The organism is Pseudoclavibacter sp. RFBG4, assembly GCF_002931515.1.
GTDB lineage: Bacteria > Actinomycetota > Actinomycetes > Actinomycetales > Microbacteriaceae > Pseudoclavibacter.
Window position 1 is genome coordinate 1 of record NZ_PSYC01000019.1, and the last position, 115,090, is coordinate 115,090.

Consider the following 115,090-nt stretch of genomic DNA (forward strand, 5'->3'; position numbering starts at 1 on the left):
GGGGGGGCCGGAAAATACCAGCCCGCGGGACGGGAAAGTGGGCGGGGGGGGAAAAGGTGGGGGGGGGGGGGGGGGGGGGGGGGCGGGGTGAGGTAGTGGAGTACTTCCGGCCTGGTGACCGAACTGCGCGGTGTTGTTGCTTAGTCAGGAGCCCCTGGAGCGTTCTGGGCGCAAGTTCTTGCCGTGACTGTTTGTCTGCTGTCTCGCCTGTCCGCCCATGACGGGGAGACCGTGGCCTTTCGAGGGACACCGTGAACAGATTTACCCGGAGAAGTGTTTCAGACCAATTCTTGCGACCATACTGATGGGAGTCGTGCGGCGTCACATCGCTGTGCACAGAGCTCGTGGGTGACCTCGTCGTTCGAATCAGCTCTTCTACGTATGGGAGACACATGTCTGCGATCTTCAAAACCGTTTCCTGGCAGGTCAGCCAGCTGGTCGCGGGCGTACATCAGGGGAGCATCAGTCTTCCGGACTTGCAGCGCCCGTTCGTCTGGCCTGCTACGAAGGTCAGAGATCTCTTCGACTCGATGTACCGCGGATATCCCGTCGGCGCCCTGATGTTCTGGGATGTCGCGGCGGAAGACTCGACGCGAGCGATAGCGGGCGAAGCCCGCATTGCGGCCGCACACCAGATTGTTGATGGACAGCAGCGGCTGACGAGCCTCTACGCGGCCATGAAAGGCCTCGCTGTCCAGAACGACAACTACGAGCGCAAGTCCATCCGGATCTCATTCCACCCGTTCACGGAGAGATTCGAGGTGGCCACGGCCGCGACCGCCAGGTCTTCTGAGTGGATCGAGAACATCGCGACGGTGTTCGATGCCCCGATTGACGCGACCGACGACTACATCGAAGGGTTGGAAGCCGCCGGGCGAGAGCTCAGCCGCGAACAGACGCGCGAAATACGGCGGGTCTTCAGCAAGCTTGGCGACCTGCAGAAGTATCAATTTGACGTGGTGCACATCGAGAAAGACGTCGATAAAAAGCTTGTCGCGGACGTGTTCGTTCGCATCAACTCGGAGGGCGTGAATCTCAAGGCCTACGACTACATCCTGACCTGGTTGAGCGTCTTTTGGCCGGAGGGTCGGGAGCAGATTGACGAATTCGCGCGACACTCACGGATGACGCCGGAGCGTGCCAGCGAGCTGGCGGGCTCCAAGATCTCATGGACACCGAAGAACGCATACCTGGCCGTCGAGACTGGCCATGTCACTCGCGTCATGGTGGCCATTGGGCAGAATCGCGCCAAGCTCATCGACGCCTACGCGAACCTGCAGGCCAAGGACCGGCAGACTGGGCGAGTCGACGGCGACAAGCAGGAGCGAGAGCTCGCAAAACTACGAGACGCGTTGCCGGTCGTCACCAACAGCCTTCACTGGACCGAGTTCATACGTTCCATCCAGTTGGCCGGTTTCAGGTCCCACGCGGGCATCACCTCAAACATGAACATCGTTGCCAGTTACATCATCTTCTTGCTCGGCCGCACACAGTACGGAGTGGAGCTACGAAAGCTGCGTACGCTGGTTGCGCGATGGTTCTTCATGTCTCAGCTGACAGGCCGGTACACGGGCTCGAGCGAGTCTCAGATTCAAAAGGACCTCGATATGTTCGCCGACCTGGCGGACCGCGACGCCGAAGGGTTCCTGCGGCTCGTGGACGCGACCATCAGCGTGAGCGTCACAAACGACTTCTGGGAGTTCAACGCACCCCAGCTCCTGGTGTCCTCAAGTCACAAGCTGTCGCCGGTCTACCAGTGCTACCTCGCTGCCCTGAACACACTCGACGCGGACATGTTCATGATCCCTATGAAGGTGCGCGAGTGGATGGATCCGTCCACACCCACGGTCAAGGGAATGGAAGGACACCACCTCGTGCCCCGGGACTACCAGGAGAAGGTCCTGGGCACCATCGACAACAAGCGCATCAACCAAGCCGCCAACTTCGCTCCCACTGACTGGGACACCAACCAGCGCATCTCGAACCGTGCACCGGCCGTGTACTGGCCAGAACTGCTGGCCGAACGCGGTGGCAACGCCGACTGGGTGGCCAAGCAGCATTACTGGCACGCCCTTCCCAGAGACTGGCATTTGCTGCCCTACGACGAGTTCCTTGAGCAGCGACGCACGCTCATCGCACAAGTCATCCGAGATGGCTTCGCTCGCTTGGGGCCAGACCTAGGAAGCACGGCCCCTGACGCATCTCTGCCGCTACCGCAGGAGGTGGGAATTCCCACGTTGTCGCTCGCGGCATTGCTTGAGCAGGGACTCTTGTTGCCAGGCGATCAGCTTGCGCCACTCGAGTTGGAGACAGACGTTGACGCGGTCGTCACAGAAGATGGCACCGTGATGATCGATGGCATTCACGAGTTCGACGACCTCGATGAAGCAACACGATCGCTGGATGTGACCAACATCAGTGGGTCACAGTTCTGGGCCCTCGAGCGAGACGGCGCGCTTCAGCCCCTTAGCGAACTCGCGTCATCAATCGCTTGATCACAGCTCCACTGCTTTCCGACGCGAGCAGACCTGGCTGCCGGCTCCCGGACGCGCTCGACATACCGAGACCTCACCACCGAAACACCCGTCAGCGGGCAAACCCGTCTGCTGCTGAAACACCGAGACCTGGAGTATTGATGCCCAAGGACGCCCAGAATCAGAACCCCTCAGAACGCAAAATCGAGTCCCTGACGAAGCTCGCAACGAAGAACTTCAGTCGCTTTGCTATCGCGGCGCAGCACATGTCGGCAGAGGCTCAGATCAAGCTGATCCAACAACTCCCGGAGTTTCGCAAGCTGGCCACAGATGCCGTCACCTCGATCGAAAGGTCGTATCAGGCGACTCTGGAGTCGAACGATGAGAGCGCCCGCGCTGTTCACAACGGCTACGCGGCGCTGATCGGTGTCCTGATCAAGCGCCTCGACAAGGAGAATCTCACTCTCGAGGACGAGCGTTGGATCCTCAACAAGATCGCTGAAGCAGTCGCGGAGCAGAGGCGTATGCACAACGAGGACAGGAACGCCAAGGTCGCTATGTTCGGAAAAGTCGTGGCGGGAACGGCCGCTGTTGCTGTTGCCGTCGTGGTCGCCGTAGCAGGTGGCAAGGCGGCGCTCGACCAAAGCGATTCCGACCAGGCTTAGCTCGTGACGGGCCTCGCCTGCAGCGTCGGCTTAGCCTGCTGAATCGCCGCCGCAATGCCGCGGTGCCTGACCTGAGCTGGGTCTACCGTCACGTCAGCTCAGAAACGAACGGTTAGCTGATCCAGGTCGCTGTTCTCTACCGCGCCGTTTCTCAAGTGCGGACCGTGGCGCGCGTCTCCCGTTGTTCACCCCTGGCATCCGTCCAGGTGACAGTGCATTCAACGGCGTCAGGCGATCCCATCGCAAGGAGCAATGGGAACCGCGCCTCCTGGGCTGGCGGGATCGTACCGAGCTGGCCGTCCTCGCGAATCACTCGAAAGAAAGCGTCCTCAGGAAGATCGTCAAAGCTGAAGTCCACGTTTGAGGCTGGCCCGTTCGAGGTGTTCTGTAGCACGAGTGACCAGTTGCGTTGTGTTCGAACGCGTCCTTTGGAGTCGGTCTTTACGCTCTCCCGAACCTCGGCACGCGGCCAGACCCCCTCGGCGGGATCGTGGGCAGCTTCAGTCTGATCTCGGCCTTTCGACAGTTCGACGGCCTGTTGGAACTGTGCTGTCGCCCGACTCAGATAGTTGTTGAGGTGCCCTACGAGATCGGCCCTGTCGGCGTGCTCGACAACGAGTGCCTTCTTCCTGATCGAATCCAGATACTCACTGAGACGCAGACGTTCTGCCAGAGCTGGCCCACGGAGTGGTGCACGCGGAGCTGCGCTGACCAGCACCCCGACTGATTTACCTGCCTCTACGAGGACCTTGATCTCCTCGGCTGTACCCGACTCTGCCTCGCCAGTTGGTGTACCCAAGCGGTCTTGGAACAACGCGACCGCCATGTCCGCTTCATCAACTATCTGATCGTTGAGGATGGCTTGCGGACGCTCGCCGAACTCGGCAACCGCATGTTCGGTCCAAGAGATGGGGAGGACTGTCAGCCCCACCGTTCGTCCGAACGTCAGGTTCCACTGGCTGATCGTCTTGCGAACAACCGCCATGTCCTCAACCGGCACATCGCCCGGCGCAGAGATCAAAAGGTGAAGCGCAAGTGTTGGGTATGCCATAGGAGTTGCACCTTTCTCGACAAGCTACTTTGGGCTCAGCGGCGATGGATCTCACCCACGACGGACGAAGCCTCGAGTCGCGGGATCGTAGACATAGTCAGCTATCTCCCCCGACATGATCATCGCAACCGCCCGATTGATAGCGTCTCGAGGCACGACGAACCACTCCGACGGGTCGTAGTTGCGACCTTTGCGGTCGACCTGAGTCAGATCGAGACGAACCTCCGCGAACACGCGGTGCAGTAAGTTCTCCAAAGCCGATGCCTTGACGTTGTAGACCCGGTAGTCAGCGACGATTTTGACGGGGGCCATCAGGTAGGTCGGCGACTTCGACGCGCCCTGCAGCCGTCGCTCGACGCTCGTAGTGGAGAAGCCGATCTTGTGCAGGTTGTCAAGGTTGGCGATGACGGGGTCTGTGTTGAGCGACTGCAGTACGTAGATGTGGCCGCTATCGATGTCCGTGTCGAGGATGTCGTCGACGTCGTACCCGGCGCGCGCGAGCACCTGCCCCTGGGACTCGTACATGCGGGTCTGAAGGCTCTTGTCATACATCGCTGACTCGGTGCCATTCTCGAACACCAGACGTAGTCGTTGCTTGCGCTTCGGCTTGCCGCCAATGACGAGGTCCACTTCTTCACCGATCTCCGCCACGAAGCACATGACGCCGTTGAGCACGAAGAACGTACCCTCGCGAATTAGATCCATGCCCGTGAACGCCCGCATCGTGAACGTTCCATCAGCCAGCTCAGCGTGCTTGGCCTTGAACAGCGGTTCGAATACATCGAACTCCTTGGCCTTGACCCGTTGCGCGATCGACTCAGCCGACTCAGGGCGCTTGATCACGGGCAGGTCTGAGACGTCGAGGATCCCCGCTTCGTCACCCAGCAGCTCGTCGAGGTCCTCGCTCTCGATCAACTCGTCAAGCGACGCCGGCGCTTGCGGAGCCTCCAGCAGGCCGAACTCGTCCAGGTGTTGCACCGCCTGCGCCTTCGCCTCGTTGGCGAGGAAGCCGTCCAGACGGGCACCGAGCTTACGTTCGGCGATCTCCCGAGTCTGCGAACTCGGCAGACGCCCCTCAGCGCGCCGGAACTCGACGATCTCGAGAAAGGCCCGCTCGAGCCGGTCCGACGAGGTGAGTTTCTTCGGCTTCTCAGGCGCGATCAGCAGCTCGTCGTCGAGGATGTCGTCGAGGCTCAGCGGCACCGCCGGCTCAGTACTGTCGTGTTCCGTCACTCGACCACCGTATCCGTGACAGCCTTCTCTGCCTTGCGCTGCGCTGCGAGCTTCTGTAGGAAGAGCAGCGCCGCGGCGAGCCGCTTCTCTGCCGCGTTCTCGGACCGGATGTCTGGATTCTTGCCGTGGACTTGCTTCCAGGTCTTGATCTTCGGGAACAGCGCCAGTGCCTCTTCCTCGGAGATCTCGATCTTCGTCGAAGCGATCGTGTCCTGGATGAGGCGCAGCACCGAGGGGGTGACCGACTTCGACAGCACCTCGATCGCCCGCTGGAATGGGTTGATCGAGTCGATGAGGTTGATGTTCAGCTCGTCGATGTTCACGAATTTCTCGGCCATCTTGATGAAGCGCTTGTCGCCGACCTCGCGTACTTCGCCGCTCTTGATGACTGAGTCCACAACCACCTGCTGCCGCACTTCTTCCACCTGCTCAACTGAGAGCTCCGGGTACTTTTCGCGAATAATCCTCGGAATCAGCACCTTGTTGGTCGTCTCCGCGTCGACCGATCCGGCGGCTGCTCGGGCGAAGGTGTCGTCCTGCAGGATCGTCGCCTTCAGATCGTTCAAGTCGGTCGCGACGATCTGCTTCACGCGGTCGCTTGAAGGTTCTTTGAATCCCTTGATCTTGAGCTCACCCTTCTTCACAGGCTCGTCGTCATCGAACTTCTTCGTCTTGAACGTGAAGTTCGGCGCGAGCACCTGCTCCATGAGCAGCGAGGCGGTGATCGCCTTCAGCATGTTGTTCACGGACACCTTGACCTCGCCCTGCGAAGCATCTGGCTCAGCAACGAGGTTCGTGAACTGCGCGTGCGGCTTGCCAGGGCTGTCACGAGTCACGCGCCCGATGATCTGGATCACCTCGGTGAGCGACGCCCGGTAGCCGACCGTGAGGGCGTGCTCGGCAAAGGGCCAGTCGAAGCCTTCCTTCGCCATGCCGAGCGCGATGATGATGTCGACCGCGTCGCGCTCCTTCGACGCCCTGTGAGACAGGTAGTGCAGCGTGTCGCCGCGCTTCACCTGATCGGTGTCGTCAACTAGATCAGCAACACGCACGATCTCGTCGGTGCCTACGCGACGCACGCTGATGATGCCCGTGTCAGGGTCCGTCGACTCCACGTGGCCAATCGCGTCGATGATGCGGCCGACCTCTTCGATTTTGTCCTTCGTGGACTCGCTCGAGTTGACGCTTGGAATATGCACGATGGTCTTCTTGTCGAGATCGAGCACCTCGTGGATCGCGTCGGTGTACCGCCCTTGGTAGAAATGGTGCCCGATACCCAGCGACTTCAAGTGCTCATAGCCGTTGAGCTGGTCGTAGTAGTTGAACGTGACCGGCGTGAACTTCGCCTCATCCTCGGGCGACAGCACCGGCACCGAGTCGCCACGGAAGTACGAGCCGGTCATGGCGACAATGTGCACGTCCGAGCCGTCCATCACATCGCGCAGCAGCGCGCCCAGCCGCGAGGTCTCGGTATCGGCCGAGACGTGGTGGAACTCATCAATCGCCAACACCGCTCCGTTGAAGGCCTCAGGCGCGACTCTCTCGAACGCGAACCGGAGCGTCGCGTGAGTGCAGACGAGCACCGCATCGGGGCCCTCAAGGAACTTGATGAACGCACTCACTTTGCCCACGTCGGAACCCGGTAAACAGAGGTTGTACTCGTTCTTAATGTCCCAGTCCGCCCAGAATCCGTACCTGGTGAGGGACGTCGGCGCGAAGGAGGCACCGATCGACTTCTCAGGCACCGCGACGATGACCTTCTTGCGGCCCTGGTTGTAGAGCTTGTCCAGCGCCACGAACATCAGCGCGCGAGACTTCCCCGACGCGGGCGGAGCCTTGACCAGGAGGTGCTGCGCATTACGATGCGCGAAAACGCGCTGCTGCATCTCGCGCATGCCAAGGGCGTCGGTATTCACCGAGGCTTTCGTCTGTGCGTAGGTGACGTCGACGATGTTCAAGGGCTTGTTGATCGCAGTCACTTCACAGTCCTTCGGGGCTTGTTTGCCGGCGCCTTGATGGCCTCCTCGGCAGTCATGCGCTCGTAGAGCACGAACAGGTCCGACAGGCGCTGCTCATCGGTCTCGTACGGCTTCTTCGAGTAAATCGAGTCGACGAGGGCATCGATCTCCTCGTGCGCGTCGCGCAGGTCCTGCGGCATCTTGACCGGGTCGTAAAGCTCGGCCAATGTCTGCTCGCAGTGGTACTCGCGCACATCGAGCACCCGCAGCGCGGACAGCGCCAGCTCCTCTTTCGCCGTTTCCGACAGCGGCAGGACCGGGAAGTTGTTGTAAACAATCGTATTGGAGTAGCGGAGGCGTGTCTCCAGTTGACCGCCCACCGCGCGAGTCCAAGCCATGTGCATACGCGACGTCAAGAGCGCAAAAAGCCATGGTTCTGCGTCGTAAACCGCATATGCCAGATTCGATACCACGGATTCGGGACCCAAATATCCAACCGGAATGTACCTTCGCCGCTCAGACGAAACGCTTGGAACGATGATCGAGTTAGTGGGTTTGTAACTGATCTGCACGAACCGATGCGGTTGGACGGCGAACGCCGCTGTGCTAGCAGCTTTGCTGTGGGACCGTTCCTCAGCGACAAGTCGGAGTCGTTCGGCCACAGGAGGAATCTCACGTGCGGTTGCAGCTTCATGATCTGTAATCCACAAGCAGTAGCGTTCGCCGTCATTGATAACTTCAGAGGAGCCAACGTATCGCTTGATGAACGGCTCTGCTTCAGGAGCGCTTGCTAGCAACTCTGCTCGCTCAAGTGGTGACAGAATGAGTCCCCCACCATCGCGAGGCATCGACCCGAACGCCATCTCGGGAAGTGGGCCGAGGGGAGTCCTGCGGCGCTCAATTGAGACCATTGCGCCATCTGTAAGGTACCCGTTTATATTCTCCGCGGAAATCTGCAAGTCATCGGTATAGATGTGCTTCGGCTTCGACGATGCATTCCGCAAGCCGATTACGGCGACGGTCACACCCGCGTTGCGTTTCGCGTTGTTCTCCCATTTGAACGACGTGTAGGCAAACCCGATCTCGACGCCCTTTTCGAAGATCATTGGGAACATCAGCCCGACATGCTCACCCTGCGCCACCGAGTTCGTCGTGACGAACGCGAGTTCTGCGCGGGTGCCCTCGATGTAGTCGGCCCCCTTGACGAACCAGAGCGCGATGTAGTCGAGGTTCTTCGAGTACATTCGTCGTTCAAACACGTAATCGAAATCAGCTTTTTGCTCCTTGGTCTGCACCTTCGCGCCGACGTAAGGTGGGTTGCCGATCAGATAGATCTCGGAGTTGCCGTCGTTCGTGCAGACCGTGTTCCAGTCCATCCGCGTCGCGTTGCCGGGCCTGATCTGCCCCGTTTCCTTCAGAGGGATCAGGGGAATCTCGACGCGGAACTTCTCGCGGAAATCCCTGTTCATCTGATGCTTGGCGATCCAGAGCGAGAGGATCGCGACCTCGACTGCGAAGTCGTCGATCTCGATGCCGTAGAAGTTCTCGATGGTGATCTTCGAGTCTGCCCATAGGACCTGGTGCGAAGGGCTCAGCTCGGTGAGCCGCTCGAGGATCGCGTGCTCTAGCTTGCGGAGCTCCTTGTAGGCGATGACGAGGAAGTTGCCCGACCCACAGGCAGGATCGAACACCTTGATCGCCGCGATGCGATCCAGCAGCCGCACCAGTCGCCGTTCACTGTCCTGCGCCCCGTTGATCTCGGTCTTTAATTCGTCCAAAAACAAGGGTTCCATGGTCTTCAAGATGTTTGGGACCGAGGTGTAGTGCTGGCCCAGGTCGCTGCGCTTGCCCGGTGTCACGATTGCTTGGAACATTGAGCCGAAGATGTCGGGGTTGATGTCGCGCCAGATGAGCGTGCCCGAAGCGATGAGCTCGGCGCGTGCCTGCTTCGTGAAGCGAGGCACAACCTGGTCAGCGCCAACCGTGAATAAGCGGCCATTGACATACGGGAAATCAGCGAGGTGCTTCGGCTTATCGACAGGGTCAGCGGTGTCTAGCGCCTCGAAGAGGTCCGTTAGGAACTCCGCCAGGTCCGAGCCGTCGGCATGTGTCTGCGATCCAATTGCGTTCGTGAACTGGTTGTCCGTGAAGATGCCGGTGTCCTCGGCAAAGAAACAGAACAGCAGTCGAGTGAAGAAGATGTTCAGCGAGTGGCGGCCCCGCTCGTCGTCGAAGATCCCTGGGTTGGCCTGCAGCAGCTCATCGAAGAGCTTGCCCATGCGCTCAGCGGCCTTGACGTCAGCATGTGATTCCGCGACGTACTGCGCCTTCTCCATGCCCGCCCACGGTAGGAAGAAGGTGAAGTGCTGGTCGATCTCTCGGATCGGGAAGCCGATCGTCTCGTTCGTCTTGGTGTCGTGAGCGATGAGATCGACGTAGTCCGTCACGATGACGAAGCGCGTGCTGAAGCGGACCACGGCCGGCGCCGTCTTGAGGTCCTCGATGACCGCTAGCGCGTCGTCGGCGGTGTCCTTGAAGTAGACGACGTTCTTCTGCGCGACCTCGGTGGTTGGGTCGAGGGCGACGTTCAACGAGCCGTTACGGAGCCGGGTGACGTTCCCTTGAGGCTTCCCGTAGGCGAGCAATAGATCGAAGATGAACTCACGGTCGTAGTTCTCTCGCCCAGCCAGAGGTGCAACACGCTCCTCGACGGCCTTGAGACTGAGTTTCGCCATATGGATGTCCAACTTTCACGCATGCTGCTTCGGGGCCAGCAGGTCTTGGCGCGCTCTTCCCTTTGCACTAAAGGGGTCACGTCCTCTTCATCTTACGGGTGGAGGCCGACGTCGGAGACCGGCGGTGGCTGCCGTTGCGCCGTCTAAAGGGGCAAATCTGAAGGCGCGAGAAAATCACTAAAGGTGCCCCGTGCGCGGGCTGCGCGAGTTCTTTTGCAGTCACCCACAGTTGCGCACAGGTCACCGGTCTTCTGTGCGGGTCATTTGATCGCGGAGAAACGAGCTCCAGTGTGAGGTGATCACGTCCGCCAGTAGGGTTCCGATGACTCCGTCACGCGCAGCGCCAAGGGTCGGAACCCTACTGGCGGTCGGGCAAGACGAAACCCCGGCGATGTGGCTCGCGCCAGGGATCGTTCCGGGGTCTTCGTTGAAGAGCCTACGCGATGGGGTGTGGACGTCAACGGCGAGCTACTCGAGAGAGGCACTTTTGCCGCTCCCAACTGCGAAACGCCTAGTTGGGTGTCTTCGGCTCCGTCGGCGCACCGCTCATGATGCTCGTCGCGACCGCGACCGCGACCGCGATGCTGCTGCTCGCGAAGCGCGCGGCGGACGCGGGTGCTCTGCCGACGATCGACCTGCGCCCGCCAGGGCCGTCCCAAACGTAACCTTGGACTCGGTGCCGTGAGTTTTAACTTTAAACGCGCTAAAGTTAAGCAACTGCCCGCGCGCCAAATCATGGAGAGGAGAGCCCGTGGTCCACGTCGATCGCATCTGGGAACCACAGGACACCTTCGGCGTGAGCCGGAAAGACCGCGCAGGCGGCCGCTACCGCGCCTTCGTGCCAGACGAGCTCGACCCCGCCCTCACTCCGCTTTCGCCGGCTGCCGAACGCGCAGCGCAGGACGCGCTCCAGGCACTCACTCGTGCAGACGAGCGCGTAGGAACAAGTGGCAGATTCCTCAACCACCTACTCATTCGATCCGAGAGCATCTCCTCATCCTGGATCGAAGGGAACCGCGTCACGCCAAAGCGCCTGGCGATCGCCGAGCTCTTGCGCCAAGGCAAGCCCGTAGCGCTCGACGTGGTCGCCAATGTGCGCGCCACGGAAGACGCGATCGCCGCCCTCGCCGACCACACGCGACCCATCCAAGTCGCCGACATCGAGGCGCTCCAGCACACCATCGAACCCAGCCTCAGGCTCGGCATCCGCACCGAGCAGAACTGGGTCGGCGGCCCGGGCTACTCACCCCTCCGCGCAGACTTCGTCCCGCCGCCCGAAACGGACGTTCGTCGCCTCATCGGCAACCTGTCCGAATTCGTGACCGCCACCGACGGGAACCCCGTCGTGCGCGCCGCCATCGCGCACGCGCAGTTCGAGACGATCCACCCCTTCGTCGACGGCAACGGGCGCACCGGCCGTGCCCTCATCCACACCGTCCTCAAGCGCGCGGATGCCCTTCGCAACATCCTCATCCCCATCAGCACGGTCTTCGCGGCTGCCAAGAACGCGTACATCGACGGGCTGACCGAGTACCGATCGGGACGCGTCGACGAATGGGTCATCGCGTTCTCTCAGGCCGCGGAGCTGGCGGCCGCCAATGCGGTTCGTCTCGCGGACGACGTGCAGCGACTCGACGGAGAGACCCTCGAGCAGCTCATCGAATGGCGCACCGAGCAGCAGCTGTCGCCCGCACGTCCCAGGCGCGACGCGGTCTCGCTGCGCATCCTCGGCCGTCTGGCAACCGAGCCAGTTGTCACCACCGACTCTGTCGCCACCGCCCACGGCGTCTCCAACGTCGCCGCCCACAAGGCGTTGACCCAGCTCTGCGACGCCGGGGTGCTCTCCCGCAACACGGACCACAAGGGGCGGATCGTCTGCTGGAGCGCCGACCGACACCTGGCGCTCGTTGCACTCACCGAACGCAGCAATAGAGTCGGCGGCGCCGACACCCCAGGGCGTACGCCACCACGCGGGCCAGACGCCCCCGATCGCAGTGTCGTCGGGAACCTCCGAGGCGACTGACGCCTTCTTCTTGTCAGCAGCAGCCATCGCTTCTCGGCCGCAGCCATCGGCCACGGTGCCGGAAGAGAGAGAGCCCGAAGCCCAGCGCGCACTGCTCGGCTCCGCGCACCCGCGTGCGCGCAACCCCACTACAGTTCTCAGGTACCCGCGCGAGCCCCACACCCCTTCTTCGGCTCGCCCGAGAAGAGGACTACTCCCTTGACGCAAACGCTCACCCGCAAGCTCGGCGTGCCCGGAATCGTGTTCATGGTGATCGCGGCCGCCGCGCCCATCACCGTGGTCGCCGCGAACTTCCCCATCATCTTCGGTGTCTCCGGCTCCGTCGGCGCACCGCTCATGGTGCTCGCCGCGACCGCGATCCTGCTGCTCTTCTCCGTCGGCTACGCGTGGATGACCCCGCACGTGCCCGACGCTGGCGCCTTCTACTCGTACGTCGACCGCGGACTCGGACGACGCCTGGGACTGGGCACCGCATCCATCGCCCTCCTCTCGTACGTGCTGCTCACCGTGTCGATGACCTGCTACCTCGGCGTGCAGGCCGGCAACCTCTTCGAGCTGTGGACCGGGATGCAGGTGCCCTGGTGGCTCATCTCGGGCCTCATGATCGCGATCGTCGGGTTCCTCGGCTACCGCAACATCGACCTCTCCGCGAAGGTGCTCGGCGTCGTCCTCGTGCTCGAGGTCGTCGCCGTCGTCGTCATCGACGTGGGCGTGCTCGCATCCGGGCGGGAGCTCACGACGCTGCCGTTCAGCATCAGCGAAGCCGTCTCCGGCACCCCGGGCCTCGGCCTGCTGTTCGCGTTCCTCGGCTTCTTCGGGTTCGAGGCGACGGCCGTCTTCCGCAACGAGGCCCGCGATCCTGAGCGCACCGTTCCCCGCGCCACCTACATCGCCGTGATCGCCGTCGGCGCGCTGTACTTCGTCTCGTCCTGGCTCGTCATCGCGGGCCTCGGCGCCGACGACGCGGTCGCCCTCTCGAACGAGGATCCGGCCGGCGTCGTCGTCGGCCTCGCGGGCGAGGTGGTCGCGCCGATCATGGCCGACGTCGTGCAGGTCCTCGTCGTGACGAGCATGTTCGCGTGCATGCTCGCGTTCCACAACATCGTCACCCGCTACCTGTTCACGCTGGGGGAGCGCGACGTGCTGCCGCGCACCCTCGCCGCCGTGCACCCGAAGCACTCGGCCCCGTCGCGCGCATCCCTGTGGGTGACGATCATCACCGCCGTCGTGGTCGTCGTCTCGGCTCTTGCGCAGCTCGACCCCGTGCTGCAGATCTACACCTGGTACTCCGGCGCAGGCGCGGTGGGCGTCATCGTCATGATGACCCTCGCGAGCTTCGCCGTCGTCGCCTTCCGCGCGCGCCTCAAGCGGGATGCCGCCGAAGGCACAGCCTCGTCGTGGGTCACCGTCGCGTCCCTGGCCGGTGGTATCGGGCTCGTCCTCGTGCTGATCATCGCCATCTGGAACTTCCCGTTCCTCGTCGGCGGCATCGTCGCCGCGATCATCTGGGGCGCCGTGCTCGCCGGGTTCTTCGCGATCGGGATGCTGCTGCCGGCTCGAGTCGCGGCGAAGGAGCGGGTCGCCGCGAAGGAACGGGTCGAGGAGAACGCGTGAACGCGGTCTAACCCGTTGTGATTCCCCGGGGAGTACTGAGGGGGCCGATCTGGCCTATCATTCAGAAAATTCCCAGCAAGAGAACGCGAGCCCCCGATGTCGATGCAGCCACCGGCCCCTCACTACGGTCACCCGAACCAGCCGCAGCAGCAGTTTTTCGTACCGGCGCCAGTTCAGCCGCGCACCACGAGCGCGATCTCCTGGACGGCGCTTGGGTTCGGCATCGCGGGGATGCTGGCAGCGATCATTCCAGGGGTGTCCTTCTTCGCCTGGATCTTCACCTTGGTTGCGCTCGTCCTCGCGATCATCGGGCTTGCTCAGAAGCAGCGCGCTAAGGCAGTCGCCGGTGTTTCGCTGGGGCTCTCGACGGTCGCCTTCGTGACCGCCGTCATCGTCTCCATTGCGACGCTGGGGAGCGCAGGTGCCGAGAATGATGAGATCGTCGCGGAACCGGAGATCGTCGCAGAATCGGCAGCCCCCGCCGCATCCGTCGAAGAACCGGAAACTACTCCAGAGGCGCAGCCCGAGGTCTTGGCTCCGGTCGGTATCGGACAGACCGTGACCGGTCATTACGGCGTCACGTTCACCGTCGACGCTGTGACGTGCGGCATGACGTCGTACTCATATGCCAGCGGATACTTGGAAGAGACCGCGCTTGGCCAGTTCTGCGAGATTCGATTCACCACGTTCAACGGCAGCACGTCGCCGTTCGATTTCTACTCCGACAGCGTCTCCGGCACCATCGGTGACGCGTACTACGAGGCTGAGTCATCGCTCAGCACAGTCGGTGAGGACTCCTGGTTCAGCACCGTGAACCCCGGCCTGACGGTCAGCGGCGTCACCGTCATCGACATCCCCGTCGGCGCGCAGCTCGAAACCGTGCACCTGCAGACCAACTACTTCAACGGACAGGACATCGTCGTCCAGCTGGTCTGAGCGAGCTCGTCGGAGGTTCAGGGGGAACTCACCGCACGACGCTCACCCCGGCTCAACTCGACCGCTCCCGCCGTGCCGTGTTCGCATCCGCTGTCGGCGATGCCCTCGGCTCCCCGTACGAGAAGCCTGTGAGGGCGCAGCCTCGAGCAGAGGCATCGGGTCCGGGAGCGCTGCGGAACAAGGAGTAGAACTGGCCCTAGTCGATGGATTCCTCGAGGGCTTGGCGAGGGGCGACTCAGTCGGAACTCAGCGCACGAGTCAGAGCTGTGCTGCAAGGTCTGCCCTTTTGAACACAGATCGACCGCACCCTCTGCGGGCGCAGTCACGCTTGACGACACCGTGCTGGGGCTGAATCTCAGGAGCGCGATCATCTTCTAGACACATGTCTAGAAAAGCTCTAACCTCAGATCGTGAGCAGCGAAGCCACCGACATCGCGGTCGTCCGCGAAAACCTCAAGACCTCCGGCGATCCGCGCGCTGAGCGCACCCGCCAGGGGCTCTTCGACGCCGCCGCGCGACTCTGCGCCGACAACCGCGAGGTCTCCGTCTCGGCGATCACGCGTGAGCTCGGCGTCAGTCGCTCCGTCTTCTACACGCACTTCGCCGACGTCAGCGACCTCGCGCTTCGGATGCAGGAGCCGCTCTTCGAGGACATCGCGGCGACGGCGAACATCGCGCGCACCACCGACCCACACGCCGCGATGCTCGACTCCCAGCGCCGCCTCGTCGGGCACTTCGCGCAGCACCGCGCGCTCTACAGGGCCGCACTCCGCCTCCCTGGGGTCTCGGCAACCCATCGCATCCAAGAGGCGATGGAGCCCCCGATCGCCGCCCACATCAGTGAGGTGGGCGCCCCGCGCGGCGTCCGCGCGGACATCGCCTCGCGCTACATCGCCAGCGCCGCCGCCCACCTGCTCGCCGCCTGGATCCTCGACGAGATCGAGGCCGACGAGGAAACGATCGCCAACCATCTCTACGCGCTCATGCCGCCATGGATGCATGGGCCCACGAACCACCGTCAACGCTGACGGCCTCCAAAGAAAGGCACCCTCATGAAAGCATCCATCGTCCGCGGCTATGGACAACCCTTCGAGATCGCCGACATCGACATCGCGACCCCGATCGGGCGCGAGGTGCTCGTCGACGTCCGCGCCTCGGGGCTCTGCCACTCCGACGAGCTCGCGGCCACGCATCCACTCGGCTACGAGCCGCCCATGGTGCTCGGCCACGAAGTCGCCGGCGTCGTCATCGGGGTTGGCCCCGACGTCTCCGAGGTGAAGATCGGCGACCACGTTGTCGGCTGCCTCGTGCAGTACTGCGGCACCTGCAAGCGCTGCCTCGCCGGCAAAGTCACCCTCTGCTCCAACCCGAGCTACACGGAACGCAGCGCCGACCAGCCGCCCCGCCTCTCGGAGAACGGGCAGCCGGTCGCGCAGGGCATGGCGCTCGGTGGGTTCGCGCAGCAGATCCTCGTGCACGAGAACCAGGTCGCCGTCGTCCCGAACGAGATCCCCTGGCCGCAGGCGGCCCTCCTCGGCTGCGGCGTCGTCACCGGAGCCGGCGCAGTCCTCAACACCGCCAACGTGCAGCCCAGCGACGCCGTCGTCATCTTCGGAACGGGCGGCGTCGGACTCAACGCCCTCAACGGAGCCATCACCGCCGGCGCCGCGACCATCATCGCCATCGACATCGCCGACGAGAAGCTCGAACGGGCCAAGAAATTCGGCGCGACCCACGTCATCAACTCCACCAAGGAAGACCCCGTCGCCGCGGTCCTGCGCATCACGGGGGTCGGCGCCGACTCGGTCTTCGACTTCGTCGGGCTCGGCCCCGTCACCCAGCAGGCGCTGCAGATGGTGGCCCCGGGCGGAGGGCTCTACCTCATCGGCGTGCTCGACCCCACCGCCACGCTCACCGTCTCACCCGTCGAGCTGCTCTCGATGAAACGTCGAGTCGAAGGCGTCTACATGGGCGGCACCAGCGCGAAGCGCGACATCCCTCTCTACGCGAACCTCTACCTGCAGGGGCGGTTCGAACTCGACGCCCTGGTCTCCAGCGAGATCTCACTCGCCGACGTGCAGGACGGATACGCGTCGCTCAAGAACCCAGAGATCGCGCGCGTCGTCGTCACCGACCTCAGCTGACCGCCCGGCGGGCCGATAGCGACCGCCAGCAGCCGACAACAACCTCTCCACTTCAGGGGCCGAGCACTTCGCTCGGCCCCTGAAGCGCTCTTCTGAGCGCGCATGTGAGCACGTTTCGCGAGTGTCAGTGCTCACATGAGCAAAGCACTGCTCAGCTGTTGCCGCGGCCCTCGCAGCCGACCTACCTTGTCCTCAGTCATCCGGACCAAGGAGGTCATTTCAATGAAGAAATCGGGCTTGTTTCTCACCACCGTCGCCGCAGCATCGTTGCTGCTGACCGGCTGCTCTGTCACCACCACCCCAGGAGGGGAAGGTGCCAGCGCAGGCGGAGCCGACGACGGCACCATCTCCATCGGCTTCAGCCAGGCCACGCAGCAGTCGCCGTTCTACGTCGAGCTCGGCGTCGGCGTGCAGGAAGCCGCAGACGCGGCAGGCGCCGAACTCGAGTACGTCGACGCCAACGGCGACGTCACCAAGCAGAACAACGACATCGAAGACCTCATCACCAAGGGTGTGGACGTCCTCCTCATCAACCCGGTCGACCCCCAGGGCATCGCGCAGAGCATCGCCTCCGCCGAGGCCGCGGGCATCCCCGTCGTCACCGTCGACCGCTCCGCGGAAGGCGCCATCGCCCACGTGGGCCGCGACAACGTCGAGATGGGCAAGCTCGTCGGCGAGCAGGTCAAGGAAGCGCTCGGCGCCGAAGGCGGCAAGATCATCGAGATCCAGGGCGACGCCGGCGGAACCGTCGCCATGGACCGCTCGGAAGGCTTCCACAGCGTCTTCGAGGGCGACTCGTCGGTGAACATCGTCGCTGGCCCGTACGCGGAGTACATCCGCTCGAACGCCGTCACCGCCATGCAGGACCTCCTCCAGTCGAACTCCGACGTGAAGGTCGTGTACGCCCACAACGACGACATGGCGCTCGGCGCCCTCCAGGTGCTCCAGGAGAACGGACGCACCGACGTCCTCGTCGCCGGAGTCGACGGACTCATGGAAGCCGTCGACGCGATCGCCGAAGGCGAGCAGTACGTCGCGACCTCGCTCAACGACCCGATCGCCCTCGGCACCGTCGCGGCCGAGACCGCGCTCAGCGCCGCGGCCGGCGAGGACGTGGAAGCGGAGATCGACGCGGGCACCGAACTCGTGACCAAGGACAACGCGGGCGACCTGGTCGGAGACACCCTCTTCGCGCAGGGCGGCAAGTAACCCTCTCGCCCCGAGCGACACCACCAACCACCATCGATTCCTGGAGGAAGCGACAATGACCGAGACGATGACCGCGGCAGTGATGCACGCGCCAGGCGACATCCGCGTGGAAAGCGTGGACGTGCCAAAGCCGGGCACCGGCGACGTGCTGCTCAAGGTCGCCGCGTGCGGCGTGTGCGGCTCCGACATCCCGCGCATGAACTTCGCCGGCGCCTATCTGCTGCCCATCATCTGCGGGCACGAGTTCTCGGGCCACATCGTCGAGATCGGCGCTGACGTCGAAGGCCTCGAGATCGGCCAGCTCGCGACCGTGCCACCGCTCATCCCGTGCAATGAATGCGAGAGCTGCCTCGACGGGCACTTCAGCCTCTGCGAGAACTACGGTTACTTCGGCAGCCGCCAGGACGGGGCCTACGCACAGTACGTGGTCGTCAACGCGGGCAACCTCTTCCTCATGCCGGAGGGCGTCGACCCGCGGGCGGCGGCCATGATGGATCCGTCCGCCATCGCGCTCCACGCCATCTACAAGACGAAGCTCGGCGAGGGCTCCCGAGTCGCCGTCATCGGGGCCGGCCCCATCGGGCTGTTCGCCATCCAGTGGGCGAAGCTCATGGGGGCGAGTGAAGTGCTCGCGGTCGACGTGAACCAGCAGAAGGCCGACATGGCGCTCGAAGCCGGGGCCACGCTCACGGCCGTCAACGACGAGGAAGCCATCGCCCACGCGGGCAAGGGCTTCGACGTCATCATCGAGTCCGCGGGCGTGCCAGCGACCATCGCCCTCGCGACGAAGCTCACGGCACGCCACGGCGAGGCGGCCTTCATCGGCATCCCCCACAAGACGGTGGAGCTCGAGAAGGCGGTCTTCAGCCACTTCCTCCGCAAGGAGGTGTCGCTCCACGGCAGCTGGAACTCCTTCTCGGCGCCCTTCCCGGGCCGAGAATGGGTCGAGTCGGCGCGAGCCTTCGCGGACGGCAGCCTCAAGTGGGAGTTCATGATCACCCACGAGCTCAGCCTCGACGAGCTTCCCCTCACCATGAAGCAGCTCGGTGAGCGCTCCATCTTCAGCTCGAAGGTGCTCTTCCTCCCCAACCGAGACTGATCCTCGCCCGCGCACCCCAACACAACACGAAGGACAGAACAGTGGCGTTCTACTTGGCAATCGACATCGGTACGGAAGGCGCGCGCGCCGGAGTGTTCGACGAGGCAGGGACACGAGTCTCCACCGCGTCGGCCCCCTATCAGACCGCGTACCCGCACCCAGGCTGGGCCGAGCAGAACCCACGCGACTGGTGGAGCGCCACCGTGCGCGCCGCCAGGGAAGCCCTGGAGACGGCCTCGGTGCGGTCCGTCCGCGCCGTGGGCGTCGCCACGACCTCCTCCTCCGTCGTGGTCCTCGACGACACCGGTGCCCCCATCCGCCCCGCCCTGCTGTGGATGGACAGCAGAGCGGGCGCGGAGTCCGAGCGCACCGCCGAGATCGACCACCCGTCGCTGCGCTTCGCGGGCGGCTCCGACAGCTCCGAATGGCTGATCCCCAAGGCCATGTGGCTCGCCCGCAACGAGCCGGAGAACTACGCGGCAGCGACGCACATCGGCGAATCCGTCGACTACATGACCCTCCGCCTCACGGGTCGCTGGGTGGGCTCGCGGCTCAACGCGACCTGCAAGTGGAACTACGACCACCGAGAGGATGCGCTCCCGTCCGACCTCTACGCGCAGCTCGGCATCCCCGACCTCGCGGAGAAGCTGCCGCACGACATCGCCGCGGTCGGCGACATCGTCGGCGAACTCAGTCGTGCGGCCGCCGCAGAGCTGGGAGTGGAGCCGGGCGCCATCGTCTTCGCCGGCGGCATCGACGCCCACCTTGCGCTCGTCGCCCTCAGCGGCGTCAGCAGGAACCCGGTCGCGATCGTCGCCGGAACGTCGAACGCCTTCATCGCGGAGCTCGACGAGCCCGTCTTCTCGCCAACGATCTGGGGGCCGTACCCCGGCGCGCTCACGCACGACCGCTGGCTCATCGAGGGCGGCCAGGTGTCAGCCGGGTCAGCGCTCTCGTGGCTCTCCGAGCGCATCCTCGGGGTGCCCCGCGACAGGCTCGGCCAGCTCGTCTCGAGCGCCACCGAGGTGCCGGCGGCCGAGCACGGCATCCTCGTGCTCGACCACTTCATGGGCAACCGCACACCCCACCGCGACCCGAGCCTCCGCGGCGCAGTGCTCGGCCTCTCGCTCGGTGCGACTCCGGCGCAGCTCTACCGGGCCACGGTCGAAGCCGTCTCCTTCGGCACCCGACAGGTGCTCGAATCCTTCGAGGCCGTCGGGGTCGACTCCGACGACGTCTTCCTGACCGGGGGCATCCGGCACAACCCGCTCTGGCTGCAGACGACAGCGGATGCACTCGGCCGCCCCGTCAACCTCGTCTCGAGCGAGAACCTCACCACCCTCGCGCTCGGAATCCTGGGGGTCGCCGCAGACACCGGCGAGGACCGCGCCGAGGTCGCCAGACGCTTCGCCCCGGACCACGTCATCGTGGACCCGAACCCCGCCGCGACCCAGCCGCTCGCGGACGCCTACGAGCGGTACGAGCGGTCGACGCAGCTGCTCACCGGCATGAGCCACGAGCTCGTGAGATCGACGCAGACGACCGCGAGAGTCGGCGCAGCATGAACGGCGAGGACGAGCTCCTCGCGATCCGCGCCGCCGAGCTGTACTTCCAAGACGACAAGAACCAGTCGGAGATCGCCGCCCGCCTCGGCGTGACACGCTGGAAGGTCGGTCGCCTCCTCGCGCAGGCGAAGGAACGCGGCTTCGTGCGCATCGAGATCGTGCACCCCAAGGCCAGGCGGTTGCCACTCGAGCGCGAGCTGCAGGAGCTCTACGGGCTCGCCGACGCAATCGTCGTCCCGAGCTCGAACAACGACGCCGAGACGCGCATCCGAGTTGCCGAAGCGGCAGCCGACTACCTCGCGACGCTCCGACCCCGCGTGCGAACGCTCGGCGTCTCCTGGGGGCGCACCCTCCAGCAGGTCGCCGACGCGCTGCCCGACGGATGGGCAGACGGGGTCGACGTCGTCCAGGTCAACGGAGGCGTCACCGTCAACCGCCGCGTGGGCATGGCATCGATGACGGCCACCACGATCGCGTCGAAGGGCAGGGGGACCGTCACGCTGCTGCCGAGCCCCGCGATCCTCGAGCAGGCGGCCACCCGCGAGGCGATCGAGAACGACCGGTTCGTGTCGACGATCCTCGACAAGGCGCGGGAGGCGTCGACGGTCGTCTTCAGCGCGGGCCCCGTCGACACGAAGTCCGTGCTCGTCTCGAGCGGCTACCTGACTGCGGACGACGTGCGAACGCTCGAACGCAAGGGCGCCGTCGGCGACGTCCTCGGCCGGTACATCGACGCCGACGGACACATCGTCGACCCGGCCCTCGACGCCCGAACGCTCGGCCTCGAACTCGACACCCTCAGCAGCGCCCGCACCGCCGTCGCGGTCATCTCGGGGCGCGAGAAGTGGCCCGTCTGCCACGCGGTCGTCGACAACAAATTCTGCTCAGTGCTCGTCACGGACGACGAGTGCGCCAACTACCTCAGAGAAGCGAGGAAACGATGACTGCTGTCATTGAAGAAGCAACGCCTCCGGTCCTCACGATGCGCGGCATCCGCAAGGGCTTCCCGGGCACGCTCGCCCTCAAGTCGGTCGACCTCGACGTCTACCCGGGCGAGGTGCACTGCCTCCTCGGCGAGAACGGGGCAGGCAAGTCGACGCTCATGAAGATCCTCGCCGGTTCCTACACGCCGGACGCCGGAGTGATCTCCATCGGCGGCGCGGAGGTGAAGTTCTCCGGTCCGCTCGACGGCATCCGCGCCGGCATCAGCGTCATCTACCAGGAGCTGGATCTCTTCGCCGACCTCACCGTGGCGCAGAACCTGTTCCTCGGCCACACGCCGAGCGTCGGCGGCCTCGTCAAGCGCTCGACGAGGCGACGCCTCGCCGCCGACTACCTCAAGCGCGTCGGAGCGAAGTTCTCGCCGGACGCCGTCGTCGGCACCCTGCCGCTCGCCGACCAGCAGCTCACCGCCATCGCGCGCGCCCTCACGACGGATGCCCGCATCATCGTCATGGACGAGCCGACCGCAACGCTCGGCGAGGCCGACGTCGAGAACGTCTTCAACGTCATCCGCCGCCTCACCGACGAGGGCCGCGCCGTCATCTACATCTCGCACCGGATGGACGAGATCCGAGACATCGGAACGCGCATCACCGTGCTCCGCGACGGGTACAACGCCGCCAAGTACGCCGTCGCGGACACCGACGCGGATCGGTGGATCGGCGACATGATCGGCGACAAGAAGGCGGAGCTGACCGAGCACCGGGATGCGCGGGAATTCAGCGACGTCGAGGCCCTCAACATCAGGAGCGTGTCGATCGAAGGCCTCATCGATGTCCGGGACGTCGTCGTGCGCAAGGGCGAGATCGTCGGGCTCGCCGGCCTCGGCGGGGCGGGTCGCACCACGCTCCTCTCCGCGCTCTTCGGAGCACGCAAGGCCAAGCGCGACGTCCAGGTCTTCGGCAAGCAGGCGACCCTCACCTCCGTGCGAGCCGCGGTCAACCACCACTTCGGCCTCGTTCCGGAGAGCCGAAAGACGGAGGGGCTGTTCCTTGGGCTCTCCGTGGCCCGAAACGCCGGCATCGCCTCGCTCCGCGGCTCCTCCCAGGTGCTGCCGCGCGAACGGTCCTGGGCGACGTCTGCCCCAATCCTGGAACGCCTCTCCGTCAAGTTCGGCAAGCCCGGCCAGGAGATCCGTCTCCTCTCGGGCGGCAACCAGCAGAAGGTCGTCCTCGCCAAGTGGCTCGCTCGCGACACGAGAGTGCTGCTGCTGGACGAGCCCACCCGAGGCCTGGACATCGGTGCCAAGGCCGACCTCTATCGCCAGGTCCGCATCCTCGCGGACCAGGGCGCCGCCGTGCTCGTCGCATCAAGCGAGCTCGGCGAACTCATGGCGAATGCCGACCGCATCGTCGTCATGCACGAGGGCCGCAACGTCGCGGACTTCGACCCGCTCGTCTCGAGCGAAGCACGCATCAGTCACGCAATCATCAGCGGGAAGGCATCATGAACGCGACCACCACAACGCCGGCTCCAACCGAGGAGCGCGCGAGCGCGAAGACCTGGAAGCAGCGCAGCTCGAGCTGGCTCATCAAGGGCAACCTGCTCATCGTGTTCGTCATCATCTGCGCGCTGGCGGCCATCCTCAGCCCGGAGTTCCTCACCGTCCGGAACGTCTCCAACCTGCTGCAGCAGTCGAGCCTCACGGGCATCATCGCCATCGGCATGACCCTCGTGATCCTCACGAGCGGCATCGACCTCGCCGTCGGCTCGATCGCCGCCTTCAGCGGCATGACCGTGGCGATCCTGCTCGACGGGCGCATGCCCGTGGTGCTCGCGATCCTCATCTCCCTGGCCGCCGGCATCGGCATCGGGCTCCTCATGGGGGCGGTATCGTCCTGGGTGCGACTCCCCGCGTTCATCGTGACGCTCGCTGGACTCACCGCCGTGCGGGGCTGGGCCTACACGCTCACCGACGGGCGCCCGGCTGGCACCAACCTGCCGGCCGAGTTCACGATCATCGGCGGCGGCTACCTCGGGCTGCTCCCGCTCACCGGCCTCATCTTCATCGGCGTCACCCTCCTCACCGCCGTCATCCTCCGCTACACGACCTTCGGCGAGTACATCTACGCCGTCGGGAGCAACGAAGAGGCAGCACGCCTCTCCGGCATCCCGGTCAACTGGGTCAAGGCCGCGGTCTTCGGCTTCTCCGGATTCACGGCAGCGCTCGCCGGGGTGCTCCTCACGAGTCGCCTCACGATTGGCCAGCCCACGGCCTTCCAGGGAGCCGAGCTGGATGCGATCGCGGCCGTCGTCCTCGGCGGCACGAGCCTCTTCGGCGGTCGAGGCGGCGTGGGCGGCACGTTCATCGCCGTCCTGCTCCTCTCCGTCCTGAAGAACCTCTTCAACCTCATGGGAATCGGGTCCTTCGTGCAGATGATCGCGACCGGCATCATCCTCGTGCTCGCCCTCATCCTCAACAAGTTCCTCGACAGCCGCGCGCAGGCATCCGCGGCGTGACGACCACCCACCAGCAAAGGACAGCAGAACCCATGACCAGTGCACGCCCCCTCGCCACGTACCTCGACCACACGCTCCTCAAGCCCGAGGCCACGCGCGCCGACGTCGAGGCCACCGTCGCCGAGGCAGCGGAGCTCGGCGCCTACAGCGTCTGCCTCTCGCCCTCCGTGCTGCCCGTCACCCTCCCGAACGGCTCCGACCTCAAGCTCACGGTCGTCTGCGGGTTCCCGAGCGGTCGCCACCAGAGCACCGTCAAGGCACTCGAGGCGAAGACCGCCGTCGAGCAGGGAGCCGACGAGATCGACATGGTGATCGACATCGGGGCGGCGATCGACGGCGACTACGACTCCGTCGAGAAGGACATCCGCGCGGTTCGTGGCGCAGCACCTGCTCCGATCGTGCTCAAGGTGATCATCGAATCGGCGGCGCTCTCGGACGACGCCATCGTCGCCGTCTGCCGCGCGGCCGAGCGCGCCGGTGCCGACTTCGTGAAGACCTCCACCGGGTTCCACCCCGCCGGCGGCGCCAGCGTGCACGCGGTCGAGCTCATGAAGAGCACGGTCGGCGACCGGCTCGAGGTCAAGGCCTCCGGAGGCGTCAGGACGCGGGCTGAAGCGGATGCCTTCATCGCGGCCGGAGCGACCCGTCTCGGCGTCTCGGGCAGCCGAGCGCTGCTGAACGACGACGCCGAGTCCTCGGCGCCTGCCGGCTACTAGCGTCCCCAACCCCTCCCGACAGCGGTGGCCAGTCGATGCTGGCCACCGCTTTGTCGGCGGTTCGTTGGACACTGGAGTCATGACACTCACGCCAGCCCAACTCGACCGTGCCCACGGCGCCGTGCTCGCCTCCGCCGTCGGCGACGCCCTCGGCTCCCAGTACGAGTTCGGGCCGCCGCTTTCAGACGACACACCCGTCGTCTACGGGGTCGGCGTCTTCGGGCACGGCGCGGGGGAGTGGACCGACGACACCTCCATGGCCATGCCGATCCTCCAGGCGCTCGCGGGCGGAGCATCCCTGAACGACCCGGCAACCCTCGCCAGCGTCGTCGTGGCCTGGCGCGAGTGGGCCCGCGACGCGAAAGACGTCGGCGCCCAGACCCGGACCGTGCTCTCCGCCCTCGAAGGAGACGTCACAGAAGACCGGGCTCGCGACGCCGCCCACGACGTGCACGCGCGAGCCGGCCGCAGCGGCGGCAACGGCGCCCTCATGCGCACCGGCCCCATCGCCCTCGGCCACCTCGCCGACGGGCAGGAACACGCCCTCGTCGAAGCCGCGACCCGCCTCGCCGAGCTCACCCACTGGGAGAGCGACAACGCCGACGCCTGCGTGCTCTGGTGCCTCGGCATCCGCCACGCCATCCTCACCGGCGAACTCGACCTCCTCGGCCAGCTCGACGCGATCCCCGCCGAGCGTCGAGACCGCTGGCGCGCCTTCACCGAGGAAGCCCTTGCACCCGGTGCGCACCCGCGCGACTTCTCGCAGCAGAACGGCTGGGTCGTCCGCGCCTACCAGGGCGCCCTCGCCGCCATCGCCGGTGCCAGCTCCCTCACGGATGCGCTCGAACGGGCGGTTCGGGGAGGAGGCGACACCGACACCGTCGCCGCCATCGCCGGATCCCTCGCCGGCGCGGTCCACGGCTCGCGGGCGCTCCCCGCAGCACTCGTCGAGACGGTGCACGGCTGGCCCGGCCTCCGCAGCGGCGACCTCGAAGCGCTCGTCGACGCCGCCGTTGTCATCTAAAATGGAGATGTAAAACTGTTGTCAATATCTCCGTAACATATTCGAAACGAGGGGCCATGCGCTCACCAGGCCGCAGCGACGTCTCGCTCACGCAGCTCCGATACTTCGTCGCGGCCGCCGAGCACGGCAGCATGACCTGGGCAGCCGACGAGCTGTTCGTCGCCCAGTCCGCCGTCTCCACGGCCATCGCCAACCTCGAGACCGCCGTCGGCGCGCAACTCCTCATCCGCCGCCGCGCCAAGGGGCTGCAGCTCACCGCGACCGGCGCCGACTTCCTCGTCCGCGCGCGCGGCATCCTCGCCTCCGTCGACGACGCCCTCGGCGCGCTCCGCCCCGAGAACACCGCCGGCCGCCTCACCGTCGGCTGCTTCCGCACCCTCGCACCCTTCTACCTGCCATCCGTCATCAGCGGACTCGCCGACGAGCATCCCGAACTCCTCGTCGACGTCACCGAGATGACCGCCGAGCAGGTTCCGGATGCGCTCGCCAGCCAGGCCATCGAGATCGCCCTCACCTACGACCTGGGCTTGGACGCCGCCGTCGAACGCGAAGTGCTCGCCGAAGTCCCCCTCTACGCGGCCGTCAGCGTGCACCATCCGCTCGCCGACCGCGACAGCGTGAGCCTCGCCGAACTCGCCGAGCTGCCCATGGTGCTGCTCGACATGCCCGTCAGCCGCGACTACTTCCTCCAGTGGTTCACGCGCGCCGGCCTCCGCCCCCACGTGCGCTACCGGTTCGCGAGCTTCGAGGCCGTCCGCGCCATGGTCGGGAGCGGGCACGGATTCACGCTCCTCAACCAGCAGCCGCGCGTCGCCTCCACCTACTCCGGCGGCGAACTGCGCCACCTGCACATCACCGACGACCTGCCGCCCCTCGAGCTCGTGCTCGCCCGCTCCGGAGGCTCGAGGCAGCTCACCAAGAAGGCGGAGCTCTTCGCCGCCCAGTGCAGGAAGTCGGTCGCCGAGCAGGACGCGACGGCGCCTCACGGCGCCTGGTAGACGACCGCCCCGCCGACGTACGTGCGGCGCACGCTCGCCGAACCGTAGGCGTCGAGGTCGCTGAGGTCGGCGTCCACCCACACAAGGTCGGCGAGTCGGCCGGCCTCGAGCCGACCCGTCTCGCCCTCTAGCCGGTTCACCCAGGCCGCCTCCGAGAGGTACGCGTCCAGAGCGACCCCGAGCGGCAGGGCCTGCTCGCCGAGCAGCGGATGTGTGAGCACGCCATCGCCGATCGCGTGCGGATCCTCGACCAGCCCCGTGCGCGTCACGGCCGTGCGAATCGACCAGAGCGGATTCGGCGTCGTCACCGGCCAGTCGCTGCCGCCCACGATGCGCGCCCCCGCACGATGCAGATCGCCGAACGGGAAATGCGTCAGCTCCCGCTCGGCGCCGAGGAGCGGCAGCTTGCGGTGCACGATCTCCTCATCCCGCCGCGCCCAGACCGCCGTGACGTTCGCCGCCACGTCGAGCTCCGCGAACCGCGCGATGTCGGACGTGTCGATCAGGTCGAGGTGCGCCACGTGGTGGCGATTCCCGCGGCGTCCATTGCGGCGGATCGCCGCCTCCACCGCGTCGAGCGCGTGCCGGGTCGCCGCGTCGCCGACGGCGTGGAAGTGCACCTGGAAGTCGGCCGCGTCGAGCGCCGTCGTCAGCTCGACAAGCGCCTCGGGGGAGAGGAAGGCGATGCCCACGTCTCCCGGGTGCCCCTCGAACGGTTCGAGCATCGATGCCGTGTGGTTCTCCACCATGCCGTCGATCATGACCTTCACGGTGCCCGCATCCACCCCCACCGCGGCGGCCTCCGCCCTGACGCGCTCGAAGTCGACGATCTGCTCCACACCACGAGCACGGTCCCACCACTGTGCGAGCACGACCCGCGCGGTCAGGCGGCCGTCGGCCGCGAGGCGCAGGTACGCGGGGAGCGGGTTCGGGCCGAGGTCGCTGTCGCCGACGGCCGCATCCTGCCACGCCGTGACCCCCACCGAGTGGAGCTCGCGCTGCGCCGCCTCGAGGGCCGCCTCGACGAGCGCCTCGCCGGGCGCCGGCATGAGGTGCTCGACCAGCGCGACCGCCGACTCCAGCAGCATGCCCGTGGGCTGGCCCAGCCCGTCGCGGATGAGGCGGCCGCCCTCCGGATCCGGAGTCGCCCCGTCGATCCCAGCGGCCCGCAAGGCCGCCGCGTTCACCCACATGCCGTGCGCGTCGTGGCTGTGCAGCATGATGGGCCGCCCGTCGACGCCCTCCAGCTCGGCCGCCGTCGGGAACCCGCCCTCGAAGACGTCGCCGAACCAGCCGCCGCCCGTCAGTACCGGCGCCGTCGGGTTCGCGGCCGCGTAGTCGGCGATGAGCCGCAGGTACTCGCCCCGGTCGTGCACGGGCTTGAGGTCGATGCCGAGCGATTGCAGCCCCGCGAGCAGCGGATGCACGTGCGCGTCCTGGAACCCCGGGAGCAGCGTCCCGCCCGCCAGGTCGACCAGGTGCGCGGCGGTCGGGAGCTCGCCGCCGTCGGGGATCACGTCGACGATCCGGTCGCCGACGACCAGCAGCGACGCCCGCTCGAAGGCGCCCGCGCCGAGGTACAGCGTGCCGTTCGTGAAGAGGGTGGCGTCCATGGGGCTCCCGTCTCGCGCGGCCGCGGTGACCGACGCTCCTCGCCACACTGAGCACCCCATGTTTCGTATGCATTTCGCCGATATTGCTGGTCAATTGCATCTCTCTTTTGGATCTCGAGCTTCGAGTCTCGCTATTTGCTTGTCGCCCGGGACCTGCCGATTCTTGACCAAAGCCGCTCCCGGCGAATCCGTCCCGGAAGGACCCTCATGACCACCACCAAGAACGCACTCCGCACCGTGGGCGCCCTCGCGTTGAGCGCCGCGCTGCTCGCCACCACCGCCTGCACGGCAGACTCGGCAGCCTCGAGCGAAGGCGACGCGGAAGCCGTCGGAATGGGCATCCAGCCCTGGCTCGGCTACGGCCCCTGGTACATCGCACAGGAGAACGGCTACTTCACCGACGCCGGCGTCGAGGTCGAGATCACGAACTTCATGAACGACGCCGACATGACCGCGGCCTTCGCCGCCGACCGCATCCAGGTCGCGAACGTCGCAAGCCACAGCGCGCTCCAGTTCATCGAACAGGGCCTCGACGTCAGCATCGTGCTGCTCCTCGACGCGTCCCTCACGGCCGACGCCATCCTCTCCGACGGCAGCGTCACCGACGTCGCCGACCTGGCCGGCCAGCAGGTCGCCTTCGAGGAAGGCTCCGTCAGCAACCTCCTCCTCGGCTACGCGCTGCAGGAGAACGGCCTCTCGCTCGACGACATCGAGCCCGTCCCCATGGACCCCTCCGAAGCGGCAACCGCGCTCATCGGCGGCAGCGTCCCCGTCGCCGTCACCTACGAGCCCTACATCTCCGAGGCCCGCTCCTCGAGCCCCGACATCACCGAGATCTACACGGCGGCCGAGAACGCCGGCCTCATCAGCGACGTCCTCGTCGTCGACAACACCTACCTCGCCGAGAACGGCGAGACCGTGCAGGGCATCGTCGACGCGTGGGGCCCATCCATCGACTTCTACGAGTCGGACACCGACGCGGCGCGCGCGATCATCGCCGAGAACATCGGCAGCGACGTCGAGTCGCTCGACAGCGCCTTCGACGGCGTGCAGTTCTTCACCCTCGAGGAGAACGCCACCGAGCTCGGCGGCCACTACCTCGAGACCGTCCTCCCCAGCGTCGACAGCGTCGCCACCGACATCGGCATCCTCACGGGCGGCACCGACCTCCCCTCCGTCGTCGACCTCACCTTCGTCGGCGGCGCCGAGTAGTCAGCGGCACCACGACAGCACAGGCACCCAGCAACCACCGGCATCAGTAGCCCCGGCGCACAGCAACCACAGGAGACCAGAGCCCCATGGCAGTTCAGAGCACGGCCCCGGTCGCGAGCACGCAGCCCGCGACCGGGGCGCGCCGAAAGCCGGTCAGAGCACCGCTCACCAGGCGCCAGTACCTCATCACGTCCGTCATCACCTTCATCCTGCTGCTCGCGGCATGGACGGCGATCTCGACCAGCGGCCTCGTCCGCCCCCTCTTCCTGCCGTCGCCGATCGCGGTCACCGAGAAGCTCATCGACCAGGGCGTCAACGGCCAGCTCTGGTCGGACATCGCCGTCAGCACCTACCGCGTCATGGTCGGCTACCTCCTGGCCAGCGTCATCGCCGTGCCCATCGGCGTGCTCTGCGGCTCCATCCCTCGGGTCGAGGCCGCGATCGAGCCGATCATGGACTTCATCCGCTACATGCCGGTCGTCGCGTTCGTTCCGCTGACCATCCTCTGGGTCGGCACCGACGACTCGCAGAAGGTGCTCATCATCTTCCTCGGCACCTTCTTCCAGCAGGTGCTCATGGTCGCCGACGCCGTGCGGCGCGTGCCCATGTCGTACCAGAACCTCGGCGCGACGCTCGGCCTCAGCCGAACCAAGATCCTCATCCGCATCGTCTTCCCCTCAGCGCTCCCGCGCATCTGGGATGCGCTCCGCATCAGCCTCGGCTGGGCCTGGACCTGGCTCGTCGTCGCCGAGCTCGTCGCCGCGACCGAGGGCATGGGCTACCGCATCACGCAGGCGCAGCGCTTCCTCGAGACCGACCTCATCATCGGCTACGTGATCGTCCTCGGGCTCCTCGGCCTCCTCTTCGACCAGGTCATGCGCGGGCTCGGCCGGCGCTTCTTCCGCTACCTGAAGGGACGTGTCTGATGACCGTCGAAACCGCCCTCCGCGACCCCAAGGTCGTCGTCTCCGACGTCACGAAGCGCTTCGGCGAGGTGACCGCGCTCGCCGACGTCGACCTCGTGCTCGGCGACCGCGAGTTCGTCTCCGTCGTCGGCGCATCCGGATGCGGCAAGAGCACCCTGCTCTCCGTCATCGCCGGCCTCGAGGCACCCACCTCCGGCACGGCATCGCTCAGCGGCCACGAGATCCTCGGGCCGGGCCGCGACCGCGGCGTCGTGTTCCAGCAGGCGACGCTCCTGCCGTGGCTCAGCGCCATCGACAACGTCGTCTTCGCCCTCGACGGCGAGCCGGGCCTGACGAAGAAGCAGCGCATCGACCGGGCTCGGGACGTGCTCGACCAGGTCGGCCTGACGGGCTTCGAATCGAAGTACCCGGCGCAGCTCTCCGGCGGCATGCAGCAGCGCGTCGCCCTCGCCCGCTCGCTCGCCTACGGCCCGGACGTGCTCCTCATGGACGAGCCGTTCGGCGCCCTCGACGCGCTCACCCGACGCACCATGCAGGAGCTGCTCACCGAGGTCTGGGAGCGCCACCGCATGACGGTCATGCTCATCACCCACGACATCGAGGAGGCCGTCTTCCTCTCCGACCGCGTCATCGCGATGACCCCGCGCCCCGGCAAGGTCGCGGCCGAGTACGCGATCGACCTCCCCCGCCCCCGCGAGGTCGACGTGCTCGGCAGCCCCGAGTTCCACGGCTACTACACGGAGATCCTCGACCTCATCCACCGCGGCTGATGATGGTGCCGTGGCCCGGCATACTGAAGAGATGTCACACGAAGCTGGAGCCGACCGCCGATGGATGCAGAACGCGATCCGGATGCTCGAAGCCGACGCCAACCGCAGCGCTGACACGCACCTGCACGTCTTCCCGCTGCCGCGGGAGTGGGGCATCGACCTGTACCTGAAGGACGAGTCGGTGCACCCGACGGGCTCGCTCAAGCACCGCCTCGCCCGCTCCCTCATCCTGTACGCCATCGTGAACGGGCAGGTGGGGCCGCGCACGACGCTCGTCGAGGCGTCGAGCGGCTCCACGGCCGTGTCGGAGTCGTACTTCGCCCGGATGCTCGGCCTGCCGTTCGTGACCGTCGTGCCGCGAACCACGAGTCCGGAGAAGATCGAGCTCATCGAGTTCTACGGCGGCCGCTGCCACCTGGTCGACGAGCCACTGCAGGTCTACTCGGAAGCGGAGCGCCTCGCCGCCGACGTCGACGGGCACTACCTCGACCAGTTCACGAACGCCGAGCGCGCCACCGACTGGCGAGGGAACAACAACATCGCCGAGAGCGTCTACTCGCAGATGTCGCTCGAGCGCTTCCCCATCCCGAGCTGGATCGTCGTCAGCGCTGGAACCGGCGGCACCTCCGCCACCTTCGGTCGCTACGCCAGGTACTGCGGGCACGACACCCGCCTCGCGGTCGTCGACCCGGAGGGGTCCGCGTTCTACGAGGCCTGGAAGACGGGCGACCGCACCCACGCGACCGGCCGGGGATCCAAGATCGAGGGCATCGGGCGCCCGCGCGTGGAGCCGTCGTTCATCGAGACGGTCATCGACGACATGATCCAGGTGCCGGATGCGGCCTCGGTCGCGGCGATCCGCGTGCTCCGGGAGAAGACGCAGCACTGGGCGGGCGGATCGACGGGAACGAACCTCGTCGGCGCGTTCCAGATCATCGCCCGCATGCTCGCCGCGGGGGAGCAGGGCAGCGTCGTGACGCTCATCTGCGACGGGGGAGCGCGCTACGCGAACACCTACTACGACGACGCCTGGGTTGCGGCCCAGGGGTGGGACCTCGAGCCGTACCTCGAGCGGATGCACCGCTTCCTCGACACGGGCACCTGGGCCGACTGACCCTGGCTGCGGCCGATCAGACGACCTTCTTGACGACGCTCGACTTCAGCTGCATCTGCCCGAAGCCGGGCACCTTCGCGTCGATGTCGTGGTCGCCGACTCCGTCGGAGATGAGCCGGATGCCGTTGACCTTCGTGCCGACCTTCACGGTTCCGCCGCCCGCACCCTTGACCTTCAGGTCTTTCGCGATCGTGACGGAGTCGCCGTCGGCGAGCACGTTCCCGACCGCATCCTTGATCGCCGGTGCCGCGTCTCCGTCAGTGCCAGCATCAGCGTCGCCCGGCGCCCACTCGTGCCCGCACATCGGGCAGACCAGCAGCGCACCCATCTCGTAGGCGAGGTCGCTCGCGCATTCCGGGCACGGGGGCAGCTGCTCAGGCATCGAAGGTGGCCTCCAGGAGAACTCGCCGATCAGGGAACATCGACCACGTTAGGGCACCGGGCGGCCCGATCCCGCCGATCCCGCGCCTCGTGCGCAACCGCGCGAGTCGATTTTCTAGACAACTGTCCGAAACTTGCTAGGCTCGTGGTGTGCCAACGACCGCCACGCCCCGCTCGCCCGACCCGCGTCCCGCCCGCACGCAGGCCGCGATCATCGACGCGGTCGAGCGCCTCTCGGCTTGCGGCGAGGAGGTCACCGTTCCCGCGATCGTCGCCGAAGCCGGCGTGAGCCGCTCGACGTTCTACACGCAGTTCCGCGACCTCGACGCGCTTGCCGTGCGCATCCTCACCGAGGTGTTCGCCGAGATCGAGACGCTCGACCTGCGCCTCCGCGCCGCCGCGACCCCCATCGAGACGGCGAGGGCGACCACGTCGCAGCTCGTCGCCGAGTTCGCGAAGCGGCGCTCCCTCTACGCGGGGGTGCTCGGCAGTCGAACGACGACGGAAGCCCACCGGGCGGTGCGCGCCGCGTTCGCCGACCAGGCCCTCGGCACCATGCAGCTCACCGTGCCGGAGGGCCTCGACCCGAAGGTCGCGGCCGACTACGTCGCCGGCGGCACGCTGGCCGTGCTCACCGCCTGGCTGCTCAGCGACGCCCCCGAACCCATCGAGCGCGTGCAGCAGCAGCTGCTCGCGCTCCTCCCGACCTGGCTCATCAACGAAGACAAGGACCCAACCTCATGACCCGTACCTACGTCGTCACCGGCTCCGCCTCCGGAATCGGCAAGGCCACCGCCGAGAAGCTCCGCGCCGACGGGCACACCGTCATCGGCGTCGACCTCAAGGGCGCCGACATCAACGCCGACCTCACGACCGCCGAGGGCCGGGAGGCGCTTGTCACCCGCGCGAACGAGCTCAGCGGTGGTGTCGTCGACGGCGTGCTGGCCATCGCGGGCCTCGTCATCCCGGCCCCCGTCACCGTCGCCGTGAACCACTTCGGGGCCGTCGCGACCCTGGAAGGGCTGCGGCCGCTGCTCGCGAAGTCCGACGCGCCCCGCGCCGCCGTCGTCGCGTCCCTCGCCGCCCTCGAGGAGGTCGACGGGCAGCTGCTCGATCTCATCGAGTCCGGCGACGAGGCCGCCGCCCTCGCCTACGCCGACTCGCTCGGGGCAACCGCCAACGCGACCGGCTCGTCGGTGCTCTACACGACCTCGAAGCTCTCCATCGCGCGCTGGGTGCGCAAGAACGCGCCGAGCGCCGAGTGGGCGAAGGCCGGCATCGCGCTCAACGCCGTCGCCCCAGGCGTCATCCTCACGCCGATGACCGCCGCGGCCCTCGAGACCGAAGAGGGCCGAGCGGCACTGGATGCGGGCGCCCCGGCACCCTACGGAGGCCCGGCCGCCGACCCCCGCCAGGTGTCCAACCTCCTCGCCTGGCTCACGAGCGAAGACAACGGCTACGTCACCGGCCAGGTCATCTTCATCGACGGCGGGGCGGAGAGCATCCGCCGCCCCGAGCTCGTCTGACTGGCGCCCGCTCGCTTCGGCTGGCGTCGGCTGGCGTCGGCAGCCGTCGCCGATAGGTCACTTTCGCACCGTATGCAGCGCCCGGGTGGGGTGAAAGTGCCCCATTGTGGGCGGGCATGTCCCACAGCCTCGCGTTTAGGTCACTTTCGCACCGTGTGGACCGCCCGGGTGGGGTGAAATCGCCCCATCTGCGGCGGGCATGTCCCACAGCCTCGCGTTTAGGTCGCTTTCGCACCGTATGCGGCGCGCAGGTGGGGTGAAATTGCCCCATTGTGGGCGGGCATGTCCCACAGCCTCGCGTTTAGGTCGCTTGCGCACCGTGTGCAGCGCCCGGGTGGGGTGAAAGTGCCCCATTGTGGGCGGGCATGTCCCACAGCCTCGCGTTTAGGTCACTTTCGCACTGTGTGGACCGCCCGGGTGCGGTGAAAGTGCCCCATTGTGGGCGGGCATGTCCCACAGCCTCGCGTATAGGTCACTTTCGCACTGTGTGCAGCGCTCGGGTGGGGTGAAAGTGCCCTATCGGCGGAGGCGGAGGCGGAGGCGGAGGCGGAGGCGGGGCGAGCGAACCGGACCGGTCCGGCTAGGCTGGGGTGGATGGACGACTCCCTGGTGCTCAGAAGCGTACTTTCGCTCGTGATGATCGGATCCGGACTCCTCGTGGTCTGGATGGCGAGCGCCGCAGCCTCCGGTCAGCTGCAGCGGAACTCGCTCGCCGGCATCCGCACGCCGAGCACGATGGCGAGCGACGTGGCGTGGGTCGCGGCGCACATGCGAGCGAAGCGCCCCACGATGATCGCCGGCTACTTTGCGCTGGCGACCGGCCTTGTTGTCCTCATCCCGATGCCGGAGTGGGGGATCGCGGTGGTCATGCTCGGCGGATGCGGGGCGCTGCTCGGGTTCGTGCTCTACGGGGCTCGCGTGGGCGTCCAGGCTGCGAAAGCGGTGCTGAAAGCTCCCGGCGCCAAGCCTGCAGGCGAGCCCGACGCCTAGTCCGTGGGCGGCACGTCGCCGTCCATGACCACCGACTGCGTGTCCTCATCCCACGTGAAGGTCGCCTGGACCCGCCCGCTCGATTCGGCGTTCGCCTCACCGGGCAGCGTGTATGTGTAGGTCACCTCGATGCTCGCGTCGTCCAGGCGGGCGGCGCTGGGCAGGAAGCCGTACGCGTCCCCGGTCGCGGTGCCCAGGTAGCGGCCCTGGTTGAAGAGCATGATGTGGCACGGCGTCGAGACGGTGCCGCCAGACAGGGTCACCACGACGTAGGAGAGTTCCGCGCACTCGTCGTACGTTGCCGCGTCTGGCGTGGCGGCGACCCACTCGTGCGACTCGAGGTTCGGGAACGGCGCGATGGAGCCGATCGACGCCGAGACGGCTTCTTCCTGCGTGAGTCCGGCGCACGCCGGCACCTCCGGCGTGGGGGTTGCCGTCTCCATTGGAGTGGCCGGCGGTGCTGACGCCGGAACGGTCTGCGTGACCGTGACGGTCGGGGCGGCGGATTCGGGGGCCGCCGACGGCGAACATCCGGTCAGCGCGACCAGCGTCAATGCCGCACACGCGACGACAGATGGTGTCAGGAAGCGGGGAGCCATGCCCGCAACCTAGCACCGCGACTCAGGCGGATGGCCCGGCTTTTGCTTCGATTTCCACGAACGTGAACGGTTCGTCGCGGTCGTTGACGAGGTTGTGGTGGGCTCCGGGCTCTCGGCTGTAGCTGACACCCGCCGTGCACTCCATGGCGAACGGGTCCGCCGTCGTCGTCTCGACCGTCAGGGCGCCGGTGGTCTGCGGCACCACCACGTAGGGCAGCTCGTGGGTGTGCCAGCCGGTCTCCGCTCCGGGTGCGAACCGCCACTCGGTCACGCGGAAGCGATCGTCGTTGACCTGGACGGTTGGGGTGGCGCTGGGGCGAGTCATGTCACGACGCTAGCGGCTGTGGTACGTGCCACGCGTGCGCCTAGTTCTGCTCCTCTGCCGGGTCCTCGTCTTCCTGCTTCGTCTCCTCGGTGCGGTCGCGGAGCTTGTCGGCCATCGCGGCTGCACCTTCGCGTCCGTGCTCGCTCTCGACCTGTTCGATGATGTCGCGCAGGTTCTCGCCGCCGGTGGAGTCGTCGGATTCGGGGGACGCGTTCTGTGGGGTGGTCATGCCGCGACCGTACGCACCGAGGCTGGGCGGGGGCGCATCAGTGCCTGACCGCCCGGCCTCTGCGGTTCAGGGCGTCAGCTCAGCGCGGCCTCCGCTTCCTGCTCCAGTCCTGAAGAGACAGGAAGCAGCGGGGTTCCGGACCGGACGACCTGCAGGTCCAGGGGCCCTGAAAGATCGATGAGGATCCCCATGACCTCCTCAGCGGAGTCGATCCGGAAGTTGGAATGCACCCAGACTGCATGCTCGCCGACGTCCAAGCGTCGTGCTCGGGCGGCGCTCGGCAATTCCCGATCGACGCCCACGACCGCGGCGAGTCTCCGATCCTCCAGGACCTGGGCACCGAGGCGGTTCCCCACGATCTGCACGAGATCCCTGACCGCTCCCGCCGCTGATCGCAACTCAGTCCGGAGCTTTTCCGGTGCATCCGCCCCCTGAATGGCGTAGATGTTCCGTTTGGTGGCCTTCGGCTTGATCAGCGACCACCGCCAGGCGAGTTGGCCGGGCCTGCGTTCCCGGAAGGGGGACTCGCCGAGCTTCCGGGTTGCCTCGATGTACTCACTTCCGAACAGTGCGAGCAGATCGTCGTCCAATCGCCGCACCGTCGTGGCCTTGCCTTCGGTGTCGAGCAGGGCGGCGACGCGTTCGCTCTTCACGTCGTCGAGATGCGCTTCGAGCGCCGACAGGCTCGTGATCCCGAGAGCGCGGACAATCGTCACGCCGAATTCGAGGCCGCGTTCACTCGGCTCCGCTGCAGTCGGATATCTCTGGGCGAGTGATGCTCTGAGCGATGCGGTACTCAGTTCCAACAGTGTCGGCCCCGCGTTCCCCTCGTCTGGTGGCGTTGACTCGGCTGAATTCGCCGGGTCGGCAGTGTCCACGAATGATTCAGTCGGAGCCGCCTGGTCGAGAACCCGCATGGCCTCATTCAGTGCCTGATCGAGCTGCTTTCGATAGGCGTGGGCGTCACGGAGGATGTCGTCGACCTGCTCCTGGCCCTCCTTCTTGAGGCTCCGATACGTCGAACTCTTGTAGCGGTGGGTGTGCTCGAACTCCGCCCAAGCGTGAGCCGCGACCGTTCGTATCTGGATTTCCAAGCCATGGAACTTCGTGAAGAACACGCTGAGGTTGCTCTTCTCGCCGATCAGGTCAGAAGGGTTCTTCACACCGTCCACCACGAAGTGCCAGCTCTCGTAGCCCATCAGCCCGACGGGGCGACCGTGGCCAGGGTTCTTGTCTTCATTCGGCAGCACCGAGAAGCGATCGCGGACCAGCTCGATAGCCCGGTCTCGGTCTCGCTCCGAATAGACGATCACCCGCGCTGCTATGACGTCGTCGAGGTGCGTCGGGTGGGGGGAATGGGCCGATTCATGCGGCGCTGACGAGAGTGGCGGGACCGCATCCGCATCTGCCCCCTGCACTCTTCCTTCTTGCAGGGTTTCCTTGAGACGAATCTTCGACAGCAACGAGGCGATCGACTTGGCTCTGGCCGATATCTCGTGAACGCGGACGGATTCCTCGGCCATCAGCCATTTGAGATAGTTCTCCACCTCGCGAGCTGCTTCAGGGAGCCAGTCCCAGTGCTTGGCGTCCCCCTCGGTGAGTGTGTAAGTCACGTTTCCCCCTCGAACAGCTGACCCTCCCGGCGAGCGTCATTGCTGCTCCGTATTCTGCGTGGATTCGCGGCACATGATCACGTGGCGTATCCGGTGGGCCGAATCCGAGTCGATATTCGCTGTTTGCAGTCGAAACAGCAGGGAGAAGACGGCGGTTCAGTCTGCCTGTCGCGCGGACCGACCGCTCGTGAGCTCGTGCAGCCCCAGCTTCTCGATCGCCCGCACCGCATCGCGTCCCGCCCGGTTCGCGCCGACCGTCGACTGCGAGGGGCCGAAGCCGATGAGGTGGAGGCGCGGCTCGTCGGCGACCTGCGTGCCGCGCATCGTGATGCCGCCGCGGGGGTTGCGCAGCCCGAGCCCGTCGAGGTGCGCGAGGTCGGCGCGGAACCCAGTCGCCCACAGGATCGCGTCGACCGGCGTGAAGGACCCGTCGGCCTCGCGCACGCCGTCCGGCTCGATGGCGGTGAACATGGGCCGCCGCTCGAGTGCGCCCCGATCCCGGGCGGCTACCGCGTAGGTCGACCAGCCGAGGCCCGTGTACGAGACGACGCTGCTCGACGGCTCGCCCGCCTCGACGTCGGCCGTCACCTTCGCGATGGTGCTGCGCCCCTCCACCTCCGGGTTGAAGCCGTTCTCGAGGAAGACCGGCTCGCGTCGCGTGTACCAGAACGTCTGCGCCCCGCGCGAGATCTCCTCGAGCTGCTGCACCGCCGAGATGCCGCCGCCGACGACCGCTACCCGCTGGCCTTCGAAGGCCGACGCCGACACGTAGTCGCGCGTGTGCAGCTGCGTGCCGCGAAACGAGTCCTGGCCAGGGATGCGCGGCAGCAGCGGATTGTTCCACGTTCCGGTCGCGTTGATGATCGCGTCGGCGCGCCACTCGCCGGCGCCGTCGGTCGCGACGAGGAGCGATCCCCGCGGGTCGTCATCGACGCGCGACACCTCGAGCACCTCGACCGGGCGCAGGATGGGCAGGGGCTTCGCGCGCTCGAACTCGGCGAAGTACCGGGGGACCGCGTCTCGACTCGGCTCGTCCTCGCTGCCAGGGGTGCGCGCGAACGTGGGCAGGTCGAAGATGCCGTTCACGGTCGCCATCGTCAGGGACTCCCAGCGGTGCTGCCACGCGCCGCCCGGCTTGGGGTTCGCATCCAGCAGCACGAAGGTGCGCTCGGCGTCCGGCTCGTCGAGTGCGCTCGCGAAGCCGCGCCGCGACAGGTGGAAGCCGGCGGAGAGGCCCGCCTGGCCGGCGCCGATGACGACGACCGTCGCGGAGCGCAGAGCCTCAGGCACGGTCGGCGCCGCCCTCCGCCTCGTCGAGCCCCAGGTGCTCGCGCAGGGCCTCCGTGATCGACGCCACCTGGGCCAGCTGCTCGGGTGACAGGGCGTCGAGGAAGAGTTCCTGGATGGCCTTGAGGTGGGGCACCGAGCCGCGCCGGAACGCGGCGGCGCCCTCTTCGGTGAGGCTCACCACCGAACCCCGGGTGTCGTCGGCGCAGGGGTCGCGGCGCAGGAGGCCGCGCTTCTCCATGCGGCCGAGCTGATGTGAGAGGCGACTGCGCTCCCAGCCGATCGTCGCCGCGAGCTCCGACGAGCGCACGGATCGGCCGGGTGCCTCGCGCAGTGCGAGCAGGACGCCGTAGTCGCCCGTCGACAGCGCTGACTCGCTCTGCATGCGGCTCGCGAGGCGCGAGTTCAGCACGCTCGTGGTCTCGATGAACCCGCGCCAGACGTGCAGCTCCTCGGCGCTGATCTGCGTTCGCTTCTGCGTGCCCATGGGTCCTCCATCGTTCGTGTCGCCCCCATCATGCCACGTAGTTGACATATCAACTACTCGGATGCATGATTGACACGTCAACTACCTGGAGGACCCATGAGCACGCAGAACGGCACGCAGATGAGCGCAGTGGATGCAGCCCAGTTCGGATTCGAGATCGGCCTCAACTCGTTCGGCGACGTGCCGAACGTCGACGGCCGTCCCCTGTCCGACGCCGAGACGGTGCGCCTGCTCGTCGACGAGGCGCGCCTCGCCGAGCGGGTCGGCCTCGACGTCTTCAGCATCGGCGAGCACTACCGGGAGGGCTTCGTCGACTCCGCGACCCCCGTCATCCTCGCTGGCATCGCCACGGCGACGGAGCGCATCGGGCTCGGCTCCGCCGTCACCGTCCTCAGCACCAACGACCCCGTGCGCCTCTACAACGAGTTCTCGACCCTCGACGCGCTCTCGAACGGGCGCGCGCAGATGGTCGTGGGTCGCGCATCCCAGACCCAGTCGTTCCCGCTCTTCGGCTACGACATCGCCGACTACGAGCAGCTCTTCGAGGAGAAGCTCGACCTCTTCATGCAGCTGCAGCGCAACTCCTCGGTGACCTGGTCGGGCACGGTCCGCGCGCCGCTCGTCGACCAGACCCTGCACCCGACGATGCGCCCGGGCGGCATCCCCACGTGGGTCGGCGTCGGCGGCAGCCCCGACTCGGTCGTGCGGGCGGCGCGCTACGGTCTGCCGCTCATGCTCGCCATCATCGGCGGCCAGCCCGAGCGATTCGCCGGCCACGTCGACCTCTACCATCGCGCGCTCGAGAAGTTCGGGATGCCAGCGAATCGCGTCGGCCAGCACGCGCTCGGCCTCGTCGCCGAGACCGACGAGGAAGCGGCCGAGACCTGGTGGGAGTCGTGGAAGCCCATGGTCGAGATGATGGGCAGGGAGCGCGGCTTCTACCCGCCCACGAAGGACCGCTACCTCCAAGAGCTCGAGACGGGCGCCCTGTTCGTCGGCTCCCCAGACACCGTCGCGAAGAAGATCGTGCGCATGGTCGAGGCGCTGCGCATCAGCCGCTTCGACCTCAAATACGACGTCATCGGCCTGCCGGCGGATGCACGCTCGCAGACCATCACCCTGCTCGGCACCGAGGTCGCACCCCGCGTGCGCGCCCTGCTCGCGAAGGAGTCCATCGATGTCTGACGCTCAGCCCACCCCGGGTCGATCGGCAGCGAGCCTGCCCACGATCGGCATCCTGGGGGCCGGCAAGGTCGGCACGGTACTCGCTCGCCTCCTCATCGCGAGCGGCTACCGGGTGCTCATCGCGGGTTCCGGCTCCCCGAGCAAGATCGAGCTCATCATCGACGTGCTCGTGCCCGGCGCGACCACGGGCACCAGCGCCGAGGTGGCCCGGCAGGCCGACGTCGTCATCCTCGCGCTGCCGCTCGGGAAGGCCCTGCCGCTCGATGGGCACGAGGCGATTCCCCGCGACGAGCTGCGCGGGAAGCTCGTCATCGATGCCATGAACTACTGGTGGGAGATCGACGGCGTGCGCGACGACCTCAACGACCCGTTCACGGCAACAAGCGAGCTCGTCCAGGAGCTGCTCTCCGAGTCGCGAGTCGTCAAGGCCTTCAACCACATGGGCTACCACGACCTCGACGAGGGGCCGAAGCCCGCAGGCGCTGTCGGCAGGCGAGGGATCGGCATCGCGGGCGACGACCCCGCGGACATCGCCGGTGCCTCGCTGCTCGTGGATGCCGCCGGCTTCGACCCCGTGCTCGTCGGCACCCTGCACGACAGCTTCTCCCTGCAGCCGGGCAGCGAGCTCTTCGGCGCGAACTTCGCCGCAGCGTCGGTGCGCTCGACCGCCGCGCGCTTCCCGAGCACCGAGCGGGGCCTCGAACTCGACGCCCTCCGCGCGGAACGGATGAGCACGGTACCAGCCGGGCAACCGCGATCCTGAGTCGCGCCAAGCTGCCGCACACCGCGCATCCACGTGCGGATGCTGGACTCGTCGCATGGCGCAACCGCGTCGACCCGACGAAGTGAAGGAGACCGAATGGTATTCGAGAACATCGGCGACAAGGCAGCACAGGCGGCGAACAGCGAGCAGGGTGAGCAGTTCACCGACCACGCGTTCGACACGGCCGGAGACCACGCGGACACCGCGATCGGCAACCAGCACGACGAGCACATCCAGAAGATGCGCGACGGCGCCGACGCGGCAGTCGGCACCGAGTAGCACCGCCGTCGCGGCGCTGCCGCAGACCACGAAGGCCCGCCCAGGTGGCGGGCCTTCGGCGTCTGCCGGCAGGCTGGCGCTGGCGGGACGGTGTCAGCGGATGCGGGTGCGCAGCTCCTCGGTCGACGTCACGCCGTCGTCGATCACGGCTCGGGCCGCGTCGCGGAGCGCTTCGCTCTCGCCGACGTCCCAGAGCAGCACGCCGACGGGTGCCCCCGACTCGTCGCGGAAGTAGGTGACGCGGCTCTGGTCGGACTCACCGGACTCGGGGAGCGGCGCGTCCAGCACGTCGAGTTCGGGGTCGAGGGTGCCGACCGCTTCCCACCGCGTGCCGAACACCATCGAGTAGAAGTACGGGGTGTGCGAGTACGGCTCGTCGGCGCCCGCCATCGAACGGCCCGCGGCCGCCCCCATCTCGGTGGCGTTGTCGACGTGCTCGACGCGCGTCTGGCCGAGGACCGGGTCCGGGTAGACGGCGATGTCGCCGGCCGCCCAGATGGCCGGGTCGATGGTGCGGAGCTGCTCGTCGACGACCACGCCTCCGTCGTCGACCACGAGGCCGGAGTCCTCAGCCAGGTCGACGACGGGCTTCGCTCCGAGGCCGAACACGACGAAGTCGGCCTCCGTCTCCGCTCCGTTGTCGAACACGACGGTCACGCCATCCGGGGTGGTCTCGGGGGAGGGGGCGCCAGCCGCGTTCCCCGCGGCATCCGCGGTTTCGGCGGCCTCCGCGGTCGCCTCGTCGTAGGGTGCTCGCACCTCGGCGCGCACGCGCTCGACGCGGCGCCCTGGCACGAGCCCCACGCCGTGCTCCACGAACAGCGCCTGGAATCGTTCGGCGAGCGACGGCGGGAACGTGGATGCGCCGAGCACCTCGTCGGGGAAGACCAGGTCGACCTCCACGTGGTTCTGCGCGAGGGCCGCCGCGATCTCCGTGCCGACGTATCCGCCGCCGACGACGACCGCGTGGGCGTTCCCCTCGCTGAGCTCGCGCAGGCGCCGGTAGTCGCTCGCCGAGCGGAAGAAGAGGATGCGCGTGCTCTCGGGCACGTCGATCTCGACGGGCTTCGAGCCCGTCGCGAGGAGCAGCTTGCCGTAGCTGACGGTCTCGCCGGTGTCGGTCGTGACGCTCTTCGCCTCGCGGTCGATGCCCGTCACGAGCGTGCCGAGCGTGATCTCGGCACCCGTCGCGTCGCTCGTGCCGAGCGGCGTCTGCTCCCACGTGAAGTCGGGGTCGACCCAGAGCTTCTTCGAGAGCGCGGGCCGCGCGTAGGGTTCGTCGACGTCGGCGCTCAGGATGCCGATGGTGCCCGTCTCGTCTCGTTCGCGGATGCCGCGGGCGGCCGCATCCGCGACCATTCCTCCGCCGATGATCAAGTAGTCGTAAGCGCTCATGCGCTCGAGGCTACGAACCGAGCTCGGGTGGCGCCTGGGAGCGGTCGCGGGGAGTTGCCCTCGGCCCGGGCTCGGCCGTGCGGCGAATCGGAAAGCGCTCCCTGCATCACTGACGGTTGTCTCGCGGATCATTCCACGTTATGTTGGAGCAATCGGGAAAGCGGTTACCCACCCTGAGAGCTCAACCGGGTGCCGCGTTCGACCGAGTCCCCTCTTACAACGCTGTAAGGAGCTCCGCATGACGAGCGCAACCACCAACACCCCAGTCATCGGCTCGCCGACTGACGCAACGCCCCCACCCGTGAAGCGACGCTCCATCGCCAAGGGACTCTCCGGCTACACCTACCCGGCCATCTTCCTCATCGTCGCGTTCGCCGCCTGGTGGGCCGTGACCGAGACCGGAACCGTCGCCTCCTACATCCTGCCATCGCCCGCCGACACCCTCGCGGCGTTCACCGACAACCCGCAGTACCTGTGGGACAACACGTGGGTGACCACCGTCGAGACCGTCATCGGCTTCGTCCTCTCCGTGGTCCTCGGCGTCGCGGTCGCCGTGATCATGGTCTACTCCCGCACCCTCGAGCGCACCTTCTACCCGCTGATCCTGTTCGCGCAGGTCATCCCGAAGATCGCCATCGCGCCGCTCTTCATCGTGTGGATGGGCTTCGGTCCCGAACCGAAGATCCTCGTCGCCGTGCTCATGGCCTTCTTCCCCATCGTCATCGCCGGCATCAGCGGTCTCCGCACGATCGACCCCGAGATCCTGGAGCTCACGAGCACCATGGGCGCCTCACGGTGGAAGACGTTCGTGAAGGTGCGCTTCCCCGCCGCGCTGCCGGAGCTGCTCTCCGGCATGAAGGTCGCCGCGACGCTCGCCGTCACTGGAGCCGTCGTCGGCGAGTTCGTCGGCGCGAACGCCGGCCTCGGCTACGTCATCCTGCAGGCCAACGGCAACGTCGACACCGCCATGCTGTTCGCCGCCCTCATCATCATGTCCCTCCTCGGCATCCTCCTCTTCGCCGTCATCCTCGTCGCCGAGCGCTTCCTCGTGCCCTGGCACGCGTCGCGTCGCAACCTCGAGAGCTGACAGCAGCCATCTCCCACCATTTCGACCCCCACCGCCTCGACCCACAACTGGAAAGGCCCCTCATGTCAAAGAAGACAATCCGCAACGGGCTCGTCACCGCCGTCGCCGCCAGCGCGCTCCTCCTCACCGCGTGCTCCGGCAACGCATCCCCCGAACCGGGAGCCGCCGGAGCCGACGGCGAAGCCGGCCTCACCGACGTGACGCTCATGCTCAACTGGTACCCGTACGGTGAGCACGCCCCCTTCTACTACGGGGTCGAACAGGGCATCTTCGAAGAGCACGGCATCAACCTCACGATCCAGGCGGGCCAGGGGTCGACGAAGACCGCCCAGGCTGTCGGCCAAGGGCAGGTGGACTTCGGCTGGGCAGACACCCCGGCCGTGCTCGCCAACATCGACAAAGGCGTGAGCATCCGCAGCGTCGGGGTCTTCCTGCAGACCACGCCCTCCGCCGTGCAGGTCTTCACCGACTCCGGCATCTCGACGCCCGCCGACCTCAAGGGCAAGACCATCGCGACCTCCGCGGGAGACGCGCCGACGACGACGTTCCCGCTCTACCTGGAAGCCGCCGGCCTGGAAGAGGGGGATGTCACGCAGCAGAACCTCGACGCCGCCGGCAAGATGGCCGCGATGATCAACGAGCAGGTCGACGGGCTCATCGGCTTCGCCCACGACCAGGGCCCGACGATCGCCGCGCAGAGCGGCAAGGACGTCACCTACCTGAAGTACTCCGACGTCGGACTGAACTTCTTCAGCAACGGCCTCATCGCCAACACCGATCTCATCGAGAGCAACCCGGACCTCGTCGAGAACATGGTCGCCGCGACCTCCGAGGCGTACGCGGCAGCCACCGAGGCGCCCGAGGATGCCGTCGCCGCCATGGATGGCAAGGACCCGCAGATGCCCGCGGCCGAAGTGCTCATCGAGCAGTGGAACAACACCATCCCGCTCCTCACATCCCCCGAGAGCGACGGCAACGCCCCCGGCGTCAACACGACCGGAGACTGGGAGGCGACCATCGAGGTGCTCTCCACGGCCGGTCTCATCGAGGAGGCGAAGCCCGTCGAGGACTACTTCGACGCGAGCTTCGAGCCGAGCGGAGCGGCAGAATGAGCATGACGGTCAACGAGCGCACGGCGCCCTCCTCGGCGGGCGGACACCAGGACTACCTGCTCGGCATCGACGACGTCGGCATCCGCTTCGAGACGAAGCGACGCAGCGTGCAGGCGCTGCGCGACGTCGACCTGCACGTCCGCAAGGGGGAGTTCGTCTCCATCGTGGGGCCGTCGGGATGCGGGAAGTCGACCCTGCTGCGGGCGGTCGCCGGCCTCACCGTGCCGACCGAGGGAACCATCGAGCTGCGCGGCTCCCGAGTCACCTCGCCGCGGCAGGACGTCGGGTTCGTCTTCCAGCGACCGGCCCTGCTGCCGTGGCGAGACGTGCGCGGCAACATCCTGCTGCAGGCCGAGATGCGAGGCCTCGACAAGGCGGCGGCGTCGAAGCGGTGCGACGAGCTCCTCGAGCTCACGAGCCTCACCGACTTCGCGAAAGCCCTCCCGCACGAGCTGTCCGGCGGCATGCAGCAGCGCGTCTCGCTGTGCCGGGCCCTCCTGCATGACCCCGATGTCCTCCTCATGGACGAGCCCTTCGGGGCCCTGGATGCGCTCACGAGGGAGCACCTCAACGTCGAGCTCCAGCGCCTCTGGGCGCAGACCGACCTGACCGTGCTCCTCGTGACGCACTCCGTTCCCGAGGCCGTCTACCTGGCGAGCAGAGTGGTGCTCATGGGGCCGCGCCCCGGCACGATCATCCAGGAGTTCGACGTCGACCTGCCGCGCGAACGCGAATACGAGCCGACGCTCGAGGACCCGCGCTTCCACAAGGTCGCCGGGCGCATCCGCGAACTCCTCGGCAGCCCTCTCGGCGGCGACTGAACGCCTCGCCGAACCGCGACCCTCGAAGCACCTGGCCCGCTCACCGCAAGGTGGGCGGGCCTCTTCGTGCGTCGGCAGGCCCGCCCCGGGCTCCGGGCCCCGGCAGAGCAGCGCGGGCACCGTGCGCCGGCACGCCCTCGCCCGGGTCCCGGCGGAGCAGCGCCGGTACGCCCATCCCGTGCTCCGGCAGAACAGCGCAGGCACACAGCAGAGCGCCTGCCCCGGATCGGGGCAGGCGCTCTGCTCGCTCGTGCGGGGGCTGGCCTCAGCCGCGCACCGGCAGCGCGAGGTGGGTGCCGACGTGCGTTCCGAAGGCCTCGACCGTGTCGGCGAGCGCCTCGTCGAAGTCCTTCGCCCACAGCTCGGCGTTGAAGACCTCGACCTCGACGTCGCCCGTGTAGCCGGCATCGGTGACCCAGTTCGTGAGCTCGGCGAAGTCGATGATCCCGGCGCCCGGGAGGTGGCGGCTCAGCAGCACGTCGGCGGGGAGGGGAGTTGCCCAATCGCACACCTGGTACGAGGCGATTCGGCCGTCTCTCCCGGCCCGGGCGATCTGCTCCTCGGCCTCCGGATCCCACCAGACGTGGAACGAGTCGATGACCACGCCGACGGCGGGGCTCCCGACACGATCGGCGAGGTCGAGCGCCTGCTTGAGGGTCGAGAGCACCGCCCGGTCGGACGCATACATGGGGTGCAGCGGCTCGAGCACGAGCGTGACGCCCGCGGCCTGCGCCTCGGGCGCGAGTTCGGCGACGGCCTCCTCGAGGCCGCCGCGGGCACCCGCCAGGTCGCGGCTTCCCTCCGGGATGCCTCCCGCGACGATGATGAGCGACGCCGACGACCCGGGAGCGCCGGCTGCGGCGAGCGTCGCCGCCTCCTCGATGGCCCTGCGGTTGTCGTCGATGGCCGCCCGACGCTCAGCGCCCTCCGGCATCGTCACGAACCCGCCGCGACAGTGGCTGGAGAACCGCAGCCCGGAATCGGCGAGCACACGCGCCGCCTCCGCGAGGCCTACATCCGCGACCGGCTCCCGCCACAGCCCGATGCTCTGCACGCCCTGACGCACGGTCGCATCGACGGCCTGCCGCAGCGAGGCGTGCTTGATCGTCGCCTGGTTGATCGACAGCCGCGGATGCGCGCTCATGCGAGCACCCCCGAGGTGGCGTCGACGCCGTTGAGGCGCAGCATCGCGTGCCAGCGGTCAGCCGCGAGCTCGGGCCGCTCGAGCGCGCCCGACGTGTTCGCGAGCTCCACGATGCGCGAGAGGTGCGGGAGGCTGCGGGCCGCGTGCAGCCCGCCCACCATCTGGAACGCATCCTGGTGGCCGTTGAGCCAGCTGAGGAACGCGACGCCCGTCTTGTAGTAGAAGGTGGGGGCGGCGAAGACCTGCCGCGACAGCTCCTGCGTCGGCCCGAGGATACGCCGGAACTCAGCGGGGTCGCCCGCGTCGAGGGCCTGCACGGCGGCGGATGCGCTCGGCGCGAGCACGCTGAACGCGCCGAGGAGGGCGTCGGAGTGGATGCCGTCCGCGTCGTCTTCGATCAGCTCGACGTAGTTGAAGTCGTCGCCCGTGAACATCGTGACGCCCTCGGGGAGGCGGGCGCGAACGGCCCGTTCGGCGTCCGCATCCAGGAGGCTCATCTTGATGCCGCTGACCTTGTCGGCGTGCTCCTCGATGAGGCTGATGACCAGATCCGATGCCTGCTGCCAGGCGTCGGCGCCGAAGTAGCCGCGCAGAGCCGGGTCGAACGCGGTGCCCAGCCAGTGCAGCACCGCCTTCGAGGAGACGGCGCCGAGAACGCGCGTGTAGACGCGGGCGTAGTCGGCGGGGGACTGCGCCGCGCGGGCCAGGTGGCGGCTCGCCATGATGACGGGCAGCGCGCCCTGCGCCTCAGCGAACTCGAGCTGCTCGAGGTAGGCGCGCTCGATCTCGTCGAGGGTCAGCACCTCCTCCGTGCGGGAGTCGGTGTTGACGCCGACGGCGATGCTGCCGCCCTCCTCGCGCGCGGCCGCGGAGCTGCGGGCGATGAGCTCGCGCGTCGCCAGAGCGTCGAGCCCCATGTTGCGCTGAGCCGTGTCCATGGCGTCGGCGACGCCGAGCCCCCACGACCAGAGCTGCCGCCGGTAGCCGAGCGTCGCATCCCAGTCGATGTCGGCAGGCGCGCCAGGCACGTTGTCGGCCGTCGCGCGGGGGATGACGTGCGCCGCCGCGTACAGCTCACGGGAGCGGAGCCCGCCCGTCGGGCGCTGGAAGGCGGGGGCCTCGAGCAGCTCGACCCGCGACGACTCGCCAGCGGGGGAGAGCAGGGCGAGCCGAGTGCCGGTCGCCGTCCGGGTGCTGTCGATCACCTGCGTCGCCGTCACTTCGCACCCGCCTGATCTGCGAGCGACACGCGGCGGCCAGACGCGTTCGACTCGAGTGCGGCCTCGGCGAGCAGCATGCCCTTGGCTCCCGAGCGGAAGTCGTAGTCGTGGGTGCCGTCCTCGAGCACGTAGCGGAGGAACTCGATCCACTGCAGCTTGAAGCCGTTGTCGACGGCGTCGTTCTGCGGCACCTCGATCCAGTCCGCGGAGTAGTCGTGCTCGTCGCGCAGGTCGGGGTTCCAGGTGGGCTTCGGGGTGACGTTGCGGGGCTGCACCTTGGCGCCGAAGAGGCCGACGACGGCGCTCCCGTGCGTGCCGTCGACGTGGATCTCGACGAGCTCGTCGCGGTTGACGCGCACGGTCCAGCTCGAGTTGAACTGCACGATCGGTCCGTCAGCGAGGTCGAAGATCGCGTACGCCGCGTCGTCGGCGGTCGCCGTGTAGCGCTTTCCCGCCTCGTCGACGCGCTCGGGGATGTGGGTGCGCGTCTCGGCGTAGACGGCGGAGATCTCGCCGAAGAGGTTCTCGATGACGTAGTTCCAGTGCGGGAACATGTCGACGACGATGCCGCCGCCGTCCTCGGAGCGGTAGTTCCAGCTCGGTCGCTGCGACGGCTGCCAATCGCCTTCGAAGACCCAGTAGCCGAACTCGCCGCGCACGGAGAGGATCTCGCCGAAGAAGCCGCTCTCGATGAGGCGGCGCAGCTTGATGAGGCCCGGCAGGTAGAGCTTGTCGTGGACGACGCCGTTCTTGACGCCGGCCGCCTCCGCCTCCTCGGCGAGGGCCAGCGCGTCGGCGTAGCTCTCCGCCGTGGGCTTCTCGGTGTAGATGGCCTTACCTGCGGCGATGGCCTTGCGGATCGCGGGGACGCGCAGTCGCGTGATGAGCGCGTCGAAGTAGACGGGGAAGTCCTCGTCGGCGAGGGCGACGTCGAGGTCGGTCGTGTACTTGTCGATGCCGTGCTTCGCGGCCAGCTCGCGGAGGCGCTCCTCGTTGCGGGCGACGAGGTAGAGCTCGATCGGGCGACGCGTGCCGTCCGACAGCGGGATGCCGCCCTCGTCGCGGAGGGCGAGCAGTGAGCGGACGAGGTGCTGGCGGTAGCCCATGCGCCCCGTCGCGCCGTTGACGATGATCCCGAGCTTGTCCGTGGTCATATCCATCCTCTCGTCTGAGTCTCGGCGTTGAGACTTCGACCAGCGTATTGGAAAGCGCTTACCGAAACAAGCGCGAGATCGAGGATGGGGTACCGGCCTGGTCTGTGGCCCGGACCGAGGGCGGTCTCGAAGACGCGCCCGCCAGCGGGTCAGCCGCGGCGCGGAGTGCTTTCCGGAACGGGTCAGCCGCGGCGCGGAGTGCTCTCGCGGATGACGACGGCCGTGTTCACGGGCAGGACGACAGGGCCGTCCTTGCCGCGCTCCGCGAGGGCCAGGCGCACGGCGCGGTAGCCCATGTCGCTCAGGGGTGCGACGACGGTCGTGAGCGGTGGGGTCACGTCGCGGACGAGCGCGATGTCGTCGAAGCCGGCGACCGACACGTCGCGGCCGGGTTCCTTGCCGAGGTCTCGGAGGGCGGTGAGGACGCCCGTGGCCATGAGGTCGCTGGTCGCGAAGATGGTGTCGGTGTCCGGGAAGCGGGAGAGGAGCGTGCGCAGCGCCTCGTAGCCGCCGTCGCGGGTGAAGGCGGTGGAGATGACGGCGTCGTCGTCGATGCCGAGGTCCGACTCTGCGAGCCCCTCGGTGAAGCCATCCACTCGGTCTCGGTTGGTGAGCAGCTCAAGGGGCCCCGTGATGATCCCGAACCTCCGGCCGCCCTGGTTCACGAGCTGACGTGCGAGCTCCTGCGCACCGTCGCGGTTGCGGAGCTCGACGACGTCGAAGGGAGAAGGGGCCTGGGCGACGAGCACAACGCGCCCGCCGGAGGCGTCGTACGCGAGCAGCTGCTCCTCGAGGGCCGCCTGCTGCGGGTCGTCGATGCGCCGGGACCCGGTGAGGATGATGGCGCGGGGGCGCTGTCCGCGCAGGGTGCGCACGATCTCGAGCTCGTTCGTGACGCTCCGCTCTGCGGCGGCGATGGTCACGATGAGGTTGGCTTCCTCGGCGCCGCGCATGACGCCCGCCGCGATGGCGCTGAAGTACGGGTCGGCGATATCGCTCACGACCACGGCGATGGTCGAGGATGCACCCCTCGCGACGGCCTGCGCGCTCAGGTTGGGTGAGTAGCCGAGCCGGTCGGCCGTCTCCTGGACGCGCTTCTTGATCTCCTCGTTCACGCGCCTGCCAGCGCTGCCGTTGATCGCGCGCGAGGCGGTTGCGATCGAGACGCCGGCCGCCTGCGCGACCTCGCCGAGCGTGACGTGGTTTCCGTGTCGACTCACGTGTCTCCTCCCCGGCGCGCGACGGTGCGCGCCGCCCTGAATATCTGGAGCCTAGCGGGAAACGCTTTCCTCGGGCGCGTCCAGGTCGGTAGGTTGGGGGCATGCAGCGCCGCACCGTCATCGCACCGGATTCGTTCAAGGGCACCGCTTCGGCGGCCGAGGTCGCCGCGGCGATCAGGCGGGGCTGGCTCCGCGCCAGGCCCGGCGACGAGTGCGTCGAGGTGCCGATGGCCGACGGCGGCGAGGGGACGACCGCGGCCATCGCCGGCTCGGTCCCCGGCGCGCGAGTGGTGTCGGTGCCCGTCGAGGGGCCGCTCGGTGCCCCCGTGGACGCTGAGCTCGTGGAGCTCCCGGACGGCACCTGGGTCGTCGAGCTGGCGGAGACGAGCGGCATCGCGCTGCTCGACGGGGTCGACCGCGAGTCGTGCGCCCGAGCGTCGACCATCGGGCTCGGTCAGGCGATCAGGTTCGCGGCGGAGCACGGCGCGAGGCGAGTGCTCGTCGGGCTCGGAAGCAGCGCGTCGACCGATGGCGGCGCGGGGATGCTGTCTGCGCTCGGCGTGCGGTTCCTCGACGCCGCTGGCGCCGACATCCCGCTCGGGAATCGCGGACTGCACTCCCTCGAGAGCGTCGACATCTCCGGACTCGTCCGGCTCCCCGCCGACGGCCTCGTCGCGCTGACCGATGTCGTGAATCCGCTCTTCGGGGTGGCCGGGGCTGCCGCCGTGTTCGGGCCGCAGAAGGGCGCAGCCGCCGACGATGTTCCCCTGCTCGAGGCCGGGCTCACGCGGCTCGCGCAGGTGCTCGACGGGGCACCGGAAGCGAGCGGCGATGTCCTCGCGCTCGCGGCGCATCCCGGTGCCGGTGCGGCGGGCGGCACGGGATTCGGCCTGCTCGCGGTCGGCGCGGAGGTCTCGGCGGGCGCCGTGGCCGTCGCCGAGGCGGTCGGCCTGCGCGAGCTGCTGCGCGGGGCCGACCTCGTCATCACCGGGGAGGGCAGCTTCGACGCGCAGTCCGAGGCAGGCAAGGTCCCCTCGCTCGTGCGCAGGCTCGCGCAGGAGGAAGGCGCACGCTTCGGGGTGATCGCTGGCCGTGTGGGCCTCGGCGCCGAGGAGCGGGCGGTGCTCGCTCGGGATGGCGTCAGCATCGTGTCGTTGTCTGAGCTCGCCGGCTCTGGCCAGCGCGCCATGAACGAGACCCTCGACTGGGTCGAGGTCGCGGGAGAGCGGATGGCGGGCACGCTCGAGTTCTAGGCGTGCGGCGTCAAGGTCAGGGTCAGGCGGTGCCATCGCGAAGCTCGCGCTCGACTCGGGCGAGGATCTCGGGGTCGCGCACGACGATGCGCACTTCCTCGACCTGCGAGCCCGAGCCCGAGAGGGTGTCGACGGCGGCGGCGATCGCGTCCTCGAGCGGCCATGCGTAGATGCCGGCGCTGACGAGAGGGAACGCGACAGAGGTGGCGCCGAGCTCGTCGGCGACCTCGAGCGAGCGCCGGTAGCAGGAGGTGAGCAGCGTGCGATCGCGCTGGCCCGAGCCGTAGTCGGGCCCGACGGTGTGGATGACCCATCGTGCCGGCAGCTCCCCGGCGGTCGTGTATCCGGCATCCCCGGTCGCAAGGCCGTCAGGGAACCTGGCCACGCAGTCGCGCAGTACCGCGGGCCCGCCCGCACGGTGGATGGCGCCGTCGACCCCGCCGCCCCCGCGCATCCCGTTATTCGCCGCGTTCACGACCGCGTCGACGGCCTGCTCAGTGATGTCTCCGAGAACTGCCACGATTCGCGTCATGAGCGCAGTCTGTCGCAGCAGGGCCGAGCGAAACAGTGGATGCGGTGACAGCTCAGCGCCGGGCGCGGCGAATGCCCGTCGCGAACCCGTCCAGGGCGCCCAGGATTCCGGAATGCTGCCAGACCCGTCCCCGGCGTCTGCCGGTGCGCTCAGTGAGGACCCCGCGGTCGGTCAGCAGAGCAAGGGCGCGATTGGCGGTGACTGCATCCACAGCGAGTGCTCTCTGCACGAACGCGGAGTCGACGATCGGCTGCCCGACGAGCAATGGCAGCAGCCGAAGCGCCGAGGCCTGCGGGCGGACGCCCGCCAGGAGCTCGCGAGAGGCCGCCAGCTCGGCGCGCAACGCGTCGACGAGGTCCCCACCCGCCGCGGCGGCGAACCTCGCAGCCTGCGTGAAGGTGCGGACGATCGGACTGGCGTCGCCGTCTCGAAACGCGCCAAGTGCCGCGAAGTAGCGATCGAGGTCGGTCAGAAGGCCTGCCGACACTGGCACGGTGGTGTGCGATGCGATCCCACTGGCGCGCAGCATGACCTGCACGAGGGTGCGTCCTGTGCGGCCGTTCCCATCGACGAACGGATGGATCGTCTCGAACTGCGCGTGCGCCACCGCGATCTGCAGCAACGCGGGCAGGTCGACCCGGTCGGCGAAGAGGAGCAGGTCATCAAGTGCTGGCGGGACGAGCTCCGGTTGCGGGGCCACGAAGTCAGCCTCGCGCGGGCCCGCGTTTCCCTTCCCGATCCAGACCAACTCCTCGCGCAGAAGGCCCGCGTGCGCCTCCATGCCCTGCTGATGCGCGAGCAGCTCGCGATGCATCGTCAGGATCTTGCCCATGGACAGGGGCTCTGTCAGCGTGACGGCGGCCTCCATCGCGCGGACGTTGCCGATGACCGTCCGCGAGTTCGGGGAGGTGCCTGCGCCGATCTCAGCCAGGGCGAGCTGTTTGGCACTCACGGTGAGGTTCTCGATCTGTGAACTCGACGCGCTCTCCGTGCGGAGCAGGATCGCCGACATCGGGGCCAGAGCGGTGTTCTCCGTGCCGAGGACGAGCGACGCATGGCGATCGAAGTCGCTCAGGGCTCGAGTTGCATCTTCAAGGTCTGCTCCGAGCTCGCTCGTGAGCGTTGGGGACCAATCTGCGAGTCGCGTCGGTATCGCCGACGAGTACGCACCTGTCTGGCGCTTCAGCTCGGAACGTGAGAACAGGCGGGGGTCCGCCGGGCGCCAGCTGTGCGGTGCCAGGCCGACCGCCGGAACGGCGAGCACCGGCTCGTTCGCATCGCCCGCAGATGTTGCCATGCCCCAACCTTAGTAACACTTCTGACAAGAAGTGTTACTAACCGCGGATCACAGTGACAGCGCAGACTGTCCCGGCCGCACTTGTGCGTCCCTCGGTCCCACGAACACTGCGAGGCACCGAAAGAAGTTCGGGCGGCACTTCGCCGGCGAAACGCTCGCCCCGCGAGACCCATGCCCGCTACTGTGACGAGCAGAGCCCAGCGCACGCTCCCCAGCGCTCTCGACCTCACGATGGACGGAGCTTCTCATGTGGATGCAGGACATCGACCCGTTCGGAAATCCCTGGCTGTCGGCGCTCGTCGCCGTGATCCCGATCGCCATCTTCTTCATCTGCCTCACGGCGCTCAAGATGAAGGGCATCCTCGCCGCCAGCATCGCCGTCGTCGCCGAGATCCTCGTCGCGCTCGTCGCGTTCGGGATGCCGGGGACCGCCGTCGCCGGGTCGGGGCTCCTCGGCGTCCTCACCGCCATCTGGCCCATCGCCTACATCATCGTCATGGCCGTCTGGCTGTATCGCCTCGCCGTCGCGAGCGGACGCTTCGACGTGATCCGCGCCTCCATCTCGGGCATCTCGCCGGATCAGCGCATCCAGGTGCTGCTCATCAGCTTCGCGTTCGGCGCGTTCCTCGAGGGCGCGGCGGGCTTCGGGGTGCCGATCGCGATCTGCGCGGCCCTCCTCGTGCAGCTCGGCTTCAAGCCGGTGAAGGCCGCCATGCTGTCCCTCGTCGCGAACGTCGCGGCGGGAGCATACGGCGCGATCGGCATCCCCGTGATCGTCGGCGCGCAGGTGGCCGGCGTCGAGGTGCTCGAGATGTCCCGCATGATGATGCTGCTCCTGCAGCCCCTCACATTCCTCGTGCCGTTCCTGCTCGTCATGATCCTCGACGGCTGGCGCGGCCTCCGCGAGACCTGGCCGGCGACCCTCGTCGTGAGCGTCGTCTTCAGCGGCGTGCAGGCGTCCGTGCTGTGGTTCCTCGGGCCGGAGCTCGCCGACCTCGGGTCGGGCCTCGCGGCGATGCTCGCGCTCTTCGTGTTCGGCCGCGTCTGGCAGCCGAAGCGCATCTTCCGCGAAGGCGGAGGGGAGGCGCCGGCCGTGGAACGCCACAGCGTGCGCGAGATCGCGGTCGCCTGGAGCCCCTTCTACATCCTCACGGGCCTCATCCTCGTGTGGAGCGTCCCCGCGTTCAAGCAGCTCTTCGCCGTCGACGGGCCGCTCGCCGCCGCGGTCATCAAGTTCCCGATTCCTGGCCTCACGGGCGAGATCGCGCTCTCGAGCGGTGACCCCGTCGCGACCACCTGGGACTTCGCCCCCATCAGCGCCACCGGCACCGCCATCCTGCTCGCCGTCATCGTGTCGTTCCTCACGACGCCGAGCCTCAAGGCCGCGGACCTGTGGGGGCAGCTCGCCGCCACGTTCCGCGAGCTGTGGCAGGCGCTGGTGCTCATCGCGCTCATCCTCGTGCTCGCGAACATCGCGAACTACTCGGGCGGCTCCGCGAGCATCGGCAGCGCGCTCGCAGCCGTCGGCCCCGTCTTCCCGCTCCTCGCGCCCATCATCGGGTGGCTCGGCGTGTTCCTCACCGGCTCGGTCGTCAACAACAACACGCTCTTCGGCCCACTGCAGGTCGCGACGGCCGGACGCATCGGCGTCGCGCCCTCGCTGCTCGTCGCCGCCAACACGGCAGGCGGCACGACGGCGAAGGTCGTCTCGCCGCAGTCGATCGCCATCGCCGCGGGCGCGGTCGGGCTCTCGGGCCGGGAGGGCGAGATCCTCCGCAGCTCCATCGGCTACAGCCTCGGGATGCTCGCCTTCATCTGCGTCTGGAGCTACACCCTCTCGATGCTGCTGCCCTCCTGAGGCGCCGGTGCCGGCGTGCGCGAGCCGGCGTGCGCGAGCCAGCGTGCGCGAGCCGGCGTGCCGGGCTGCGCCGGGACGCGCGCAGAGTTGTGGCTTGGTGCGGTTGCGGAGCTTGCGAGGAGCGTTTTCCCACAACTCTGCGATGGTGCCGGGGGCGCAGGGACGCAGGATGCGCGGGGCGTGGTGTCCGCCGCGCTGCGCTGCGGGGCGAGCGGCGGCGCGGGGTGAGCCGGTCTCGGTGTGCGCTTAGGAGCGTGTCGGTCGGCGCATGCCGGGACGCGCCGGGACGCGCCGGGACGGGGCAGGCCGTGCGCAGCGTTGTGGCTTGGTGCGGTTGCGGTGCTTGCGAGGAGCGTTTTCCCACAACTCTGGTGGTGCGGGCTCGCGTTGCGCGGGCGGGTCCGCGCGCGCAGGGTTGTGGCTTGGTGCGGTTGCGGTGCTCCCGAGGAGCATCTCCCCACAACTCTGCGATGGTGCCCGGCGCGCGTGGCGCGGGCGCGTGCGGGTCCGCGCGCGCAAGATTGTGGCTTGGTGCGGTTGCGGTGCTCCCGAGGAGCATCTCCCCACAACTCTGCGGTGGTGCCCGGCGCGCGTTGCGCGGGCGCGTGCGGGTCCGCGCGCGCAGGGTTGTGGCTTGGTGCGGTTGCGGAGCTCACAAGGAGCGTTTTGCCACAACTTTAGGGGCGGCGCGGGGGTGAGTCGGCTTCGCTGCCTGGTCGGGCCCGCGTTGGGCGGCGCGTGTCGGTCGGCGTTGGCCGGGCTGGGCCGGGCGCAGCGTTGTGGCTTGGTGCGGTTGCGGCGCTCAGCAGGTGCACCAAGCCACAACTCTCTGCGGGGGAGCTGTCGCCGGAGGCGCTAGCGCGCCACCTACTTCGAGACGAAGAACTCCAGCGCGATCTTGTCGGGGTCCTTGAAGCTCAGCGCGTAGCCATACGGCGCCTCGACGATGCCGCTGTGCTCGATACCGTGCTCGCTCAGGTGGCTTGCCCACGCCTCGAGCTCGTCACGGCTCTCGACGGTGAGCCCGATGTGATCGAGTCCCGGCGAGAACGGCGAGAACCCTCCGCCACTCGCCCCGTCAGTACCGCCGTCGTGCTGCGTGAGTCCGAGGTTCGTGCCGCCCGGCAGTGCGAACAGCTTGCGGTGCAGCGATTCGTCGTCGATCTCGGTCGCCGGGGCGAAACCGAAGACCTGCTCGTAGAAGGCGACGCTCGTCTCGAGGTCGCGGACGGTCACCGCGAGGTGATGGATGTTCGTGAAGGTGGGCATCATCGCTCATTCCTGCGCGCGTCGGGGCTGCGCGCTCCGCCATCCATCTAACGCCGGTCCCGCTGGGAAGAACCGGGATGCTGCGGGCTCCGAGCGGCACGGGAATCCGAGCGGCCGGCTTCGCCGACAGAAGTGTGGCCAAGTGCGGTTGCGGTGCTTCGCGAGCGCACTTGCCCACAACTTTGGTGCTGGGACAGCGAGCGAGGGGCCGCGAAGGAGGCTGCGAGGGAGGGGCTGAGAGAGACTGCGCGGGAGAGCTCGAGGGGCGAGACGCCGGGAGCCGATCGGCAGGGGCCCGAGATGCCGGGAACCCGATCGGCAGGGGCCCGAGATGCCGGGAGCCCGAGCGGAGGGTCCCGAGCGGCACGGGAATCCGAGCGGCCGCCTTTGACAGCAGAAGTGTGGCCAAGTGCGGTTGCGGTGCTTCGCGAGCGCACTTGCCCACAACTTTGGTGCCGGGACAGTGGGGGAGCGCGAAAGGGAGCGAGAGGAAGGCCGAGAGCGCGAGAGAGCCCGAGGAGCGAGGGGGCGCCCTCAGATGCAGGTGCCCGCAGTTACAGCTGTGGCGAACCGGCACCCAGGAGTCCGCGGGTGCGGTTCGCCACAGCGTCCGACCGGGCGGGCAGCGCAGCCTGCCCGCCCGGTCTCCCCAGTTGTCAGCGCAGCGCCGACACCCCACGGAAGCGGAGCGTGACCAGCTGGAACGGGCGCACCGACAGGGCCAGGGCCCCCTCGGCGTTCACGATCGCCGTCTGGTCGACGTCACGTTCGAGCAGGTCGGTCTCAGCGACCGACTCGAACGCGAACCCGGGCGTCACCGTTGCCCGAGCCTTCGCACCGCGAGCCTCATACAGGCGGACGACGACATCGCCGCTCCGGTCCTCGGCCAGCTTCACGGCCTCCACCACGACGGCCGGGTCGTCGACCGTCAGCAGCGGCTCGATCGCCGCGGCTCCGGTCACGGCGCGCGGTGCGACGTTGAGGCGGTATCCCTCGGCGGCCGCGTCCAGCACATCCGCACCCACTCGCACCGAGGTGCGGAGCACGTGCCGGCCCTGGTCGGCGTGCGGGTCCGGGAAGGTGGGAGCCCGCAGCAGCGACTCCCGCACGAGGGTGGTCGTGCCGCCGGCTTCGCGGGTCGTGCGGGTCACGTCGTGCCCGTACGTCGAGTCGTTCGCGACGGCGACCCCGTAGCCGGTCTCGCCGACGTGCACCCAGCGGTGCGCGCTCGTCTCGAACCGTGCGACGTCCCACGACGTGTTGCGGTGGATGGGGCGGTTGACGTGCCCGAACTGGATCTCGGACGACGAACGCTCCGCGTGCACATCCAGCGGGAACGCCAGCTTGAGGAGCTTCTGACGCTCGTGCCAGTCGACATCAGTCGTCAGGTCGAGCGTCGGACGCCCGGCGCTCAGCGACAGCTCCTGCACGAAGGTGCTCGAGCCGTGCGAGCGCGACACTCGCACGACGACCCGGTCGGCGTCCTCCGAGACGACCTCGATCGAGTCGACCGAGCGGATCGGGCGGCCGTGGCGCTGGTAGTGCACGTCGATGTCCCACGCATCCCACTGGGCGGGGGTGTCGCGGTAGATCCACAGCTCGGCGGCGCGCTCGCCGGCCGGAACCAGCTCGCGATCCGCGGCGACGTCGAAGAGCGACGACACGAGACCGTCGGCGTCGATCGTCACGCGCACCAGCGAGTTGTCGAGCACCAGGGTGTCGCCGGAGCGCGTGAGCGTCACCGGGGCGCCGTGCGGGGCGGCACCCGGGGCGGCACCGGATGCGCCACCACCGAGCGCGGGCACGCCATCCACCGCGTACGGTCCGGCGTTCGCGAGCAGCGCCGTCTCTCCGGCGCCCGTCAGCGAGCCGAGCGCCGACGAGATGAGCGTCTCGAGCTCACCCGCGACCCGCTCGTAGTGCTCCTCGGCGACCTGGTGCACCCAGGCGATGGAGGAGCCGGGAAGGATGTCGTGGAACTGCTGCAGGAGCACCGTCTGCCAGGCCGACTCGAGCTCCGCGTACGGGTACGCGGCGCCCGTGCGGATCGTCGCCGCACTCGCCCACAGCTCCGCCTCGCGCAGCAGGTGCTCGCTGCGGCGATTGCCGCGCTTCGTGCGCGCCTGCGACGTGTAGGTGCCACGGTGGAACTCGAGGTAGATCTCGCCGGACCAGACGGGCGGCTGCTCGAGCTCGGCCTCGGCCTGCTCGAAGAACGCCTGCGGGCTCGTCATCTCGACCGTCGGCGAGCCTTCGAGGTCGCGGGTGCGCTCAGCGGCCGCGATCATCTCGCGGGTCGGGCCGCCGCCGCCGTTGCCGTAGCCGAACGGCACGAGGGAGGAGTTGGCTTCGCCCTTCTCCTTGTAGTCGCGCTGCGCCTTGTGCAGCTCCTCCTGCGAGAGCACCGAGTTGTAGGTGGCGACGGGCGGAAAGTGCGTGAACACCTGCGAGCCGTCGATGCCCTCCCAGTTGAAGGTGTGGTGCGGCATGACGTTCGTCTCGTTCCACGACGGCTTCTGCGTGAGGAAGTACTTCGAGCCGGCGGCCTTGACGATCTGGGGGAGCGCGGCCGAGTAACCGAAGGAGTCCGGCAGCCACACCTCGGGCGGCTCGATGCCGAACTCGCGGATGAAGAAGCCCTTACCCGCCACGAACTGGCGGGCCATGGCTTCGCCGCCCGGCAGGTTCGTGTCCGACTCCACCCACATGCCGCCGACGGGCACGAAGCGCCCCTCGAGGACTCGCACCTTGATGCGCTCGAACAGGTCCGGGTAGTGCTCCTTCATCCACGCGAACTGCTGCGCCGACGAGCAGGCGAACAGGAAGTCGTCGTTCTCGTCCATGAGCGAGAGCACGTTGGAGAAGGTGCGCGCGCACTTGCGGATCGTCTCGCGCACCGGCCACAGCCAGGCCGAGTCGATGTGCGCGTGGCCGACGGCGACCACGTGGTGGGCGCTCGCGTAGGCGGGGGAGGCGAGCAGGGGAGCGAGCACCTCGCGGCCGGCCTTCGCCGTGCTGGAGATGTCGTCGGGGTCGAGGGTGTCGATGAGACGCTCGAGCCCGCGGAGGATCTCCGCACGCCTGGGGGTCTCCTCGCCGAGCTCGCGCCACAGGCCGTCGAGGGTCCACACGTCCTGCGCCAGCTCCCACACGGGCACGTCGCGCAGGCCGATGTCGAGCACCCGAGTGCGGTAGATGGGGGCGTCACCGGAGGTGGCGAGGTCGCCCATGGGGGTGGGTGCGTAGACCGACTCGCCCTGCACGTCCGGGTTCGACGCCGCCTCGATGTAGAGGTCGATGCTGTCGCCTGGGCCGATCTTCAGCGGCACCGCCGTGTTGCGGGGCTCGATGGCCTTCAGGATGTGGCCTTGGGGGGTCCAGACGAGGCCCTCGGCCTGGAAGCCGGGGTGGCCGCTCACGAAGCCGAGGTCGACGAGCACCTCGACGCGTGCATCCGTCATCTCCCAGTCGGCTGGGACGGTGCCGGTGATGTGGAACCACGTGGTTCCCCATGGCCGGCTCCACTCGTCACCGACCCGGAAGGGCGTGAACTGCTGGGTGACCGCCTCGGCGAAGGGCACGGGCTCGCCCGGAACGTCCCAGGAGGTGACGGTGAGCTGTTCGCGCTCGCGGTAGATGGCGGGGGTGAGTCGTTCGGACACGAACCGGCGGATGCGGAGGTCGACGAACTGCGTGGGATCAGGCATGGAGCGCCTTTCTGCGTTGAAGGAAGAGGTGGAAGTCGTGGGTCAGCCCTTGACGGCGCCGGCGAGCGCGAACGAGCCGCCGCCGAGGCGGGACACGAGCACGTACAGGGCCAGGACCGGCAGGGAGTAGAGGAGCGAGAACGCGGCGAGCTGGCCGTAGGCGACGGCGCCGTACTGGCCGAAGAACGAGAAGATGCTCACCGCGGCGGGCAGCTTGTCGGGGCTCAGCAGCAGGATGAAGGGGATGAAGAAGTTCCCCCACGTCTGGATGAACACGAAGATGAACACGACGGCGATGCCGGGGCGCATGAGCGGCACGACGATGAGCCGCAGGGTCGCCATGGCCGAGGCGCCGTCCGTCCAGGCCGCTTCCTCGAGGGAGACGGGCACCGAGTCCATGAAGTTCTTCATCATCCAGATCGCCATGGGCAGCGAGGTCGCGGCGAGGAACAGGATGGTGCCGAACATGTTGTCGATGAGGTTGAACGCCACGAACAGGGCGTAGACGGGCACCATCATCGCGGTGATCGGCAGGCAGGTCCCGAACAGCACCCCGTACAGGAACGGCTTGTTGATGCGCGACTTGTAGCGGGAGAGCGGATACGCGGCGAGGATCGCCGCGAGCACCGTCACGATCGCGCATCCGCCGGACAGCACGAGGCTGTTCCAGAGCGGGATGAGGGAGATCTCCGGGGTGAGGACGGCGAGGAAGTTGTCGAGCGACGGTGCCTCCGGCCACTTCACCGACAGGGACGCGGTCGAGTCGAACGACGCCAGGAGGAGCCAGACGAGGGGGAGCAGGAAGATGACGCCGATGACGCTGAGCACGATGTTCGCGAACCAGCGCATCGCGCGACCCCGAGGGGCCGCCATGCTCGTCTCGACGTGGTGGCCGCCCGTCGCGATGGACCTGGTCGTGACGGCGGGGTCAGCCGCGGACACGGACGTGTTGGTTGACATGATCAGTCCACCTCCGGTTTGAGCGCCCTGATGTAGGCGACCGAGAACAGCGCGCCGACAAGCAGCAGCATCGTGGCGATAGCGGTGCCGAAGCCGAGCTGGCCGAAGCGGAACGCCTCCTGGTAGGCGAGCAGCGGCAGGGTCGTGCTGTCGGTGCCCGGTCCGCCGTTGGTCATCACGAAGATGAGCGCGAAGACCGAGAGCGTCTGCAGGGTCGTGAGCATGAGGTTCGTCGAGATGCTGCGGCGGATCATGGGCAGCGTGATGAGCGTGAAGCGCTGCCAGCCTCGCGCGCCGTCGACCTCGGCCGCCTCGGTGATCTCCGGTGGGACGTCGTTGAGGGCTGCCCGGTAGACGAGCATCGAGAAGGCGGTGCCGCGCCACGTGTTGGCGAGGATCACGCTCAGCAGGGGGAGCGTGTAGAGCCAGTTGGGGCCGGTGATGCCGATCGCGGCGAGCATCGTGTTGAGCGTTCCCGCGTCGCTGAAGAACGCGTAGGCCGCGAACGCGGCGACGATCTCCGGCAGCACCCAGGCGGTCACGACGATGGTGCTCACGGTGCTGCGGACGAACTTGTTCGACGACTGCATGAGCACGGCGAGGCCGAGGCCGAGCACGTTCTGCCCCAGGATCGCGGAGGCGACGAGGAAGATGAGCGTGATGAGCACGGACTTCGGGAAGTCGGGGCTCGCGAAGAGGTCGAGGTAGTTCTGGAACCCGACGAACTCCGCGCTCGAGGCGCCGACGCCGCTCAGCGTGGAGTTGGTGAACGAGCCGTAGAACGACGAGATGACGGGACCTAGGAGGAAGACGGCGAGGAGGCCGACCGCTGGGATCAGCGGCACGCCGCGGGTGACCCGCTGCAGCGCCTTCCGCTTCTTGGGGGCGGGCCGCCCCGTCTCGGGAGCGCGGGGCGCTCCCGAGACGGGGGAGAGGGTGGCGGTCATCAGCTCGACGCCGACGTCGTGTTCTCTTCGCCGACGATGCCGATGACGGCCTTGTCGTAGGCGGCGGCGGCTTCCTCTGGTGTCTGCTGGCCCGTCATGACGGCTTCCATGGCGACCGTGATCGCGGCGGAGACCTGCGAGTAGTCGGAGTTCGCTGGGCGGAAGTTCGTGTCGGGCACGAGGTCCGCGAAGAAGCCGAACGTCGGGTTGGCGTCCGTGTACTCGGGGGCTTCGGCGACGTCGGTGCGCACCGGCACCTGGCTTGCTGCCACGTCGTAGCTCAGCGCGTTCTCCTGGTTGAGGGCGAGGCTGATGAAGTCCCAGGCCGCGTCCGGGTTCTTGGTTCCGGCGCCCATGGCGAGGGTCCATCCACCGGACATGCTCGTGACGCCCGGGTCCTGGCCGTCCTGCGTCGGCATCGGCGTGACCTGCATGACGTCCGACCATTCCGGCCACGGCTTCGAGCCGGAGTCGAGCCAGGTGCCGCTCACCCAGGAGCCGTCGAGGCTCATCGCGAGCTGCCCGTTCGGGATCCATTCGGTGTTGATGCTGGTGCCGACGTTCTTGTCGAGCGCCTCCTGCGGGGTCGGTCCGAGGCCGCCCTGGTAGATGTCGCCGACGAAGGAGAGCGAGTCGATGAAGCCCTGCGAGCCCGTGACCCACTTCTGCTCGTCGGTGTTGAAGAGCTCGTCCTCGGTGCCGGTGAGGAGCATCTGGAAGCCCTGCATCGAGGCGCCTTCTGACATGGCCTTGCCCGAGTAGATGTTGAAGGGGCGGATGCTGGGGTCGTGCGCCTTCACGGCTTCCGCGGCCGCGATGATGTCGTCCCAGGTCTTCGGCTCCCACGGCACCTGCACGCCTGCGGCCTTCAGGATGTCCTGGTTGTACCAGAGGGCGCGCGTGTCGGTGCCCATCGGGATGCCGTAGACCTTGCCGTCGTCGCCGAGTCCGGCCTGGCGGGCGTTCTCGGGGAACTGCTCCCAGTCGGCCCAGTTCGCGACGTAGTCGTCGAGCGGGGCGAGGTAGCCGGCTTCGACGTCGGTCTTGACCATGAAGGTGTCCTCGTACATGACGTCCGGCGCGGTGGCGGGGGAGCGGTTCATGAGGGCGAGCTTCGCGAAGTAGTCGGCTTCCTGTGCCTCGATCGGGATGAGCTCGACGGTCATTCCCTCGTTGGCCGCTTCGTACTCGGCCTTGACCTTCTGCATGTGGTCGTCCATCTGGGTGAACTGCCCGAACTTCTGGTAGGCGACCTTGATGGTGTTCGAGTCGCCTCCGCCTGAGTCGCCGCCCGCGCAGGCGGACAGTGCGAGCACAGAGGCGGCGGCGAGTGCCACGACCCCGAGTGTGCGATTTTTCATGGTGCTCCCTTGCTCCACGACCGTTCTCCGTGCGGCTCGACATCGGTGTCGAGCCTTCGGCCTGCCATAAGTAAACCGATTGGACTAACTCATGTCAAGAGCTTCTTGCCACCATGCGGCGGCGGAGGCTGGGAGGGTTCACGGCAGGGCTGACGGCAGTCCGGCGGCAGGCTGACGGCACGGCTGACGGCACGGATGAACGGCCTCGGGGCATGAGGTCGGTGCCGGATCCGGACCTGCGTCGGGGGAGCGACCCGGCAGCGCTCAGCGCGAGATCAGGAGCGCTGACGTGTGGGGTGCGAGGGTCTGGTCGAGCACGAGGCAGCCGGCGCCGACGGCGGCGACGTCCTCGCCGATCGTGGAGTTCGGGACGAAGATCGGGTGGTGGGGGATGAGGGCCGCGTCAGCGTTGACGAGCTCTTCGATGCGTGAGCGCAGCGCTGGCTCGATGCGCCGCCAGAACGGCCCGCCGCAGACGACGGTGTCGATGTCGAGCAGGTTGATGAGGCTCACGAGGGCGCGCGCGATCTGCGTCGCCGCGGCCTCGATGACCTCCATCGAGCGGGGCTCGCCGCGGACGGCGGCCGCCGCGAACTCCGTGAAGAGCCGGTCGACCTCGTCGAAGTCGGACCGGTCGACGCTCTCCTCGCCCGGGAGCGCGCCGATGCGGATGGCGTGCTTCACGAGGCGGTGCGGGACGACGAGCTCGCCGACGCAGCCGCGGCGACCGCACGAGCAGACGGGGCCATCCGCCTGCACCATGATGTGTCCGAGGTCGCCGGCGTTGTCGCTCGCGCCGCGGAGCACCTCGTGGTTGACGACGAGCCCGATGCCGATGCCGGTGCCGTAGTAGAGGAACGCGAAGTTGTCGCGGCGGGGGCCGGAGTCGAGCCAGAGCTCGGCGACGGCCGCGGCGGTGACGTCCTTCTCGAGCACCACGGGGAACCCGGTGGCCTCGCTGAGGGCGTCGCGCAGCGGCACCGACTCCCAGCCGTCGAGCATGGGCGGGTCGAGCACCACGCCGCGCGCCGAGTCGAGCGGGCCGGGGGCCGCGATGCCCACGCCGAGCACCCGGTCGCGGGGGATCCCGGCGCGCTCGAGGATCGCGGCGATCTCCCTCGTCATGTCGGCGATGACGACGCCGGGGTCCGGCTCGGTGGGGGTGCGCGTGCGGTGGTCGACGACGACGGCGCCCGCGAGGTCGAGGACCGCGTAGGTGATGACGGTCGGGTCGAGGTGCACGCCGACGGCGTAGCGGCTCGTCGCGTCGAGGCGCAGCCTGGTGCGGGGTTTGCCCGGCCCGGTGATGAGGCGCTCGCCCTCCCGGACGAGGCCCCCGTCGATGAGGCGGCGGGTGACGTTCGACACGGTCTGGGCCGAGAGGCCGCTGGCCTGGGCGACCTCGACGCGGCTCACCCCGTCCGGGGCCCGGCGGATGAAGTCGAGGATGACGGCCTGGTTGTAGTCGCCGACGGCCAGCAGGTTGTGTCCTCGTCGCATGCGCCACCTCCCATCAACCCTGATCTTGGGAACTGACGTTCTCACATTTTCCGGCCGACCGCGGACGTTCGCGATCGAATCCGCTGCGGCGCGTCGATTCCGGGCGTCCCAGTCGGCGCAGAGGGAGGGCTCGGGGGTGAGTACGCTTGGACGGCGCCGCACCCTCGAACAGGGCACGCGCATCCGGCACCGGATGCGCGTCGGCAGTCACAGGTTTCAGCACGAAGGAGCAACGATGACGGCAGCAAGAGTCACTCCCCAGGAAGCGTGGGACGACCTCGTCCAGGGCAACGAGCGCTTCATCAAGGGCGACCTCCTCCACCCGCAGCAGAGCGCGGCGCGCCGCACCGAGATCTCGGGCAGCCAGGCGCCGAACGCCGCGTTCCTCGGCTGCTCCGACTCGCGTGTCGCCGCGGAGATCCTCTTCGACTGCGGCCTCGGCGACCTCTTCGTCGCCCGCAACATGGGGCAGATCGCGAACGAGAACACGACCGCGACCATGGAGTTCGCCGTCGCCGAGCTCGGCGTGGCCCTCATCGTGGTGCTCGCACACGGCTCCTGCGGCGCGGTGAAGGCCGCCATCAACCAGACCACGGCGCACCCGCGCGACGTGACGCCCGCCATCAAGGACGAGCTCGCGCGCATCCAGCCCTCCGTGCAAGAAGAGTGGTTCACGAGCGACCAGTCGACCCCGTACGTCGACGAGGCGCAGATCGACGTGGAAGCCGTCGGCCGCCGCCACCTGTACTCGACCATCAACTCGCTCGTGCGCAGCTCGCGCGTCATCAGCGACGCCGTCGCGAGCGGCGCGCTGAGCATCGTCGGCTGCCAGTACGAGCTGTCCGACGGTCGCGTCGCTCCTGTGACCGCGATCGGCCAGCTCGCCATCACCCGCTGAGCGCCGCGTAGCTGAGACGACACGACTCGGCGCTCACTTCGAGATGCGTCGAGGTGCGTCGATGAGCGCCGATGAGCGCCGATGAGACCGTCCGGGTCTCCGCTCGGCGCGCTCTCGAGGACACGGACCTGCTCGTCGGGGTCTTCGAAGGTCCGCCCGCACGCCGCGATCGTCGCCGAATAGGTCGCTTTCACCCCGTAGCGGCCGCTGAAATGGGGTGAAAGCGACCCATTCGGCGTCGGCGTTATCGGCGGCGGCGTCGTCGGCTACGCGGCGGATGCGTCAGCCGGCCGAGCCCGAGGTGCTTGCGGGGTCGCGCAGCGAGTGCACGAACGCGAGCTTCTCGATGACCTTGTCCGGCAGGACGAACGGGTAGAGGTCGCGTTGCCCGAGCGAGCGGTTGACGACGTTCATGGCGGTCGCGAACGGCATCCAGCTGTCGACGACCACGTCGCGGGCGGATGCGCCCGCCTCCGGCGCTGGCAGCAGCTCGAACGCGACGGCCGTCTCGAGGGTGTCCTGGATGTGCAGGTAGTGCGCCCAGGTCTCCGCAAAGTCCTCGTACGGGTGCATCGTCGCGTAGCTGCTGAGGTAGTCGCTGCGCCAGTTCTCCGGCGGGCCCTCCTCGTAGTGGCGGTCGATCTCCGCCTGGTAGTCGGCGCGCTCGTCGCCGAACAGCTCCCTGGCCTCGTCGATGCGTGACGTCTGCTCGACGAGCTGCCACTCGTAGTAGTGGCCGCTCTCGTGGCGGAAGTGCCCCAGCATGGTGCGGTACGGCTCGGCGAGGCGCTGCCGGACCTGCTCGCGGTAGCTGTCGTCGCCCTCCGCGAGGTCGATCGTGATGACGCCGTTGGCGTGGCCGATGGTGACGCTCTCCGACACGCTCGACAGCAGGTCGAAGACGGGCGTCTGGCCGACCGTGGCGGGCTCGCCGCTCTCCTTGGGGCGCGTCGCGAACCCGAGGCGCGTGAGGTCGCGCACCAGGTGCCGCTTCGACTCCTCCGCGATCGGGAAGAGGCGCAGGCCCTTCGCGTCGGCGTCGCTGGGGCGGGTGCGGGTGAGCTGGCAGCTCTCGCAGAGCCCGCCGGCCTGCGCGGTCAACCACGTGCATCCGGCGAGCTCGGCGTTGCTGCACCGCCGCAGTCCGCCATCCTCCGCGGCCGTGCCCCCTTCGACGAGCACGTCGTCGAGGCCGAGCACGTAGCCCAGCTTGGACGAGCATCGCTCGCAGGACACCGAGTCGAAGAAGACCTCGTTCTCGCACACATCACAGTCGAACCGTCGCACGGGGGGAGCCTCTCTTCTGCCGCGGCTCAGGGGTGCCGCGGCGACCGACGGATCACTGTACGCGGGCGCACATGGGAGGCCGCGACGCTTGACAAGCCCCCTCGTGGGGCAGTCGGCGGCGCACCGCCCGGCTACTCCCTGACCGCCCCCTCGAGCATCCCCTGGATGAAGTGCCGCTGCAGGAAGACGTAGAGCACGACGACGGGCAGCGCGACCATGATGGCGCCCGCCGCGAGCAGCGCGGTGCCCTGCGTGTACTGCCCCTGGAAGAAGGCCAGGCCCAGCGGCGCGGTGCGCACGCTGCCGTTCGGCGACATGACGAGGGGGATGAGGAACTCGTTCCAGGTCCACATGAACGTCAGCAGCACGAGCGTCAGGATGGCGGGCCGGCCGATGGGGACGAGCACCTGCCACAGGATGCGCATGGAGCCAGCCCCATCGAGCTTGGCCGCGTCGATGAGCGCCTGGCTGGAGGAGCGGAAGTAGGTGCGCATCCAGAACGTGCCGAACGCGATCGACATGGCGATCTGCGGGAACGCGACGCCCCACACCGTGTTCGTGAGGCCAACGGTGCGCAGGTCGAAGTAGAGGGGCACGATAAACGCCTCGGTCGGCACCATGATGCCGAGCAGGAAGAGGTAGAAGATGGGCGTCGCGCCGCGGAACTTCATGGTGCCGAGCGCGTAGCCCGCGAGGATCGAGGCGAGCACCGCGACCACGACCACGATGACGGCGACGACGACCGAGGTCAGCATGTACTGCCCGAACCGCGCGACCTCCCACGCCGTGGGGAAGTTCTCCCAGTGGAAGACGCGTCCTTCCTGCGCGACGCTCGCGTTCTCCGGCCCGAACGCGAGCGTGATGATGACGCTGATCGGGCCGAGGATGACCAGCCCGAAGACGCCGAGGATGAGGTAGTTCGCGACCTTCTCGAACACGGAGACGTTCATGCGCGGTCTCCGATCCGGTTCACGACGAAGTTGATGGCGAACACGATGAGGGTGAGCACGGCGCCGACGGCCGTGGCGGCCCCGACCTCGCCGAGCTCGAACGCCCGCCGGTACACCTCGAAGCTCGGCACCGTCGTGGACGTGCCAGGGCCGCCGCTCGTGGTGACGTAGATGAGGTCGAAGGTCTTGAGCGCCGCGACGATCGTGAGCGTCAGCGCCACCGTGATCTCGCCCCGCACCGAGGGCAGCGTGATCGAGAAGAACTCGCGCACCGGGCCCGCGCCGTCGAGCCTGGCCGCCTCGTAGAGCTCCTTCGGCACGCGGCTCATCCCGGCCATGAGCAGCACGGTCACGAGCCCGAGCGACACCCACGAGCCGATGAGCCCGACGGCCGGCAGCGTGAAGGTGTAGTCGCCGAGCCACGCCCGCGTCCAGCTCTCGAGCCCGACGAGGCGCAGCAGCCCGTTGAGGGGGCCGTCCGGCGCGTAGATCTGCCGCCACGTGACCGCGACGACGACCATGGCGATGACCTGCGGCAGGAAGATGAGCGTGCGGAAGAAGCCGAGTCCCCGCACCCGCGCCCGCGTGAGGATCGCCGCGAGCATGAGGCCCACCGCGAGCGGCAGGATCGAGTAGAAGAAGATCAGCACGAACGCGTGCCCGAACGCCTCCCGCAGCCGCTCGTCCTGCACGATCTGCACGTAGTTGTCGAACCCGACGAAGGTGGATGCGCCCAGCCCGTCCCACTCGAAGAACGAGAACTGCACGGCCCGGCCGAGCGGGAACAGCAGGAACGTGCCGTAGAGGAGGAACGCGGGCGCGAGGTACGCGAACGGCACCCAGGCGGGGGTGCCGCGGCGGGCGCCCTTCGCCGGGCGGCGTTCGCGCGCCGTCGCGCTCGAGCTCATCATTCGGGGCGTCGCTCGGGCTGCGCGGGCGCCACCGGGCGCTGGCTACTCATTCGCGGCGATGAAGTCGGCGTAGTCGGTCTCGAGGGTCTCGGTGAACTGCTCCGGCGTGAGCTGCCCGTCGATGAGCCCCTGCAGGGACTGGCCGATGGTGTCGCCGAAGGTCGGCGTCGCGTAGTCCAGGTAGGGGAGCACGCTGCCCGACTCGGTGACCTCGCCGAACGCCCCGTAGATGTCGGCGAAGACGCCGGACTCCGGCGCGAGCTCAGCCGAGTTGTTGACGGGCAGGTTGCCGGTGTCGGCCAGGATCTGCATGGCCTCGTCGCTGGTGAGGAAGTCGATGTAGGCAGCCGCGACGTCCGTGTTGTCTGCCGCGGAGGTCATCGCGAATGGGAGTCCGGTGCCTCCGGTCGTCGCGAGCGCCCCCTCGCTGGTCTTCGGGACGAAGAAGCCGAGGTCGTCGCCCATGCTCGCCTCGAGGTCGGCCGCGAGCCACGAGCCGCCGATGAGGAACACGCCGTTGCCCTCGGCGAGCGCCTGCCAGGCCGCGTCGTAGTCGGTGCCGTTCACGCCCGTGTTGAAGTAGCCGTCGTCGACCCAGCCCTTGAGCGCGGTCGCCGCCGCCACGTTCTCCGGAGCGGTCCAGCTCGCGCCGGGGTTGCCGAGCCCGAGGTTCGTGATGGTCTCCGCATCCACGTACTCGCCCTGGAGCGGGCCGAACACGTGGCCCGCCGGCCACTGCTCGATGTTGCCGAGCTGCATGGGCGTCTCGCCTGCGGCCTTCGCCGTCGCGAGGGCGGCCTCGAACTCGGGCCACGTTCCCGGCACCTCGACGCCGAGCGACGCGAGCTTCGCCTTCGAGTAGAAGATGCCGACGACCTCGCCGACCTGCGGCAGGCCGTAGAGGTTGCCGTCCCCGAAGACCTTCGCGTCCTCGGTGTACGTCGAGTACTGCAGGATCGACTCCTGGTAGCGGTCGAACCAGCCGTAGGCCTCCGCGTAGTCGTCGAGCGCGCGCAGCTGCCCGGCCTCGACGAACGCCCCCATCGTGTTGCGGCCGTTGTTGGCCTGCACGACGTCCGGCGCGTTCTCGTCGGTCAGCGCGAGGCGCAGCGTCGTCGCGAGGTCGTCGAAGGCCTGCGAGTTCCGCTCGATCGTGACGTTCGGGTACTTCTCCTCGAACGCCGCGTTCAGCTGCTCGATCTGCTCGTTCTGCCCGCCGCGCACCTCCTGGTCCCACACGGTCAGCGTGACGTCGCCGACCTGCGAGATGTCGGTGCTGATCTCCGCCGTGGAGGCATCGGGGGCGGCCTGCTGGCCCGTGCCGGGCGCGCATCCTGCGAGGGCGAGCGCGAGTGCCAACCCGCCGGCGACCGCCGCGGTTCTCCGATGCTTCTCGTTCATGTTCGGCTTCCTTCTTTCGCTGAGGGTGCGTTTCGTGCGATGGGGGACCAGCGGTCAATTGTCGCGGATGCGGTGCCGACAGCCCGGCTGGGTCGGCTCTGGCGCGCCGGTCAGACTCCGGGGAAGTGGTCGACGAGGCGGAACGTGGCCTCCGCGCGGCGGACCGCGCCTGGGCGCTCCGACGGCAGCACGTCCTGCAGGAAGCCGTACCGCTCGGTGAGCTCGGTGTCTCCCGAGGCGCGCGTCGCATCCCACCAGTCGGCGATGTCGCCCCAGCCGGGGGCCGCCAGCGAGCCGCCGAACTGCTGCACGGCGAGGGCCGAGCAGAGCGCCGAGAACTGGAGGCGCTGCTCGAGCGGCCAGTCGCGCAGCGACCCGAGCACGAAGGATGCGCCGAACACGTCCCCGGCGCCGGTCGCGTCGAGGGCGCGGACGGGCACGGCGGGAACCCGGACCTCTTCACCCGTCGCGGAGTCGATGCCGATCGCGCCGTCCTTGCCGCAGGTCACGACGACGATGGGCACGTGCTCGGCGAGGGCGCGGGCCGCGGCGAGGGACGAGCTCGTGCGCGTGTACTCGACGGCCTCCCGCTCGTTCGGCATGAACGCGTAGCAGGACGACAGGGGCTCGAGCACGGCTCGGTCCCACACGCCCGTGTCGTCCCAGCCCACGTCGGCGAAGATCCGGGTGCCGTCGGCCGCCGCGCGCAGCCACCACGGCTCCTGCTCGAGGCTCGTCATGGCGCCGAGCTCGGCGAGCGCGGTGCGGCTCGAGACGCCGTCGCTGAGGAGCGCGTCGCTCGAGATGGGGCTCGGGTGTCCGTGCGTGATCATGCTGCGGTCGCCGTCCTGCGCCACGGAGACCGTGACCGCGGTGTGCCAGTTCTCGAAGCGCCGCGAACGGCTGAGGTCGATGCCCTCGTGCTCCTCCAGCAGCTCCCAGCACCAGCGGCCGTAGACGTCGTCGCCGAAGACGGACGCGAGCGAGGTGGTCAACCCGAGGCGGCTGGCCGCGACGGCGAGGTTGGCGATGCCGCCCGGCGTCGACCCCATGCCCTCCGCCCACACCTCCGTGCCCGCGCTCGGCGAGCCGTGGAGGTCGGTGAAGACGATGTCGAAGAAGACGGAGCCCGCGAGGACCACATCGAATCGCGCACCATCGACCGAGTCGGTCGGGGGTGTGTCGTGATGGGCCGAAGCCATCGCGGCTCCTCTCGGTAGCAACAGCGGTGTTGCTCACACATCCTGCGCGGTGATCGTTCGTGCGTCAAGTCCCGCTCGTTCGTGCTTGCCGCATGCTCGTTGGTGACTGCTACGATGCCTCGCATGCTCACCACGACGCGTCAGGCTCGCATCCTGCAGTCGCTGCGCGCGGACGGTCAGGTCACGGTCGAGGAGCTCGCCGTCGAGTTCGGGGTGTCGCCGTCGACGGTCCGGCGGGACCTCAACGCCCTCAGCGCCGAGGGGCTGCTGCGCCGCGTCCGAGGTGGTGGCGGCGTCGAGCCCGACCGGGTGCCGTTCGCGGAGGTCGCGACCCACCAGAGCGCGCAGAAGACCGCCATCGCGGCGCGGGCAGCCACGCTCGTCCGGGACGGCGACGTCGTCCTCATCGACATCGGCACCACGACGGCGCTGCTCGCCCGCCAGCTGCGGGGGCGACGCATCACCGTCATCACCTCGAGCCTCGCCGTGGTGGACGCGCTCCGCGACGACGACGCCGTCGAGCTGATCGTGCTCGGCGGGGTCGTGCGGAAGAACTACAGCTCGATGGTCGGGGTGCTGACCGAGCAGGCGCTCGCGCAGATCCGCGCGACCGTGTGCTTCCTCGGCACGAGCGGCATCAGAGCAGACGGCACGATCTCCGATACGACCGGCACCGAGGTGCCCGTGAAGCTCGCGATGATCGCCTCCTCGCAGCGCACGGTCGTGCTGGCGGATGCCACGAAGTTCCCCGGAGTCGGTCTGCTGAGCGTGTGCGGCGCATCCGCCATCTCCGCGATCGTCACGGAAGACCATGCGGACCCGGCGACGCTCGCCGTGCTGCGGACAGCGAAAGTCGAGGTGATGTTCTCGTGAAGCTCACGATCATCGGAGGCGGAGGGTTCCGCGTCCCCCAGGTGTTCGAGGCGGTGGCCTCCGACGAGGCGCCCGTGCGCATCGACGAGCTGTGCCTCTACGACGTCTCGCCGGAGCGGCTGGCGATCATCCGCGTCATCGTCGAGCGCATCGCGAGCGAGAAGCGCTTCGCGCCGCGCATCAGCGTCACGACCGACCTCGAGGAGGCGCTGCGCGGCACGGACTTCGTGTTCAGCGCCGTCCGCGTGGGCGGCACGGCCGGCAGGGTCGCGGATGAGCGCATCGCCCTCGAGCTGGGGGTGCTCGGCCAGGAGACGGTCGGGCCGGGCGGGCTCGCGTATGCGCTGCGCACGATCCCGTTCATGGTCTCGCTCGCCGAGACCATCAAGCGGGTCGCCCCCGATGCCTGGGTGATCAACTTCACGAACCCCGCCGGAATCGTCACCGAGGCGATGCGGGGCGTGCTCGGCGACCGTGTCGTCGGCATCTGCGACACCCCGATCGGGCTCATGCGCCGAGCGGCGGCGGTGGCGGGGGCCCGCGTCTCCGCCGGCCCCGAGGGTCGGGGAGAGCCCTCGGTGCTCGCCTTCGACTACGTCGGCTTGAACCACCTCGGCTGGCTGCGCTCGCTGCGGGTCGACGGCGTCGAGCGCCTGCCGGAGCTGCTCGCGTCCGACACGTCGCTGCAGCGCATCGAGGAGGCGCGCCTGCTCGGCTTCGACTGGGTGCGGGCGCTCGGCGCCCTGCCCAACGAGTACCTGTACTACTACTCGTTCACGCGTGAAGCCAACGCCAGCATCCGCGCCGCGGACGCGACCAGGGGCGAGTACCTCGACGCACAGCAGGGCGAGTTCTTCGCGAACCCCGGCGCCGACCCGTTCGAGTCGTGGATGCGCACCCGCCACGAGCGCGAGGCGAGCTACATGGCCGAGAGCCGCGAGGAGGGGGAGGAGCGCGAGGTCGAGGACGTCGCGGGCGGCGGCTACGAGAGCGTCGCGCTCGACCTCATGGCGGCCCTCTCCTCCGGGCGGCCGGCCACCATGATCCTGAACGTGCGCAACGGCTCCCTCGTGCCCGCGCTCCCCGACGACGCGGTTGTCGAGGTCGGCTGCGTCGTCGACGCGGATGGCGTGCATCCGTGGCCGGTCGCGCCCGTCGAGGGCGAGATGCTCGGGCTGATGGTGCAGGTGAAGTCCGCCGAGCGGCTGGTCATCGAGGCCGCGACGCGTGGCTCCCGCGAGCTCGCCTGGCGCGGCTTCGCGGCGCATCCGCTCGTCGACTCGGTCGGGGTGGCCCGGAAGCTCGTCGACAGGTACAGCCAGCACTTCGCCGGGATCGGTGCGCTGCTGCGCTAAGCCGAGCGTTGGGCGTGTCGTCAGCGGGAGCGCGAGGCCCGGATCATGGCGCGCAGCAGCGGCTTCCGCGGGACGAGCTTCGAGGCGATCGTCAGGGACGTGTTGATCGGGCCGGGGACGACGGAGGGTCCCGGGTTCGGCTTCTTGAGCTCGCGGAGCGTGAGGCCGACGACCTTGCGGGCCGTCATCTTCGGCAGGCCGGACCCGATGTCCTCGCCGGCGACCTCGAAGAACTCGGTTGCTGTGGGGCCGGGGGAGAGGGCGAGAACGCGCAGCCCGGTGCCTGCCGACTCGGCCCACAGCGCCTCGGTGAAGCTGCGGACGAACGCCTTGGTCGCCCCGTAGACGGCGAAGCCCGGCGTGGGCTGGTAGCCGGCGACGCTCGCGACGTTGACGAGGAAGCCGTCGCCCGCGCGCAGCCGCGCGATGAAGGTGTGCGTGAGGTCGACGAGCGCCGCGACGTTGAGCGCGATCTCGGCGCGCACCCGCTCGGGGTCCTCCTCGTGGAAGCTGCCGCTCGTGCCGAACCCCGCGTTGTTGATGAGGCTCGTCACGCACACCCCGCGGCCCTCGAGCTCGGTCCTGAGTGCGGACGCGGCGCCCGGCTCGCCGAGGTCGGCGGCGATCGTCGTCACCGTCACGCCGAACCGGTCGCGCAGCTCTGCGGCGAGGCTCTCCAGCTTCGATTCGCGCCGGGCCACGAGCACGAGGTCGCTGCCACGAGACGCGAGCTGGCGGGCGAACTCCGCCCCGAGCCCAGAGCTCGCGCCCGTGATGAGCACTGTCTGGGATCCGAAACGAAGGGGGAGCATCCGGGAAGTCATGCCGTCAATGTACGGGTGCGTGACGGTGGAATCCTGCGCGTGGGCCCTGCCCTCGTTGCCGCTGCCGGGACGCGGCTCGGGGGTTGCCCGCCCTGGCAGGCCTCCGCTCCGCCTCCGCCCCGGCGCAGCCAGTTCTCCGCCGTCGCGCAGCCAGACGAGGAATGCAGGCCCGTTCGGAAACGAGCCTGCATTCGCCGCGGGGATGCGTTTCGCCTCAGCGGCGGTCAGCGGCGGTCAGCGACGGACTGCGGGGTCAGCGAAGTCAGCGGCGGGTCAGCGTGCGCCGGCGGTCTGACGCGCCTCGCGCTTCTCGTCCCGATCCGTGTCCCTCGCCCGCATCGCCTTCTCGTCGTCGAGCCAGTTCGCGCCCTTGTTGTGGAGGAAGAAGACGTAGACGACGAGCGACGCGGCGATCGCGATGGTGACGTAGACGATGAACAGCGGCACCTGCTGCGCTTCGCCGGCGGCCGTGTAGAGGAGCGGAGCCGTGCCGCCGAAGATGGAGTTCGCCATGGCGTAGCCGAAGCCGACGCCGAGGGCGCGGATGTGCGTCGGGAACAGCTCGGCCTTCACGACGGCGTTGATCGACGTGTAGCCGGTGAGGATCACGAAGCCGCCGACGAGGATGCCGAACGCCGCGAACTCGTTGGTCTGCTGCGGCAGGTAGGTGAGCAGGAACCACGTGTAGAGCACGCCGCCTGCGCCGAAGAACACGAGCAGCGTCTTGCGGCCCACGATGTCGGACAGCCAGCCGCCGATGGGCTGCAGCAGCATGAGCACGGTGAGCGCGATGAGGTTCAGGATCGTGCCGGACACGACGTCGTCGCCCGCGAACGCCTTCTTCACGATGCCAGGGCCCGTGACCGAGTACGTGTAGAAGGCGACGGTGCCGCCCATCGTGATGAGGAAGCAGAGCAGCAGCGGGCGCCACTGGTGCAGGATGAGCTCCTTCATCGAGCCGGAGGAGCGCGACTTGCCGTCCTTGACCGACTCGAGTGCCGACTCGCTGAGCGACTCGTCCATGGTGCGACGCAGGTAGAAGACGACGATCGCGGCGACGCCGCCGATCGCGAACGCGATGCGCCAGCCCCACTCTGAGATCGCCTCGGTCGGCATGGCCAGCACCATGATGAGGAGCGTCGCCTGCGCGAGCACGTGGCCGCCGACGAGGGTCACGTAGTGGAACGACGAGAGGAAGCCGCGGCGGCCGCGGATGGCCGCCTCCGACATGTAGGTCGCGCTCGTGCCGTACTCGCCGCCCGTCGCGAAGCCCTGCACGAGGCGGCAGACGATGAGGATGATGGCGGCTCCGGCGCCGATGACGGCAGCGGAGGGGGTGAGGGCGATGACAAACGAGCATCCGGCCATGATCGACACCGACACGGTGAGTGCGAGGCGTCGACCGTGGCGGTCCGCGAAGCGGCCGAAGAACCAGGCCCCGATGGGGCGCATGAGGAACGTGACGGCGAAGATCGCCCAGATGTAGATCTGCGAGTTCTTGTCCTCGGAGTCGAAGAACTGGAACTCGAAGTACGAGGCGAAGACCGAGTAGACGTAGACGTCGTACCACTCGACGAGGTTGCCTGCCGAGCCCTTCAGGGTGTTGGAAACCGAGCGGCGCAGGCTGCCCGGCACTTGTGTCGTCGTCATTGACTTCTCCATCGTCGTCGATCTTCATCTGCCAGCAGGCGGAGCTGTGGCCCCACCTCGGTGTGGGTGTACTGGACAACTCTCTGCACCGGGCAAGGGGCGCGAGCGGATCCTTACATTCCCTTTACGTGGACCTCGCATCTCTGCCCGCACCTACCATTGGGGGTATGCGTGTGCTCGTCGCCGAGGATGACGCGTCCGTCTCCGCCGCCCTCGCGGCCGTGCTCGGCCGCGCCGATCACGCCTGCGTGCAGGTCGCCCGCGGCAGCGACGTGCTGCTCCAGCACCGAGACGCCGAGCTCGTGCTCCTCGACCTGGGACTCGAGGACATGGACGGCCTGGAGGTGCTCAGGCTGCTCCGCCAGGTGAGCCAGGTTCCCGTCATCGTCGTCACGGCCCGCGGCGACGAGCGCTCGACGGTGCGAGCGCTCGGCCTCGGCGCCGACGACTACCTCGTGAAGCCCGTTCGCATGCACGAGCTGCTCGCCCGCATCGACGCCGTCGCCAGGCGTCGCGCGCCCGCGGCCGAGCCCGAGGTGGTGCAGCTCGGCGACGCGAGGATCGAGCTGCTCTCGCGGCGAGTCGTCGTCGGCGGTGCCGAGGTCTCGCTCACGCCGACCGAGTTCGAGCTGCTCGCGATTCTCGCGAAGCGGCTCGGCAGGGCCGTGAGCAGGCAGGAGCTCCTCGACCAGGTGTGGGGCGACGCCTACGCCGCCACCTCGCGCTCCTTCGACGTGCACCTCGCGCAGCTGCGCCAGAAGCTGCCCGCCGTCGCCATCACCACGATCCGCGGCTTCGGCTACCGGCTCGAGACGAAGCCGGCGCGATGAAGCTGCAGGTGCTGCTGCCCCTCATGCTCTTCGGACTGCTCACGGTCATCGCCATCATCGTGCCCGCGAGCGAGGGCATCGCCGTGAACCGCACCCAGCAGCTCACCCTGCAGCGCGCCACCTCGATGGACCAGATCGTGCAGCGCGCGGAGACGGCGGTGGCCGCCGACGACGCGTCCGGCCTCGAGCGCTACCTCGAGCGCTTCGCCGAGACGTACGGCGAAGCGGCGATGGTCGTCGACAGCGAGGGCCAGGTCGTGTCCTCCGTCGGCGGCCTCGAGCTGGACCCGCAGGTCGCGTCGCTCGTGCTCGCCGCGTCACGCACCGTGCCGCAGCGCTCCATCTCGACGATCTACCCGTGGAGCGACGACACCCACCTCGTGGCCGAGCCGTTCGCGAACGGCGCGAGCGCCGCATCCGGGGCGGTCGTCCTCGAGGTGAACCAGACGGAGGCGAAAGCGCAGATCACCGGCTGGTGGGCGCTCGTCGCGCTCGCGGGCCTGCTGCTCCTGCTGCTGCTCTTCGCCGCGTCGCAGTTCTGGACCAGCTGGGTGCTGCGTCCCGTTCGTGCCCTGGACGCGGCCGCGAACGCCCTCGCCGAGCAGCGGGAGCCCGACCTCGCGGCCGCGACCGGGCCCCTCGAGCTCAGGCGCCTCTCCTCCTCGTTCGCGCGCATGTCGAGGGGAGTCGAGGATGCGCTCGAGCAGCAGCGGGGGTTCGTCGCCGAGGCGTCGCATCAGCTGCGCAACCCGCTCGCCGCCATCCGCCTGCGCATCGACGCCCTCCCGCGCGGCGAGGCGGAGGAGGCGGCGTTGGAGGCCGTCGGCGGCGACCTCGACCGTCTCGAGCACGTCGTCGACCGGATGCTGGTGCTCGCCGACGCCGAGCACCGCGCCACGGCAGAGGCGAGCGGCAGGCGCACGGGCTTCGCCGACGGCGCCGCGCGAGAGCACCTCACCTCGGCGGCCATGCTCACGGCACCCCACGAGGAGCGGTTCCGCGAGGAGGGCATGCGGCTGCGCTTCGACGGCCACGAGGAGATCAGGGTCGCGTGCCGCAAGAGCGACCTGGAGGAGATCGTCGAGACCATGCTCGACAACGCGCGGAAGTACGCGGGCGAGGGCGCGAGCGTCACGATCCGGTTCGCCGCGGCGCCCAGCTCCGGGGGGTCAGCGGCGGCGCCCGGCGAAGGGGAGAATGACGGCGCGTTCGACGGCCGCAGCCAACCAGCCGAGGCGTTCGAGGCGTTCGAGGCGTTCGAGGTCGACGGTCCACGCGCGGTGCTCGAGATCAGCGACGACGGACCAGGCGTCGACGAGGACGAGCTCGCCCAGCTCGGCACGCGGTTCTGGCGCTCGCCGAACCACCGGTCCCTGCCGGGGACCGGGCTCGGCCTCGCGATCGTCGGGGAGCTGGCACGAGCCAACCGCGCCACCGTCGACTACGACCGCGCCCCAGAAGGAGGGCTCCGCGCCCGCATCAGCCTGGTGCGGACGTGGTGACCCTCACGAGGCGCGGCCTGCTGCTCGGCGCCGGTGCGGCCTCGGTCGCCGCCGCGACCCTCGCGCTCGACGGGTGCTCCCTCGGGCAGCCGTCCCCGCGCATCCGCATGGCCTGCGGCGAACAGGGCGGCACCTACGTGCAGTTCGGCGAGCTGCTCCGCGAAGCGCTCCGACGCGACGGCACGACGGGGCTCGACGTGGTCACGACGGGTGGCAGCGTCGAGAACCTGGCCCTCCTCCAGGCCCGCGACGCCGAGCTCGCCATCGTGCTCGCCGACGCGGCGGCGACCGACGCGCAGAACAAGGTCGCGATCGGGCGCGTCTACCAGAACTACCTGCAGTGCTTCGTGCGCTCAGACGGGCCCGTCACCGCCATCGGCGACCTCGCCGGGCGGCGCGTCTCGGTCGGGGCGCCCCAATCCGGTGCGGCGCTCACCGCCAGGCGGCTCCTCGGCACGCTCGGCCTCCTCGAGGGCGTGGGCGCCAGCGTCATCTCCGAGCTGTACCTCGACGAGGCCGTCTCCGCACTCGAGGCCGGCACCGTCGACGCGATCTTCTGGTCGGGCGGACTGCCGCTTCCCGCCGTGCAGGACCTCGACACCCCGGTGGAACTCGTCGACCTCACCAATGCGCTCCCGGCCCTCGAACTCGAGCATCCCGGCGTCTACACGCTCACGGCGGTCCCGGCCAGCACCTACGGGAGCGCCGAGGCGGTGCCCGCGATCGGGGTCTCCAACTACCTGCTCGCCAGGCCCGACCTCCCGGACCAGGTGGCGAGGGCGCTTGTCGACGTCCTCATCCGAGACGCCGCGCAGCTCGTGCCGGAAGGGTCGCTCGGCGTGCAGTACCTGACCGCCTCCAACCTCATCGACACGCTCCCCATCGCGCTGCACCCCGCCGCCCAGAGACGCTACCGGGAGCTCTACGGCTGACCGCCCTGGGCCTCGAGACGGCGCGGGGCGCGGGATGCTGGCCGCGGGACCTCAGCCGAGGAAGGCATGGGCGACCGTGAAGATCGTCACGCCCGCGAGGGCGCCCACGATCGTGCCGTTCAGGCGGATGTACTGCAGGTCGCGGCCCACCATGAGCTCGATCTTCTCGCTCGTCTCGTCGGCGTCCCAGCTGGCGACGGTGTCCGAGATGATCGACGAGATCTCGTGCCGGTAGCGGTCGACGAGGAACACCGCCGCGTCGATGACCCACGTGTTCACCCGCTGCTGGAGCTGTGCATCCGTCGTCAGTCGCTGACCGATGTCGACGAGCGCCGCCGTGGCGCGGGTGCGGAGCGCGCTCTCCGGGTCGGCGAGCGAGCGCAGGAGGCCCGTCTTCGCTGCGTTCCAGGCCTCCGCGGCGAGCTCGCGCATACGGGGGCTGTCGAAGATGTTGCCCTTGGCGCCCTCGAAGCGGGCGATGAGCTCCGGGTCGTGCTGCAGCTGGTCCGAGAGGCGAGCCAGGTAGCCGTCGATGGCGGCCCTGGCGGGATGCGCGTCGTCCGCTCGCACGGCCGCGACGAACTTGACCGCCTCGTTGTACGCCGTGTTGTCGACGAGCTTGGTCGCTACCGACGGAACCCACGAGGGGAGACGCCTCGACACGAGGCCATCGAAGGCGCTCTGGTTGGCGGCGAGCCACGCGGCGGCGCTGTCGGCCGCCAGGTCCACGGCGCCCCGATGCGCGCCGGTCGCGACGACGCGCGACATCCACTCACCCAACGGGGGAGCCCACTGCGGCTCCACGAGGTGCTCGCGAGCCAGGTCTTCGATGAGGCCCTGGACGTCGTCGTCGCTGAGCGCCTCGAGCACCCCCGTCGCCATGATGGACGCTTCGGAGGCGATCCGCTCCGCGTGCTCCGGCTGCTCGATCCATTCGCCGAGGCGGGCCGCGATCGACGTGGCCTGCAGCTTCGTCCGCACCACGTCGCCGCGCAGGAACTCGGTCTCAACGAACTCGCCGAGCGTGCGGCCGATCTCGTCCTTCCGCTTCGGGATGATCGCCGTGTGCGGGATCGGGATGCCCAGCGGGTGCCGGAAGAGGGCCGTCACGGCGAACCAGTCGGCGAGCGCGCCCACCATGCCGCCCTCCGCGGCGGCGCGAACGTACGCGAACGCCGGCACATCTCGTTGCAGCGCGAACGCGATCACGAACACCACCGCCATGAAGAGAAGGGCCCCCAACGCCACCGCCTTCATGACACGCAGGCTGCGCCGGCGCTCCTGGTCTGCGGGGCTCAGAAGCTCGGTCGGGGTGCGCGACATGCGGTCATCCTTGCACGCCCGAGCCGGACGGCGACTGCGGGGCGCCCCAGGTCTGCCTCGGGTCTCCGGGGATTCCCCGGCGGGGCGAGATCGACAGACTGGATGCATGACTTCGCACTCCAGGGGCTCGTTCCGATCCGCGGCAGACGGGTCGTCCACGACCTCGTTCATGTGGTGGATGGTGTTCGTGCTCGTCGGCGCGCTCAGCGGAGTCGTGTCGTCGCTGGCGTCTGCCCAGCTTGCGCTCGGCACCCAGCAGCAGGAGGCGCTCGCGATGATCTTCTGGGTGTCCCTCATCGTGAGCGGCATCGGCGCGATCGGCGCTCTGGTCGCCTTCATCCGCACCGTCTACGTGCTGCTCGACCGCAGCGACCGGCGCTGGAGCGGGGAGTAGGCGATCTCCGTCGCGCAGCCGATGCGCGGTCCGGGCGGATTTCCTACCGTGGACCGCATGGATATCTCGTCGATGATCATGGGAGCGGCAGTGGCATCCGTCATGTGGATCGGATTCGTCCCGTGGACGCGCCTCAAGCGCCTCCGCGAGCTCGAGGCGCGGTGTGCGGCCGGGCAGCCTGGGCCAGGGGGAGCCGGCGAGGGGCCGACCCCAGCTCCCTAGCGTCGACGGTCGCTGCCTACTCCCCGCCCCGCGCTACCAGGGTCTGCCCCGGAGGTCGACCACACCAGGAGGCCAGGAATCGACGCTCTGCCGGATCGGCGAGATGAGCACCGGAGACCCCGCTTCGACGACTGCCTCGACACTCGTCTCCGCTCGCATCACTGTCTCGGGTGGCATCATCGTCTCGGGTGGGAGCGAGCGCGGTGTGCTTCGCTCGACGACGCGGATGCGATGCCACCCGGTCCGCTCGTAGAAGGGCACGACGTCTTCCCGGCATCCCAGATAGCCGTACTCGAGGTCGGGGGAGGCTCGCATCGCACCTCGAGCGAGCGACATCGCGAGCTCGCCAAGGCCTTGGCCTCGGAGCCCGTCATCGACGAGCACGCCACCCGTGCCGGCCACGACGACCTGGGCGCGGCCGACCGTGATCTCGCGTCGCTGGAACCCGACGTGCGCCACGGCCGAACCTGCTGCGTCGAAGACGATCGCGTGCGTGGAGGCCGGGGCGTAGCCGTAGGGCTGCTTGGGATCCCACTCGCCGTGCACTGAGCGGTACTCGCGATCGAAGAGCGCACGTAGGGCCTTGAGCTCGGCCGGTGTGAGGGCCGAGTGCTCGACCACTCGGGGGAGGTAGGTCATCACTTCAGCGTAGGACGCCGCTGTGCTCCTCCTCGCTCGGGCGGGGCCCGGCTCCTCTTTGCTCGGGAGTGGCCTCTGGCGAAGCGCGGGTGGATTTCCTCTGCTCACCTGGGGTATTCCGGGGTAGGTACTCCGTTCGAAGCTAGCTCCTATTTTCTTGAAGAAAACCTGGTCCTGACATAGATTTTGGTGCGGTCCAGTGCTAGTCTGATGGTGATCTTGGGGGAGGTTATCGTGGCATCGCAGGCGGAGCAGGATTCGGGTCGACAGTCGTCGGCGCAGCCAGGACAGTCATCGGCGCGGTCGTCAATGGAGACGGCTGTCGTGGATGCGCTTCTCGAGGCGCGGTGCCCGTTGACGGGTCTTCCGGACGCGGAGATCGTCGTTGTACTCCGCGAGCTCGCGGCTCGCCGACGAGTGCTGGATGCCGCGCTCGTTGAGGTAGCCGGTGAACTCTTGCGCCGCGAAGACGAGTCTCCGCGAGCGGAGACGGTCGCGCGGAAGTCCGGTTTTCGGAACCTCCCGGCGATGGTCGAGCAGGTGCTCGCGGTGAAGCCTTTTGAGGCGAAGACCTTGCTGCACGTCGCAGAGGCGACGAGGGAGCGGATGAGCGCCACGGGCGAGCCGATCCTCCCGAGGTACGCGGAGGTGGCGAAGGCGGTGGGCTCCGGGGTCATGTCGGTGGCGCAGGCAGCCGCGATCACGAAGGGGCTCGACCGCACCGGCAACCGCGTGGACGTCGACGAGCTCGCGCGCGCCGAGGGCGAGCTGGTCGCGTCCGCGTGCGGCTTGAATCCGGAAGATGAACAGCCGGCGGTGCCGAAGGTGCTCGAGGTGCAGGCCGCGACCTGGGTTTCCTACCTCGACCCCGACGGCGACGAGCCGCGCGCCGACAAGATCGCCGAGCAGCGCGGCCTCTGGATTTCGCGTCGCGCCGACGGGGCGGTGTCAGGGAAGTTCGTCGCGACGCCCGAGCAGGGCGAGCAGTTGCTCTCAGTCTTCGACGCGCTACTCTCTCCGCGCCGTGCCGTGGAGTTCCCGGCCGCGTCCGAGTGCGGGGAACCGACCGCGCCAGCACTCGGACCCGATGAACTCCCGTTGCCCGACGAACGTGACGGCAGTCGCGACAGTGGTGACGCCGAGGTTCCGTTGATGGATCCGCGGTCGATCGATCAGCAGCGCATCGACGCGCTCACGATGATCGTCCGTGCCTACGCCGAGTCGCCCGACGCGCCCCGCACCGGGGGCGAGGCACCCACGGTCATCATCGTCACCACCACGGCCGGGCAAGACGGCACAGCCACCCGCCCCGAAGACCTGCCCCACCTCGAGCGCACCGGCGAGCCAGTCCCACCGTCGATCGCAGCCCAGGTCGTCTGCGACGGACTCATCCGCATCGCGATCGCCGGCACCAACGGCGAGATCCTCGAACTCGGCCGCAAGCAACGCCTCTTCACCACAGCCCAACGCCGAGCGATCGCGACCCGCGACCGCCACTGCCGCGCACCCGGATGCAGCGCACCAGTGCGCTGGTGCGAAGTGCACCACGCCCTCCCCTGGAGCGAAGGCGGACCAACCGACGCGAGAGACGGCATCCTGCTGTGCTCCTTCCACCACCACGAAGTGCACCGCGAGAGACTCACCCTGACTCGCAGCAGCAACGGACGCTGGCACGTCGTGCCCGCGCTCGGGCGTCACGTCCCGCCCAGAGCCAGCCGCCGCCGCGGATATCCGCCACCGGCAGCCAACTCCCGGGCTGCCAACTCGCGCGCCGCCAACTCCCCGGCCGCCACCCGCCCACAGGTCAACCGAAGACCCTGAGACCGCCACGACGGCCTGGCCCGGAGAGGCACAGTCTGGGTCGGGGAGGCACCGCCTGGCCCAGAGAGGCACAGTCTGAATCGGGAAGACACCGCCTGGCTCGGCGAGGCGCGGCTCAGAGGGCCCCGCTAGGGCGCGCAAACGCGAAAGTGCCGCCGTGGTCACGAAGACCAGGGCGGCACCGGTTGCTCACCAAACCCTCCCAAGCCCTCTCAATCGAGAGAGCGCAGCAGCGCGATGAAGTGTTGCGATGAGTGCTGCGAGGAGTGTTGCGACGAGAGCTGCTGTTAGAGCTGCGGCTGACGCGTGTTGTAGCCGAAGCGCGTGGGGCGCTGCGCGTAGCCATCCTTGCGGACGGCGCGAACAGTCTCCGCCGCGAAGGCGACAACCGCCACAACCCCGATACCAAGAGCGAGAAGTTCCATGAGTCCACCTCCGTGATCTGCCGGCAAACACCGGATACTGCAATCCAATCGGAGACGCCCGGGCGTGTCGCGGTCCACCCGAAGGTCAGTGGACTGGTCGCGCCGGGTCAACCCGCGCTTCCGGCGAGCCAATCTTCGAGGAACACCGCGACACCGTCATCGGTGTTGCTCGGAATCACCGACTCCACCACCGCGAGCGCCTCAGGGCGGGCATTCGCAACGGCGATCGGGTGGCCGACAACCCCGAAGGCCGGCAGGTCGTTGAAGTTGTCGCCGAAATAGTAGAGGTCCTCCCGTGCCACCCCCAGCAGGTCAGCGACCGCGAGCAGGCCCGTGCCCTTCGAGCACGCTGCGTTTGCGATCTCCAGGTACGTGTCCTTCGACCGGTACGTCACGACGCCCGAACGGTCCGCGAGGGCCGCCTCCAGCGCATCGACCAGGGCAGGGTCGCCCATGCACATCACCTTGTGCGGCGGCGTCACATCGACGCCACCCGAGGCGACGAACTCCAACGTCGACGCGGGCTCCGGGAACACCCACGTGTGGGTGCGCTCCCGGTCCGTCCACTCGTCCTCACCCCACGCGTACCAGTGCTCGCCGGCGAAGAAGCTCGCGTGCAAGCCGCTCGCCTCGCAGTGATCGGCGATGAAGCGCGCATCCGCGGACGAGATGGGAACGTCATGCCGCACCTCGCCGTCGCCGGACAGCACCAGTCCGCCGTTGAAGGCAACGAGCGGCGAGCCGATGCCGCCGTACAGGCGCTCGAGCACCCGCATCGACTCCGGGGGACGGGACGAGCACAGCACGAAGTGATGACCGGCCGCCCGTACCGCCTCGATCGCCTCGATCGTCCGCGGGGAGAGCGTGCGCTGAGCGCTGAGCAGCGTGCCGTCGATGTCGCTGAGGAAGAGAACCATGGACTACACCATCTCAGGCAGACGCGTATCCGCCATCGAACGCACGTCGCGCGCCGAGAGTTGCGCCCAGGATTCGGCGAGGATCCGCGTGCCCGCTTCGAGATCGGCGACGGGTGCCGTGAACGGCACCCGAAGGAAGCGCTCGAGGCTCCCATCGATGGAGAACTTCGGGCCCGCGACCAGGGCCAGGCCGCGCGCCTCCGACAGGGACGTCATCGCGGAGCTCGCCGGCTGCGCCAGGTGCACCCACATCGACAGCCCACCGTCGGGCCACGGCACGTGCCACTCCGGCAGGTGCAGGCTCAACGCGTCATGCAGGGCGTCACGGTGCAGGCGCATCTGCTCGCGGCGCCGGGGCAGCAGCTCCGGAAGTGCCCGCACGACACGCTCCGCGAGGAGCTGCTCGATCTGCGGCGTCCCCAGATCGCCGGCCGGACGCGCCTGCACGAAGCGGCGGATCAGGGCGGCATCGGCGCGGATCCACCCGATGCGCAGGCCGGCCCAGGCCGCCTTGCTCAGAGAGCCGACCGTCACGACCCCCGAGCCGGAGAACGGGGACGCGCCCCGCGCGTGACGAGCGAACGGGCCGTCGTCCCACGGCCGGTCGATCGACAGGTCCGCGGTCGTCTCGTCCACGACGAGGATCGTGCCGGCCGCCCGAGCCGCCTCCGTGACCCGCACCCGGTCTTCCGGCCGCATCGACGCGCCCGTCGGGTTGTGGAAGTCGGGGATGAGGTACGCGAGCGCGGGGCGCATCCGCTCGATGGTCTCGATGAGGTGCTCGATCTCCCAGCCGCCAGTGGTCACCGGCGTCGCGATGAGTCGAGCGCCCGCGCGGCGCATCGCCTCGTAGGCGTGCGGATACGTGGGCGACTCCACCAGGACGAGATCCGAGCGTGTGAGGAGCGTGTGGGCCGTCAGCGAGATCGCGTGCTGGGCGCCCATCGTCACGATGATCTGGTCGGGCGTCGTCGGCAGCCCGCGCGCCGTGTAGCGCTCGGCGATCGCCGAGCGCAGCGACAGGGTGCCGAGGAGATCGAAGCCGGGGGCGCCGAGCGCAAGCGGCATCGAGCTCGCGGCATCCGCGATGATCTCGGCCAGCCCCTCGACGGGCGGCGGCACCGCGCGAGCGAAATCGACCCCGAAGTTCTCTCCCTCGCCACTCGGGCGGTGGTCCTGCCTGCCGAGGCGGGGGAGCGTCACCCGGCTCCCCGAACCCTGCCGGCTCAGCACGTGCCCGCTGTCGCGCAGCGACTGGTAGGCGGCCACGATCGTCGTGCGACTGCGCCCGGACTGCACAGCCAGCTCGCGCTCCGAGGGCAGACGCGTCCCGACCGGGATGCGCCCGTCGACGATCAACAGGCGGATGCGCTCGGCGAGGGCTTCGTAGGCGGACGAGTCGTCACGAAGCTCACCAGCCAGGGAGAGCAGCGTGCGTGCGGATATGCGAGAACCAGATGTCGACTCCATGGGTCCAGTATGCGCTAAGTGGACCGCGACGGCCAGGCCAATGTGGCGATTGGATGTGCCTACCCGCAGCACTCATCGATCGTCACGGAGGTGGCCCCATGGAACTCATCACGCTCATCATCACGGGAATCGTCGTCGCCACCATCGCCGTCACCGGAGTGACCGCGACCTTCGTCGTCATGCTGAAGGACGGCTACGGTCACCGCGCATTCCAGTCCAGTTACGACACTCGCCAGCCGAGGTAGCGAGCGGCGCCCTCGGAGTGCCCGCTGGACCCGGGCTCGGAAAAACGGGAAGCGCCCGGAAAACGGGGAGCCCGGGAAAGCGGGAAGAGCCCGGGAAACTGGAAGAGGCTAGAAGAAGTTGACGAGCACGACGAAGGTCGCCGTGCCGAGACCGACGCTGAGCAGCGTCCTGCGCCCCAAGCCCAGGTGCACGCCCACCGTCACGGCGAGCGCGAGCGCCGCCCACAGTGCCGTGCGCGGCTCACTCGCGAAGTCGCTGAAGGTGACGGCGGTGAGGATCGCGAGGATGCCCGCGGGCATCCAGACCGAGAGTCGCTGGACCGTCTTGGAGTCGCGAAGCGGCTTGAGTGCGACGAACGGCAGGGCGCGCAGCCCGAACGTGATGCCGCCGCACACCGCGACTGCGCCCACGAACCACCAGGCGTCAAACATCGCTCACCGGCGCCTCCGTGCGGTCTCGCCTCGCGGCGAAGAGCGCGCGCACCGCGAGCGCGACGGCGAAGAGGATGAGCGCCGCGAAGAGGGGAGCCCCTGGCACGAAGAGCAGCCCGAAAGAGACGCTCAGGCCGGCGATGAGGAGCGACGGCACGTCGTCACGGGAGCGGATCGCGTCGAGGGCGAGCACCGTGAAGAGCGCGCACAGCGAGAACTCGAGGCCCTTGATCTCTCCGGGGAGGACGCTCGCGAGTGCCACCCCGAGCAGGCCCCCGCCGACCCAGTACGTCTGCAAGGCGAGCTGCAGGGTGAGCAGCCGCGTCGCGGACCGCTGCTCGCGGGGGATGGGCGTGACGATCGCGTAGGCCTCGTCGGTCATCGCCCAGATCGAGTAGAGGCGGGCGAGTCGGCCCCGAACGAGGTGCAGGGGGAATGAGAACGCGTAGAACACGTGCCGGAAGTTGACGAAGAACGTGGTGAGCGCCATCGTCGCGATGGGCGTGCCCGCGGCGATGAGCCCGACGAGCAGCAGCTCGATCGAACCCGCGTACACGAACACCGACAGGGACGGGGCGACCCACCAGGGCAGGCCTGCCTGCAGGACCAGCACGCCGAACGCCACGCCAAGCGGCACCACCCCGAGCCCCGCGGCGAGCGAGTCGCGCAGTCCGGCCCGGATGCGCTCCCGGCGAGTGGCCGGGATCTCGGCGGGTAGCCCCAAGGGCGCTCCCGCGCTTGGATCCGCGGCAGGGTCCGTCTGGGGCGCCACGGATCCCGGCGGGCGGGCGCCGCGCGCTTCTGGATCTGCGGTGGTCATGCGGAGATCTTGGCACGGAAGCCGCGCATTCCGAGAGCGGATGCGTGCCTCCAGGCGCCACATTCGGCAATAATCAAGTGTGGACACCATCGATCGCGCAATCGTGCGCGAACTGCAGGGAAACGCCAGACTGACGAACGCTGAACTCGCGCAGCGCGTGGGGCTCACCCCGGCGCCCTGCCTGCGCCGAGTTCGCCGCCTCGAGGAGGACGGGGTCCTTCTCGGCTACCACGCCGAGGTGAACCCCGACAGGGTCGGACGCGCCTTCAAGGTGCTCATCGACGTCGACCTCACGAGCCAGGCGCACACCACGGTGGAGGCGTTCGAGTCGCAGGCCGTCGAGCTCGACGAGGTCACGGAGGTTCGCCGCATGTTCGGCTCGCCCGACTACGCGATCCGCGTCGAGGTGGCCGACCTCGAGAGCTTCGAGAAGCTGCTCCGCGAGAAGATGTGGCGACTCCCCGGCGTCCACCGGGTGACCTCGCACTTCACGATGAAGGTGCTCAAGGGATGACCCAGCCGACGGCGGCGTCTGCCGCGCGCGGCAAGCGCTCGTGGCTCGCCGCAGCGCCGGCCGTGCTCATGATGGCGTGGGGTGGCAACCAGTTCACCCCGCTCCTGCTGCTCTACCGGAAGGTCGAGGGCTACTCCGCCCTGCAGGTCGATCTCTTCTTCGGCGCGTACATCATCGGACTCATTCCCGGGTTCCTCATCGCAGGCTCCCTCTCCGACCGCTTCGGGCGCAAGCCCCTCATGGTGGTCTCCGTGGTCCTGAGCGTGGCCGCCGCGGTAGTTCTCGCCCTCGGCAGCGCGAGCCCCACCGCCATGATGATCGGGCGCCTCCTCTCCGGCTTCTCCGTGGCCGTCGCGATGGTCGTCGGGACCACGTGGATCCGCGAGCTCTCGACCGGCACCGTGCCGCCCGCCGTCACCGCCAGACGCGCATCCCTCACCATCACGGCGGGCTTCCTGCTCGGCGCGGTCGCCGCCGGAGTGCTCGCCCAGTGGGCCCCGTGGCCGACCATCACGCCCTACGTCGTGCAGCTCGTCCTGACGAGCATCGCAGCCGTCGCGCTGGCTCGCGGCATCGAGACCGCCGGCGATCGGTTCGGCCCGCAGGGAGGAGAGCGTGTTCGCCGCCCGCTGGTGGATGTGGTCATCGCGCCCGAGCATCGTCGGCGCTTCTTCACCGTCGTGGTGCCCATGGCGCCGTGGGTGTTCGCCGCCCCGGCGCTGGCCTTCGCCGTGTCGCCCGCCATCGTCGTCGAGCGGCTCGGGGGCCTCGAGATCGCCTTCGCGGCACTCCTCACGCTCGTGTCGCTCACCGTCGGCTTCCTCATCCAGCCGAGCGTGCCGCGCATCGCCGCCCGCGTCGGCGGAGCCTCCGGTTCGGTGGGGCTCGGGCTCCTGGCCCTCGGTACCCTCCTCGTCGCCGCCAACGTCGCCGTCCAGTCTCCGCTCGTGGCCTGCGCCGCCGGGGTGCTCCTCGGCGGCTCCTACGGCGTCTGCATGCTCACGGGGCTCGTCGAGGTGCAGGCGATGGCCGGCGGCCGCAACCTCGCGGGACTCACCGGCCTCTACTACGCGCTCACCTACATCGGCTTCGCGTTGCCCGCCATCCTCTCCGCCCTCGCCCCGACCTTCGGCATGCTCCCGCTCCTCGTCGCGGTTGCGGTCCTGGCAAGCGGATGCGCGGCGATCGTCGCGTTCGGGGTGCGGCGCACGCGGTAGCCGCGCGGGAAGGGCGTGCCGCGTGCCGCGCGGGAAGCTGGGAGCACGTGCACCCGTTGGTCAGTGAACGCCCACGTTCGGTCCCTAGCGTTGCTTCGGTCCCGGCCGGCGGCACGCCTCGTCACGAGAGCCACCCGCCAGTCGCGACGCACAACCGACCCCACGGAGGCGCACGATGACCGCACTCACCGACCCCCGCACCCTCTTCCGCGAGAGCGGATTCCCCGGCCAGGGGCAGCAGCAGCCCGGGCTCACGGGCGAGACCACCCCAGCCCCCGACCACGGCGAGCGGAGCTACACCGGCCACGGCAGGCTCAAGGGGCGCCGCGCCCTTATCACCGGGGGAGACTCCGGCATCGGCCGCGCCGTCGCCATCGCCTACGCCCGGGAGGGCGCCAAGGTCGCGATCTCCTACCTGCCCGAGGAGGAAGCCGACGCGCAGGAGACGGCGCGCCTCATCAACGAGGCGGGCGAGACCGGCCTCCTCCTGCCGGGTGACCTGCGCAACGAGCAGTACTGCGCCGAGATCGTCCACGCGACCGTCGCCGCCTTCGGTGGCATCGACCTACTGGTCCTCAACGCCGCCTACCAGCGCGACCGCACGAGCATCGGCGACACCCCGACCGATGAGATCAGGCGCGTGATCGCGACGAACCTCGAGGCGCCCATCTACACGCTCCGAGCAGCGGAATCGCACCTCCCGCCCGGCGCCTCCGTCATCTTCTCCTCGTCGGTGCAGGGCTACGAACCGAGCGATGGGCTCTTCGACTACGCCATGACGAAGGCGGCCCTCGTCTCGCTCACCGAGTCCATGGCGAAGGAGTTCGGGCCGAAGGGCGTGCGCGTCAACGCCGTCGCCCCCGGTCCCGTCTGGACGCCGCTCATCCCAGCCACCGGGTGGGACGAGGAGAAGCTCGCGAGCTTCGGGCAGGACACACCACTCGGCCGCGCCGGCCAGCCCGCCGAGCTCGCAGGCGCCTACGTCTACCTCGCGTCCGACGACGCCAGCTACACGACGGGCGCCATCATCGCCGTCACGGGCGGCAAGAACCTCTGAGCGGGCACCGCGAGCGAGCGGGGCACGAGCACAGGGCGAGCGTCAGCTCACGAGCGAGAGGAACAGTCGATGGCCAAGAAGAAGTCCGGCGCCGACAACCAGCCGAGCCTGAAGGACGAGGAGCTCTACGAGAAGCTGCGCGACGAGGGCAACTCGAAGGAGAAGGCCGCCAGGATCTCGAACGCCGCCGCTCGGAAGGGGCGAAGCGAGGTCGGCAAGAAGGGCGGGGAAGCCGGCTCCTACGAAGATTGGACCGTCGACGAGCTGCGGAAGCGGGCCAAGGAGCTCGAGTTGACCGGGTACTCCGGCAAGCGCAAGAGCGAGCTCATCGACCTGCTCCGCGAGCACTGACTCCTGCCCCCAGTAAGCCCGCCAGTGTCAGCGGGGCCGGGCGTCAGTCGAGCTCGAGCGTCTCGAAGGGCTGCAGGTCGATGAGGTTCGCACCGACCCGATCCGCGGATTCCCGCAGACGCGTGACAGCGAGCGTCTTGCCGACCTTGGCCAGCAGCATCTCGTGCACGGGCAGCACCCGCTTGGGGCGCACACGCTCGACGTAGTCCATCGACTCGGCGAGGCGCATCCACGGCGCGTTCGCGCAGACCGCGAGCACGTCGATGTCGACCCCCTCCGGAGCGACGTACGCATCGCCGCCGTAGTAGAGGGCGCCTCGTTCCACGAGCACGCCGATGTTCTCGATGCGGGGGATCGAGCTGTGGATGATGGCGTGCTCGCCGCCGAAGAACTGCAGGTCGAAGCCCCCGACCAGCACCGATTCGCCTGCGGCGACATCGATGACCTCGCCGATGTCGGGGAGGTCTGCCGCGATGATCTTCTCCGCCGCAGACGGCGTCGTGAAGATGGGCGTCCGCGGATTCCGAGACAGGATGCGCGTCAGCTGCTCCGGCGTCCAGTGGTCGTCGTGCTCGTGCGTGATGACGATGGCGACCGTCCCGGCGGCCTCCGTGATCGGGGTCGTGAACTTGCCCGGATCGATGAAGAGGCGCGAGCCGCTCTTCTCGATCGAGAGTGCGGCGTGCTCGAGCTTGGTGAGGCGCATGTTCCCCCTTGATGGCGGCGGCCCCGTGCAGGCCCAGACGAAGTGCAACGCTAGCAACTCGTGACTAACGGACTCCTCGATGGGTGGCGTGTTCCGTGGGCCATCGACCGGCAACGCGCCCCGCGGCACGGCTGGCGCATGGCCCGAGCTGTGGCCCGGAATGGCGGGCGACGCGCCGACTCCGAAAACCCGATTTGCTTTGCCGTTCCCCGGTGTGCCAGAATATCCGAGTTGCCAAAACGGTCCCATCGTTTAGCGGCCTAGGACACCGCCCTCTCACGGCGGCAGCGCGGGTTCGAATCCCGCTGGGATCACCAACACAAGCCCGGTTCGAGAATTCTCTCGCACCGGGCTTCGTGCATTCTTGCCTGGCTCTGCGCATTCTGGACTGGCTCTGTGCATTCCGGACGGGCTCCGTTCATTCCGGACGGGCTCCGTGTGCTTCACCGGGTCTGTGCGCCCCCGGCTGTGCTCTCGGGAACTCGAACGGTTCTCGGGGTCCGGTGCTAACATCTTCGCGTTCTTGTTCCCGAAGATTGGCAGGCCGGTGAAGACTCTCGACGCCCCCGCACCGCACGCTGTGCGCTGACGCCCGTCGAACCCACCTCCTGAGGCTCCCGGTGTCAGTGCGCGCACTGAACCTTCAGGGAGCACCGTGTCTCAGACGACACCGAAGAACTACCACCCACTCTCGTTCGACCGCCTCAGCCTGAGCTGGCCGGACGGGTCCCCCGCCATCGACGCGCTCACCGGGGCCTTCCCGCCCGGGCGAACCGGCCTCGTAGGCCGCAACGGCAGCGGCAAGTCGACGCTGCTGCGCCTGCTCGCAGGAGAGCTGGTGCCGACGGGAGGCGCGGTCCGAGCTGACGCGGACGTGGCCTACCTGCCGCAGCAGTTGACCCTCGACACGGAGCTCCCCGTCGCCGCGCTCCTCGGCGTCGATCGCAAGATCGCCGCCCTCCGCGCCATCGAGGGCGGCTCCGTCGACCCCGCCGACTACGACGCGCTCGGCGACGACTGGGACATCGAGACGCTCGCCGCGGCCGAGCTGCGCGGCATCGGGCTCGACGAGGAGATGCTCACGCGCACCCTCGGCGGCCTCTCCGGCGGCGAGGCGATGCTCGTCGCCATCGCCGGGCTCCGCCTCGGCAGGGCCCCCATCGTGCTGCTGGACGAGCCGAGCAACAATCTCGACCGGGATGCGCGACAGCGCCTCGCGGCGCTCGTCGAATCGTGGCGAGGCACGCTGGTCATCGCGAGTCACGACGAGGAGCTGCTCGAGCACGTCGACCAGATCGCCGAGTTGAGGGGCGGCGAGCTGGCGGTGACCGGCGGCGGGTACAGCGATCATCTGCTGCAGCTCGAGCGCGAGCAGGCGGCGGCCGCGCAGGCGCTCCGATCCGCGGAGAGCGCCCTGAGATCGGAACAGCGTGATCGGCGCGAAGCCGAGGCGAAGATCGCGAGCAGCCTGCGCGCGGGGAAGAAGGCGCAGGCCAACAAGCGCGCGCCCAAGATCCTCCTCAACGGGCAGAAGGCGCGAGCCCAGGTCTCCGCCGGCAGGCTCCGGAGCCAGCACGACTCCCGCCTCACCGGGGCCGAGGCGGCGGTGGAACTCGCCGAAGAGCGAGTTCGGGACGACGCGAGCATCCGCATCCGCCTCCCGGACCCGGATGTCGCTACCTCCCGCCGCCTCGTGACGCTCGAGCTGGCGGCGCCGCGCGTTGAAGCGGCGCGCGCTGAACCTGCGCAGTCCGAACCGTCACGCACCGACCCTGCGCAGCCCGAGGCCGCCGGGCGGCTGGTCATCATGGGCCCGGAGCGCATCGCGCTGACGGGACCGAACGGCTCCGGCAAGACGACGCTCCTCGACGCGATCGCCGCGTCGGCGCAGCCGCTCGGCGGTGCCGGCGGTAGTGGCGGTGCCGGTGCCGGTGCCGGCGGCGAGCGCGTCGAGACCCGAGGGGGAGCGTGGGTCACGGCGTCCACGGGTCGAGTCGGATACCTGCGCCAGCGCCTCGACGGGCTGGACGACGCCGCGAGCGTCCTCGAGAACGTGCAGCGCTCCGCCCCCGAGACCGCCGCCCAGGAGCTCCGCGCCCAGCTCGCGCGGTTCCTGCTGCGAGGCGCCGTCGTCGAGCGGCCCGTCTCCTCGCTCTCGGGCGGCGAGCGCTTCCGGGTCTCCCTCGTGCGCCTGCTCCTCGCCACCCCGCCCGCGCAGCTCCTGCTGTTCGACGAACCCACGAACAACCTCGACCGGGAGTCGACGGCGCAGCTCGTCGACGCGCTGCGCGACTACCGTGGCGCGCTGCTCGTCGTGAGCCACGATGAGCGCTTCCTGGGGCGGCTCGGCATGACGCGCCGCATCCACCTCGACCGGCTCGGCACGATCGTGGACGGGGTGTGAGACTGGGCCGGTGTCGCGGGCCGGTCTCGCAGCAGCGCCGCCGCAATGCCACAATGGACGCACGCGCGATCTACGCGTACAAGGTGTGCCTTCGGGGCAGGCCACCCGGGCAGAGTTCCAGAGGTGCTATTTGTGAATACTGAACTGGCTTCGTCGTACGCACGCGCTGAGGAAGCCGTCGCGCTGCGCGTGAGCGCCGCCAGCGACGTCGGAAGCGTGCGCCAGGTGAACGAGGACTCGGTCCTGGCGCGCATGCCCGTCTTCTTCGTCGCAGATGGAATGGGCGGTCACGCCTACGGCGACCGCGCGAGCCAGACCGTCGTCGCGACCTTCGACGAGGAGTTCCAGGTCGAGGAGCCGGCGACCCCGGACCGCGTGCTGCGCACCATCGACCGCGCCAACCGTGCCGTGCAGGACCTCGTGACCGAAGCCGACGGGCCAGGCGCCGTGGCGGGAACCACGCTCTCCGGCATCGCCCTCGTCGACCTCGCCGACCTCGGCGCCGAGCTGCTGCACTGGATGATCTTCAACGTCGGCGACTCCCGCGTGTACGGCTGGAACGGTCGCGCGCTCGTGCAGGTGACCGTCGACCACTCCGCCGTGCAGGAGATGGTGGCCATGGGCCTCATCTCGGCAGCGGATGCGCTCATCCACCCCGACCGGAACGTCATCACGCGCGCGGTCGGCTCAGAGAGCGACGTCGAGGCCGACATCTGGCTCATGCCCGTGCACGGACACCAGGTCTTCCTCGTCTGCTCAGACGGACTCACCAAGGAGCTCAGCGACGAGCAGATCTCGCAGGTCATGCTCGAGTACCACTCCGATCCGGAACCGGAGCTGACCCTCGCGGAGACGCTCGTGCAGACGGCCGTCGAGGTCGGCGGGCGCGACAACGTGAGCGTCGTCGTCATCGACTCCGAGTACGCGAACGCCGACCAGGCGTCGGCGACCCCGCCCGTCACGACGGGGCCGATCGCCGCCCCTGCCGCAGACGACACCTTCGAAGACACGACGCCGAGGTAACCATGACCGAGGCACCCCACGAGGTCGAGGCAGAAGTTCCGGTACTCTTCCGCCAGCGCCGGCATGCCCTTCTCCTGGTTCGGCCGGCCGCACCGTCGCAGCCCGAGGAGTCGCAGCCCGAGGAGTCGAGCCTCGAATCTCGTGGCGCCTGCGAGGGGACCGGGACCACGGGGGCCGCGCGCCTCGCGTTCGCCGACGGTGCTCTCTCGTTCGACAAGGTCTTCGCCGCCATCATCGGCACAGGACCGCTCAGCGAGGTCGCCCCGTTCGTCTACCTGACGCGCGAGGGCAACGGGCTGCGTGTCTTCGCGCGGGGCCCCCTCCGCGTCGAGGAGCTGCCGAGCGCACCGCACGTCGGCATCCGACCGGCCGTCATCCACGCGGGGGAGGCATCCACGTGGGTCGAGGTGCTCCTGCCGTCGGCGCGAGGCGTCGAGGTCACCACGGAGCGCGATCGGCGTGGACTCGACCGGGTCCCTGTCCAGCTGCTCTTCGCCGCCTGCGACGACGAGATCTCCGAGACACGTGCTCCCATGGGCGGGGGACCGGAGACGGTCGTCGCCCCGGACCCGGATCTCGACTCGCCGAACCTGCACTCGCTGGCCCCCGAGTCGCTTGACACCGACGGCGGCGACATCATCTCCGAGGCGACCATCGTCGACCTGCCGACGGAGGTCACGACGACACCCGGCTCCAACGACGTCGAGGCGCGACTCGACCGTGACGAGCTGTCGACCCGCGACCAGCTGCCGACCAGTGACCAGTCGCCGACCCGCGACGCGCAGACCTTCCCCGTCCCGATCATCGACCCGGAGGCGACTGCGGATCAGGTTGGGGAGCACGATGGCCGCACGATCCTGAGCGCCGAGGCGAGCCGCATCCGCCAGGAGGCCTCAGCACGCAGCGCCGCCCGCCAGGAATTCCAGGGAGGCAGGGCCGAGCAGCCTGCTGCTCCTGCTGCTCCTGCTGCTCCTGCTGCTCCTGCTGGTCCGGTGGTTCCTGCGGCCTCCGCGGCGCTCGAGACCCCGGATGCGATCGACGAGGTCGGGGAGCACGACGGCCTCACGATCGTCGGCGGCTCCCTCCGAGACCTCCGCGTCGACGATGCCCACCGCCACCAGTCCGCCGCACGCGGCGGAGACCTCGGCGACACCGTGCTCGTTCAGGCGCTCTCCTCCGAGACGCGCCCCGAGGTCGACCTCGCATCCCTCACCGCCCAGGCCGCCGACCAGCGGCGGCAGCAGCACGCCGTCGACGTCTCGTCCGAGTCGTCAGCTGCGCAGGACCAGCCAGAGCCGCGCGCGGGCGGGGGAGAGGCGTCGTTCATCGTCGAGCTCTCCACGGGAGCCACCGTCGATCTCTCGGGTCCGCTCGTGCTCGGAAGGGCGCCCAACATGGGCGCGGAGCAGACGGGAGGCGTCCTCCCTCGCCACGTCAAGCTGACCGGCGCCACCGACATCTCACGCAACCACGTGCTCCTCACCGTCGAGGGCGGCGTCATCGTCGTCACCGACCTCCACTCCCGCAACGGCACCGACGTCGTCATGCCCGGACGCGGCCCGCAGCGCCTGCGCGCGGGGGAGCCGACCGCGGTCATGCCGGACACGGTCATCGACCTCGGAAGCGGGGTCTTCCTCACCGTGCGGAACCTCGCCATGACGGCGAGGCGCTAGCCGTGGCAGGGCAGCGACGGTCCACTGCCGAGCCGCCCGAGATCCCTGGCTACCTCTACCGAAAGCACTTAGGTTCCGGCGGGTTCTCCGACGTGTTCCTCTACGAGCAGCAGTTCCCGAGGCGCCTCGTCGCCGTGAAGGTGCTCCTCGGCGGCGACGACCTCGGCGAGACCAGCAGGCAGGCGTTCATCGGCGAGGCCAACCTGATGGCGCAGATGTCGTCGCACCCGTACATCGTCACGATCTTCCAGGCGGACGTCGCGGGCGACGGGCGTCCCTACTTCGTCATGGAGTACGCGTCCGGGCTCAGCCTCTCGGACCGCTACAAGCGCGAGCAGATCCCCGTCGAGGAGGCGCTGCGCACGGGCGTGCGCATCTCGAGCGCCGTCGCGACGGCGCACACCGTCGGCATCCTGCACCGCGACGTGAAGCCAGCGAACATCCTCACGAACGACTTCGGCTGGCCCGCCCTCACCGATTTCGGCATCTCGTCCGCCGTCGACGACGAGCTCGCAGAGGCGGACGACCGCGTCGAGGCGCCCCCCGCCGGTGGTGGCGGCCTGTCGGTGCCGTGGTCGCCGCCGGAGATGTTCGAGGACGAGCCCAAGCCCGACGTGCGCAGCGAGGTATTCTCGCTGGGCGCGACCGTCTACTCGCTCGTCGCCGGCCACACTCCCTTCGAGCGCCCCGGTGAGCGCAACACGACGCTCGACCTCATCTCCCGCATCGAGCGCGGCGCCATCTCGCCGATCCTCCGCGGCGACGTGCCCCGGTCGCTCGTGAGCGTGCTCCACAAGGCCATGGCCCGCAACCCAGCCCACCGGTACCAGAGCGCGGTGGAGTTCGCCTACGCGCTGCAGCGCGTCGAGCTGGAGCTCAACTACGCTCCGACGGCGATCGACGTGCCCAACATGACGATCTCCGCGACGGCCGCGACTGGCGGCGGCGATGCGGACGCCACGAGCCTGCGGCCCGTCTCCCTCATCAACGCCCAGGTGCACGAGGGGGCCCGCGCCAGCAAGGCCGAGCTGACCTCGGCGCGCGCCGTGGTCCGGGTCGCGGCCCAGCAGTCCCGTGGCGGGTTCGCCGCGAGGTACGAGACGGCCAGCGGACCCCGCACCGGCAGGCGGCCCCGCGGGATGGAGCACACCGGCGGAGCGCCGAGCGACGACTCGGGTCCGACGACGGCTCGGCCTATCACGACCGCCGGTCGTGCGGACGCCGTGCCCGCCGTGCCCGCTCGTGCGTTCGGAGCCGCATCCGGGAGCACGATCGACGCGCCCGCGTCGAGGGCAGACGAGCTGGCGCGCGAACGCGCGGCGAACGCCGCCGCCTCGTCGAGGAAGCTCTCCAGGAACGGGCTCGTCGGCATCATCGCGGGAGGACTCGTGCTCGCGATCGGCATCGTCGCGGCGATCTCCTGGATGCTGACCCCCGCAGACGAGGAGATCGGCCGTGCGACGACGACCCCCGTCTCCATCCAGTCCGGCGGCTTCCCCCCGGTGCTCGTCGCCCCCGTCGCCGTCCGGAGCCCCGACGGATCCGTCACCTTCTCCTGGTCGAACCCCGACCCGGAGCCGGGCGACGTGTACTACTGGCGGCTCGGCGAGGGAGGCAAGGAAGGGTCGACGACAAGTGAGACCTCGGTCGTCATCCCCAACGTGCAGGACGGCGCTGTGACGTGCATCGAGGTCGAGGTCCGCCGCGGCGGGAAGGTCAGCTCCGAGCCGCTCGAAGTCTGCTATCCGCAATGACCTCGCCGATCCGCCATGATGGTGTCATGAGTGAGAGCAAGTACACCTCGGCCGCGGAAGCGAACGAGGCTCCGGAAGAGTCCATCGAGATTCCGGATTCCGATGAGCGAATCGTGAGCCAGGTGCCCCCGCTGGGACCGCTCCGCGTCGAGTTCGTCGGCGAATGGTACGAGTTGAACCCCGCGGAGCCCTTCACGATCGGTCGAGACGCCGATCTCGTGATCGACGAGAACCCGTATCTGCACCGCCAGTTCCTGGTGCTCCAGGCGGAGTTCGGCATGTGGTGGCTCTCGAACGTCGGCTCCGTGCTCTCCGCGACGGTCACGGACGACTCCGGCCAGGTGCAGTCGTGGCTCTCGCCGGGCGCCAAGCTCCCGGTCGTGTTCCAGCACATGCAGGTCATGTTCACAGCGGGATCCACGACCTACGATTTCGCGATCCACTCCGCGTCTGACTTCTACAACACCTCGCACGTGAACATGTCGCCGTCCGGCAACACGACGCAAGCGGTCATCCACCTCACCGAGTCGCAGCGCGAGCTGATCCTCGCCCTCGCCGAAGACGTTCTGCGCAACGCCGTTCCAGGGCGCGGGGTCATCCCGAGCTCTGCGGATGCCGCGGCTCGCCTGGGCTGGACGCTCCCGACGTTCAACCGCAAGCTCGACAACGTGTGCGACAAGCTCGACAAGTTCGGCGTCTCGGGGCTGCGCGGCGGCCGCAGCAAGCTCGCCTCGAACCGGCGAGCACGTCTCGTCGAGTACGCCATCTCGACTCGCCTGGTGACGCCGGACGATCTGGACACGCTCGACCGCCGCTGACGGCACCCGACGAACAGGCGCACGGTGCCGCTCACGCCGGGGCACGGGCAGCACTCCCTGTCGCGCTGGCATCGAGTCCTCGTGCACAATGAAGTCTCGTGCGCTCCGAGGTGAGGCGCTGACGAGCTCTGCTGGGGGTGGGTACGCATGCGCCGAACAGCGCCGACCCCGCGAAGCCGCCGCCAGCTGGCGATGGCGCTCGTCATGGCGCTCCTCATCGGCACGCCCCTGCTCTTCGCCCTCCTCCACGAGGGCTTCCCCGCGGCCGAGGTCGAACTGGAGAGCAGCGACGTCTGGGTGTCGAACAGCTCGGACCTCCGAGCGGGTCGCCTCAACGCGCAGATCCAGGAGCTCGACGCGAGCGTGAGCCTCGTGACGGCGGATGTCGGCATCCTGCAGGACGGCGACACCGTCTTCCTGCACGACCAGACCAGCGGCTCGCTCGGCCGCGTCGACCCGGCGCTCACCGACCTGCGCGAGAGCATCCTGACGCCCGCGGGCAGTCGGAGCTCCTACGGCGGCGGCGTCCTGGCGCTCCTCGACCCGGCGACGGGACGGCTCTGGCTCATCGACGCCACGCAGCCGCTCGCGTTCGACGCCGCGACCGCGGAGCCGGTGGCGGAGCTCGGTGCCGACGCCCAGGTCCTCGTGACCTCGCTCGGCACGGTGCTCGCCGTCGCACCGGAGCAGCAGCAGATCCTGCGCATGGAGGGCATCGGCGGCGAGCAGCTCTGGGAGCCGCTCGCGGGAGCCCCCGTCGACTACGAGTTCACTGCCGTCGGCGAGCAGCCCGTGGTGTTCGACACCGCCGCACGTGCGCTCCTCGTCGACGGGCAGGCCCGTGAGGTGCCGGAAAGCGCGCTGCGCGTGCAGCTCCAGGGTGCGGCATCCCCCGATGTGGTGCTCGCGACCGGCGACGGGATCCTGCGCGTGCCGCTCGGCGGTGGCGAGGCCGTTGCGGCCCCGGCGGGCATCGACGGCTCGCTGGCGACCGCCCAGGGCACGGCGCGCCCCGCCGTGGTCGCGGGCTGCGCGCACGCCGCCTGGGCGCAGGCGGCCGTCACGATGGTCGCGTGCGGTGACGAGCAGCCGAGCGTGCAGTCCATGTCGACGCCGCCCCTCGGCGAGCTCCTCTACCGCGTCAACCGCAACGTCGTCGCACTCAACGACGTCGCCACGGGCCAGGTGTGGCTGCCGCAGGAGAACATGCGCCTGGTCGAGAACTGGAACGAGCTCGTCCCGCCCGAGGACACCGACGGCACGGAGGGCGAGAACGAGGCCACCGAGGAATCGTTCGAGGCGACCCTCGCCGAGCGGGGCGAGGAGAACACCCCGCCGGAGCTCGTCGACGACTCCTACGGGGTCCGGGCCGGATCGACCGCCTACCTCACGGTGCTCGACAACGACTCGGACGTCGACGGCGACATCCTCACGATCACCGGCCTCTCCGCAGACCCGCCGCCATCGTTCGGCGAGCTGCGCGTCATCGACGACGGCCGGGCCCTGCAGTTCCGCGCCACGGAGGGAGCGTCTGGCGAGCAGACGCTCACATACACGGCCTCGGACGGCAGGCCGGGAGGCGTGGCGGAGGCACGGGTCACGATCCGCATCCAGCCGGCCGAGGCGGAGAACCAGGCCCCGACGACGAACCGCACGAGCGCCGTGGCGGTCGAGGCTGGCCAGAAGATCTCCTACAACGTGATGCCCGACTGGACGGACCCGGAGGGAGACCCCGTCTTCCTCCAAGGCGCCACCGCTCCCGTCGGCGACGCCGTCAGCTTCACGCCGGATGGGCGCATCACCTTCACCGCCGTCAGCGCAGAGCTGGGGGAGCGGGTCGTGCCGTACCTGGTCTCGGACGGCACCGCGCAGGTGGCCGGCGAGCTGCGCATCCGCGTCGAGGCGCCCGGCACGCTCGGGCCGATCGGCACGCCGGACTTCGCGCGCGGAGTCCTCGGCGACTCCATCACGGCGCAGCCGCTCGTGAACGACCTCTCTCCCAACGGTCAGGCGCTCGAGCTCGTCGAGATCGCAGAGCTCGGCACCGACACGGGAGGCGCGAGCTTCAACCCCGACCTCGGCACCGTCACCTTCACCTCGGCGAGCGCCATGACCGCGTACGTGCAGTACACGGTCTCGGCGGGGGCGGCCACATCGGTCGGCATCATCCGCTTCGACGTCGAGGAGCCCGTCGAGGGCGCGGCCCAGGTGACCGCGGTCCGCGACCTCGCCTACCTCCGCCCTGGCCAGTCGAACGTCGTGAACGTGCTCGGCAACGACGTGTCCACCGGAACGGGCGTGCTGTCCGTGCAGAGCGTGGAGACCACCGATGAGGCCCGCACGGCAGGCCTCGCCGTCGAGCTCATCGACAACACGATCGTGCGCCTCTCGTCGCAGTCCGCGATCCAGCAGTCCATCGAGCTCCCGTACACGATCACCGACGGCGCATCAACGTCGGTCGGCTACATCGTCGTCGTCCCGGTCGAGCCCGCCGTGACGCACGAGCCCCCCGTCGCCGTCGACGACACGAGGCGCGTGCGCGCGAGCGACTACACGAGCGTCTCCGTGCTCGAGAACGACTCCCACCCGGACGAGGCGCAGATGTCCCTCTCGCCCGCCCTCAGCACCGTGCAGGTCGGAGACGGCTACGCCTTCGTCTCCGGCGACGACGTCCGCCTCCAGGCGCCGTCCGAGCCCGGCACCTACTCGCTCGGCTACACCGTCGTCGACGAGCACGGCGAGCAGGCCGGGGCGACCGTGTCCTTCCAGGTGACGGCGCCAGACGAGTCGAGCAACCGGCCCCCGGCCCCCGGCGTCGACACCGCCAGGGTCTTCGAGGGCGCGAGCGTGCGCATCGAGGTGCCGCTCGACGGCATCGACCCAGACGGCGACTCGGTCGAGCTCACGCAGCTCGTCGACGTTCCGACGCTCGGCTCCGTGAGCGAGCTCACGCAGACCTCCTTCGTCTACGAGGCGTTCCCTGGAGCCACGGGCACCGACGTCCTGCGGTACGAGGTCGTCGACGGGTACGGCCAGCGCGCCGAGGGCACGATCAGGGTCGGCGTCGTCGCCCGTCCCGCCGCGACGGCACCCCCGATCGCCGTCGACGACAACGTGCGCGCCAAGCCGGGCCTGCGCATCGCCGTCCCCGTGCTGAAGAACGACTCCGATCCGAACGGCTACACGCTCGAGCTCGTGCCAGAGCTCGTCGGCGTCGACCCGAGCCTCGAGGCCGAGGTCGACGGCGACTCGGTCATCATCACGGTGCCGAGCGATGGCGAGTTCATCTCCGTGCCCTACACGATCATCAACGGCCAGGGTGGGCAGGATGCCGCGTTCATCCACGTCACGATCAATGCGGATGCGCCCACGCTTCCCCCGACGGCGGTCGACCACGTGGTGCGCCTCGATGACTTCGCCGGCGCCGAGACGCTCAGCATCAACGTGCGAGACGGCGCCACCAACCCGGGCGGGAGAGCGAGCGAGCTCGCGGTCGACCTCGCGGGGGCCGGCGCCGGAGCCGCGACGGTCGAGGACGACGGACGGGTCACGGTCTCGCTCAGCGATGTTCGGCAGATCGTCGTCTACCGGCTCACCGCCGAGGACACGGGGCTCACCGCGGCGGGCTTCATCATGGTGCCAGCCCTCATCACGGAGGAATCCAAGCGCCAGTCCCCGTTCCTCATCCCTGACCTCCCCGCCCAGAATGCGAAGGTCGGGGAGTCGATCTCGTGGGACGTCAACGACCTCGTACGCGCCCCGTCCGGCAACCGCGTCTCGCTCATCAACCCCGAGCAGGTGTGGGCCGAGCAGGCCGACGGCAGCCCGCTCGTGGAGAGCGACACCAGGCTGAAGTTCACCCCCAAGCCCGGCTTCCGCGGGCCGGCATCCATCACCTTCCAGGTGAGCGATGCGGAGAGCGCCGACGACCAGAACGCCGGCATCGCGACCATCCGCGTCCCGATCACGGTGGGCGACCCCGACTTCTACGACGTCGCACCGACCTTCGTCGCGCCCCAGCTCACCGTCGAGCAGGGCACCGAGCAGAGCTTCGACCTCCGCACCGCCACCGGCCACCCGAACAAGGACGTCGTCCCACAGGTGGAGTTCTCGAAGCTCACGGGCGGCACGGGGGAGCTGCAGTCGAGTCTCGACGGCAGCACCGTCAAGGTCGCCGCTGGGGTGGACGCGAAGGTCGGCACCGTCGCCAAGTACACGGTCACCTACACCTTCCGCGACTTCGTGCAGACCGGAACCGTCACGGCGACCGTCGTCTCCACCTCCAAGCCGCTGCCGCGCGCCGTGCCGGATGAGCAGCTGGCCCGCCGCAACGAGCCCGTCATGATGGATGTCACCGCCAACGACTTCAACCCGTTCCCCGAGTCCCCGCTCACGCTCATCTCCGCGAGCGAGGTCGCGGGCTCTGCTACCAAAGCGAGCGTCTCGCTCGTCGACGGGCAGGTGCGGGTGGTGCCGGCGACGAACTTCATCGGCACCGTCACCATCAGCTACCGCATCGGAGACCAGACGGGCGACCCGCTGCGGGAGACCACCGGGCTCGCGACCGTCGAGGTCCAGGATGTCCCAGGCGCCCCGAGCGATGTGTCGCTCAAGAAGGGCGGCGCCCTGGGGACGCTCGCCGTGAACTGGTCTGGCGCCGTCTCCAACGGGCCGGAGATCACCGGGTACGAGGTGACGCTCGCGGGCGGCGGTGCGTTCTTCACCAAGACGACGGCCGGCGACGTCTTCAGCGTCACGTTCACGGAAGACGACGGCCTCGTCCTCGGCAATGACTACACGGCGACGGTCCGGGCCCTGAACTCCCTCGGCTACGGGCTTCCTGCGAGCTCGAGCAGCGCCAAGCCCATCAACCTCCCGCAGGCCCCGCAGAATCTGAAGGTCGCCGACGGCCAGACTCCGCCGGGGGAGCTCACCGGCACCCTCACGGCGGAGTGGGCTGAACCGACGGCGAGCGGTGGCGGTCTCAGCGGCTACGACGTGACCGTGCAGGTCGGCACGCAGTCGCCGACCACCACGAGCGTGCCCGCGACGCAGCTCTCGTTCGCCATCACGGGCATCCAGGTGCCGAAGTCCTCCTCCACGCCCGTGAAGGTCTCGGTCGCCGCGAAGAACGAGGCCGGCGTCTCCACCTCGACGGATCCGGTCATCGGCAACCTGAACTACACGGCGCGCATGAGCGTCGAGGTCATCGGGGGCAAGAAGGTGCCTGACAAGCCCGACGAGGTTCGCAGCTTCGTCATCAAGGGCCAGGACTTCTCCGACAAGCCCTACACCGTCGAGTGCTACAGCGCGGGGAACTCCGGCGAGGACAAGCTCGTCGGCACGCAGACGAACGTGAGCGGGGCCGCGATCAACGGCGAGGCGGGTACCGTGCTGGAGAAGTGCCAGGGCAGCCGTGGTGGGTACTCGGTGATCGTGTACCTGAACGGTGCGGAAGTCGCCAGAAGCGAGAAGCTCGACAAGTGGTAGCAAGGATGTCGGTGGTCGGACAGACAATCGAGAGAGCCGGCGCGCACGAGCGTCGCGAAGGGGAGCACGCATGACCGTGACCGAAGAGCAGGCCGCCTGGTTCAAGGACGCCTTCGAGCGCCTGACGACCAACATCGAGCAGGCGGTCGTCGGCAAGCGACACGTCGTCGAGCTCACGCTCACGACCCTCTTCAGCCAGGGCCACCTCCTCCTCGAGGACGTGCCTGGCACCGGCAAGACGGTGCTCGCCAAGGCGCTCGCGAAGACCATCGACGGCAGCAACAGCCGCGTGCAGTTCACCCCCGACCTGCTGCCCTCCGACGTCACGGGCGTCACGATCTTCGATCAGGGCACGCGCGCCTTCGAGTTCCACCCCGGCCCGATCTTCGCCTCGATCGTGCTCGCCGACGAGATCAACCGTGCCTCGCCGAAGACCCAGTCGGCCCTCCTCGAGGTCATGGAAGAGGGGCGAGTCACGGTCGACGGCACCCCGCATCCCGTTCCCGTGCCGTTCCTCGTCATCGCCACGCAGAACCCCGTCGAGCAGGCGGGCACCTACAAGCTGCCAGAGGCGCAGCTCGACCGCTTCCTCATGAAGACGTCCCTCGGCTACCCCGACCACGCGAGCACCGTGCGGCTGCTCATGGATGCGGGCAACCGGCAGCGTGCCGACAGCGTGCCCGCCATCCTCCACGCCGAGAACGTCGTCGTCATGCAGGAGCTCGCCGCCGAGGTGCACGTCGACGAGTCGATCATGGCGTATGTCTCGGAGATCGTCACCGCCACGCGCGCCGACCGTGACGTGCTCGTCGGCGTCTCCGTCCGCGGCGCGCTTGCGCTCGCGCGCGCCGTCAAGGCCTGGGCGCTCGCGCACGGTCGCCGCTACGTCGTGCCCGACGACGTGCGCGACCTCGCGCACCCCGTGCTCGCGCACCGGCTGATCCTCGACCCCGAGGCGGAGTTCTCCGGCACGACCCCGGATCAGGTCATCGACCGCTGCCTCATCGAGGTCGAACCTCCCCAGCACCGAGCCGCCTGATGACCGAGGGGCACGTCTCCACCGAGGCTGAGGCCGAGTTCGCCGAGCGCGACCGCCTCACGATCGGCGACGCCATCAGGTGCGTCACGCCGCTCGGGTGGATCGTGTTCGTCGCCGGCGTCGTGCTCCTCGTCGCCGGAACCGCCTTCGGCTGGCTGGAGCTCATCGGCATCGGGGGAGTCCTCGTGGGGGTCTTCGCCGCCGCGGTGCCCTTCACGATCGGGCGCGAGAGCTTCGGCGTGCAGGTCGAGCTCGAGCCCAGGCGAGTGCGCGTCGGCGACAGAGCCCTCGGTCGGCTGCAGGTCACGAACCTCGGCGATCGCCGCGTGCTGCCCACCCGCCTCGCGCTGCCGGTCGGGCACGCGACGGCCGAGTTCAGCGTCCCGCAGCTCGCGCCCGACGAGACGCACGAGGACCTCTTCGCCGTGCCGACGAGCCGGAGGGCCGTCATCGAAGCCGGACCTGCCAGGTCGCTGCGCGGAGACCCGCTCGGGCTCCTCGAGCGGTCGACCAGGTGGACCGGGGTGCTCGAGCTGTTCGTGCATCCCCGGACGGTTCGCCTCACCGCCCAGGTCGCCGGGCTGCTCCGCGACCTCGAGGGCGTGACGGGGGAGCGCATCACCGACGACGACCTCGCGTTCCACGCGCTGCGGCCCTACGAGTCCGGCGACGACCGCAGGAACATCCACTGGCGAACCAGCGCACGCACGGGTCTCCTCATGGTCAGGCAGTTCCAGGAGACACGTCGCTCGCAGGCCAACGTGCTGCAGACCCTCGAGGCCGCCGCCTACGCCTCGGAAGACGAGTTCGAGCTCGGCGTCGAGGTGCTCGCGTCCCTCACGCAGGAGCTCATCCGCTCGGGCGTCGCCGTGAGCGCCCTCACGCAGAGCGGCCGTCTGCCCACCCGAGCGGTCTCGTCGATGCTCGACGGGAGCAGCAGGCTCGAGGCGTGGACGGCGAGCTCACCCTCCCTCCGCGACTTCATCGCGCTCAGCGTCAGGCGCCTCCCGCAGGCGAGCATCGTGTTCCTCGTCTGCGGAAGCGCCACGACGGATGCCCAGCTCGGGCAGCTGCAGTCCGTCTACGCGGCGGACGTGACCCTGGTCGTCTTCCGCTGCGCCATCGGGCACCCCGCCAGTCGCACGCGGCTGCGCGAGACCGTCGTCTGCACGGTGCCGGAGCTCGACGACCTGCCGCGCCTGGTCCGCGAGACGCGGGTGCGCACGTGACGGCGGCCGCGTCGGGCGGGGCCCTCGGGGAGGAGACAGCTCCGCGGCTGGCCGAACGGGGCAGGACAGGGTCGGGCAGGACACGGCCGGGCAGGACAGGATCTGGCCGGGCAGGAGGCAGCAAGGAGGCACGCGGACACCTCCGCCCCGGCCTGGACTCGCGGACCCTCATCGACGCCCTGGTCATCGCGGTCCTGACGCTGCTCGCCTCGCTCGGCTTCGCTCCGGCTTTCGGCGGCGCCTGGTTCCTGCTCGCGGTCGCGGGCGGCCTGATCGTCGGCATCGGATCAGCGGTCCTCGCGCGCTGGCTCGACCTCACCCGGCTCAACGCCCTCCTCGTCGCCACCGCCGCCTACTTCCTGCTCGGCACCGCCTTCGCGCTGCCGCAGGCGGCCTTCGCGGGAGTGCTGCCGAGCTTCTCGACCCTCGCCGACCTCGCTCGGGCCCCGGTCTTCGCCTGGCGCGACGCCGTGACGCTCTCCACCCCGCTCCTCGCCCCCGCCTACCTCGCGGTGCTCCCGTACTTCGCGGCGGCCGTCACCTCCCTCGTTGCCATGATCCTGCTGCTGTGGGTCGCCCCGAAGCGGCCTGGGGCGATCTGGCCACCGAGCCTCGCGCTCCTCGGCCCCCTGGCCGTCTTCGCGAGTGCCATCTTCGTCGGCACCGAGGACAGCGTCGCCGGCGTGCTGCGCGGCGGTGCCTTCGCCGTCGTCGCGCTCGTCTGGCTCAGCTGGCGCCGCGGCCTCGGCAACATCGCGTCGACCGAGGCGAGGCGAGCCCTCGCGCGCTCCCGTGCGCTCGGCACCGCCGTGATCGTCCTCGTCGCCGCCGTCATCACGACCGCGGGCGGCTACGTCGCCTCCGCGACCGTCGCGGAGCAGCGCATTGTGGCGCGCGAGCAGGTCACGCCGCCGTTCGACCCGCTCTCGCACACGAGCCCGCTCGCCGGATTCCGCGAGTACTCGAAGCTCAGACCTGACTCGACGCTGTTCGACGTGAGCGGTCTCGAAGGGGGAGACCGGGTGCGCCTCGCCACGCTCGAGAGCTACTCGGGCAAGTCCTGGCAGATCGCCGACCCCGCCGCGACGCTCGCCTCGACCGGCAGCTACAACCTCTCCGGTCGAGTCGTCCCGAGCGACCCCCCGCTGACGTCATCCTCCGAGCGATCGATCGAGGTCACGATCCGCGACTACTCCGACATCTGGCTGCCGAGCGTCGGCATCCCGAGCGACGTGAACCTCGCAGGCGGCAGCCTGCCCGACCGCAGCGGCGACTTCCGCTACAACGCCAGAACCGGGGGAGGGCTCATCACCTCCGGGCTCCGCGAGGGCGACAGCTACCAGATCTCCGCGCTCGTCCAGGACCTCCCCATCGAGGGGCAGCTCGACAACGCGGCAGTCCTCGACCTCGACTATCCCGCGATGCCGTCGGTGCCCGCCGCCCTCGTCGAGCGGATGCAGAGCTACGTCGCCGGCGAGACCTCCCCGTACCTGCAGCTCAAGGCCATCGAGAACGCGCTCATCGCCGAGGGCTTCTTCAGCCACGGCACGGCGAGCGATTCCGCGCCATCGCGCGCCGGACACGGGCTCGACCGCATGCAGGAGCTCTTCGAGCTCCGCTACCTCGTCGGCGACCAGGAGCAGTACGCGTCCGCGATGGCGATCATGGCCCGCCAGCTCGGATTCCCCGCCCGGGTGGTCATGGGCTACGCGCCGGAGCAGATCTCGGCAGACGGCACCACCGAGGTGCGCGGGTCCGATGTCACGGCCTGGGTCGAGGTGCCGTTCGAGGGCTTCGGCTGGGTCGCGTTCGACCCGACGCCGGAGCAGACCGACGTGCCCGTCAACACGACCACCGACCCGCAGTCCAAGCCGAAGGCGCAGGTTCGTCAGCCCCCGCAGACGCAGGAGAAGCCAGACGAGCTCCTCACAAGCGCCGACGAGCGACGACAGGAGGAGGAACCCGACGACGAGGAGACGTGGCCGGCCTGGGCGCTCACGCTCGGGATCTCCCTCGCCGTGCCTCTCGCGCTGTTCCTCGTCCCACTGCTCGCCGTCGCGCTCCTCAAGCGCAGGCGGCGGAGCAGGCGTCTCCGGGAGGGCAGCCCCGACCAGCGTGCGGCCGGGGCGTGGAGCGACGGCATCGACCGCTTCGCCGAGCTCGGCTACCCGATTCCGCGCCGGGCGACCCGGACGCAGACCGCTGGCGCCGTGCATCCCTCGCTCATCCCGCTCGCCGACCGAAGCGACCGGGCCGTGTTCGGCGACGACCCCGTGAGCGACGAGGACCTGGCCTCGCTGTGGGCGGACGCGGACGCCGCCGTCGCCGAGGCGAGGGGCTCCGTCGGCTTCTGGCGCCGTCTGCGTGGACGATTCACGTTCCGCCGCGCCTCGCGCCCCGTATCATGGCCCCGTGGAACATTCTGGGTTCATCGGGGTGCCGCCCGGGCTGATCGGGCAGGGCGCGATCGTGCCTGAGGCAGCGAACACGTCGGGTCGGCCCGAATGGTCGCCGCCGTCGGCAGCGAACGGCGGGGCGCAGGAAGCCCCAGCCGACGACTGGCTGCGCGCTGAGCTCGACGACGAGTACCCGCTTCCCCCGATGCCAGCGCCACGGCCGAGGCTCTCCCCGCAGCAGCCCTCGCTTCTCGACCAAACGCCAGCAGCGGATGTGCCAGCAGCGCCGTCGACGAGCGACCAGCTCGAGGCGCCGGCCGCGGCGCCAAGCGCGGCTCCGTTCGGCGGCACCCCGCAGCCTGCTCTCCTGCTCGAATCGCCGGCGGGGCCCACCGGCGCGGCGCACGCGTCCGAGGCGAGGCTCGAGCAGCCGGGCCACGACGCCCCTGGCGCGAGCGCCGAGCAGCCTCTGCCCGAGTGGGTGGTCGTCCTTGCCGACGGCGTCAGCGTCCCCATCTACGGGCCCGTCGTCATCGGTCGAAACCCCTCCCAGGACCGATTCCCCGACGCCTCCGTCTCCGCGGTCCCCGACATCACGCAGACCATGTCGAAGACGCACGCGCGCTTCTGGGCCGACGGCGAGCGCCTCTACGTCGACGACCTGAACTCCACGAACGGCGTCGCCCTCTTCCCCGGCGGGAATGCGCACGGCGCGCTCGCGGTTGAGCCTGGAGTCCCAGCGGAACTCCGCTCAGGCGACGTCGTGCAGCTGGGCGAGTACCGACTCTCGATACGCCGGAGCTAGACGCCGCCCCGCCTTCGCCCAGTCAGGAGCCGCATGCCCGAACGGATGCAGCTCATGGCCCAGAACCCGCAGAAAGGCGCAGTGTTAGCATGGTCCGCATGTCTGCCGGTCTGCTTCTCCTTTGCTGCCGCGACGGGGCCTAACTTCGCAGGTGCATCCCGTCGCGGTGTCGATGGCGCCTGAGCAGATGCGAGGAGACGCAAGCAACATGAAGACGGAAGACAGCACGCACGAGGCACAGTCGCAGCCGAGGACCCTGGCCCAGAAGGTGTGGGAAGACCACCTCGTCGCCAAGGGCGAAGACGGCTCGCCCGACCTCATCTACATCGACCTGCACATCATGCACGAGGTCACCAGCCCGCAGGCCTTCGACGGTCTCCGAGTCGCGGGCCGCCCGGTGCGGCGCCCCGACCTCACCATCGCGACGGAAGACCACAACACGCCGACGGTCGACATCCTCAACCGCATCGCGGACACGACGAGCCGCACCCAGATCGAGACGCTGCGCCGCAACGCCAAGGAGTTCGGCATCCGGCTCCACCCCCTGGGCGACGCCGAGCAGGGCATCGTGCACGTCGTCGGGCCGCAGCTCGGGCTGACGCAGCCGGGCATCACGGTCGTCTGCGGCGACTCCCACACGTCGACGCACGGCGCCTTCGGAGCCATCGCGTTCGGCATCGGCACGAGCGAGGTCGAGCATGTGCTGGCCACGCAGACGCTCGCCATCAAGCCGTTCAAGACGATGGCCATCAACGTCGAGGGCACGCTCAAGGAGGGCGTCACGGCGAAAGACATCATCCTCGCCGTCATCGCCAAGATCGGCACGGGCGGCGGAGCCGGCTACGTGCTCGAGTACCGCGGCTCGGCCATCGAGGCGCTCTCCATGGAGGGCCGCATGACCGTCTGCAACATGTCCATCGAGGCGGGCGCTCGCGCCGGCATGGTGGCCCCGGACGACAAGACCTTCGCCTACCTGGAAGGCCGCGACCACGCCCCGGTCGGCGGCGACTGGGACGCGGCCGTCGACTACTGGCGCACCCTCAGGACCGACGACGACGCGAGCTTCGACGCCGAGGTCTTCATCGACGCCGACACCCTCGAGCCGTTCGTCACGTGGGGAACCAACCCGGGTCAGGGCATCTCCCTCAGCGGAGTCGTCCCGGAACCGTCCGACTTCGCAGACCCCAACGACCGCCAGGCCGCCGAGCGCGCGCTCGAGTACATGGCGCTCGAAGCCGGACGACCCATGAAGAGCATCCCCGTGGACGTCGTCTTCATGGGCTCCTGCACCAACAGTCGCATCGAGGACCTCCGCGCCTTCACCTCCGTCATCCGCGGCCGCCAGAAGGCCGAGGGCGTCCGCGTCATGGTCGTGCCAGGCTCTGCACGCGTGCGCCTCGAGGCGGAGGCCGAGGGCCTCGACAAGATCATCACCGAATTCGGCGCAGAATGGCGCTTCGCCGGCTGCTCGATGTGCCTCGGCATGAACCCGGACCAGCTCGAACCCGGGCAGCGCTGCGCATCCACCTCGAACCGCAACTTCGAAGGCAGACAGGGCAAGGGCGGACGCACGCACCTCGTATCGCCCCTCGTCGCCGCTGCGACCGCGGTTCGGGGTACGCTCTCCAGTCCGTCTGATCTCGACGAGCCCGCTGCGCCCGCTGCGCCCGCCGCGAGCACCGATACCCGAACGCCGCAGGAGGTGGCCGTCTGATGGAGAAGATCACCCGCATCGAGGGAGCCGCCGTGCCGCTGCGCCGCTCCAACGTCGACACCGACCAGATCCTGCCCGCCGTCTACCTCAAGCGCGTCACGAAGACGGGCTACGAGGACGCGCTGTTCAACGGCTGGCGGCAGGACCCGGACTTCGTGCTGAACCGGCCCGAGTACCAGGACGACCCGCGCATCCTGCTCGTCGGACCGGACTTCGGCACCGGCTCCTCCCGGGAACACGCCGTGTGGGCGCTCAAGGACTACGGCTTCCGCGCCGTCATCGGGTCCCGCTTCGGCGACATCTTCCTCGGCAACGCCGGCAAGCAAGGACTGCTTGTCGCCACGCTCGCCGAGCACCTCGTAGAACAGCTCTGGGACGCCGCCGAGGCGGCCCCGGGTGCGACTGCGGTCGTTGATCTCACCACGAACACCGTTACTGTCGGAGACATGACGGCGACGTTCGAGATCGACGACTACACGAGATGGCGTCTGCTCGAAGGGCTCGACGACATCTCGTTGACGTTGCGTGACGAACACGCGATCTCCACCTTTGAGTCACGCCGAGAGGCGTGGCGTCCGCGGACTCTTCCGATCCGCAGGTCCACCACCGCAGGGAGTGCAACTCAGTGAACACGATCACCAACGACTCGGCTCGCGCCGGCGCATCAGTCGGTCTGACCGGCGACACCATCGTCTTCAACGGCGGACGCCCGCTCTCGGGTCGCATCGAGGTGCGTGGCGCGAAGAACCTCGTCACCAAGGCCATGGTCGCGGCGCTGCTCGGCGAGGAGGTCAGCGTCCTCCGCGACGTGCCGGACATCTCCGACGTGCGCGTCGTCGCCGGTCTCCTCACGCTGCACGGCGTGAAGATCGACCGCAACGAGGTCTCCGGCGACCTTCGCCTCGACCCGACGAACGTCGAGACGGCCCACATGGCCGAGATCAACGCGCACGCCGGCTCCAGCCGCATCCCGATCCTCTTCTGCGGCCCGCTGCTGCACCGCCTCGGCGAGGCCTTCATCCCCGACCTCGGCGGCTGCCGCATCGGCGACCGGCCCATCGACTTCCACCTCGAGGTGCTCCGCAACTTCGGCGCCGTCATCGAGAAGCTCCCGAGCGGCATCCGCATGAGCGCCCCCGAAGGCCTCCACGGTGCCAAGGTCACGCTCCCGTACCCCTCGGTGGGCGCCACCGAGCAGGTCCTGCTCACCGCCGTGCGCGCGGACGGCCGCACGGAGCTGCGCAACGCGGCCATCGAGCCCGAGATCATGGACCTCATCAACATCCTGCAGAAGATGGGCGCCATCATCTCGGTGGATGCCGACCGCGTCATCCGCATCGAGGGTGTCGAGCGTCTCGGCGGCTACAGCCACAAGGCGCTCTTCGACCGCAACGAGGCAGCCAGCTGGGCCTCCGCGGCACTCGTCACGCACGGCGACATCTTCGTCGGCGGCGCCAAGCAGCCCGAGATGCTCACGTTCCTCAACGTGTTCCGCAAGGCAGGCGGAGCGTTCGAGATCCACGACGACGGCATCC

Annotated in this window: 99 protein-coding genes and 1 tRNA gene (1 of these 100 cut by a window edge); 60 read left to right on the top strand and 40 right to left on the bottom strand. The window is 68.8% G+C overall.

Translation table 11 applies throughout. From position 1 onward, the window contains the following. Window positions 1-392: 392 nt before the first annotated feature. On the top strand, window positions 393-2,495 hold the full coding sequence (locus C5E10_RS04440; protein WP_104330619.1) for a DUF262 domain-containing protein: 2,103 nt from the start codon (window positions 393-395) through the stop codon (window positions 2,493-2,495). A gap of 140 nt (window positions 2,496-2,635) precedes the next feature. Beyond that, entirely contained in the window at window positions 2,636-3,139 is a 504-nt protein-coding gene (locus tag C5E10_RS04445; RefSeq protein ID WP_104330620.1) for a hypothetical protein, read from the top strand. A gap of 151 nt (window positions 3,140-3,290) precedes the next feature. On the opposite strand, the gene C5E10_RS04450 is transcribed toward C5E10_RS04445, so the two are convergent. Genes C5E10_RS04450 through C5E10_RS04465 form a run of 4 tightly spaced genes read right to left on the bottom strand, consistent with a single transcriptional unit; the run spans window position 3,291 to window position 10,116 of the window. Next, complete coding sequence (locus C5E10_RS04450) at window positions 3,291-4,190, bottom strand: hypothetical protein (protein ID WP_104330621.1); 900 nt, start codon at window positions 4,188-4,190, stop codon at window positions 3,291-3,293. A 51-nt stretch (window positions 4,191-4,241) separates the two neighbouring features. Further along, window positions 4,242-5,423, bottom strand: coding sequence for a GIY-YIG nuclease family protein (locus tag C5E10_RS04455; RefSeq protein WP_219820320.1), 1,182 nt, complete (start codon window positions 5,421-5,423; stop codon window positions 4,242-4,244). Then, window positions 5,420-7,402: a DEAD/DEAH box helicase gene (locus C5E10_RS04460; protein WP_104330622.1), complete on the bottom strand. Its 1,983-nt coding sequence runs from the start codon at window positions 7,400-7,402 to the stop codon at window positions 5,420-5,422. Before C5E10_RS04460 ends, C5E10_RS04455 begins: the two co-directional genes overlap by 4 nt. Continuing rightward, window positions 7,399-10,116: a DNA methyltransferase gene (locus tag C5E10_RS04465; RefSeq protein ID WP_104330623.1), complete on the bottom strand. Its 2,718-nt coding sequence runs from the start codon at window positions 10,114-10,116 to the stop codon at window positions 7,399-7,401. Before C5E10_RS04465 ends, C5E10_RS04460 begins: the two co-directional genes overlap by 4 nt. Before the next feature lie 515 nt (window positions 10,117-10,631). On the opposite strand from C5E10_RS04465, the gene C5E10_RS19055 reads away from it, so the two are divergent. The 15 genes from C5E10_RS19055 (at window position 10,632) to C5E10_RS04535 (ending at window position 26,906) form a co-directional block, all read left to right on the top strand. Next, window positions 10,632-10,781 carry a hypothetical protein gene (locus C5E10_RS19055; RefSeq protein WP_181062641.1) on the top strand — a complete coding sequence of 50 codons (150 nt, stop codon included), beginning with the start codon at window positions 10,632-10,634 and terminating at the stop codon, window positions 10,779-10,781. Between the two features lie 86 nt (window positions 10,782-10,867). Further along, on the top strand, window positions 10,868-12,139 hold the full coding sequence (locus C5E10_RS04470; RefSeq protein ID WP_104330624.1) for a Fic family protein: 1,272 nt from the start codon (window positions 10,868-10,870) through the stop codon (window positions 12,137-12,139). A gap of 198 nt (window positions 12,140-12,337) precedes the next feature. Continuing rightward, entirely contained in the window at window positions 12,338-13,753 is a 1,416-nt protein-coding gene (locus C5E10_RS04475; protein ID WP_104330625.1) for an APC family permease, read from the top strand. A gap of 96 nt (window positions 13,754-13,849) precedes the next feature. Next, the gene (locus C5E10_RS04480) at window positions 13,850-14,689 is read left to right on the top strand and encodes a DUF4352 domain-containing protein (protein ID WP_104330626.1); all 840 of its coding nucleotides are present in this window, start codon (window positions 13,850-13,852) and stop codon (window positions 14,687-14,689) included. A 410-nt stretch (window positions 14,690-15,099) separates the two neighbouring features. Beyond that, window positions 15,100-15,717: a TetR/AcrR family transcriptional regulator gene (locus tag C5E10_RS04485; protein WP_104330627.1), complete on the top strand. Its 618-nt coding sequence runs from the start codon at window positions 15,100-15,102 to the stop codon at window positions 15,715-15,717. Between the two features lie 24 nt (window positions 15,718-15,741). Beyond that, window positions 15,742-16,833 carry a zinc-binding dehydrogenase gene (locus tag C5E10_RS04490; RefSeq protein ID WP_104330628.1) on the top strand — a complete coding sequence of 364 codons (1,092 nt, stop codon included), beginning with the start codon at window positions 15,742-15,744 and terminating at the stop codon, window positions 16,831-16,833. Window positions 16,834-17,070: 237 nt separating this feature from the next. Next, window positions 17,071-18,042, top strand: coding sequence for a substrate-binding domain-containing protein (locus tag C5E10_RS04495; RefSeq protein ID WP_219820181.1), 972 nt, complete (start codon window positions 17,071-17,073; stop codon window positions 18,040-18,042). A gap of 55 nt (window positions 18,043-18,097) precedes the next feature. Next, complete coding sequence (locus C5E10_RS04500; RefSeq protein ID WP_219820321.1) at window positions 18,098-19,141, top strand: galactitol-1-phosphate 5-dehydrogenase; 1,044 nt, start codon at window positions 18,098-18,100, stop codon at window positions 19,139-19,141. Window positions 19,142-19,182: 41 nt separating this feature from the next. Next, window positions 19,183-20,706, top strand: a complete 1,524-nt coding sequence (locus C5E10_RS04505) for a ribulokinase (RefSeq protein WP_104330629.1) — start codon at window positions 19,183-19,185, stop codon at window positions 20,704-20,706. Next, window positions 20,703-21,650, top strand: coding sequence for a sugar-binding transcriptional regulator (locus C5E10_RS04510; protein ID WP_104330630.1), 948 nt, complete (start codon window positions 20,703-20,705; stop codon window positions 21,648-21,650). The genes C5E10_RS04505 and C5E10_RS04510 overlap by 4 nt, the downstream gene beginning before the upstream one ends. After that, a complete protein-coding gene (locus C5E10_RS04515; protein ID WP_104330631.1) occupies window positions 21,647-23,158 on the top strand; it encodes a sugar ABC transporter ATP-binding protein in 1,512 nt (503 codons plus the stop codon). Before C5E10_RS04510 ends, C5E10_RS04515 begins: the two co-directional genes overlap by 4 nt. Beyond that, window positions 23,155-24,168, top strand: coding sequence for an ABC transporter permease (locus tag C5E10_RS04520; RefSeq protein ID WP_104240532.1), 1,014 nt, complete (start codon window positions 23,155-23,157; stop codon window positions 24,166-24,168). The genes C5E10_RS04515 and C5E10_RS04520 overlap by 4 nt, the downstream gene beginning before the upstream one ends. A 32-nt stretch (window positions 24,169-24,200) precedes the next feature. Next, window positions 24,201-24,884, top strand: a complete 684-nt coding sequence (gene deoC, locus C5E10_RS04525) for a deoxyribose-phosphate aldolase (RefSeq protein WP_104330632.1) — start codon at window positions 24,201-24,203, stop codon at window positions 24,882-24,884. A 79-nt stretch (window positions 24,885-24,963) separates the two neighbouring features. Then, entirely contained in the window at window positions 24,964-25,908 is a 945-nt protein-coding gene (locus tag C5E10_RS04530) for an ADP-ribosylglycohydrolase family protein (RefSeq protein WP_104330633.1), read from the top strand. 56 nt (window positions 25,909-25,964) lie between these two features. Then, entirely contained in the window at window positions 25,965-26,906 is a 942-nt protein-coding gene (locus C5E10_RS04535) for a LysR family transcriptional regulator (protein ID WP_104298416.1), read from the top strand. Here the strand turns inward: C5E10_RS04535 and C5E10_RS04540 are convergent. Beyond that, a complete protein-coding gene (locus tag C5E10_RS04540; RefSeq protein WP_104330634.1) occupies window positions 26,891-28,519 on the bottom strand; it encodes an amidohydrolase in 1,629 nt (542 codons plus the stop codon). The genes C5E10_RS04535 and C5E10_RS04540 overlap by 16 nt on opposite strands. 207 nt (window positions 28,520-28,726) lie before the next feature. On the opposite strand from C5E10_RS04540, the gene C5E10_RS04545 reads away from it, so the two are divergent. From C5E10_RS04545 to C5E10_RS04560, 4 genes are all read left to right on the top strand, one after another. Beyond that, window positions 28,727-29,731: an ABC transporter substrate-binding protein gene (locus tag C5E10_RS04545; protein WP_104330635.1), complete on the top strand. Its 1,005-nt coding sequence runs from the start codon at window positions 28,727-28,729 to the stop codon at window positions 29,729-29,731. A gap of 86 nt (window positions 29,732-29,817) precedes the next feature. Then, entirely contained in the window at window positions 29,818-30,657 is an 840-nt protein-coding gene (locus tag C5E10_RS04550; protein ID WP_104240538.1) for an ABC transporter permease, read from the top strand. Continuing rightward, window positions 30,657-31,427: an ABC transporter ATP-binding protein gene (locus C5E10_RS04555; protein WP_104240539.1), complete on the top strand. Its 771-nt coding sequence runs from the start codon at window positions 30,657-30,659 to the stop codon at window positions 31,425-31,427. Before C5E10_RS04550 ends, C5E10_RS04555 begins: the two co-directional genes overlap by 1 nt. Before the next feature lie 31 nt (window positions 31,428-31,458). After that, a complete protein-coding gene (locus C5E10_RS04560) occupies window positions 31,459-32,541 on the top strand; it encodes a PLP-dependent cysteine synthase family protein (protein ID WP_104330636.1) in 1,083 nt (360 codons plus the stop codon). Window positions 32,542-32,557: 16 nt separating this feature from the next. Here the strand turns inward: C5E10_RS04560 and C5E10_RS04565 are convergent, their stop codons facing one another. Next, complete coding sequence (locus C5E10_RS04565; protein WP_104330637.1) at window positions 32,558-32,923, bottom strand: zinc ribbon domain-containing protein YjdM; 366 nt, start codon at window positions 32,921-32,923, stop codon at window positions 32,558-32,560. A 149-nt stretch (window positions 32,924-33,072) separates the two neighbouring features. Between C5E10_RS04565 and C5E10_RS04570 the strand changes: the two genes are divergently transcribed. The 3 genes from C5E10_RS04570 to C5E10_RS04580 all read left to right on the top strand — a co-directional run bounded on the left by C5E10_RS04570 (window position 33,073) and on the right by C5E10_RS04580 (window position 35,438). Continuing rightward, on the top strand, window positions 33,073-33,666 hold the full coding sequence (locus C5E10_RS04570; RefSeq protein WP_104330638.1) for a TetR/AcrR family transcriptional regulator: 594 nt from the start codon (window positions 33,073-33,075) through the stop codon (window positions 33,664-33,666). Beyond that, window positions 33,663-34,448 (top strand): SDR family oxidoreductase, encoded by a 786-nt coding sequence (locus tag C5E10_RS04575; protein ID WP_104330639.1) that lies wholly within the window; start codon window positions 33,663-33,665, stop codon window positions 34,446-34,448. The genes C5E10_RS04570 and C5E10_RS04575 overlap by 4 nt, the downstream gene beginning before the upstream one ends. Window positions 34,449-35,042: 594 nt before the next feature. Further along, window positions 35,043-35,438, top strand: a complete 396-nt coding sequence (locus tag C5E10_RS04580) for an SdpI family protein (protein WP_104330640.1) — start codon at window positions 35,043-35,045, stop codon at window positions 35,436-35,438. Here the strand turns inward: C5E10_RS04580 and C5E10_RS04585 are convergent. From C5E10_RS04585 to C5E10_RS04610, 6 genes are all read right to left on the bottom strand, one after another. After that, a complete protein-coding gene (locus C5E10_RS04585) occupies window positions 35,435-36,037 on the bottom strand; it encodes an LppP/LprE family lipoprotein (protein WP_104330641.1) in 603 nt (200 codons plus the stop codon). The genes C5E10_RS04580 and C5E10_RS04585 overlap by 4 nt on opposite strands. A gap of 22 nt (window positions 36,038-36,059) precedes the next feature. Next, complete coding sequence (locus tag C5E10_RS04590) at window positions 36,060-36,362, bottom strand: cupin (protein ID WP_104330642.1); 303 nt, start codon at window positions 36,360-36,362, stop codon at window positions 36,060-36,062. Window positions 36,363-36,402: 40 nt separating this feature from the next. After that, window positions 36,403-36,591 carry a hypothetical protein gene (locus tag C5E10_RS04595; RefSeq protein ID WP_104330643.1) on the bottom strand — a complete coding sequence of 63 codons (189 nt, stop codon included), beginning with the start codon at window positions 36,589-36,591 and terminating at the stop codon, window positions 36,403-36,405. A gap of 74 nt (window positions 36,592-36,665) precedes the next feature. Then, window positions 36,666-38,204 (bottom strand): GTP pyrophosphokinase family protein, encoded by a 1,539-nt coding sequence (locus C5E10_RS04600; RefSeq protein WP_104330644.1) that lies wholly within the window; start codon window positions 38,202-38,204, stop codon window positions 36,666-36,668. A 156-nt stretch (window positions 38,205-38,360) separates the two neighbouring features. Further along, window positions 38,361-39,494 carry an NAD(P)-binding domain-containing protein gene (locus C5E10_RS04605; RefSeq protein WP_219820322.1) on the bottom strand — a complete coding sequence of 378 codons (1,134 nt, stop codon included), beginning with the start codon at window positions 39,492-39,494 and terminating at the stop codon, window positions 38,361-38,363. Next, a complete protein-coding gene (locus C5E10_RS04610; protein ID WP_104330645.1) occupies window positions 39,487-39,978 on the bottom strand; it encodes a MarR family winged helix-turn-helix transcriptional regulator in 492 nt (163 codons plus the stop codon). Before C5E10_RS04610 ends, C5E10_RS04605 begins: the two co-directional genes overlap by 8 nt. Window positions 39,979-40,074: 96 nt before the next feature. Between C5E10_RS04610 and C5E10_RS04615 the strand changes: the two genes are divergently transcribed. The 3 genes from C5E10_RS04615 (at window position 40,075) to C5E10_RS04625 (ending at window position 42,205) form a co-directional block, all read left to right on the top strand. Beyond that, complete coding sequence (locus tag C5E10_RS04615) at window positions 40,075-41,163, top strand: LLM class flavin-dependent oxidoreductase (RefSeq protein WP_104330646.1); 1,089 nt, start codon at window positions 40,075-40,077, stop codon at window positions 41,161-41,163. Further along, window positions 41,156-41,926: an NADPH-dependent F420 reductase gene (locus tag C5E10_RS04620; RefSeq protein WP_104330647.1), complete on the top strand. Its 771-nt coding sequence runs from the start codon at window positions 41,156-41,158 to the stop codon at window positions 41,924-41,926. Before C5E10_RS04615 ends, C5E10_RS04620 begins: the two co-directional genes overlap by 8 nt. Before the next feature lie 96 nt (window positions 41,927-42,022). Then, the gene (locus tag C5E10_RS04625) at window positions 42,023-42,205 is read left to right on the top strand and encodes an antitoxin (RefSeq protein WP_104330648.1); all 183 of its coding nucleotides are present in this window, start codon (window positions 42,023-42,025) and stop codon (window positions 42,203-42,205) included. A gap of 93 nt (window positions 42,206-42,298) precedes the next feature. Here the strand turns inward: C5E10_RS04625 and C5E10_RS04630 are convergent, their stop codons facing one another. Then, complete coding sequence (locus C5E10_RS04630) at window positions 42,299-43,600, bottom strand: NAD(P)/FAD-dependent oxidoreductase (protein WP_104330649.1); 1,302 nt, start codon at window positions 43,598-43,600, stop codon at window positions 42,299-42,301. A 238-nt stretch (window positions 43,601-43,838) separates the two neighbouring features. Here C5E10_RS04630 and C5E10_RS04635 point away from each other — a divergent pair, with 238 nt between their 5' ends. The 3 genes from C5E10_RS04635 (at window position 43,839) to C5E10_RS04645 (ending at window position 46,620) form a co-directional block, all read left to right on the top strand. Continuing rightward, window positions 43,839-44,687, top strand: coding sequence for an ABC transporter permease (locus C5E10_RS04635; RefSeq protein ID WP_104330650.1), 849 nt, complete (start codon window positions 43,839-43,841; stop codon window positions 44,685-44,687). Between the two features lie 62 nt (window positions 44,688-44,749). Next, on the top strand, window positions 44,750-45,799 hold the full coding sequence (locus tag C5E10_RS04640) for an ABC transporter substrate-binding protein (RefSeq protein WP_104240555.1): 1,050 nt from the start codon (window positions 44,750-44,752) through the stop codon (window positions 45,797-45,799). A gap of 2 nt (window positions 45,800-45,801) precedes the next feature. Beyond that, a complete protein-coding gene (locus C5E10_RS04645) occupies window positions 45,802-46,620 on the top strand; it encodes an ABC transporter ATP-binding protein (RefSeq protein ID WP_219819616.1) in 819 nt (272 codons plus the stop codon). A gap of 265 nt (window positions 46,621-46,885) precedes the next feature. Here C5E10_RS04645 and C5E10_RS04650 read toward each other — a convergent pair whose 3' ends face one another. The 4 genes from C5E10_RS04650 to C5E10_RS04665 all read right to left on the bottom strand — a co-directional run bounded on the left by C5E10_RS04650 (window position 46,886) and on the right by C5E10_RS04665 (window position 51,358). Then, window positions 46,886-47,764: a sugar phosphate isomerase/epimerase gene (locus C5E10_RS04650; RefSeq protein WP_104330651.1), complete on the bottom strand. Its 879-nt coding sequence runs from the start codon at window positions 47,762-47,764 to the stop codon at window positions 46,886-46,888. Next, window positions 47,761-48,966 carry a dihydrodipicolinate synthase family protein gene (locus C5E10_RS04655; RefSeq protein ID WP_374953483.1) on the bottom strand — a complete coding sequence of 402 codons (1,206 nt, stop codon included), beginning with the start codon at window positions 48,964-48,966 and terminating at the stop codon, window positions 47,761-47,763. The genes C5E10_RS04650 and C5E10_RS04655 overlap by 4 nt, the downstream gene beginning before the upstream one ends. A 14-nt stretch (window positions 48,967-48,980) precedes the next feature. After that, the gene (locus C5E10_RS04660) at window positions 48,981-50,138 is read right to left on the bottom strand and encodes a Gfo/Idh/MocA family protein (RefSeq protein ID WP_104330653.1); all 1,158 of its coding nucleotides are present in this window, start codon (window positions 50,136-50,138) and stop codon (window positions 48,981-48,983) included. 182 nt (window positions 50,139-50,320) lie between these two features. After that, window positions 50,321-51,358, bottom strand: coding sequence for a LacI family DNA-binding transcriptional regulator (locus C5E10_RS04665; protein WP_104330654.1), 1,038 nt, complete (start codon window positions 51,356-51,358; stop codon window positions 50,321-50,323). A gap of 101 nt (window positions 51,359-51,459) precedes the next feature. Here C5E10_RS04665 and C5E10_RS04670 point away from each other — a divergent pair, with 101 nt between their 5' ends. Then, on the top strand, window positions 51,460-52,611 hold the full coding sequence (locus C5E10_RS04670) for a glycerate kinase (RefSeq protein WP_104330655.1): 1,152 nt from the start codon (window positions 51,460-51,462) through the stop codon (window positions 52,609-52,611). Between the two features lie 22 nt (window positions 52,612-52,633). On the opposite strand, the gene C5E10_RS04675 is transcribed toward C5E10_RS04670, so the two are convergent. Further along, window positions 52,634-53,143, bottom strand: coding sequence for an O-acetyl-ADP-ribose deacetylase (locus tag C5E10_RS04675; protein WP_104330656.1), 510 nt, complete (start codon window positions 53,141-53,143; stop codon window positions 52,634-52,636). A 52-nt stretch (window positions 53,144-53,195) separates the two neighbouring features. Next, window positions 53,196-54,440 carry a Fic family protein gene (locus C5E10_RS04680; protein ID WP_104330657.1) on the bottom strand — a complete coding sequence of 415 codons (1,245 nt, stop codon included), beginning with the start codon at window positions 54,438-54,440 and terminating at the stop codon, window positions 53,196-53,198. 247 nt (window positions 54,441-54,687) lie between these two features. On the opposite strand from C5E10_RS04680, the gene C5E10_RS04685 reads away from it, so the two are divergent. Then, window positions 54,688-56,298, top strand: a complete 1,611-nt coding sequence (locus C5E10_RS04685; protein ID WP_104330658.1) for an L-lactate permease — start codon at window positions 54,688-54,690, stop codon at window positions 56,296-56,298. Between the two features lie 867 nt (window positions 56,299-57,165). Here C5E10_RS04685 and C5E10_RS04690 read toward each other — a convergent pair. From C5E10_RS04690 to C5E10_RS04715, 6 genes are all read right to left on the bottom strand, one after another. After that, window positions 57,166-57,570 carry a VOC family protein gene (locus C5E10_RS04690; protein WP_219820323.1) on the bottom strand — a complete coding sequence of 135 codons (405 nt, stop codon included), beginning with the start codon at window positions 57,568-57,570 and terminating at the stop codon, window positions 57,166-57,168. Window positions 57,571-58,223: 653 nt separating this feature from the next. After that, window positions 58,224-61,274 carry a glycoside hydrolase family 38 C-terminal domain-containing protein gene (locus C5E10_RS04695; protein WP_104330659.1) on the bottom strand — a complete coding sequence of 1,017 codons (3,051 nt, stop codon included), beginning with the start codon at window positions 61,272-61,274 and terminating at the stop codon, window positions 58,224-58,226. 42 nt (window positions 61,275-61,316) lie between these two features. Further along, window positions 61,317-62,147, bottom strand: a complete 831-nt coding sequence (locus C5E10_RS04700; RefSeq protein WP_104298514.1) for a carbohydrate ABC transporter permease — start codon at window positions 62,145-62,147, stop codon at window positions 61,317-61,319. Window positions 62,148-62,236: 89 nt separating this feature from the next. Beyond that, window positions 62,237-63,181, bottom strand: a complete 945-nt coding sequence (locus tag C5E10_RS04705) for a carbohydrate ABC transporter permease (RefSeq protein ID WP_104330660.1) — start codon at window positions 63,179-63,181, stop codon at window positions 62,237-62,239. After that, window positions 63,181-64,542, bottom strand: coding sequence for an extracellular solute-binding protein (locus C5E10_RS04710; RefSeq protein WP_104330661.1), 1,362 nt, complete (start codon window positions 64,540-64,542; stop codon window positions 63,181-63,183). The genes C5E10_RS04705 and C5E10_RS04710 overlap by 1 nt, the downstream gene beginning before the upstream one ends. 264 nt (window positions 64,543-64,806) lie before the next feature. After that, window positions 64,807-66,042, bottom strand: a complete 1,236-nt coding sequence (locus C5E10_RS04715) for an ROK family transcriptional regulator (RefSeq protein WP_104240567.1) — start codon at window positions 66,040-66,042, stop codon at window positions 64,807-64,809. A 235-nt stretch (window positions 66,043-66,277) separates the two neighbouring features. Between C5E10_RS04715 and C5E10_RS04720 the strand changes: the two genes are divergently transcribed. Then, window positions 66,278-66,940, top strand: a complete 663-nt coding sequence (locus C5E10_RS04720; protein ID WP_104240568.1) for a carbonic anhydrase — start codon at window positions 66,278-66,280, stop codon at window positions 66,938-66,940. Window positions 66,941-67,222: 282 nt separating this feature from the next. Here C5E10_RS04720 and C5E10_RS04725 read toward each other — a convergent pair whose 3' ends face one another. From C5E10_RS04725 to C5E10_RS04745, 5 genes are all read right to left on the bottom strand, one after another. Beyond that, window positions 67,223-68,227, bottom strand: a complete 1,005-nt coding sequence (locus C5E10_RS04725) for a putative zinc-binding metallopeptidase (RefSeq protein WP_104330662.1) — start codon at window positions 68,225-68,227, stop codon at window positions 67,223-67,225. A 131-nt stretch (window positions 68,228-68,358) separates the two neighbouring features. After that, on the bottom strand, window positions 68,359-69,177 hold the full coding sequence (locus C5E10_RS04730) for a carbohydrate ABC transporter permease (protein ID WP_104330663.1): 819 nt from the start codon (window positions 69,175-69,177) through the stop codon (window positions 68,359-68,361). Then, window positions 69,174-70,088, bottom strand: a complete 915-nt coding sequence (locus tag C5E10_RS04735) for a carbohydrate ABC transporter permease (protein WP_258070998.1) — start codon at window positions 70,086-70,088, stop codon at window positions 69,174-69,176. The genes C5E10_RS04730 and C5E10_RS04735 overlap by 4 nt, the downstream gene beginning before the upstream one ends. A gap of 42 nt (window positions 70,089-70,130) precedes the next feature. Continuing rightward, entirely contained in the window at window positions 70,131-71,489 is a 1,359-nt protein-coding gene (locus tag C5E10_RS04740; protein ID WP_104330664.1) for an ABC transporter substrate-binding protein, read from the bottom strand. 110 nt (window positions 71,490-71,599) lie between these two features. Next, window positions 71,600-72,691 carry a PfkB family carbohydrate kinase gene (locus C5E10_RS04745; RefSeq protein ID WP_104330665.1) on the bottom strand — a complete coding sequence of 364 codons (1,092 nt, stop codon included), beginning with the start codon at window positions 72,689-72,691 and terminating at the stop codon, window positions 71,600-71,602. Window positions 72,692-72,814: 123 nt separating this feature from the next. Between C5E10_RS04745 and C5E10_RS04750 the strand changes: the two genes are divergently transcribed. Together C5E10_RS04750 and C5E10_RS04755 are read left to right on the top strand one after the other, a co-directional pair. Continuing rightward, window positions 72,815-73,564, top strand: coding sequence for a DeoR/GlpR family DNA-binding transcription regulator (locus tag C5E10_RS04750; RefSeq protein ID WP_104240581.1), 750 nt, complete (start codon window positions 72,815-72,817; stop codon window positions 73,562-73,564). Continuing rightward, window positions 73,561-74,919, top strand: a complete 1,359-nt coding sequence (locus tag C5E10_RS04755; RefSeq protein WP_104330666.1) for a 6-phospho-beta-glucosidase — start codon at window positions 73,561-73,563, stop codon at window positions 74,917-74,919. The genes C5E10_RS04750 and C5E10_RS04755 overlap by 4 nt, the downstream gene beginning before the upstream one ends. A 20-nt stretch (window positions 74,920-74,939) precedes the next feature. On the opposite strand, the gene C5E10_RS04760 is transcribed toward C5E10_RS04755, so the two are convergent. Both C5E10_RS04760 and C5E10_RS04765 read right to left on the bottom strand, forming a co-directional pair. Then, the gene (locus tag C5E10_RS04760) at window positions 74,940-75,743 is read right to left on the bottom strand and encodes an SDR family oxidoreductase (RefSeq protein ID WP_258070999.1); all 804 of its coding nucleotides are present in this window, start codon (window positions 75,741-75,743) and stop codon (window positions 74,940-74,942) included. Window positions 75,744-76,016: 273 nt separating this feature from the next. Next, window positions 76,017-77,393, bottom strand: coding sequence for an MFS transporter (locus C5E10_RS04765; RefSeq protein WP_236558539.1), 1,377 nt, complete (start codon window positions 77,391-77,393; stop codon window positions 76,017-76,019). A 167-nt stretch (window positions 77,394-77,560) separates the two neighbouring features. On the opposite strand from C5E10_RS04765, the gene C5E10_RS04770 reads away from it, so the two are divergent. From C5E10_RS04770 to C5E10_RS04780, 3 genes are read left to right on the top strand one after another with little or no spacing between them, the layout of a single operon-like run. Beyond that, window positions 77,561-78,223: a response regulator transcription factor gene (locus C5E10_RS04770; protein ID WP_104330668.1), complete on the top strand. Its 663-nt coding sequence runs from the start codon at window positions 77,561-77,563 to the stop codon at window positions 78,221-78,223. Beyond that, on the top strand, window positions 78,220-79,725 hold the full coding sequence (locus C5E10_RS04775; RefSeq protein ID WP_104330669.1) for a HAMP domain-containing sensor histidine kinase: 1,506 nt from the start codon (window positions 78,220-78,222) through the stop codon (window positions 79,723-79,725). Before C5E10_RS04770 ends, C5E10_RS04775 begins: the two co-directional genes overlap by 4 nt. Continuing rightward, window positions 79,719-80,657, top strand: coding sequence for a TAXI family TRAP transporter solute-binding subunit (locus C5E10_RS04780; RefSeq protein WP_104330670.1), 939 nt, complete (start codon window positions 79,719-79,721; stop codon window positions 80,655-80,657). The genes C5E10_RS04775 and C5E10_RS04780 overlap by 7 nt, the downstream gene beginning before the upstream one ends. A 51-nt stretch (window positions 80,658-80,708) precedes the next feature. Here C5E10_RS04780 and C5E10_RS04785 read toward each other — a convergent pair whose 3' ends face one another. Continuing rightward, on the bottom strand, window positions 80,709-81,980 hold the full coding sequence (locus tag C5E10_RS04785; RefSeq protein WP_104330671.1) for a DUF445 domain-containing protein: 1,272 nt from the start codon (window positions 81,978-81,980) through the stop codon (window positions 80,709-80,711). 106 nt (window positions 81,981-82,086) lie between these two features. On the opposite strand from C5E10_RS04785, the gene C5E10_RS04790 reads away from it, so the two are divergent. Together C5E10_RS04790 and C5E10_RS19060 are read left to right on the top strand one after the other, a co-directional pair. Further along, a complete protein-coding gene (locus C5E10_RS04790) occupies window positions 82,087-82,374 on the top strand; it encodes a hypothetical protein (RefSeq protein WP_104330672.1) in 288 nt (95 codons plus the stop codon). Between the two features lie 57 nt (window positions 82,375-82,431). Beyond that, window positions 82,432-82,596 (top strand): hypothetical protein, encoded by a 165-nt coding sequence (locus C5E10_RS19060; protein ID WP_181062642.1) that lies wholly within the window; start codon window positions 82,432-82,434, stop codon window positions 82,594-82,596. Window positions 82,597-82,629: 33 nt separating this feature from the next. On the opposite strand, the gene C5E10_RS04795 is transcribed toward C5E10_RS19060, so the two are convergent. Then, a complete protein-coding gene (locus C5E10_RS04795) occupies window positions 82,630-83,235 on the bottom strand; it encodes a GNAT family N-acetyltransferase (protein WP_104330673.1) in 606 nt (201 codons plus the stop codon). A 309-nt stretch (window positions 83,236-83,544) separates the two neighbouring features. Here C5E10_RS04795 and C5E10_RS04800 point away from each other — a divergent pair, with 309 nt between their 5' ends. Beyond that, window positions 83,545-85,056, top strand: coding sequence for an HNH endonuclease signature motif containing protein (locus tag C5E10_RS04800; protein WP_181062643.1), 1,512 nt, complete (start codon window positions 83,545-83,547; stop codon window positions 85,054-85,056). A 287-nt stretch (window positions 85,057-85,343) separates the two neighbouring features. On the opposite strand, the gene C5E10_RS19065 is transcribed toward C5E10_RS04800, so the two are convergent. The 3 genes from C5E10_RS19065 to C5E10_RS04810 all read right to left on the bottom strand — a co-directional run bounded on the left by C5E10_RS19065 (window position 85,344) and on the right by C5E10_RS04810 (window position 87,868). Continuing rightward, on the bottom strand, window positions 85,344-85,481 hold the full coding sequence (locus C5E10_RS19065) for a hypothetical protein (RefSeq protein WP_160072589.1): 138 nt from the start codon (window positions 85,479-85,481) through the stop codon (window positions 85,344-85,346). Window positions 85,482-85,588: 107 nt separating this feature from the next. Beyond that, window positions 85,589-86,398 (bottom strand): Cof-type HAD-IIB family hydrolase, encoded by an 810-nt coding sequence (locus C5E10_RS04805; RefSeq protein ID WP_104330675.1) that lies wholly within the window; start codon window positions 86,396-86,398, stop codon window positions 85,589-85,591. Between the two features lie 3 nt (window positions 86,399-86,401). After that, window positions 86,402-87,868 carry a PLP-dependent aminotransferase family protein gene (locus C5E10_RS04810; RefSeq protein WP_104330676.1) on the bottom strand — a complete coding sequence of 489 codons (1,467 nt, stop codon included), beginning with the start codon at window positions 87,866-87,868 and terminating at the stop codon, window positions 86,402-86,404. A gap of 98 nt (window positions 87,869-87,966) precedes the next feature. Here C5E10_RS04810 and C5E10_RS19070 point away from each other — a divergent pair, with 98 nt between their 5' ends. Further along, the gene (locus C5E10_RS19070) at window positions 87,967-88,113 is read left to right on the top strand and encodes a hypothetical protein (protein ID WP_181062644.1); all 147 of its coding nucleotides are present in this window, start codon (window positions 87,967-87,969) and stop codon (window positions 88,111-88,113) included. A 108-nt stretch (window positions 88,114-88,221) separates the two neighbouring features. Here the strand turns inward: C5E10_RS19070 and C5E10_RS04815 are convergent, their stop codons facing one another. Beyond that, window positions 88,222-88,545 carry a branched-chain amino acid transporter permease gene (locus C5E10_RS04815; RefSeq protein ID WP_104330677.1) on the bottom strand — a complete coding sequence of 108 codons (324 nt, stop codon included), beginning with the start codon at window positions 88,543-88,545 and terminating at the stop codon, window positions 88,222-88,224. Continuing rightward, on the bottom strand, window positions 88,538-89,365 hold the full coding sequence (locus tag C5E10_RS04820) for an AzlC family ABC transporter permease (protein WP_104330678.1): 828 nt from the start codon (window positions 89,363-89,365) through the stop codon (window positions 88,538-88,540). Before C5E10_RS04820 ends, C5E10_RS04815 begins: the two co-directional genes overlap by 8 nt. Before the next feature lie 79 nt (window positions 89,366-89,444). On the opposite strand from C5E10_RS04820, the gene C5E10_RS04825 reads away from it, so the two are divergent. The 4 genes from C5E10_RS04825 (at window position 89,445) to C5E10_RS04840 (ending at window position 92,504) form a co-directional block, all read left to right on the top strand. After that, the gene (locus C5E10_RS04825; protein WP_104330679.1) at window positions 89,445-89,879 is read left to right on the top strand and encodes an Lrp/AsnC family transcriptional regulator; all 435 of its coding nucleotides are present in this window, start codon (window positions 89,445-89,447) and stop codon (window positions 89,877-89,879) included. After that, window positions 89,876-91,096: an MFS transporter gene (locus C5E10_RS04830; RefSeq protein ID WP_104330680.1), complete on the top strand. Its 1,221-nt coding sequence runs from the start codon at window positions 89,876-89,878 to the stop codon at window positions 91,094-91,096. Before C5E10_RS04825 ends, C5E10_RS04830 begins: the two co-directional genes overlap by 4 nt. 175 nt (window positions 91,097-91,271) lie before the next feature. Next, the gene (locus C5E10_RS04835) at window positions 91,272-92,153 is read left to right on the top strand and encodes an SDR family oxidoreductase (protein ID WP_104298464.1); all 882 of its coding nucleotides are present in this window, start codon (window positions 91,272-91,274) and stop codon (window positions 92,151-92,153) included. Window positions 92,154-92,222: 69 nt separating this feature from the next. Continuing rightward, a complete protein-coding gene (locus C5E10_RS04840) occupies window positions 92,223-92,504 on the top strand; it encodes a Rho termination factor N-terminal domain-containing protein (RefSeq protein WP_104330681.1) in 282 nt (93 codons plus the stop codon). Window positions 92,505-92,547: 43 nt separating this feature from the next. On the opposite strand, the gene C5E10_RS04845 is transcribed toward C5E10_RS04840, so the two are convergent. Continuing rightward, the gene (locus C5E10_RS04845; protein WP_104240600.1) at window positions 92,548-93,210 is read right to left on the bottom strand and encodes an MBL fold metallo-hydrolase; all 663 of its coding nucleotides are present in this window, start codon (window positions 93,208-93,210) and stop codon (window positions 92,548-92,550) included. A gap of 241 nt (window positions 93,211-93,451) precedes the next feature. Between C5E10_RS04845 and C5E10_RS04850 the strand changes: the two genes are divergently transcribed. From C5E10_RS04850 to murA, 14 genes are all read left to right on the top strand, one after another. Continuing rightward, window positions 93,452-93,527: transfer RNA gene (locus C5E10_RS04850), tRNA-Glu, on the top strand. A 338-nt stretch (window positions 93,528-93,865) separates the two neighbouring features. Continuing rightward, entirely contained in the window at window positions 93,866-95,614 is a 1,749-nt protein-coding gene (locus C5E10_RS04855) for an ABC-F family ATP-binding cassette domain-containing protein (protein ID WP_104330682.1), read from the top strand. 132 nt (window positions 95,615-95,746) lie between these two features. Beyond that, entirely contained in the window at window positions 95,747-96,637 is an 891-nt protein-coding gene (locus tag C5E10_RS04860; protein ID WP_258063054.1) for a PP2C family serine/threonine-protein phosphatase, read from the top strand. 2 nt (window positions 96,638-96,639) lie between these two features. Next, window positions 96,640-98,310, top strand: a complete 1,671-nt coding sequence (locus C5E10_RS19075; RefSeq protein ID WP_258071000.1) for an FHA domain-containing protein — start codon at window positions 96,640-96,642, stop codon at window positions 98,308-98,310. Between the two features lie 2 nt (window positions 98,311-98,312). Next, window positions 98,313-100,064, top strand: coding sequence for a serine/threonine-protein kinase (locus tag C5E10_RS04870; RefSeq protein ID WP_258071001.1), 1,752 nt, complete (start codon window positions 98,313-98,315; stop codon window positions 100,062-100,064). 131 nt (window positions 100,065-100,195) lie between these two features. Beyond that, window positions 100,196-100,882 carry a hypothetical protein gene (locus C5E10_RS04875; protein WP_104330710.1) on the top strand — a complete coding sequence of 229 codons (687 nt, stop codon included), beginning with the start codon at window positions 100,196-100,198 and terminating at the stop codon, window positions 100,880-100,882. 147 nt (window positions 100,883-101,029) lie between these two features. Further along, complete coding sequence (locus tag C5E10_RS04880; protein WP_146080153.1) at window positions 101,030-106,372, top strand: Ig-like domain-containing protein; 5,343 nt, start codon at window positions 101,030-101,032, stop codon at window positions 106,370-106,372. 70 nt (window positions 106,373-106,442) lie between these two features. Further along, window positions 106,443-107,411: a MoxR family ATPase gene (locus C5E10_RS04885; protein ID WP_181057772.1), complete on the top strand. Its 969-nt coding sequence runs from the start codon at window positions 106,443-106,445 to the stop codon at window positions 107,409-107,411. Further along, complete coding sequence (locus tag C5E10_RS04890) at window positions 107,411-108,640, top strand: DUF58 domain-containing protein (protein WP_104330684.1); 1,230 nt, start codon at window positions 107,411-107,413, stop codon at window positions 108,638-108,640. The genes C5E10_RS04885 and C5E10_RS04890 overlap by 1 nt, the downstream gene beginning before the upstream one ends. Beyond that, window positions 108,637-111,117: a transglutaminase domain-containing protein gene (locus tag C5E10_RS04895; protein ID WP_146080154.1), complete on the top strand. Its 2,481-nt coding sequence runs from the start codon at window positions 108,637-108,639 to the stop codon at window positions 111,115-111,117. The genes C5E10_RS04890 and C5E10_RS04895 overlap by 4 nt, the downstream gene beginning before the upstream one ends. Then, on the top strand, window positions 111,053-111,841 hold the full coding sequence (locus tag C5E10_RS04900) for an FHA domain-containing protein (RefSeq protein ID WP_146080155.1): 789 nt from the start codon (window positions 111,053-111,055) through the stop codon (window positions 111,839-111,841). The genes C5E10_RS04895 and C5E10_RS04900 overlap by 65 nt, the downstream gene beginning before the upstream one ends. Window positions 111,842-112,049: 208 nt before the next feature. Beyond that, the gene (gene leuC, locus C5E10_RS04905) at window positions 112,050-113,555 is read left to right on the top strand and encodes a 3-isopropylmalate dehydratase large subunit (protein WP_104330687.1); all 1,506 of its coding nucleotides are present in this window, start codon (window positions 112,050-112,052) and stop codon (window positions 113,553-113,555) included. Continuing rightward, entirely contained in the window at window positions 113,555-114,184 is a 630-nt protein-coding gene (gene leuD / locus C5E10_RS04910) for a 3-isopropylmalate dehydratase small subunit (protein WP_104240608.1), read from the top strand. Before leuC ends, leuD begins: the two co-directional genes overlap by 1 nt. Beyond that, window positions 114,181-115,090: the 5' portion of a UDP-N-acetylglucosamine 1-carboxyvinyltransferase gene (murA, locus tag C5E10_RS04915; RefSeq protein ID WP_104240609.1), read on the top strand. It continues 461 nt past the right edge of the window; the window shows 910 of its 1,371 coding nt (coding positions 1-910); it begins with the start codon at window positions 114,181-114,183; the stop codon falls past the right edge of the window. The genes leuD and murA overlap by 4 nt, the downstream gene beginning before the upstream one ends.

Coding starts and splice junctions, on each gene's coding strand:
- C5E10_RS04440 (WP_104330619.1), top strand. CDS start 393: ATGTCTGCGATCTTCAAAACCGTTTCCTGGCAGGTCAGCCAGCTGGTC.
- C5E10_RS04445 (WP_104330620.1), top strand. CDS start 2,636: ATGCCCAAGGACGCCCAGAATCAGAACCCCTCAGAACGCAAAATCGAG.
- C5E10_RS04450 (WP_104330621.1), bottom strand. CDS start 4,190: ATGGCATACCCAACACTTGCGCTTCACCTTTTGATCTCTGCGCCGGGC.
- C5E10_RS04465 (WP_104330623.1), bottom strand. CDS start 10,116: ATGGCGAAACTCAGTCTCAAGGCCGTCGAGGAGCGTGTTGCACCTCTG.
- C5E10_RS04480 (WP_104330626.1), top strand. CDS start 13,850: ATGTCGATGCAGCCACCGGCCCCTCACTACGGTCACCCGAACCAGCCG.
- C5E10_RS04490 (WP_104330628.1), top strand. CDS start 15,742: ATGAAAGCATCCATCGTCCGCGGCTATGGACAACCCTTCGAGATCGCC.
- C5E10_RS04500 (WP_219820321.1), top strand. CDS start 18,098: ATGACCGAGACGATGACCGCGGCAGTGATGCACGCGCCAGGCGACATC.
- C5E10_RS04510 (WP_104330630.1), top strand. CDS start 20,703: ATGAACGGCGAGGACGAGCTCCTCGCGATCCGCGCCGCCGAGCTGTAC.
- C5E10_RS04515 (WP_104330631.1), top strand. CDS start 21,647: ATGACTGCTGTCATTGAAGAAGCAACGCCTCCGGTCCTCACGATGCGC.
- C5E10_RS04520 (WP_104240532.1), top strand. CDS start 23,155: ATGAACGCGACCACCACAACGCCGGCTCCAACCGAGGAGCGCGCGAGC.
- deoC (WP_104330632.1), top strand. CDS start 24,201: ATGACCAGTGCACGCCCCCTCGCCACGTACCTCGACCACACGCTCCTC.
- C5E10_RS04530 (WP_104330633.1), top strand. CDS start 24,964: ATGACACTCACGCCAGCCCAACTCGACCGTGCCCACGGCGCCGTGCTC.
- C5E10_RS04535 (WP_104298416.1), top strand. CDS start 25,965: ATGCGCTCACCAGGCCGCAGCGACGTCTCGCTCACGCAGCTCCGATAC.
- C5E10_RS04540 (WP_104330634.1), bottom strand. CDS start 28,519: ATGGACGCCACCCTCTTCACGAACGGCACGCTGTACCTCGGCGCGGGC.
- C5E10_RS04545 (WP_104330635.1), top strand. CDS start 28,727: ATGACCACCACCAAGAACGCACTCCGCACCGTGGGCGCCCTCGCGTTG.
- C5E10_RS04550 (WP_104240538.1), top strand. CDS start 29,818: ATGGCAGTTCAGAGCACGGCCCCGGTCGCGAGCACGCAGCCCGCGACC.
- C5E10_RS04555 (WP_104240539.1), top strand. CDS start 30,657: ATGACCGTCGAAACCGCCCTCCGCGACCCCAAGGTCGTCGTCTCCGAC.
- C5E10_RS04560 (WP_104330636.1), top strand. CDS start 31,459: ATGTCACACGAAGCTGGAGCCGACCGCCGATGGATGCAGAACGCGATC.
- C5E10_RS04565 (WP_104330637.1), bottom strand. CDS start 32,923: ATGCCTGAGCAGCTGCCCCCGTGCCCGGAATGCGCGAGCGACCTCGCC.
- C5E10_RS04575 (WP_104330639.1), top strand. CDS start 33,663: ATGACCCGTACCTACGTCGTCACCGGCTCCGCCTCCGGAATCGGCAAG.
- C5E10_RS04580 (WP_104330640.1), top strand. CDS start 35,043: ATGGACGACTCCCTGGTGCTCAGAAGCGTACTTTCGCTCGTGATGATC.
- C5E10_RS04585 (WP_104330641.1), bottom strand. CDS start 36,037: ATGGCTCCCCGCTTCCTGACACCATCTGTCGTCGCGTGTGCGGCATTG.
- C5E10_RS04590 (WP_104330642.1), bottom strand. CDS start 36,362: ATGACTCGCCCCAGCGCCACCCCAACCGTCCAGGTCAACGACGATCGC.
- C5E10_RS04595 (WP_104330643.1), bottom strand. CDS start 36,591: ATGACCACCCCACAGAACGCGTCCCCCGAATCCGACGACTCCACCGGC.
- C5E10_RS04610 (WP_104330645.1), bottom strand. CDS start 39,978: ATGGGCACGCAGAAGCGAACGCAGATCAGCGCCGAGGAGCTGCACGTC.
- C5E10_RS04615 (WP_104330646.1), top strand. CDS start 40,075: ATGAGCACGCAGAACGGCACGCAGATGAGCGCAGTGGATGCAGCCCAG.
- C5E10_RS04620 (WP_104330647.1), top strand. CDS start 41,156: ATGTCTGACGCTCAGCCCACCCCGGGTCGATCGGCAGCGAGCCTGCCC.
- C5E10_RS04625 (WP_104330648.1), top strand. CDS start 42,023: ATGGTATTCGAGAACATCGGCGACAAGGCAGCACAGGCGGCGAACAGC.
- C5E10_RS04630 (WP_104330649.1), bottom strand. CDS start 43,600: ATGAGCGCTTACGACTACTTGATCATCGGCGGAGGAATGGTCGCGGAT.
- C5E10_RS04635 (WP_104330650.1), top strand. CDS start 43,839: ATGACGAGCGCAACCACCAACACCCCAGTCATCGGCTCGCCGACTGAC.
- C5E10_RS04640 (WP_104240555.1), top strand. CDS start 44,750: ATGTCAAAGAAGACAATCCGCAACGGGCTCGTCACCGCCGTCGCCGCC.
- C5E10_RS04645 (WP_219819616.1), top strand. CDS start 45,802: ATGACGGTCAACGAGCGCACGGCGCCCTCCTCGGCGGGCGGACACCAG.
- C5E10_RS04650 (WP_104330651.1), bottom strand. CDS start 47,764: ATGAGCGCGCATCCGCGGCTGTCGATCAACCAGGCGACGATCAAGCAC.
- C5E10_RS04660 (WP_104330653.1), bottom strand. CDS start 50,138: ATGACCACGGACAAGCTCGGGATCATCGTCAACGGCGCGACGGGGCGC.
- C5E10_RS04670 (WP_104330655.1), top strand. CDS start 51,460: ATGCAGCGCCGCACCGTCATCGCACCGGATTCGTTCAAGGGCACCGCT.
- C5E10_RS04675 (WP_104330656.1), bottom strand. CDS start 53,143: ATGACGCGAATCGTGGCAGTTCTCGGAGACATCACTGAGCAGGCCGTC.
- C5E10_RS04680 (WP_104330657.1), bottom strand. CDS start 54,440: ATGGCAACATCTGCGGGCGATGCGAACGAGCCGGTGCTCGCCGTTCCG.
- C5E10_RS04685 (WP_104330658.1), top strand. CDS start 54,688: ATGTGGATGCAGGACATCGACCCGTTCGGAAATCCCTGGCTGTCGGCG.
- C5E10_RS04690 (WP_219820323.1), bottom strand. CDS start 57,570: ATGATGCCCACCTTCACGAACATCCATCACCTCGCGGTGACCGTCCGC.
- C5E10_RS04695 (WP_104330659.1), bottom strand. CDS start 61,274: ATGCCTGATCCCACGCAGTTCGTCGACCTCCGCATCCGCCGGTTCGTG.
- C5E10_RS04700 (WP_104298514.1), bottom strand. CDS start 62,147: ATGGCGGCCCCTCGGGGTCGCGCGATGCGCTGGTTCGCGAACATCGTG.
- C5E10_RS04705 (WP_104330660.1), bottom strand. CDS start 63,181: ATGACCGCCACCCTCTCCCCCGTCTCGGGAGCGCCCCGCGCTCCCGAG.
- C5E10_RS04710 (WP_104330661.1), bottom strand. CDS start 64,542: ATGAAAAATCGCACACTCGGGGTCGTGGCACTCGCCGCCGCCTCTGTG.
- C5E10_RS04715 (WP_104240567.1), bottom strand. CDS start 66,042: ATGCGACGAGGACACAACCTGCTGGCCGTCGGCGACTACAACCAGGCC.
- C5E10_RS04720 (WP_104240568.1), top strand. CDS start 66,278: ATGACGGCAGCAAGAGTCACTCCCCAGGAAGCGTGGGACGACCTCGTC.
- C5E10_RS04730 (WP_104330663.1), bottom strand. CDS start 69,177: ATGAACGTCTCCGTGTTCGAGAAGGTCGCGAACTACCTCATCCTCGGC.
- C5E10_RS04735 (WP_258070998.1), bottom strand. CDS start 70,088: ATGATGAGCTCGAGCGCGACGGCGCGCGAACGCCGCCCGGCGAAGGGC.
- C5E10_RS04740 (WP_104330664.1), bottom strand. CDS start 71,489: ATGAACGAGAAGCATCGGAGAACCGCGGCGGTCGCCGGCGGGTTGGCA.
- C5E10_RS04745 (WP_104330665.1), bottom strand. CDS start 72,691: ATGGCTTCGGCCCATCACGACACACCCCCGACCGACTCGGTCGATGGT.
- C5E10_RS04750 (WP_104240581.1), top strand. CDS start 72,815: ATGCTCACCACGACGCGTCAGGCTCGCATCCTGCAGTCGCTGCGCGCG.
- C5E10_RS04760 (WP_258070999.1), bottom strand. CDS start 75,743: ATGACTTCCCGGATGCTCCCCCTTCGTTTCGGATCCCAGACAGTGCTC.
- C5E10_RS04765 (WP_236558539.1), bottom strand. CDS start 77,393: ATGACGACGACACAAGTGCCGGGCAGCCTGCGCCGCTCGGTTTCCAAC.
- C5E10_RS04770 (WP_104330668.1), top strand. CDS start 77,561: ATGCGTGTGCTCGTCGCCGAGGATGACGCGTCCGTCTCCGCCGCCCTC.
- C5E10_RS04775 (WP_104330669.1), top strand. CDS start 78,220: ATGAAGCTGCAGGTGCTGCTGCCCCTCATGCTCTTCGGACTGCTCACG.
- C5E10_RS04785 (WP_104330671.1), bottom strand. CDS start 81,980: ATGTCGCGCACCCCGACCGAGCTTCTGAGCCCCGCAGACCAGGAGCGC.
- C5E10_RS04790 (WP_104330672.1), top strand. CDS start 82,087: ATGACTTCGCACTCCAGGGGCTCGTTCCGATCCGCGGCAGACGGGTCG.
- C5E10_RS19060 (WP_181062642.1), top strand. CDS start 82,432: ATGGATATCTCGTCGATGATCATGGGAGCGGCAGTGGCATCCGTCATG.
- C5E10_RS04795 (WP_104330673.1), bottom strand. CDS start 83,235: ATGACCTACCTCCCCCGAGTGGTCGAGCACTCGGCCCTCACACCGGCC.
- C5E10_RS04800 (WP_181062643.1), top strand. CDS start 83,545: ATGGAGACGGCTGTCGTGGATGCGCTTCTCGAGGCGCGGTGCCCGTTG.
- C5E10_RS19065 (WP_160072589.1), bottom strand. CDS start 85,481: ATGGAACTTCTCGCTCTTGGTATCGGGGTTGTGGCGGTTGTCGCCTTC.
- C5E10_RS04805 (WP_104330675.1), bottom strand. CDS start 86,398: ATGGTTCTCTTCCTCAGCGACATCGACGGCACGCTGCTCAGCGCTCAG.
- C5E10_RS04810 (WP_104330676.1), bottom strand. CDS start 87,868: ATGGAGTCGACATCTGGTTCTCGCATATCCGCACGCACGCTGCTCTCC.
- C5E10_RS19070 (WP_181062644.1), top strand. CDS start 87,967: ATGGAACTCATCACGCTCATCATCACGGGAATCGTCGTCGCCACCATC.
- C5E10_RS04815 (WP_104330677.1), bottom strand. CDS start 88,545: ATGTTTGACGCCTGGTGGTTCGTGGGCGCAGTCGCGGTGTGCGGCGGC.
- C5E10_RS04820 (WP_104330678.1), bottom strand. CDS start 89,365: ATGACCACCGCAGATCCAGAAGCGCGCGGCGCCCGCCCGCCGGGATCC.
- C5E10_RS04830 (WP_104330680.1), top strand. CDS start 89,876: ATGACCCAGCCGACGGCGGCGTCTGCCGCGCGCGGCAAGCGCTCGTGG.
- C5E10_RS04835 (WP_104298464.1), top strand. CDS start 91,272: ATGACCGCACTCACCGACCCCCGCACCCTCTTCCGCGAGAGCGGATTC.
- C5E10_RS04840 (WP_104330681.1), top strand. CDS start 92,223: ATGGCCAAGAAGAAGTCCGGCGCCGACAACCAGCCGAGCCTGAAGGAC.
- C5E10_RS04845 (WP_104240600.1), bottom strand. CDS start 93,210: ATGCGCCTCACCAAGCTCGAGCACGCCGCACTCTCGATCGAGAAGAGC.
- C5E10_RS19075 (WP_258071000.1), top strand. CDS start 96,640: ATGACCGAGGCACCCCACGAGGTCGAGGCAGAAGTTCCGGTACTCTTC.
- C5E10_RS04880 (WP_146080153.1), top strand. CDS start 101,030: ATGCGCCGAACAGCGCCGACCCCGCGAAGCCGCCGCCAGCTGGCGATG.
- C5E10_RS04885 (WP_181057772.1), top strand. CDS start 106,443: ATGACCGTGACCGAAGAGCAGGCCGCCTGGTTCAAGGACGCCTTCGAG.
- C5E10_RS04890 (WP_104330684.1), top strand. CDS start 107,411: ATGACCGAGGGGCACGTCTCCACCGAGGCTGAGGCCGAGTTCGCCGAG.
- leuC (WP_104330687.1), top strand. CDS start 112,050: ATGAAGACGGAAGACAGCACGCACGAGGCACAGTCGCAGCCGAGGACC.
- leuD (WP_104240608.1), top strand. CDS start 113,555: ATGGAGAAGATCACCCGCATCGAGGGAGCCGCCGTGCCGCTGCGCCGC.